Annotated in this window: 101 protein-coding genes, 2 tRNA genes, 2 rRNA genes and 1 riboswitch (2 of these 106 only partly in view); of the genes, 41 read left to right on the plus strand and 64 right to left on the minus strand. The window is 62.5% G+C overall.

Annotated elements, in window-relative coordinates; translation table 11 throughout:
* The 4 genes from B5527_RS34370 to B5527_RS34385 all read right to left on the minus strand — a co-directional run.
* A 23S ribosomal RNA gene (locus B5527_RS34370) occupies positions 1–995 on the minus strand; it reaches 1,850 nt to the left of the window's first position.
* 464 nt (positions 996–1,459) lie between these two features.
* Positions 1,460–1,535 (minus strand) — tRNA-Ala (locus B5527_RS34375).
* Between the two features lie 56 nt (positions 1,536–1,591).
* A tRNA-Ile gene (locus B5527_RS34380) sits at positions 1,592–1,668 on the minus strand.
* A 209-nt stretch (positions 1,669–1,877) separates the two neighbouring features.
* Positions 1,878–3,368 (minus strand): 16S ribosomal RNA (locus B5527_RS34385).
* The 16S and 23S rRNA genes sit together here with 2 tRNA genes alongside, the layout of an rRNA operon.
* 821 nt (positions 3,369–4,189) lie before the next feature.
* Here B5527_RS34385 and B5527_RS34390 point away from each other — a divergent pair.
* Complete coding sequence (locus tag B5527_RS34390; RefSeq protein WP_172842753.1) at positions 4,190–6,250, plus strand: M23 family metallopeptidase; 2,061 nt, start codon at positions 4,190–4,192, stop codon at positions 6,248–6,250.
* Positions 6,251–6,336: 86 nt separating this feature from the next.
* Here the strand turns inward: B5527_RS34390 and clpB are convergent, their stop codons facing one another.
* Complete coding sequence (gene clpB, locus B5527_RS34395) at positions 6,337–8,976, minus strand: ATP-dependent chaperone ClpB (RefSeq protein WP_079605464.1); 2,640 nt, start codon at positions 8,974–8,976, stop codon at positions 6,337–6,339.
* Positions 8,977–9,201: 225 nt separating this feature from the next.
* On the opposite strand from clpB, the gene B5527_RS44810 reads away from it, so the two are divergent.
* The gene (locus tag B5527_RS44810; RefSeq protein ID WP_172842754.1) at positions 9,202–9,975 is read left to right on the plus strand and encodes an MOSC domain-containing protein; all 774 of its coding nucleotides are present in this window, start codon (positions 9,202–9,204) and stop codon (positions 9,973–9,975) included.
* Here the strand turns inward: B5527_RS44810 and B5527_RS34410 are convergent.
* The gene (locus B5527_RS34410) at positions 9,965–10,636 is read right to left on the minus strand and encodes a TIGR02594 family protein (RefSeq protein WP_079605466.1); all 672 of its coding nucleotides are present in this window, start codon (positions 10,634–10,636) and stop codon (positions 9,965–9,967) included. The genes B5527_RS44810 and B5527_RS34410 overlap by 11 nt on opposite strands.
* Positions 10,637–10,863: 227 nt before the next feature.
* Here B5527_RS34410 and B5527_RS34415 point away from each other — a divergent pair, with 227 nt between their 5' ends.
* Complete coding sequence (locus tag B5527_RS34415; protein WP_079605467.1) at positions 10,864–11,727, plus strand: alpha/beta fold hydrolase; 864 nt, start codon at positions 10,864–10,866, stop codon at positions 11,725–11,727.
* A 25-nt stretch (positions 11,728–11,752) separates the two neighbouring features.
* Here B5527_RS34415 and metW read toward each other — a convergent pair whose 3' ends face one another.
* Positions 11,753–12,421, minus strand: coding sequence for a methionine biosynthesis protein MetW (gene metW / locus B5527_RS34420; protein WP_079605468.1), 669 nt, complete (start codon positions 12,419–12,421; stop codon positions 11,753–11,755).
* A complete protein-coding gene (metX, locus tag B5527_RS34425; protein WP_079607723.1) occupies positions 12,418–13,620 on the minus strand; it encodes a homoserine O-acetyltransferase MetX in 1,203 nt (400 codons plus the stop codon). Before metX ends, metW begins: the two co-directional genes overlap by 4 nt.
* Positions 13,621–13,709: 89 nt before the next feature.
* Positions 13,710–13,789, minus strand: a riboswitch (SAM riboswitch).
* 219 nt (positions 13,790–14,008) lie between these two features.
* On the opposite strand from metX, the gene B5527_RS34430 reads away from it, so the two are divergent.
* From B5527_RS34430 to B5527_RS34440, 3 genes are read left to right on the plus strand one after another with little or no spacing between them, the layout of a single operon-like run.
* Positions 14,009–14,857: a chorismate mutase gene (locus B5527_RS34430; protein ID WP_079605469.1), complete on the plus strand. Its 849-nt coding sequence runs from the start codon at positions 14,009–14,011 to the stop codon at positions 14,855–14,857.
* Positions 14,858–14,885: 28 nt separating this feature from the next.
* Positions 14,886–15,983, plus strand: coding sequence for a pyridoxal phosphate-dependent aminotransferase (locus tag B5527_RS34435; RefSeq protein ID WP_079605470.1), 1,098 nt, complete (start codon positions 14,886–14,888; stop codon positions 15,981–15,983).
* Positions 15,980–16,921 (plus strand): prephenate/arogenate dehydrogenase family protein, encoded by a 942-nt coding sequence (locus B5527_RS34440; RefSeq protein WP_079605471.1) that lies wholly within the window; start codon positions 15,980–15,982, stop codon positions 16,919–16,921. The genes B5527_RS34435 and B5527_RS34440 overlap by 4 nt, the downstream gene beginning before the upstream one ends.
* A gap of 1,067 nt (positions 16,922–17,988) precedes the next feature.
* Here B5527_RS34440 and B5527_RS34445 read toward each other — a convergent pair.
* Positions 17,989–19,767, minus strand: coding sequence for an adenylate/guanylate cyclase domain-containing protein (locus B5527_RS34445; protein ID WP_079605472.1), 1,779 nt, complete (start codon positions 19,765–19,767; stop codon positions 17,989–17,991).
* Between the two features lie 391 nt (positions 19,768–20,158).
* Here B5527_RS34445 and B5527_RS34450 point away from each other — a divergent pair, with 391 nt between their 5' ends.
* Both B5527_RS34450 and B5527_RS34455 read left to right on the plus strand, forming a co-directional pair.
* A complete protein-coding gene (locus tag B5527_RS34450) occupies positions 20,159–22,075 on the plus strand; it encodes a pyrroloquinoline quinone-dependent dehydrogenase (protein WP_079607724.1) in 1,917 nt (638 codons plus the stop codon).
* Between the two features lie 722 nt (positions 22,076–22,797).
* Positions 22,798–23,337: a PepSY domain-containing protein gene (locus B5527_RS34455; protein WP_079605473.1), complete on the plus strand. Its 540-nt coding sequence runs from the start codon at positions 22,798–22,800 to the stop codon at positions 23,335–23,337.
* 285 nt (positions 23,338–23,622) lie between these two features.
* Here B5527_RS34455 and copD read toward each other — a convergent pair whose 3' ends face one another.
* The 4 genes from copD to B5527_RS47910 form a co-directional block, all read right to left on the minus strand.
* Complete coding sequence (gene copD, locus B5527_RS34460; protein ID WP_079605474.1) at positions 23,623–24,615, minus strand: copper homeostasis membrane protein CopD; 993 nt, start codon at positions 24,613–24,615, stop codon at positions 23,623–23,625.
* Between the two features lie 74 nt (positions 24,616–24,689).
* Positions 24,690–25,043, minus strand: a complete 354-nt coding sequence (locus tag B5527_RS34465; protein WP_079605475.1) for a copper resistance CopC family protein — start codon at positions 25,041–25,043, stop codon at positions 24,690–24,692.
* A 9-nt stretch (positions 25,044–25,052) separates the two neighbouring features.
* Positions 25,053–26,012, minus strand: a complete 960-nt coding sequence (locus B5527_RS34470) for a hypothetical protein (RefSeq protein ID WP_154072682.1) — start codon at positions 26,010–26,012, stop codon at positions 25,053–25,055.
* Between the two features lie 63 nt (positions 26,013–26,075).
* Positions 26,076–26,453 carry a DUF2946 family protein gene (locus B5527_RS47910; protein WP_425305042.1) on the minus strand — a complete coding sequence of 126 codons (378 nt, stop codon included), beginning with the start codon at positions 26,451–26,453 and terminating at the stop codon, positions 26,076–26,078.
* A gap of 528 nt (positions 26,454–26,981) precedes the next feature.
* Here B5527_RS47910 and B5527_RS34475 point away from each other — a divergent pair.
* On the plus strand, positions 26,982–27,269 hold the full coding sequence (locus B5527_RS34475; protein WP_079605477.1) for a hypothetical protein: 288 nt from the start codon (positions 26,982–26,984) through the stop codon (positions 27,267–27,269).
* Positions 27,270–27,464: 195 nt separating this feature from the next.
* Here the strand turns inward: B5527_RS34475 and B5527_RS46820 are convergent, their stop codons facing one another.
* Positions 27,465–27,875, minus strand: a complete 411-nt coding sequence (locus tag B5527_RS46820) for a DUF3551 domain-containing protein (RefSeq protein WP_245332368.1) — start codon at positions 27,873–27,875, stop codon at positions 27,465–27,467.
* A 224-nt stretch (positions 27,876–28,099) separates the two neighbouring features.
* On the opposite strand from B5527_RS46820, the gene B5527_RS34485 reads away from it, so the two are divergent.
* Positions 28,100–30,025, plus strand: a complete 1,926-nt coding sequence (locus B5527_RS34485; RefSeq protein WP_079605479.1) for an adenylate/guanylate cyclase domain-containing protein — start codon at positions 28,100–28,102, stop codon at positions 30,023–30,025.
* A gap of 184 nt (positions 30,026–30,209) precedes the next feature.
* Here the strand turns inward: B5527_RS34485 and B5527_RS34490 are convergent, their stop codons facing one another.
* Both B5527_RS34490 and B5527_RS34495 read right to left on the minus strand, forming a co-directional pair.
* Entirely contained in the window at positions 30,210–31,076 is an 867-nt protein-coding gene (locus B5527_RS34490) for a tetratricopeptide repeat protein (RefSeq protein WP_079605480.1), read from the minus strand.
* Positions 31,077–31,278: 202 nt separating this feature from the next.
* Entirely contained in the window at positions 31,279–31,938 is a 660-nt protein-coding gene (locus B5527_RS34495) for a FecR family protein (RefSeq protein WP_079607725.1), read from the minus strand.
* A gap of 459 nt (positions 31,939–32,397) precedes the next feature.
* Between B5527_RS34495 and B5527_RS34500 the strand changes: the two genes are divergently transcribed.
* Complete coding sequence (locus tag B5527_RS34500) at positions 32,398–35,982, plus strand: FecR domain-containing protein (protein WP_172842755.1); 3,585 nt, start codon at positions 32,398–32,400, stop codon at positions 35,980–35,982.
* A gap of 73 nt (positions 35,983–36,055) precedes the next feature.
* Here the strand turns inward: B5527_RS34500 and B5527_RS34505 are convergent, their stop codons facing one another.
* A complete protein-coding gene (locus tag B5527_RS34505) occupies positions 36,056–36,790 on the minus strand; it encodes an SDR family NAD(P)-dependent oxidoreductase (protein ID WP_154072683.1) in 735 nt (244 codons plus the stop codon).
* A gap of 123 nt (positions 36,791–36,913) precedes the next feature.
* Between B5527_RS34505 and B5527_RS34510 the strand changes: the two genes are divergently transcribed.
* Positions 36,914–37,813 carry a LysR family transcriptional regulator gene (locus tag B5527_RS34510; RefSeq protein WP_079605482.1) on the plus strand — a complete coding sequence of 300 codons (900 nt, stop codon included), beginning with the start codon at positions 36,914–36,916 and terminating at the stop codon, positions 37,811–37,813.
* Between the two features lie 69 nt (positions 37,814–37,882).
* Here the strand turns inward: B5527_RS34510 and B5527_RS34515 are convergent, their stop codons facing one another.
* The 8 genes from B5527_RS34515 to B5527_RS44815 all read right to left on the minus strand — a co-directional run bounded on the left by B5527_RS34515 (position 37,883) and on the right by B5527_RS44815 (position 45,071).
* Entirely contained in the window at positions 37,883–39,247 is a 1,365-nt protein-coding gene (locus B5527_RS34515; protein WP_154072684.1) for a glycosyl hydrolase, read from the minus strand.
* Positions 39,248–39,504: 257 nt separating this feature from the next.
* Positions 39,505–39,870 carry a c-type cytochrome gene (locus B5527_RS34520; protein ID WP_079605484.1) on the minus strand — a complete coding sequence of 122 codons (366 nt, stop codon included), beginning with the start codon at positions 39,868–39,870 and terminating at the stop codon, positions 39,505–39,507.
* Between the two features lie 96 nt (positions 39,871–39,966).
* Positions 39,967–41,157, minus strand: a complete 1,191-nt coding sequence (gene fdhA, locus B5527_RS34525) for a formaldehyde dehydrogenase, glutathione-independent (RefSeq protein ID WP_079605485.1) — start codon at positions 41,155–41,157, stop codon at positions 39,967–39,969.
* A gap of 41 nt (positions 41,158–41,198) precedes the next feature.
* Positions 41,199–42,020 carry a substrate-binding domain-containing protein gene (locus B5527_RS34530; protein ID WP_245332369.1) on the minus strand — a complete coding sequence of 274 codons (822 nt, stop codon included), beginning with the start codon at positions 42,018–42,020 and terminating at the stop codon, positions 41,199–41,201.
* Positions 42,017–42,538 carry a c-type cytochrome gene (locus B5527_RS34535; RefSeq protein WP_079605486.1) on the minus strand — a complete coding sequence of 174 codons (522 nt, stop codon included), beginning with the start codon at positions 42,536–42,538 and terminating at the stop codon, positions 42,017–42,019. Before B5527_RS34535 ends, B5527_RS34530 begins: the two co-directional genes overlap by 4 nt.
* Positions 42,513–44,339: a methanol/ethanol family PQQ-dependent dehydrogenase gene (locus B5527_RS34540; RefSeq protein WP_154072937.1), complete on the minus strand. Its 1,827-nt coding sequence runs from the start codon at positions 44,337–44,339 to the stop codon at positions 42,513–42,515. Before B5527_RS34540 ends, B5527_RS34535 begins: the two co-directional genes overlap by 26 nt.
* A 105-nt stretch (positions 44,340–44,444) precedes the next feature.
* The gene (locus tag B5527_RS34545) at positions 44,445–44,843 is read right to left on the minus strand and encodes a GlcG/HbpS family heme-binding protein (protein WP_079605488.1); all 399 of its coding nucleotides are present in this window, start codon (positions 44,841–44,843) and stop codon (positions 44,445–44,447) included.
* 27 nt (positions 44,844–44,870) lie between these two features.
* Positions 44,871–45,071 (minus strand): hypothetical protein, encoded by a 201-nt coding sequence (locus B5527_RS44815; RefSeq protein WP_154072685.1) that lies wholly within the window; start codon positions 45,069–45,071, stop codon positions 44,871–44,873.
* Positions 45,072–45,756: 685 nt separating this feature from the next.
* Here B5527_RS44815 and B5527_RS34550 point away from each other — a divergent pair.
* Entirely contained in the window at positions 45,757–45,978 is a 222-nt protein-coding gene (locus B5527_RS34550) for a hypothetical protein (RefSeq protein WP_079605489.1), read from the plus strand.
* A gap of 1,157 nt (positions 45,979–47,135) precedes the next feature.
* Here B5527_RS34550 and B5527_RS34560 read toward each other — a convergent pair.
* Entirely contained in the window at positions 47,136–48,335 is a 1,200-nt protein-coding gene (locus B5527_RS34560) for a DUF2125 domain-containing protein (protein WP_079605491.1), read from the minus strand.
* A gap of 206 nt (positions 48,336–48,541) precedes the next feature.
* Between B5527_RS34560 and B5527_RS34565 the strand changes: the two genes are divergently transcribed.
* Positions 48,542–49,123 (plus strand): gamma-glutamylcyclotransferase, encoded by a 582-nt coding sequence (locus B5527_RS34565; protein ID WP_079607728.1) that lies wholly within the window; start codon positions 48,542–48,544, stop codon positions 49,121–49,123.
* Positions 49,124–49,125: 2 nt separating this feature from the next.
* Here B5527_RS34565 and B5527_RS34570 read toward each other — a convergent pair whose 3' ends face one another.
* The 4 genes from B5527_RS34570 to ftsE form a co-directional block, all read right to left on the minus strand.
* Positions 49,126–49,914 (minus strand): lysophospholipid acyltransferase family protein, encoded by a 789-nt coding sequence (locus B5527_RS34570; protein WP_079605492.1) that lies wholly within the window; start codon positions 49,912–49,914, stop codon positions 49,126–49,128.
* A gap of 11 nt (positions 49,915–49,925) precedes the next feature.
* The gene (locus B5527_RS34575; RefSeq protein ID WP_079605493.1) at positions 49,926–50,645 is read right to left on the minus strand and encodes a YdcF family protein; all 720 of its coding nucleotides are present in this window, start codon (positions 50,643–50,645) and stop codon (positions 49,926–49,928) included.
* An 87-nt stretch (positions 50,646–50,732) separates the two neighbouring features.
* Entirely contained in the window at positions 50,733–51,701 is a 969-nt protein-coding gene (locus B5527_RS34580; protein WP_079605494.1) for a cell division protein FtsX, read from the minus strand.
* Positions 51,694–52,353: a cell division ATP-binding protein FtsE gene (gene ftsE, locus B5527_RS34585; RefSeq protein WP_079605495.1), complete on the minus strand. Its 660-nt coding sequence runs from the start codon at positions 52,351–52,353 to the stop codon at positions 51,694–51,696. Before ftsE ends, B5527_RS34580 begins: the two co-directional genes overlap by 8 nt.
* A gap of 174 nt (positions 52,354–52,527) precedes the next feature.
* Between ftsE and B5527_RS34590 the strand changes: the two genes are divergently transcribed.
* Both B5527_RS34590 and B5527_RS34595 read left to right on the plus strand, forming a co-directional pair.
* Positions 52,528–53,409 (plus strand): MJ0042-type zinc finger domain-containing protein, encoded by an 882-nt coding sequence (locus B5527_RS34590; protein ID WP_079607729.1) that lies wholly within the window; start codon positions 52,528–52,530, stop codon positions 53,407–53,409.
* A 40-nt stretch (positions 53,410–53,449) separates the two neighbouring features.
* Positions 53,450–53,827, plus strand: coding sequence for a response regulator (locus tag B5527_RS34595; protein ID WP_079607730.1), 378 nt, complete (start codon positions 53,450–53,452; stop codon positions 53,825–53,827).
* A 155-nt stretch (positions 53,828–53,982) separates the two neighbouring features.
* Here B5527_RS34595 and B5527_RS34600 read toward each other — a convergent pair whose 3' ends face one another.
* Positions 53,983–56,565, minus strand: coding sequence for a TIGR02302 family protein (locus tag B5527_RS34600; RefSeq protein ID WP_079605496.1), 2,583 nt, complete (start codon positions 56,563–56,565; stop codon positions 53,983–53,985).
* A gap of 172 nt (positions 56,566–56,737) precedes the next feature.
* Here B5527_RS34600 and B5527_RS34605 point away from each other — a divergent pair, with 172 nt between their 5' ends.
* From B5527_RS34605 to B5527_RS34615, 3 genes are all read left to right on the plus strand, one after another.
* The gene (locus B5527_RS34605) at positions 56,738–57,118 is read left to right on the plus strand and encodes a carboxymuconolactone decarboxylase family protein (RefSeq protein WP_079605497.1); all 381 of its coding nucleotides are present in this window, start codon (positions 56,738–56,740) and stop codon (positions 57,116–57,118) included.
* Positions 57,119–57,284: 166 nt separating this feature from the next.
* A complete protein-coding gene (locus B5527_RS34610; RefSeq protein ID WP_079605498.1) occupies positions 57,285–58,181 on the plus strand; it encodes an NAD(P)-dependent oxidoreductase in 897 nt (298 codons plus the stop codon).
* A 133-nt stretch (positions 58,182–58,314) separates the two neighbouring features.
* Positions 58,315–59,250 (plus strand): NADP-dependent oxidoreductase, encoded by a 936-nt coding sequence (locus B5527_RS34615; protein WP_079605499.1) that lies wholly within the window; start codon positions 58,315–58,317, stop codon positions 59,248–59,250.
* Positions 59,251–59,459: 209 nt separating this feature from the next.
* Here the strand turns inward: B5527_RS34615 and lysA are convergent, their stop codons facing one another.
* The 3 genes from lysA to argH all read right to left on the minus strand — a co-directional run bounded on the left by lysA (position 59,460) and on the right by argH (position 62,500).
* Entirely contained in the window at positions 59,460–60,725 is a 1,266-nt protein-coding gene (gene lysA / locus B5527_RS34620) for a diaminopimelate decarboxylase (RefSeq protein ID WP_079605500.1), read from the minus strand.
* Positions 60,726–60,732: 7 nt separating this feature from the next.
* Positions 60,733–61,011: an LPS translocon maturation chaperone LptM gene (lptM, locus tag B5527_RS46825; protein ID WP_245332371.1), complete on the minus strand. Its 279-nt coding sequence runs from the start codon at positions 61,009–61,011 to the stop codon at positions 60,733–60,735.
* Positions 61,012–61,102: 91 nt separating this feature from the next.
* Complete coding sequence (gene argH, locus B5527_RS34630; protein WP_079605502.1) at positions 61,103–62,500, minus strand: argininosuccinate lyase; 1,398 nt, start codon at positions 62,498–62,500, stop codon at positions 61,103–61,105.
* A gap of 103 nt (positions 62,501–62,603) precedes the next feature.
* Between argH and tlpA the strand changes: the two genes are divergently transcribed.
* Positions 62,604–63,284 (plus strand): thiol:disulfide interchange protein TlpA, encoded by a 681-nt coding sequence (tlpA, locus tag B5527_RS34635; RefSeq protein ID WP_079605503.1) that lies wholly within the window; start codon positions 62,604–62,606, stop codon positions 63,282–63,284.
* A gap of 118 nt (positions 63,285–63,402) precedes the next feature.
* Here the strand turns inward: tlpA and B5527_RS34640 are convergent, their stop codons facing one another.
* The 6 genes from B5527_RS34640 to B5527_RS34665 all read right to left on the minus strand — a co-directional run bounded on the left by B5527_RS34640 (position 63,403) and on the right by B5527_RS34665 (position 67,525).
* Positions 63,403–63,606: a hypothetical protein gene (locus B5527_RS34640; RefSeq protein WP_079605504.1), complete on the minus strand. Its 204-nt coding sequence runs from the start codon at positions 63,604–63,606 to the stop codon at positions 63,403–63,405.
* 175 nt (positions 63,607–63,781) lie between these two features.
* Positions 63,782–64,660 (minus strand): 3-hydroxybutyryl-CoA dehydrogenase, encoded by an 879-nt coding sequence (locus tag B5527_RS34645; RefSeq protein WP_079605505.1) that lies wholly within the window; start codon positions 64,658–64,660, stop codon positions 63,782–63,784.
* A 98-nt stretch (positions 64,661–64,758) separates the two neighbouring features.
* Complete coding sequence (locus B5527_RS34650) at positions 64,759–65,709, minus strand: electron transfer flavoprotein subunit alpha/FixB family protein (RefSeq protein ID WP_079605506.1); 951 nt, start codon at positions 65,707–65,709, stop codon at positions 64,759–64,761.
* Positions 65,710–66,459: an electron transfer flavoprotein subunit beta/FixA family protein gene (locus tag B5527_RS34655; RefSeq protein WP_079605507.1), complete on the minus strand. Its 750-nt coding sequence runs from the start codon at positions 66,457–66,459 to the stop codon at positions 65,710–65,712.
* A 120-nt stretch (positions 66,460–66,579) separates the two neighbouring features.
* Positions 66,580–67,152: a cob(I)yrinic acid a,c-diamide adenosyltransferase gene (locus B5527_RS34660; RefSeq protein WP_079605508.1), complete on the minus strand. Its 573-nt coding sequence runs from the start codon at positions 67,150–67,152 to the stop codon at positions 66,580–66,582.
* 178 nt (positions 67,153–67,330) lie between these two features.
* On the minus strand, positions 67,331–67,525 hold the full coding sequence (locus tag B5527_RS34665; protein WP_079605509.1) for a twin transmembrane helix small protein: 195 nt from the start codon (positions 67,523–67,525) through the stop codon (positions 67,331–67,333).
* A 177-nt stretch (positions 67,526–67,702) separates the two neighbouring features.
* On the opposite strand from B5527_RS34665, the gene B5527_RS34670 reads away from it, so the two are divergent.
* Positions 67,703–68,563, plus strand: a complete 861-nt coding sequence (locus B5527_RS34670; RefSeq protein WP_079605510.1) for a YihY/virulence factor BrkB family protein — start codon at positions 67,703–67,705, stop codon at positions 68,561–68,563.
* On the opposite strand, the gene B5527_RS34675 is transcribed toward B5527_RS34670, so the two are convergent.
* Both B5527_RS34675 and gluQRS read right to left on the minus strand, forming a co-directional pair.
* A complete protein-coding gene (locus B5527_RS34675; RefSeq protein ID WP_079605511.1) occupies positions 68,490–69,737 on the minus strand; it encodes an ATP-binding protein in 1,248 nt (415 codons plus the stop codon). The genes B5527_RS34670 and B5527_RS34675 overlap by 74 nt on opposite strands.
* Before the next feature lie 112 nt (positions 69,738–69,849).
* Entirely contained in the window at positions 69,850–70,722 is an 873-nt protein-coding gene (gene gluQRS, locus B5527_RS34680) for a tRNA glutamyl-Q(34) synthetase GluQRS (protein ID WP_079607731.1), read from the minus strand.
* Positions 70,723–70,852: 130 nt separating this feature from the next.
* On the opposite strand from gluQRS, the gene B5527_RS34685 reads away from it, so the two are divergent.
* Both B5527_RS34685 and B5527_RS34690 read left to right on the plus strand, forming a co-directional pair.
* The gene (locus tag B5527_RS34685) at positions 70,853–71,515 is read left to right on the plus strand and encodes a DNA-3-methyladenine glycosylase family protein (protein WP_079607732.1); all 663 of its coding nucleotides are present in this window, start codon (positions 70,853–70,855) and stop codon (positions 71,513–71,515) included.
* A gap of 103 nt (positions 71,516–71,618) precedes the next feature.
* Positions 71,619–73,403, plus strand: coding sequence for a flavin-containing monooxygenase (locus B5527_RS34690; protein ID WP_079605512.1), 1,785 nt, complete (start codon positions 71,619–71,621; stop codon positions 73,401–73,403).
* Here B5527_RS34690 and B5527_RS34695 read toward each other — a convergent pair.
* On the minus strand, positions 73,388–73,888 hold the full coding sequence (locus B5527_RS34695) for a DUF2380 domain-containing protein (protein WP_172842756.1): 501 nt from the start codon (positions 73,886–73,888) through the stop codon (positions 73,388–73,390). The genes B5527_RS34690 and B5527_RS34695 overlap by 16 nt on opposite strands.
* A 17-nt stretch (positions 73,889–73,905) precedes the next feature.
* Positions 73,906–74,460 (minus strand): DUF3280 domain-containing protein, encoded by a 555-nt coding sequence (locus tag B5527_RS34700; protein WP_172842757.1) that lies wholly within the window; start codon positions 74,458–74,460, stop codon positions 73,906–73,908.
* Here B5527_RS34700 and B5527_RS34705 point away from each other — a divergent pair.
* The 3 genes from B5527_RS34705 to B5527_RS34715 all read left to right on the plus strand — a co-directional run bounded on the left by B5527_RS34705 (position 74,426) and on the right by B5527_RS34715 (position 77,724).
* A complete protein-coding gene (locus tag B5527_RS34705) occupies positions 74,426–75,985 on the plus strand; it encodes a histidine kinase (protein ID WP_425305043.1) in 1,560 nt (519 codons plus the stop codon). The genes B5527_RS34700 and B5527_RS34705 overlap by 35 nt on opposite strands.
* Positions 75,982–76,653 (plus strand): response regulator, encoded by a 672-nt coding sequence (locus B5527_RS34710; RefSeq protein WP_425305044.1) that lies wholly within the window; start codon positions 75,982–75,984, stop codon positions 76,651–76,653. The genes B5527_RS34705 and B5527_RS34710 overlap by 4 nt, the downstream gene beginning before the upstream one ends.
* A 111-nt stretch (positions 76,654–76,764) precedes the next feature.
* On the plus strand, positions 76,765–77,724 hold the full coding sequence (locus tag B5527_RS34715) for a peptidyl-alpha-hydroxyglycine alpha-amidating lyase family protein (protein ID WP_079605516.1): 960 nt from the start codon (positions 76,765–76,767) through the stop codon (positions 77,722–77,724).
* Positions 77,725–77,736: 12 nt separating this feature from the next.
* Here the strand turns inward: B5527_RS34715 and B5527_RS34720 are convergent, their stop codons facing one another.
* The 3 genes from B5527_RS34720 to B5527_RS34730 form a co-directional block, all read right to left on the minus strand.
* The gene (locus B5527_RS34720; protein ID WP_079607734.1) at positions 77,737–78,561 is read right to left on the minus strand and encodes an N-acyl homoserine lactonase family protein; all 825 of its coding nucleotides are present in this window, start codon (positions 78,559–78,561) and stop codon (positions 77,737–77,739) included.
* A 116-nt stretch (positions 78,562–78,677) separates the two neighbouring features.
* Positions 78,678–79,655, minus strand: coding sequence for a Bug family tripartite tricarboxylate transporter substrate binding protein (locus B5527_RS34725; RefSeq protein WP_079605517.1), 978 nt, complete (start codon positions 79,653–79,655; stop codon positions 78,678–78,680).
* A 67-nt stretch (positions 79,656–79,722) separates the two neighbouring features.
* Positions 79,723–81,483 carry a chloride channel protein gene (locus B5527_RS34730; protein WP_079605518.1) on the minus strand — a complete coding sequence of 587 codons (1,761 nt, stop codon included), beginning with the start codon at positions 81,481–81,483 and terminating at the stop codon, positions 79,723–79,725.
* 193 nt (positions 81,484–81,676) lie between these two features.
* Between B5527_RS34730 and B5527_RS34735 the strand changes: the two genes are divergently transcribed.
* The gene (locus B5527_RS34735; RefSeq protein ID WP_079607735.1) at positions 81,677–82,234 is read left to right on the plus strand and encodes an HNH endonuclease; all 558 of its coding nucleotides are present in this window, start codon (positions 81,677–81,679) and stop codon (positions 82,232–82,234) included.
* 167 nt (positions 82,235–82,401) lie between these two features.
* Here B5527_RS34735 and B5527_RS34740 read toward each other — a convergent pair whose 3' ends face one another.
* The 3 genes from B5527_RS34740 to B5527_RS34750 all read right to left on the minus strand — a co-directional run bounded on the left by B5527_RS34740 (position 82,402) and on the right by B5527_RS34750 (position 86,803).
* Positions 82,402–85,689 carry an efflux RND transporter permease subunit gene (locus tag B5527_RS34740; RefSeq protein ID WP_079605519.1) on the minus strand — a complete coding sequence of 1,096 codons (3,288 nt, stop codon included), beginning with the start codon at positions 85,687–85,689 and terminating at the stop codon, positions 82,402–82,404.
* A 194-nt stretch (positions 85,690–85,883) separates the two neighbouring features.
* Positions 85,884–86,309: a DUF1810 domain-containing protein gene (locus B5527_RS34745; RefSeq protein ID WP_079605520.1), complete on the minus strand. Its 426-nt coding sequence runs from the start codon at positions 86,307–86,309 to the stop codon at positions 85,884–85,886.
* Positions 86,306–86,803 (minus strand): NUDIX domain-containing protein, encoded by a 498-nt coding sequence (locus B5527_RS34750; RefSeq protein WP_276329291.1) that lies wholly within the window; start codon positions 86,801–86,803, stop codon positions 86,306–86,308. Before B5527_RS34750 ends, B5527_RS34745 begins: the two co-directional genes overlap by 4 nt.
* 244 nt (positions 86,804–87,047) lie before the next feature.
* Here B5527_RS34750 and B5527_RS34755 point away from each other — a divergent pair, with 244 nt between their 5' ends.
* Complete coding sequence (locus B5527_RS34755) at positions 87,048–88,019, plus strand: S1C family serine protease (RefSeq protein WP_079605522.1); 972 nt, start codon at positions 87,048–87,050, stop codon at positions 88,017–88,019.
* Between the two features lie 20 nt (positions 88,020–88,039).
* Complete coding sequence (locus B5527_RS34760) at positions 88,040–89,107, plus strand: dienelactone hydrolase family protein (protein WP_079605523.1); 1,068 nt, start codon at positions 88,040–88,042, stop codon at positions 89,105–89,107.
* A gap of 3 nt (positions 89,108–89,110) precedes the next feature.
* Here B5527_RS34760 and B5527_RS34765 read toward each other — a convergent pair whose 3' ends face one another.
* On the minus strand, positions 89,111–89,851 hold the full coding sequence (locus tag B5527_RS34765) for an SDR family oxidoreductase (protein ID WP_079605524.1): 741 nt from the start codon (positions 89,849–89,851) through the stop codon (positions 89,111–89,113).
* 198 nt (positions 89,852–90,049) lie between these two features.
* Between B5527_RS34765 and B5527_RS34770 the strand changes: the two genes are divergently transcribed.
* The 3 genes from B5527_RS34770 (at position 90,050) to B5527_RS34780 (ending at position 92,548) form a co-directional block, all read left to right on the plus strand.
* Positions 90,050–91,375: a hypothetical protein gene (locus B5527_RS34770; protein ID WP_079607736.1), complete on the plus strand. Its 1,326-nt coding sequence runs from the start codon at positions 90,050–90,052 to the stop codon at positions 91,373–91,375.
* On the plus strand, positions 91,375–92,244 hold the full coding sequence (locus tag B5527_RS34775) for a hypothetical protein (RefSeq protein WP_079605525.1): 870 nt from the start codon (positions 91,375–91,377) through the stop codon (positions 92,242–92,244). The genes B5527_RS34770 and B5527_RS34775 overlap by 1 nt, the downstream gene beginning before the upstream one ends.
* Positions 92,245–92,341: 97 nt before the next feature.
* Positions 92,342–92,548 carry a hypothetical protein gene (locus tag B5527_RS34780; protein WP_079607737.1) on the plus strand — a complete coding sequence of 69 codons (207 nt, stop codon included), beginning with the start codon at positions 92,342–92,344 and terminating at the stop codon, positions 92,546–92,548.
* A 70-nt stretch (positions 92,549–92,618) separates the two neighbouring features.
* Here B5527_RS34780 and B5527_RS34785 read toward each other — a convergent pair whose 3' ends face one another.
* From B5527_RS34785 to B5527_RS34810, 5 genes are all read right to left on the minus strand, one after another.
* A complete protein-coding gene (locus B5527_RS34785; protein WP_079605526.1) occupies positions 92,619–93,299 on the minus strand; it encodes a DsbA family protein in 681 nt (226 codons plus the stop codon).
* A 370-nt stretch (positions 93,300–93,669) separates the two neighbouring features.
* Complete coding sequence (locus B5527_RS34795; RefSeq protein WP_079605527.1) at positions 93,670–94,392, minus strand: LrgB family protein; 723 nt, start codon at positions 94,390–94,392, stop codon at positions 93,670–93,672.
* Positions 94,389–94,775: a CidA/LrgA family protein gene (locus B5527_RS34800; protein WP_079605528.1), complete on the minus strand. Its 387-nt coding sequence runs from the start codon at positions 94,773–94,775 to the stop codon at positions 94,389–94,391. Before B5527_RS34800 ends, B5527_RS34795 begins: the two co-directional genes overlap by 4 nt.
* 170 nt (positions 94,776–94,945) lie before the next feature.
* Entirely contained in the window at positions 94,946–95,209 is a 264-nt protein-coding gene (locus B5527_RS34805) for a hypothetical protein (protein ID WP_338065057.1), read from the minus strand.
* A 508-nt stretch (positions 95,210–95,717) separates the two neighbouring features.
* Positions 95,718–96,221, minus strand: coding sequence for a hypothetical protein (locus tag B5527_RS34810; RefSeq protein WP_079605529.1), 504 nt, complete (start codon positions 96,219–96,221; stop codon positions 95,718–95,720).
* Between the two features lie 193 nt (positions 96,222–96,414).
* On the opposite strand from B5527_RS34810, the gene B5527_RS34815 reads away from it, so the two are divergent.
* The gene (locus B5527_RS34815) at positions 96,415–96,663 is read left to right on the plus strand and encodes a PsiF family protein (protein WP_172842845.1); all 249 of its coding nucleotides are present in this window, start codon (positions 96,415–96,417) and stop codon (positions 96,661–96,663) included.
* 74 nt (positions 96,664–96,737) lie between these two features.
* Here the strand turns inward: B5527_RS34815 and B5527_RS34820 are convergent, their stop codons facing one another.
* Together B5527_RS34820 and B5527_RS34825 are read right to left on the minus strand one after the other, a co-directional pair.
* Entirely contained in the window at positions 96,738–98,009 is a 1,272-nt protein-coding gene (locus tag B5527_RS34820; RefSeq protein WP_079605531.1) for an RNA polymerase sigma factor, read from the minus strand.
* On the minus strand, positions 98,006–98,371 hold the full coding sequence (locus B5527_RS34825; protein ID WP_079607739.1) for a YciI family protein: 366 nt from the start codon (positions 98,369–98,371) through the stop codon (positions 98,006–98,008). Before B5527_RS34825 ends, B5527_RS34820 begins: the two co-directional genes overlap by 4 nt.
* Before the next feature lie 125 nt (positions 98,372–98,496).
* On the opposite strand from B5527_RS34825, the gene B5527_RS34830 reads away from it, so the two are divergent.
* Positions 98,497–99,462 carry a 2-hydroxyacid dehydrogenase gene (locus B5527_RS34830; protein ID WP_079605532.1) on the plus strand — a complete coding sequence of 322 codons (966 nt, stop codon included), beginning with the start codon at positions 98,497–98,499 and terminating at the stop codon, positions 99,460–99,462.
* Between the two features lie 207 nt (positions 99,463–99,669).
* Here the strand turns inward: B5527_RS34830 and B5527_RS34835 are convergent, their stop codons facing one another.
* The 6 genes from B5527_RS34835 to B5527_RS34860 form a co-directional block, all read right to left on the minus strand.
* Entirely contained in the window at positions 99,670–100,134 is a 465-nt protein-coding gene (locus B5527_RS34835) for a DUF1348 family protein (protein WP_079605533.1), read from the minus strand.
* A 78-nt stretch (positions 100,135–100,212) separates the two neighbouring features.
* Entirely contained in the window at positions 100,213–100,659 is a 447-nt protein-coding gene (ybgC, locus tag B5527_RS34840) for a tol-pal system-associated acyl-CoA thioesterase (RefSeq protein ID WP_079607740.1), read from the minus strand.
* 17 nt (positions 100,660–100,676) lie between these two features.
* Positions 100,677–101,729, minus strand: coding sequence for a Holliday junction branch migration DNA helicase RuvB (gene ruvB / locus B5527_RS34845; protein ID WP_079605534.1), 1,053 nt, complete (start codon positions 101,727–101,729; stop codon positions 100,677–100,679).
* Between the two features lie 214 nt (positions 101,730–101,943).
* Positions 101,944–102,561, minus strand: coding sequence for a Holliday junction branch migration protein RuvA (gene ruvA / locus B5527_RS34850; protein ID WP_079605535.1), 618 nt, complete (start codon positions 102,559–102,561; stop codon positions 101,944–101,946).
* On the minus strand, positions 102,558–103,085 hold the full coding sequence (ruvC, locus tag B5527_RS34855) for a crossover junction endodeoxyribonuclease RuvC (protein WP_079607741.1): 528 nt from the start codon (positions 103,083–103,085) through the stop codon (positions 102,558–102,560). The genes ruvA and ruvC overlap by 4 nt, the downstream gene beginning before the upstream one ends.
* A 190-nt stretch (positions 103,086–103,275) precedes the next feature.
* Positions 103,276–104,022, minus strand: a complete 747-nt coding sequence (locus B5527_RS34860; RefSeq protein ID WP_079605536.1) for a YebC/PmpR family DNA-binding transcriptional regulator — start codon at positions 104,020–104,022, stop codon at positions 103,276–103,278.
* A 202-nt stretch (positions 104,023–104,224) separates the two neighbouring features.
* On the opposite strand from B5527_RS34860, the gene B5527_RS34865 reads away from it, so the two are divergent.
* From B5527_RS34865 to B5527_RS34895, 7 genes are all read left to right on the plus strand, one after another.
* On the plus strand, positions 104,225–105,985 hold the full coding sequence (locus B5527_RS34865) for a methyl-accepting chemotaxis protein (RefSeq protein ID WP_079605537.1): 1,761 nt from the start codon (positions 104,225–104,227) through the stop codon (positions 105,983–105,985).
* A 64-nt stretch (positions 105,986–106,049) separates the two neighbouring features.
* Positions 106,050–107,477 (plus strand): methyl-accepting chemotaxis protein, encoded by a 1,428-nt coding sequence (locus B5527_RS34870; RefSeq protein ID WP_079605538.1) that lies wholly within the window; start codon positions 106,050–106,052, stop codon positions 107,475–107,477.
* Between the two features lie 234 nt (positions 107,478–107,711).
* The gene (locus tag B5527_RS34875) at positions 107,712–108,176 is read left to right on the plus strand and encodes a (2Fe-2S)-binding protein (RefSeq protein WP_079605539.1); all 465 of its coding nucleotides are present in this window, start codon (positions 107,712–107,714) and stop codon (positions 108,174–108,176) included.
* 9 nt (positions 108,177–108,185) lie between these two features.
* On the plus strand, positions 108,186–110,363 hold the full coding sequence (locus tag B5527_RS34880; RefSeq protein ID WP_079605540.1) for a xanthine dehydrogenase family protein molybdopterin-binding subunit: 2,178 nt from the start codon (positions 108,186–108,188) through the stop codon (positions 110,361–110,363).
* Positions 110,360–111,709, plus strand: coding sequence for a c-type cytochrome (locus B5527_RS34885; protein WP_079605541.1), 1,350 nt, complete (start codon positions 110,360–110,362; stop codon positions 111,707–111,709). Before B5527_RS34880 ends, B5527_RS34885 begins: the two co-directional genes overlap by 4 nt.
* 1,189 nt (positions 111,710–112,898) lie before the next feature.
* Positions 112,899–113,945, plus strand: coding sequence for a hypothetical protein (locus B5527_RS34890; RefSeq protein WP_079605542.1), 1,047 nt, complete (start codon positions 112,899–112,901; stop codon positions 113,943–113,945).
* A 135-nt stretch (positions 113,946–114,080) separates the two neighbouring features.
* Positions 114,081–114,550 carry the 5' end (the start) of a TCR/Tet family MFS transporter gene (locus B5527_RS34895; RefSeq protein WP_079607742.1) on the plus strand. 715 nt of this gene lie beyond the right edge of the window, so the window shows 470 of its 1,185 coding nt (coding positions 1–470); its start codon is at positions 114,081–114,083; the stop codon falls past the right edge of the window.

Genomic DNA, 114,550 nt, shown 5'->3' on the forward strand with positions numbered 1-114,550 from the left:
GAGTTTGGTTGGGTTTGGTAAGACGGTAAGTCCCCCTAGCCCATCCAGTGCTCTACCCCCCGAAGCATTCATGCGAGGCGATACCTAAATATCTTTCGCGGAGAACCAGCTATTTCCCAGTTTGATTGGCCTTTCACCCCTAACCACAAGTCATCGGAGTCTTTTTCAACAGACACCCGTTCGGTCCTCCAGTGAGTGTTACCTCACCTTCAACCTGCTCATGGCTAGATCACTAGGTTTCGGGTCTAATACAACGAACTTGGCGCCCTATTCAGACTCGCTTTCGCTGCGCATACGCCTATCGGCTTAAGCTTGCTCGTTAAATTAAGTCGCTGGCCCATAATACAAAAGGTACGATGTCACCCAGAACGTATCTTGGGCTCCATCTGTTTGTAGGTGTCCGGTTTCAGGTCTATTTCACTCCCCTCGTCGGGGTGCTTTTCACCTTTCCCTCACGGTACTGGTTCACTATCGGTCGCTGAGGAGTACTTAGGCTTGGAGGGTGGTCCCCCCACGTTCAGACAGAATTTCACGTGTTCCGCCTTACTCAAGGACACATCATTGCATTACCCGTACGGGGCTATCACCCTCTGAGGCCCTGCTTTCCTGACAGGTTCCGGTTGTCTTTGATGTGTCACTGGCCTGGTCCGCGTTCGCTCGCCACTACTAACGGAGTCTCTGTTGATGTCCTTTCCTCCAGGTACTTAGATGTTTCAGTTCCCTGGGTTCGCTTAAAACCTCCTATGAATTCAGAAGTTTCATACCTTCACTTGATAACTGGAAATCCAAAACCTCGCGGCTTGGTCTCACACATTGCTGTATGAACCCCAGGACACAAGGCCTTGGAGTTCCAGCTATCGAAGGTGGGTTTCCCCATTCGGAAATCCGTGGATCAAAGCTTCTTCGCAGCTCCCCACGGCTTATCGCAGCGTAGCACGTCCTTCATCGCCTCTCAGCGCCAAGGCATCCACCGAACACCCTTAAGGCACTTGATTGCTCTCATTATCAATGTCCACACACTCGGCAGAATGTAGTCCGCACACTTGCCCTGAAGTCGAAACTTCAAAGGCGCGCACCCTCGATGAATGCTGCATGCGGCTGGACACTGATTAGAAAGACCAGCTTGCTTCGTAAGATCAACCCGATGATGAGGCGGTCAAGCTTCACCAACAAGGACATTTACAACCCGCTCATCTTGCGATGAACAGGCGCCGAAACGTCCCGGAGATAGTGATTGTGAACTGCAAATTGCTTCGCAGATCCCAAACTCGGATCAATCTCCTCTTTACGATGTCAGAAATCCCGCACGCGCATCCCGTTAGGGACACGACGTGCGAAGTGATGTTTCGCGGACGATGATTTGGCACTCGGTAGTCAGCCCGTCTTCGCTCTTTCGAGCTTCGCCGGGCACGCGTCGATCGCCATGCCCGGCTGCGCCACGCATAGCCGAAGCGAAGCGTGGTGGAGCCAGACGGGATCGAACCGACGACCTCATGCTTGCAAAGCACGCGCTCTCCCAGCTGAGCTATGGCCCCGTACCAGAAGACGAATGCTTTACGCTGGATGAGAGACGGCCTGCGCTCGATCAAAGTGGTGGGCCTGGGAAGACTTGAACTTCCGACCTCACGCTTATCAAGCGCGCGCTCTAACCAACTGAGCTACAAGCCCCCTACACGAGGAGCATGCTCGCGCGCACCGGTTCGCACCAGATGCATCGCACAAGCGCAGCCCCTGGCGCGTGTTCGTCCGCGAAGAAAGAGAAACGTAGACGGCGAAATCCCGCCAATGGAGCTCAGCAATCCTGAAACTGCTGGCCCCTGATGTTTCTAAAACGATCCGATAGAACAGCGTGAGCTGATCTGAAGGATCATCCTTAGAAAGGAGGTGATCCAGCCGCAGGTTCCCCTACGGCTACCTTGTTACGACTTCACCCCAGTCGCTGACCCTACCGTGGCCGGCTGCCTCCCTTGCGGGTTAGCGCACCGTCTTCAGGTAAAACCAACTCCCATGGTGTGACGGGCGGTGTGTACAAGGCCCGGGAACGTATTCACCGTGGCGTGCTGATCCACGATTACTAGCGATTCCAACTTCATGGGCTCGAGTTGCAGAGCCCAATCCGAACTGAGACGGCTTTTTGAGATTTGCGAAGGGTTGCCCCTTAGCGTCCCATTGTCACCGCCATTGTAGCACGTGTGTAGCCCAGCCCGTAAGGGCCATGAGGACTTGACGTCATCCCCACCTTCCTCGCGGCTTATCACCGGCAGTCTCCTTAGAGTGCTCAACTAAATGGTAGCAACTAAGGACGGGGGTTGCGCTCGTTGCGGGACTTAACCCAACATCTCACGACACGAGCTGACGACAGCCATGCAGCACCTGTCTCCGGTCCAGCCGAACTGAAGGACTCCGTCTCTGGAGTCCGCGACCGGGATGTCAAGGGCTGGTAAGGTTCTGCGCGTTGCGTCGAATTAAACCACATGCTCCACCGCTTGTGCGGGCCCCCGTCAATTCCTTTGAGTTTTAATCTTGCGACCGTACTCCCCAGGCGGAATGCTTAAAGCGTTAGCTGCGCCACTAGTGAGTAAACCCACTAACGGCTGGCATTCATCGTTTACGGCGTGGACTACCAGGGTATCTAATCCTGTTTGCTCCCCACGCTTTCGTGCCTCAGCGTCAGTATCGGGCCAGTGAGCCGCCTTCGCCACTGGTGTTCTTGCGAATATCTACGAATTTCACCTCTACACTCGCAGTTCCACTCACCTCTCCCGAACTCAAGATCCTCAGTATCAAAGGCAGTTCTGGAGTTGAGCTCCAGGATTTCACCCCTGACTTAAAGACCCGCCTACGCACCCTTTACGCCCAGTGATTCCGAGCAACGCTAGCCCCCTTCGTATTACCGCGGCTGCTGGCACGAAGTTAGCCGGGGCTTATTCTTGCGGTACCGTCATTATCTTCCCGCACAAAAGAGCTTTACAACCCTAGGGCCTTCATCACTCACGCGGCATGGCTGGATCAGGCTTGCGCCCATTGTCCAATATTCCCCACTGCTGCCTCCCGTAGGAGTTTGGGCCGTGTCTCAGTCCCAATGTGGCTGATCATCCTCTCAGACCAGCTACTGATCGTCGCCTTGGTGAGCCGTTACCTCACCAACTAGCTAATCAGACGCGGGCCAATCTTTCGGCGATAAATCTTTCCCCGTAAGGGCTTATCCGGTATTAGCACAAGTTTCCCTGTGTTGTTCCGAACCAAAAGGTATGTTCCCACGCGTTACTCACCCGTCTGCCGCTGACGTATTGCTACGCCCGCTCGACTTGCATGTGTTAAGCCTGCCGCCAGCGTTCGCTCTGAGCCAGGATCAAACTCTCAAGTTGGACTTGAAACTTTTGAACCGGCTGATCACAACGTTTGACGAGGTCCCACCATATTTATTGAACGCGATTCACATCGCGAACAACGATGGTGTAACCTATGTAAACGTGTACCGCCGAAGTCTTTCGTCCAGCCTCAATACTTGAAAACCGAAGTCTTCAGACATCGAGACTCGCAAGGACTCCGCCGTCCACGTTTCTCTTTCTTCATCTTCACTTGTCAAACAGCCCGGGGTCCGAAAACCCCACTTCCATCTCTGGAAGGGTCGCTAAATCCTCACTCGACGGCAAATGACAACCGATTGGTATCGGCTGTTGATTCACTCATCCTAGTGAGGAGCTTACAGGCGCGAAAACTTGCCTTGGCCAAGGGCCAAGACAGCGCCGCGCTCAGTGGGCGGTTTATAAGCCGGCCCAATCGGCCTTGTCAACCGGTGTTGTCAACAAATCGTCGCATCACCGACCAGAATCTTGCACTGCGAAGAAGTCTAGATTTTTAGGGACTTTGCGCCGTACTTGAGCCACAATGCTGCGACGTTCTGGCGTTACATAAGCGTTGAATCGTCGGGTGCCAGTGGGGGCTGCCGACGTTCATGACCGAGGGAACCGGCGATTTCCAGTGAACCCGTCGCCTTTTCCCTGCAGCCTGGAAACATCGAGAGATTTGCACACCATTGTTGTTCGTGATTCCGGCCGGCCTCTTGGTCTTCAAGATTCCCGAACAGCCATGCGGCACGCCATGCTCCCGGATATTCCCTTGATGAAAACGGGAGAGGGATTGAGCGAAGGTCTCGAATGTTGATGGAATTTGGGGGGACGGCGGGTTGAACCAACGGACGTCACGCGGTGGCGGCTACGGACGCGAGACCGGGATCATCGATCTTGGTCACGAGCCGCCGCTTTCCGTCGATGGCTCGGAAGCCGCGGTGATCGATCGCCGCCGGGTTTCCGTGCAATGGTTTAGCGGTACCATCCTGACCGGTCTGTGCGGCGCAGCTCTGATTGGCGGCGCCGTTTTTGCGTCGCTCGACGGCGAGATGACGTTTGCCAAGGTCCCGGAGCGGGTCGAGGGCGCGCTGCGCGGCGCGTTCGGCGCCAACGACCGGACCGCCAGCCTGCGCAAGAGCGATCGTCTGCCGCCGCCCAGCGAATCGAGCGCTTCGCGCAATGTGATGCGGGTTTCGACGGTCACCCGGGTCGGCAACCGCGACGTGATGCGGGTGCGGCCGTTCATCCGCATTTCCGGCAATCTGTCGATGACGACCAGCGATCTCAGCGCCAAGATCCCGCCGTTCAACGCCCAGCGCATGCTGAGCGATGTCGGCGCTCCCACGCCCGCCACCTCCGACGATCCGAATAATGCCGACGCCGCCGAACCTGATGCCGAGGTCTCGTTCGTCACCAAGGACCTTGCGCCGATCCTGCCGAAGGCAAAGATCGCCGCGGTGGTCGCGCTCGATGAGGTGCTGCTGCGGGTGCGCGATGCCTCGAACTGGCGCGGCGGCGGCAGCGGCGTGCGCTACGCCGCCCTCGCTAACGCGGCCGCCGATGCCAGCGGCGGCCAGCCCGATCTCAAACTCGCCTATGCCTCCGAGGGCACCTCTGCCGATCCCTATGCCGGCTTCGAAACCCGGGTGGTGCCGGAAAACGTCACACTGCTGCCGAAGACGAAAGAGCAGGCCACCGGCGGCAATCCATCCGGCGAACGCGTTCACTTGGTCAAGAAGGGCGATACCGTCATCTCGATCCTGCGCGATCAGGGTGCCACGCCGGAAGAAGCCAAATCGATCGCCACCACGCTCGGCGCCCGCGGCCGCGACGGCGGCCTGAAGGAGGGCGAAAAGCTGCGCATCCTGATGGCGCCGGCGGGTCCGGGCCAGCGGCTGCAGCCCTATCGCGTGATTGTCGCCAACGACTCCACCATCGAAGCCGTGGCCGCCTTGTCCGATCTCGGCAAATATGTCGCTGTCGACGTGCAGAGCATGAACAGCGTTACCGAAACCGCCGACAACAGCGATGATGATGCTGATGACGACGGCAGCGGCGTTCGGCTCTATCAAAGCATCTACGAGACCGCGCTGCGCAACAAGGTGCCGCCGAGCGTCATCGAGGACATGATCCGCATCTACTCCTATGACGTCGACTTCCAGCGCAAGGTACAGCCCGGCGACTCCTTCGACGTGTTTTTCGCTGGTGAAGACGAAGGCGCCACCATCACCGAAAAGACCGAGGTGCTGTTTGCTTCCCTCACCGTCGGCGGCGAGACCAAGAAATACTATCGCTTCCAGACCCCCGACGACTCCGTGGTCGATTATTACGACGAGACCGGCAAGAGCGCGAAGAAGTTCCTGGTGCGCAAACCCGTCAACAACGCGATCATGCGCTCGGGCTTCGGCAGCCGCCGCCATCCCATCCTCGGTTACGTCAAGATGCACACCGGTGTCGACTGGGCTACGGCCTACGGCACGCCGATCTTTGCTTCCGGCAACGGCGTCGTCGAAGTCGCGGGCTGGGAAGGCGGCTACGGAAAGTACGTCAAGCTGAAGCACAACAACGGTTACGAGACCGCCTACGGACACATGTCGGCCTTCGCCAAGGGGCTGGAGGTCGGCAAACGGGTTCGCCAGGGCCAGGTGATCGGCTTCGTCGGCTCGACTGGACAATCGACCGGCGCCCACGTCCACTACGAAATCCTGGTCAACGGCCGCTTCGTCGATCCGATGCGCATCAAGCTGCCGCGCGGCCGTTCGCTCGACGGACCGTTGATGGCAAGCTTCGAGAAGGAACGCGACCGGCTCGACGCCATGATGAACAGTCGCGGCGGCGTGGCCCGGCTATCCGACGCAGCCGACACCGCCGGCGTGCGGCAAATCAGCAATCGCTGAAGGGCGGCTGATCCATCTGAGCCGATGTTTCGGTGCCGACACCGACCGGCCTTCTCCATATCAGCGAAGAGGGCCGGTCTTGGCCGTCAGTTCAGCTTCCGCTTCGGTATCGGCGCTTCGAACTGCGCGATTTCGGCAGTCTGCGGCGCCTTGCCGTTGAACGTCAGCACGTTGCCTTCCACCGAGATCGCGACGTGATCGCCATCCCGCACGTCGCCGGCAAGGATCATTTCCGCTAGCGGATCCTGCAGACTGCGCTGGATCACCCGCTTGAGCGGCCGGGCGCCATAGGCGGGATCCCAGCCCTTGGCGGCCAGCCAGTCGCGGGCCGCGGCATCGAGCGTGAGCACGATCTTGCGCTCCTCCAGAAGCTTCTGCAGCCGGCCGAACTGGATCTCGACGATCCTTCCCATCTCGCTCTTCTGCAGGCGGTGGAACAGGATGATCTCGTCGACGCGGTTGAGGAATTCCGGGCGGAAATGCGCGCGCACCGTGCTCATCACCTCCTCGCGCACCGCCGAGGAGTCTTCGCCTTCCGGCTGATTGACGAGGAATTCCGAACCGAGATTCGAGGTCATGATGATCAGCGTGTTGCGGAAATCGACTGTGCGGCCCTGACCATCGGTCAGGCGGCCGTCGTCGAGCACTTGCAAGAGCACGTTGAAGACATCGGGATGCGCCTTCTCGATCTCGTCGAACAGCACCACCTGATAAGGCCGCCGCCGCACCGCTTCGGTGAGCGCGCCGCCCTCGTCATAGCCGACATAGCCGGGGGGCGCGCCGATCAGCCGCGATACCGAGTGCTTCTCCATGTATTCGGACATGTCGAGGCGTACCATCGCGGTCTCGTCGTCGAACAGATATTCCGCAAGCGCCTTGGTCAGTTCGGTCTTGCCGACGCCGGTCGGCCCCAGGAACATGAACGAGCCCATCGGCCGGTTGGGATCCTGCAGTCCCGCGCGCGAACGCCGCACCGCGGTCGCCACCGCATGCACGGCTTCGGCCTGGCCGACCACGCGCTTGCCGAGGCTTTCTTCCATCCGCAGCAGCTTGTCCTTTTCGCCCTCGAGCATCTTGTCGACGGGCACGCCGGTCCAGCGCGAGACCACCTGCGCGATGTGGTTGGCGGTGACGGCTTCCTCCATCATCTCGCCGGAGTTTTCCTTGGCCTCGATCTCGGCGAGCCTTTTCTCAAGTTCGGGAATCCGGCCATAGGCCAGTTCGCCCGCGCGCTGGTATTCGCCGCGACGCTGCGCGTTGGCGAGTTCGATGCGCAGGGCGTCGAGGTCGGCTTTCAGCTTCTGCGCGTTCGACAGCTTGTTTTTCTCCGCGCTCCAGCGCGAGGTCAGGGCCGCCGACTTTTCTTCGAGTTCGGCGAGTTCCTTTTCCAGCGTCCGCAGACGGCTCTTCGAGCCGGGGTCGCTCTCCTTCTTCAGGGCTTCCTGCTCGATCCTGAGCCGGATGATTTCCCGATCCAGCGAATCGAGCTCTTCCGGCTTGGAATCGACCTGCATCTTCAGCCGCGCCGCGGCTTCATCCATCAGGTCGATCGCCTTGTCGGGGAGAAAACGGTCAGTGATATAGCGGTTCGACAGCGTGGCCGCCGCCACCAGCGCGGAATCGGTGATGCGCACGCCGTGGTGCTGCTCGTATTTGTCCTTCAGGCCACGCAGGATCGAAATGGTGTCCTCGACGGTCGGCTCGGAGACGAAGATCGGCTGGAACCGCCGCGCCAGCGCCGCGTCCTTTTCGACATGCTTGCGATACTCGTCGAGCGTGGTCGCGCCGATGCAGTGCAATTCGCCCCGCGCCAGCGCCGGCTTGAGCAGATTGGACGCATCCATCGCGCCGTCGGCCTTGCCGGCGCCGATCAGCGTGTGCATCTCGTCGATGAACAGGATGATGGACCCCTCGGCCGCGGTAACTTCCTGCAGCACGGCCTTCAGCCGTTCCTCGAACTCGCCGCGATACTTTGCACCCGCAATTAGCGAGCCGAGATCGAGCGACAACAGTTTCTTGTCCTTCAGGCTCTCGGGCACGTCGCCGTTGACTATCCGCAGCGCCAGACCTTCGACGATCGCGGTCTTGCCGACGCCGGGCTCGCCGATCAGCACCGGATTGTTCTTGGTACGGCGGGACAGCACCTGGATGGTGCGGCGGATTTCCTCGTCACGCCCGATGACGGGGTCGAGCTTGCCATCGCGGGCGGCTTGCGTCAGGTCGCGCGCATATTTCTTCAGCGCATCATAGGCGTTTTCGGCCGTCGCACTATCGGCGGTGCGGCCCTTGCGCAGGGCTTCGATCGCCGCGTTGAGGTTTTGCGGCGTGACGCCGCCCTTTTTCAGGATGGCGCCGGCGTCGCTGCCCTTTTCCAGCGCCAGCCCAAGCAACAGCCGTTCGACGGTGACAAAACTGTCGCCGGCCTTTTCGGCGGCTTTTTCCGCGGTGTCGAACGCGCGCGCCAGTTCCGGCCCGAGATAAACCTGTCCGGCACCGCTTCCGGAAACTTTTGGCAGCTTGCCGAGCGCGTCTTCGGTCGACTTCAGGATCGCGCGCGAATTGCCGCCGGCCCGGTCGATCAGACCGCCGGCGAGACCCTCGCTGTCATCCAGCAGTACTTTCAGCAGATGCAGCGACGAAAACTGCTGGTGGCCGTCGCGCATCGCGAGCGATTGCGCCGACTGGATAAAACCGCGTGCACGCTCGGTGTATTTTTCAATATTCATAGCTGTAGTCCCTCAGCCTGCCGCTCCGCCCCGAAGGCACGGACACAGCATCTTCACGGGGTTTCCGCGGGCCGCATTGACATTCCTCAATCCGGCGCGCAGTGGCGTCACCGACGCTCATGCCGGCTTGAGGCAAATGTGGGAAGCGGGTTCCGAAAACGGAAGAGCCGGTTTCACAAATTCGTGTGCGATGGCGCGCGGCCGGAGAATCCCTTAAGAAACCGGATGCCTCCGAACCAGCCCGCACAGATCGCCGGCCTTTATCGCTATCCCGTCAAAGGCCTCTCCCCGGAACCCTTGCCCAGCGTCGCACTGGGCGTAGGCCAGACGCTTCCGGCCGACCGCCGCTATGCCATCGAGAACGGCCCCAGCGGCTTCGATCCTGCCGCACCGGCGTGGCTGCCGAAATCCCACTACCTGATGCTGATGCGCAACGAGCGGCTGGCGGGATTGCGGACCCATTTTGAGGATGACACCCATCTGCTGACGATTCGCGAAAACGGCAAGCTGGTTGCGCGCGGTGACATGGAAACAGCGGAGGGCCGCGCCGCCGTCGAGGCGTTTTTCGCAACCCATTTCGCTCATGAGCTCAAGGGACCGCCCAAAATCCTTTCAGGCGGCGGCCACAGCTTTTCGGATGTCGCCAGGAAAGTCGTCTCCATCATCAATCTCGGCAGCGTCGCCGCCATCGAGAACATGGTCGGCCTGCCGGTTCACCCGCTGCGTTTCCGCGCCAACCTGTATGTCAATGGCTGGCCGGCGTGGCAGGAGTTCGAACTACTCGACCGGACCTTTGCCATTGGCGAGGCGCGGCTCAAGGTCGTGAAGCGGATCACCCGCTGCGCCGCCGTCAACGTCGATCCGGAAACCGCGGCGCGCGACCTCGACATCCCGCCTGTGCTGATGCAGCGCCTCGGCCATAACGCGTGCGGTGTCTATGCCGAGGTGATCGCCGGCTGCACCATTGCCACCGGCGATCATGTGACGGTCAGTTCGTAGGCATGACGTAGGCGTAGACTCTGCGGCGTGAAATCGGCGCTTCCACGACACGATTGCGGTTGTTGCCGGAGATCAGGATCGGATTGCCGGCCGCATCGATGCCACTGACAATGCCGACATGTCCGCCGCCGCGCCGGGCCATGACGGCGATGGCGCCGACCTGCGGCCCGGATACACGCTGGCCGTAGCTAGCGAACGAACGCGCCGCGTCCGAGCCCGTGCCGTGAAAGCCGGTGCGCTGCAAAACCATGTTCATGAACCGTGCGCACCACAGGGTTGCGCGGCTGGTGGGATTGCCGCCGATGTAGCGGCGCGCCTCGGCGACAACGTTCGACGATCCGAAGCCGCTGGACGTCATGCCGCCGGACACCGTGCTTGAGCCGAGGCTGGCATTGGTTTCGCCAAAGCCGTGTGTTTGCATTTGCGCGATGCCGCGCTCCCAGCGCGATGCGCGCGCGAAGTGCCGATAGTGACGATAAGCGTAGTGCCGCCTGGCGTTTCGGCCGGCGTAACGCGCATGAGCGTGTCGCCCCGCGCCATAGTGAGTCCTTGCCGAAGCCGGGCTGGCCGACGCGACGATCGCCACCGAACACAATGCCAGTGCAACGACGCGAAGAGAAGCGATACGAAGCAACCGGCAAAACGCATACAACTGAAGCATACTTTATCCTCTTTGACACCCCCGCTCCCCGCCGGCTTGTGAGGCCGACATCCGCGGCTTCGTATGCGAGTTGCGGTATGGCGGGAGCAAGACGCGATGCGGCGGTGCAAGATCTGTTTCGGGGTCATTCCGCGATCATTTCGTGACAAAAAATCAGTGATCGCCGCATTGCAGCCGCGAGCATTAACTGCGATTTTCGAAGCCGGCCCATGAGAAGGAATAATCAAATGCCCTATGCCGTAACGAGCGACAATGTCCGCCTCTATTTCGAGGAGGCAGGCCAGGGAACGCCGATCATTTTCCTGCACGAATTCGCCGCCGACTACACCAATTGGGAGCCGCAGATGCGTTACTTCTCGCGCGGGCACCGCTGCATCGCCTATTCCGCGCGCGGCTACACGCCATCGGATGTGCCGCCTGCGCCCGACGCCTATACCTACAAGCACTTCTATACCGATGCGCTCGCCGTGCTCGATCACCTGCAGATCCAGAAAGCGCATTTCGTCGGGCTGTCGATGGGTTCCTATTCGTCGCTGCAGATCGGCCTGAACGCGCCGGAGCGGGCATTGTCACTGACATTGGCCGCCGTCGGCTCCGGTTCGGACCTGAAAAATCTCGATGCCTTCCGCAAGCAATGCCAGGCCAATGGCGAGCAATACGAGACGATTGGCTCGGCTGAAGTCGCGAAAGCGACGCGCGAGGCGCCGAGCCGGATTCCGTTTCTGCTGAAGGATCCGCGTGGACACGCCGACTTCTACGATTCGCTGGCGCGGCACGATTCCAGGGGCTCGGCCAATACCATGCGCGGCTTTCAGGGCGGCAGGCCTTCGGTCTACACGCTGACCGAGGCGATCCGAAAAGTCCCGACGCCGACGCTCATCATCTGCGGCGACGAGGACGACAATTGCATCGAACCCAGCCTGTTCCTGAAGAAGCATCTGCCGGCATCGGGACTGGCGATATTCCCGAAGTCAGGTCACGTGCTCAATCTCGAGGAGCCCGCACTGTTCAACGAAATGGTCGAGCGTTTTGTCGCTCTGGTCGAAGCCGGGCGCTGGCCGGCGCGCGATCCAAGGTCGATGACGGAATGACGAAACATAGCGATCACGACCTAGCTTACCGGCTCTTCCCGGCCCGGCTCAGCAAAAACACGCCCTGCTCGCCGAACATGTTCCAGAACCACCAGGGCGCGTTGAGCCGCAGCGGCCGGCCGTAGAGATCGAGCGCCACCGCGCGCTCCATCTTGACGTTGATTTCGTCGCAGAGCTGCACGAAATCCTTGATGGTGCAAAAATGGATATTCGGCGTGTCGTACCAGGTCGCCGGCAGGTTTTCGGTGCGCGGCATGTGGCCGCCGACCAGGAGCTGCAGCCGCATCTTCCAGAATCCGAAATTCGGAAACGAAACGATGGCGCGGCGTCCGATCCGCAGCAGATTCTCCAGCACCACGCGCGGCTGCCGCGTCGCCTGCAAGGTCTGCGACAGGATCACGTAATCGAAGGCGTCGTCGGAATAGTTGACGAGGTCGGTGTCGGCGTCGCCCTGCACCACCGCGAGCCCCTTGGCGACGCAGCGGTTGACGCCCTCGCGCGACAACTCGATGCCGCGCCCGTCGATGCCCCGTGTTTCCAGCAACTGCAGAAGATCGCCCTCGCCGCAGCCGACGTCCAGCACCTTCGAGCCGCGTTCGACCATCTGCGCCACCAATAGATGATCGCCGCGATAATGCCCGGTGTCCGACGGCGCCATGCCGGTCAGCGGCAGGACCTGTTGCTGCATGGTCATGTCGGCTTCCCGCTCAGGCCGCGCGCCTTGCCCGCGGATTCCAGGAATGCACGGGAGATGTCGAAAAATTCGGGAACATCGAGCAGGAATGCGTCATGCCCGCGGTCGGTCTCGATCTCCGCGAACGACACCCGCGCGCTCGAGGCGTTGAGCGCATGCACGAGCGCGCGCGACTCCGGAGTCGGAAACAGCCAGTCGCTGGTGAACGACACCACGCAGAATCGCGCCTGGATACCGCGGAACGCCTGCGCCAGCACGCCATTATGATCGGCGGCGATGTCGAAATAGTCCATCGCCCGCGTCAGATAGAGATAGCTGTTGGCATCGAAGCGCTCGACGAACGACGAACCCTGATGGCGCAGATAGCTCTCGACCTGAAAATCGGCGTCGAACGAGAAGGTCGGCAGGTCGCGGTCCTGCATCCGCCGGCCGAACTTGCGGTGCAGGGCGGCATCCGACAGATAGGTGATATGCGCGGCCATCCGCGCGACCCCGAGGCCGCGATGCGGATGGGTGCCTTGCTCGAAGTAGCGCCCGTTGTGCCAATCCGGATCGGCCATCACAGCCTGGCGGCCGAGTTCGTGAAACGCGATGTTCTGCGCCGAATGCCGCGTGCTGCACGCGACCGCCAGCACCGAGAACACGCGGGCGGGATAGGCGGCGGTCCACTGCAGCGCCTGCATGCCGCCCATCGAGCCGCCGACCACGCAGAACAGCGTGTCGATCCCCAGGCGGTCGAGCAGCATGGCCTGCGCGCGCACCATGTCGGGAATGGTGATGATGGGGAAATCCAGTCCCCATAATTTGCCGGTGACGGGATTGGTCGATGCCGGCCCGGTCGAGCCCATGCAGCCGCCGATCACGTTGGCGCAAATGATGAAGTAGCTGTCGGTGTCGAGCGGACGGCCCGGACCGACCATGGTTTCCCACCAGCCGGGCTTGCCGGTCACCGGATGCACATTGGCGACATGCTGATCGCCGGTCAGCGCATGGCAGACCAGAATAGCGTTGGAGCGGTCGGCGTTGAGTTCGCCATAGGTCTGATAGGCGATCTGGAATGGCGCAAGATCGATGCCGCAATCGAGCGGTAACGGCTGGTCCACGCCGAACTTCGCCAGCAGCGAACTCGGATGATCCGCCTCCTGCGACCGCTCGTCGGCGTGGATCGCCGGACTGGATATCGACTGTACCTTCACCATCTTGATACCGACCTCCTTCAGGAGGCTTTGCGAAGCCACCACGGAAATCAGGCCATAAAAAACCCGGCCTGAACAACGTTCGACCGGGATCAAATCTGTCCCCGGCCTGTTTAGCGAATTGTTTAACGTGGCTGCAAGCCGGCCGGCTCAAATGACCACGGAGTTGAATAAGGGTAGTCTCCGGCAGGGTTTTCGTCAAGAGAAGCCTGCGGTTAACAGGGGTCGAGACCCCTCATGGTGAGGAGGCGCCCTTGCGCCGTTTCGAACCATGAGGGAGAACAAGGCCCCCATCCTTCGAGATGCGGCGAAGGCGCCGCTCCTCAGGATGAGGACATCCTTGTTGCAACCAACCTTGAACTCGAACTTCTGCGTTTTATCAGGTTTCCGCATGTCCAAGCCCCCTGCCCCGCCCTCGCTCGAGAAACTGCGCACGGAGATCGACGCCATCGACGCGCAGGTCCACGGCCTGTTGATGGCGCGCGGCGATATCATCGACCGGCTGATACAGGTGAAGCAGACCCAGGAAGTCGGCTCCGCGTTCCGCCCGGCGCGCGAGGCCGACATGATGCGCCGGCTGGTACAGCGTCATCGCGGCATCCTGCCGCTGGACACCGTGGAGAGCATCTGGCGCGTCATCATCTCGACCTTCACCTACGTGCAGGCGCCGTTTTCGGTGCATGCCGATATTTCGCTCGGCGAATCCGCCATGCGGGATTCGGCGCGGTTTCATTTCGGGTTCACCGTTCCCTACGTCTCGCATTTCAGCGCTCCCGCGGCGGTCGAAGCCGTCGCCCGGTCGAAGGGCGATCTGGCACTGGTCTCTGCCACCTCCAGCCGCACGGCGTGGTGGGTCGCGCTGGAGGCCGATGGCGCGCCGAAGATCATCGCGCGGCTGCCGTTCGTCGAGCGCGCCGACCATCCGGCGGCGCTGCCGGTATTCGTGGTATCCCGGGTCGCCGACAGCGCCATGGTGACCGAGGTCGAGATGTGGAGCGTGCGGGTCTCCGGCTGGAACGCCGAGACCGCGCGGGCGCTGTCGCCGCTCGCCGAAATCCTCGCGGTGCCGGACACCGCCTTCGACGGCGCAGCCCTTCTGGTGTCGGTGGCGGGCTCAACCAGCCTCGAAAAGATCCGGTCGGCGCTGATCGAGGCCGGCGCGTCGGTGCGTTCATCGGCTCTCGTCGGCAGCCATGCAACGCGCTATACGGTGCCCCCGAATGGGGCGGCGAAATCGTAAAGGCCGCCCCGATAATCCGGAGTTGAAGATGTCCCGTCCCGTGCCGAATCCCGGCATTCTCGAAATTGCGCCCTACACGCCCGGCAAGAGCCCGGTGCCGGAGCCGGGCCGCAAGGTGTTCAAGCTGTCGGCCAATGAAACGCCGTTCGGGCCTTCGCCGAAGGCGATCGAGGTCTACAAGCAGGCGGCGGCGCATCTGGAGGACTACCCGGAAGGCACCTCGCGCGTGCTGCGCGAGGCCATCGGCCGCGCCTTCGGGCTCGATCCCGACCGCATCATCTGCGGCGCCGGCTCCGACGAAATCCTCAACCTGCTGGCACATACCTATCTCGGCCACGGCGACGAGGCGATCTCGACCACCCACGGCTTTCTGGTGTATCCGATCGCGACGATGGCGAACGGCGCCATCAACGTGGTCGCACCCGAGACCAACTTCACCGCCGACGTCGACGCGATCCTGAAACTGGTGTCGCCGCGCACCAAGCTGGTGTGGCTCGCCAACCCGAACAACCCGACCGGGACCTACCTGCCGTTCGACGAGGTCAAGCGGCTGCGCGCCGGATTGCCGCCGCATGTGCTGCTGGTGCTCGATGCCGCCTATTCCGACTACGTGTCGCGCAACGACTACGAGATCGGCATCGAACTGGTGGCGACGACCGAAAACACCGTGATGACCCACACCTTTTCCAAGATCCACGGGCTCGCGAGCTTGCGGGTCGGCTGGATGTTCGGGCCGGCCCATATCGTCGATGCGGTCAATCGTATCCGCGGTCCCTTCAATGTGTCGACGCCGGCGATGCTGGCGGCGGTCGCGGCGATCGAGGACACCGCGCATCAGCAGATGTCCAAGGCGCACACCGAAAAATGGCGCAACTGGCTGACCGAGGAACTGACAAAGCTCGGCCTCAAGGTGACGCCGAGCGTGGCGAACTTCGTGCTGATCCACTTCCCGTTCGACAACGGCAGGACCGCCGCCGACGCCGACGCGTTCCTGACCAAACGCGGCCTGGTGCTGCGCGCGCTCGGCAATTACCGCCTGCCCCACGCCTTGCGCATGACCATCGGCACCGACGAGGCCAATCGGCTGGTGGTCGAGGGCTTGCGCGACTTCATGGCGGGCAAGTGAACGCCGCGCCGCACTTCCGGAAGATCGCGCTGATCGGCTTCGGGCTGATCGGCGGCTCGATCGCGCGTGCCGCGCGTGAACAGGGCCTGGCGGCAGAGATCGTCACTACCGCGCGCTCGGCGAAAACGCGTGCGCGGGTGCAGGAGCTTGGAATCGTCGATGCCGTGGTGGAGACCAATGCGGAGGCGGCCAAAGACGCCGATCTCGTCATCCTCTGCATCCCGGTCGGTGCCTGCGGCGCGGTCGCGCAGGAGATCGCGGCCGACCTGAAGCCGGGCGCCATCGTCTCCGACGTCGGCTCGGTCAAGGGCGCGGTGGTGCGGGACATGGCGCCGCATTTGCCTGCCGGCGTGCATTTCGTGCCGGCGCATCCGGTGGCGGGCACCGAGCATTCCGGCCCGGATTCCGGTTTCGCCGAATTGTTCATCAACCGCTGGTGCATTCTGACCCCGCCTGAAGGTACCGATCCCGACGCGGTCGAGAAACTGCGCGGATTCTGGGCCGCGCTCGGCGCCAGGGTCGAGACCATGACGCCCGACCATCATGATCTCGTGCTCGCGATCACCAGCCATCTGCCGCATCTGATCGCCTACACCATCGTCGGCACCGCCGAAGAACTCGGCCAGGTGACCTCGTCGGAAGTGATGAAATTTTCCGCCGGCGGCTTTCGGGACTTCACCCGCATCGCGGCCTCCGATCCCGTGATGTGGCGCGACGTGTTCCTGGCCAACAAGGAGGCGGTGCTGGAAATGCTCGGCACCTTCAACGAGGACCTCTCCAAGCTGACCCGCGCGATCCGCCGCGGCGACGGCGAAGCGCTGTTCGAACATTTCACCCGCACCCGCGCCATCCGCCGCGGCATCGTCGAGATCGGGCAGGATTCCGCCGCGCCCGATTTCGGCCGTCCGCACGCGCAACTGGGAAAGAAAGCGGACTGAGAAAGCACGGCGTCGTCGCTTTGCGCCTTGCAATGACGCCACGCGTGCGCCGGCGCTTTTATGACCCGTCATTGCAAGCCAACGGCGCGAATGCGCGCCCGATGACAGGCTCCGCGAAGCAATCCATCGGCAGAGTGGATTGCTTTGCTTCGCTCTCCCCCAAAAGGTCGTCATACCCCGCGCATGCGGGGTATCCAGTACGCCGCGGCTTATCGATTCCATCGCTGGCGTCTCGGAGTACTGGATCGCCCGCCGGAGCCTGTCATCGGGCTCGCCGAAGGCGAGACCCGGTGGCGGGCGATGACGGCTGGCGGCGTGACACGTTCGTTCTGCGATCGTCATTGCGAGCGCAGCGAAGCAATCCACTCTTTCTTTGTGTTGCTGCATGGATTGCTTCGCTGCGCTCGCAATGACGTGGACACACCTTCGCGATCTCGCGGCGCGATGCGTCCGAGGTTTGCAATTGATCTCCGCCCTGAAAACAGAGGGCGTGGGGAATGCCGGGCGCCCGATGCACCCGCAGCCTCGTGTGCGCTATGGTAGTAAGTATGCACACGAGTATTCACAGCGAGCCACCGGAAATCACCCGACATTCCCGCACGCAATGGTTTACGGCTTATACGTGATCTCCCCGGTGATCGGCTTTCTTGTCACCGTCGCTTGCGATTTGCAAACTTGATGCCGGCGTCGAGGCATCAGGACCACACGACTTCGCCGTCCGCCAACAAACGCTTTCGTCACAAGCGCTATCAGCGTCCACCGCATCCCGCCCCGCGTTCGTGACGTTCGCGAAACGCCCCTCTGTGGGACAGGACGGCGAAAGAGATAAACTGATTTGCCTCTTCGGAAAACCAGAATATTTTTTCAAATGGGGCTGGACACGATTTTCGAGAAATTGCCTGACGGGCAAATCACCCCGGCCCGTCGGACGGCTACTTCCGCTTTACCCCCGATAGCCGACCTTCGTCGGCAGAATTGGCATGTCGCAAAAGTGCCAAATCCAGACTCATGCACCGCAACAAAAAGGGGATCTATTCGATCACTTATCGGCGCACGTGTGCGCGGGCTCATTCGGGCAACCCCGCCTTCCGAAGGCCCTCAATCAATAGCTTCAAGTGTGATTGTCTGCGCCGACCCATCCTCGCGGATATCGTGAAGGCGGGATCGGTCTCAAGCAGACGCGCCGCCGCCTCACGCGCTTCACCGTCGCGTCCGAGATGAGCGAAAGCGGACGCGAGACAGAAAGAAGCTGGCGGAAATGAGGGGTTCTGGCGTTGGGCTTTCTTCCCTGCGACGATGGCCTCGTCAAAGCGACGAAGCTCAATAAAGGCCATCCCCATCCCAACAAACATAAGGTGTAGCCGCGGGTCTACCGGGCTCGCGCGAATGGCACGTTCAAAGCTCCGGATCGCTTCCTCCGGCAGCCCCGCAATTCTAAAGACGTGGCCTCTGCTGCTCCATGCCAAAAATGAATTGGGGTTGAGTGCGACCGCCCGGTTAGCCATTTCGATCTCACGTTCACAATCGCCGACCATGTACGCCGAGATTATGGCAGCGAATGCTAACGTATCTGGATCACTATCGTCGATGCTCAATGCCAGGCGCATAAGCCGAACTGCTTCCTTCCTGTCGAATTGAGGATCGACAGCATAGCCATAAAGGACCCTTTGCATGTGACAGACACCTGCCAGAGCCGTGACAAAGCCGAACTGCGGGTCCAGCTGCAAGGCGCGATGAGCCAACCTTATCGCCTCGGCCAACCCTTCGCGGGTCGATAGGTAAAACTGCTGCATGGCTCGGAGAAAGAGATCATATGCGGTGAGGTTCTCCGGTCGCCGCCGCGTCGCCATTGCAATTTCTGTTTGAAACAATTTTGGCTGAATGGCCGAGACAACGGCGACCGTGACTTCGTCCTGGAGAGCGAAAACATCTGCCATGTCACGCTCGAACCTGTCCGCCCAGATGTGCGCGCCGGTCACCGCATCAACCAACTGTCCTGTGATCCGAACCTTCCCTGACGCCTTGCGCACAGACCCCTCAAGGACATAGCGCACGCCAAGCCTACGTCCGACTTCCTTGACATCGACGGCTTTGCCTTTGAACGTAAAGCTTGAATTGCGAGCGATCACGAACAACCATTTGAACCGTGAGAGCGCGGTGGTGATTTCCTCAACCATCCCGTCCGCAAAATACTCCTGCTCGGGATCACCGGACATGTTCTGGAACGGAAGCACGGCGATAGACGGCTTGTCGGGGAGCGCCAGAGCTTGCGTGCTCTCGACAGGCGGCTCTATCGGCGCTGCCGGAGAACCGCTCGCATTCATCCTCAACCGCCACGCTCGCATCGGTTCAACAATATTCTTCAGGTTCTGCGGACCCATATCCTCAAAGGCGAAATCGACCTTCCCGCGGAGCTGACGTTGTGCGTCGTCAGAGATGCAAACGCCACCCGGCTCCGCAATCCCTTCAAGGCGAGCGGCGATGTTGACGCCGTCGCCAAAGATATCGTTGTCATCGACGATGATGTCACCGACGTGGATGCCGATGCGAAATTCGATCCGCTTGACCTGCGGCATCGTAGCATTTTGCTCAGCCATACCGCGCTGGACCTCAATGGCGCACCGCACCGCATCTACGACACTGCCGAACTCAGCGAGCACGCCATCGCCCGTGTGCTTGACGACCTTGCCACGATGTTCGCTGATCTTGGGATCAGCGAGTCCACGCAAACGCTCCCTCAGCCGGGCGTGTGTCCCTTCCTCGTCCAAGCCGGTCAGGCGACTATATCCAGCCACATCAGCCGCAAGGATAGCTGCAAGCCGCCGTTCAACGCGATTGTCGGTCAAAACGGCCTCCCGAGATCGGTAGATCCGTCGGACATATCAAAGCATAGGGCGTTGCCCTTGGGCTAGGGCCAATGTCCGAGTTGGGTCAATCGCGTCTTTTCGACCGTGGTTCGGCCACTTCCGGTCTACCCCGAGGAACGGACATAGTCAGACCGCTCTGGCATGTCGCAAACGTGCCGAGAACGGACTCTTCCACCTCAGCCTCGATGAGAACCTTGGGCTCGGCCACAAGGCGGCGTTGTCATCGTTTTCGCCGCTTCCATATCGCCGACCGCTATCTGAATCGCCTCGACTTCGAGGTATTCTGACGCTTGGATGAGGCTCTTCGGTGCGGTCACGATCCAATTTGGTCTACCTCGCGATACCGCCCGGCTGGTCAGGAGTGCAACAAATGCGGATCCTGGTACTGACTGCAATATGCCTGATGTCGGCAATTTCACGCGTCGCTGCCGCCGACCCGCTCGACGGCAACTGGGCGTTTTACGGGGGCGACGCGGGTGGAAGCCGCTATTCGCCGCTGGACCAGATCAACAAAACAAATGTGACCGAGCTAAAGCCAGCTTGGGAGCTTCATACTGGCGACGTTTCCGACGGCAGCGATGGTCGGCCGAAGAGCGAATTCGAGGGCACCCCGATCGTTGTTGGCGGGACGATGTATCTCAGCACGCCCTTCAACCGTGTCCTCGCGCTCGACCCTGAAACCGGAACGGAAAAATGGAACTTCGATCCGAAAATCGATTTGAAAGAGCACTATTCCGAGGGCTTGGTGAACCGCGGCGTAACATTTTGGTCAGACCTTAGCGGCACTGACGGTGGCTCGTGCCATCAGCGCATTTTCCTGGCTACGATTGATGCGCGCCTGTTTGCTCTTGATGCATCGACCGGTCGCCCCTGTGCCGACTTCGGTGTCAGAGGACAGATCGATCTCAAGGAGGGCATCACCAATATTAAACGGCGCGGCGAATATGAAGAAACGTCGGCGCCAGCTGTTATTGACGACCTGGTCATCGTTGGATCCTCCATTGCCGATAACGATCGGGTTAACAGCCCCGACGGCGCGGTGCGGGCTTATGATGCGAGGAGCGGGATGCTCCGATGGAGCTGGCACCCGATTGAGCGGGCGCTCGCGCCGACAGGGGCAGGAAATGTCTGGTCGACAATTTCGGTGGATGCGCGACGTGGTTTGGTCTTTGTTCCGACAGGTAGCGCGAGCCCGGATTATCACGGCGTCAAGAGGCCGGGCGACAACAAATGGGCAAATTCCGTGGTAGCGCTGTCCGCCAAGACCGGTGAATTGGTCTGGGGATTTCAGCTCGTTCATCACGATCTATGGGATTACGATACGGCGGCCCAACCTGTGCTCGCTACGCTGCGCCGCGATGGCCGCGATACGCCAGTGGTCATTCAGGGCAATAAAACCGGTAATCTCTTCATTTTGAACCGGGAGACCGGACAGCCGGTTTTTGCTGTCGAGGAACGCCCGGTCCCAAAAAGTGATTCCGAGGGTGAGGATGCGGCACCGACGCAGCCATTCCCACTATCGCCACCGGTGCTCGCGGCTCAGCAACTGACGGCGAAAGATGCCTGGGGCATCAATCCCGAAGAGCGGGAAGCCTGCCGCACGCGGTTGGAAAGGCTAAGGACAGACGGAATTTTCACGCCACCCAGCGTTCAGGGCACCGTCGCGTTTCCAGGCAACCTTGGCGGCATGAACTGGAGTAGCGGCGCCTTCGATCAGAAGCGACAGATCTTTGTAACCAACATCAATAATCTTCCAATGGAGGTTCACCTAATTCCACGGGACCAATACAAGCCGGTCGAAAACGCCGCACAGCAGGGGACGTTACGGGCGGAGGTTTCTCCGCAACACGGCACACCTTACGGCATGAGTCGCGAGGTGCTCCACTCGCCGCTGGGATTCCCCTGCAACCCGCCGCCGTGGGGCGAATTGGTTGCCGTAGACCTCTCCAACGGGTCCATTCGATGGAGAGTGCCGCTCGGTACGACGGCTGACATGATCAAGAACCCCGCCAACATTGTTCGAGGCACTCCAAATCTGGGCGGCCCGATCGTTACCGCCGGAGGCCTTACATTTATCGCGTCCGCAATGGACAACTACCTGAGGGCCTTCGACACGGAGACAGGAGCAGAGCTTTGGAGGGGGCGCCTGCCTTCCGGTGGTCAAGCGATGCCGGCGACCTATCTTGCAGGCTACAACGGCAAACAGTTCATTGTCATCGCAGCCGGCGGCCACGGTAAGCTCGGAACAAACCTCGGAGATTCGGTAATTGCGTATTCGCTGCCATAATGACCGAGCAACTAAAGCGTAATGGTTTTAATTTGAATCGGTGTGCCTTCACCTCTCCCCAGCGGGGAGAGGTCGATTTGCCAACGGGTCGGCGCGAAGCGCCGCCCGATGATAAACTCCGCAAATCGGGTGAGGGGGTGCTGCACCAACGATAGACCGTAACCCCTCACCCGGCGCGACGCGCCGACCTCTCCCTATGGGAGAGGTAAAAGTTTCCGCTGCGTCCTAGCTCAATCTAACCTCATCTCATCACGCCCTAGCGAGCGCGACCAGGAGCCGCTCCCGCCGATTTCCGGTAAGGGTCAATCGCGTCGACCGTGGTTCGGCCACTTCCGGTCTACCCCGAGGAACGGACATCGTCAGACCGCTCCGGCATGTCGGAAAAGTGCCCAGGCTGTGTAAAAACTCGGACGTCGAACTTGCGCGTAGAAAGTTTGTCTCGATTGCGTTGAATAAGAAAAGAAGCGATCTGCCAGTCACCGTCGGAAGAAGAAAAGAGAGAAAACAATTCTGCGCGTTCACTGCGCGTGCACGTTTTCACACAGCCTGGGTCATTTTCAGACTTCGAGCCGCGTCCCAGCCAGGTCCGTTGATCCCTCAAGGGCAGACGTCCGGCGACTGCATCGGCATGTCCGTTTCGTGCCCCTATCGGAAGTCGGCGCGCCTACATTTAGCCCTGCTTTAAGCGCCAGTTTGGCGGGAACTGCAGAAGGAGGTTCTTCGTGCGTAAGACAGGAATCCTCTCGTTCCTCATCGTGTGCGCCGTTGCTCCTGCATTCGCACAACGCACGCCGGAGCCTGACGTAGTACCCACTGAGAAAGTAATACAATCCTTCGAGAAAGCGAAAATCACCCTTGCTGAGGCGATAAGGATCGCAGCGAAAAAGCACAAAGATGCGAAAGTCGTCGATATAAGCTTTGACAGCCAGGCGGATCAGTTGGCCTACAAGGTGAAAACCTATCAGGACAACAATGTGTGGGAAGGCGCTATCGACGCTTGGACGGGAGAAATAATCGGTGAAGGGATCACCACGCCGGTATCCAAACTTGACGAGGAGGACCAGCTGGAATTGGCTGGCTCGCTAAAAGCTTTAATCGATCTTGCCACGGCGACTGCCCTGGCGGAAGAAAAAGGTTCTGGAAAAGCCATTAGCGCTGGCCTTGAAGAGGCAAACGGCCGGATAGTTTACGAAGTCACCATTGTGGATCAGGGTGCAACGACCAAATTTGTGATTGACCCAAGGAGCGGCCAAATCAAATAGGTTGTCAGAGAACTGATTCAGACAAACTCCGGCGTTGCTATGAGATCGATCTCCGGCCTCAGCTTTTGGGCGGCTTAGGGTCGATACCTCAAGCTGGCCAGAACTACGGATACGATGTCCGATAGGGGTCCAGGCTGTGTGAAAACGTGCACGCGCAGAGAGCGCGCAGAACTGTTTTCGCCGAGATATGTGTCTGTTCCCGACCTGCTGTGAAAAGGCCTTAACCCTGAAGGGGCGCCTTTCTTCCTTCTCCAATTTAGGAGAGAGTATCTGCTTCGGACGAACTCAATGGAGGTGAGCATGCATATCGGTTGCCGGGGCCATGATGCCCAGCATCCCGACGATGAGTATGATTCCGATCCCGAGGACAATTTCGACCAAGGAGCTACGTAAAAGCCATTGCACAGTGCGGGACGCCGGGTTCGTTCCAATTTCACCGGAAAGTCGCGGCAGCAGATATTCCCTGTTGATCCCGGCTAGACATACCATCGCGGCGAACAACGTAATCTTCAAGAGTAGCAACCTGCCGTAGCTCGTGCCGACGAAGCCCTGCATGCTCCCAACCAAAAACCAGACATTGATTGTTCCGCTGACAAGCAGCGTTGCGACGGCAATTATGCCAAGATTGGAAAATCGACAGGCTGCGTCACCCGCTGCCGTGACCCATGCCTCTTCACGGAATCTGCGCAGGTATAAGAGGAATAGCGCCAGGGGAATAAGGCCCCCTAGCCAGAGACCAACGGCGATCAAATGGAGGAAGTCCGCGGCAAGATGGAGGTTTCGCTCAAGTCCCAGACCCTCTTCGCCGTGCCCTGCAAAGCTCAGCGATCCGAGATATGCGCCTGCCAACAATGCAGCCAAAACTTCTTGCCAGATGGGCGTAACGTGGTTCTTTGCCCGCCGCGCCAGCAAGCACGCGGCCAGAAGGACGCCGAACAGAAATCGCAGCTTCCATGCAAACCCAAATTGCGTTTGCGAAAGAACGATCCAGACCGTGCCGTCCGCAATGACATCTTCAATTGGTTTACCAACGATTCGGGCGGCCAGGAGGCATAACCATGCAATGCCCGAAACGATCGACAAGGCCATGCTGATCCATAACGCCAGGGCGGTACAAGTTCTTAAGGCGGCTGCGGTCGTCCCGAGCTGCGAACCCGTTGTCCGCAAGGTCGGCGAAGCAACGAAGAAATCGAAGAAAACTATGCCCGCGACAATCACTGTAGAGCCGAAGTGAATATCCCGCACCGCGACTAGCGGATTGATCAAACTGTACTCCATGCTAATCCCTGTTGCGGCGGTCACCAACTCCGGAGGAGTCGATCGGTCGTCGCATCTTTGCAGTCGCTTCGGCTTCACTGTCCAACGTGAAAGGTGAAGCTGCCTTCGGTTGTATGCGTATCTACCGACAGGACGTGCCAACGGACCCTGTACGTTCCAGGCGCTAGAGGTTTCAGCCCGACACGCATGACCGCCGCACTGATTGACGGCTTGCCCTGATCGACTCGTTTGCCGTTGGCATCACTCACCTCGACCGCGCTGAACGCCGGCTCCAGATTCTGAGTATAAGAAAGAGTAAGTTCTCGCGGCGCGGTGGGCACGGTGCTTCCAACGCGCGGCTCCGCGTGGTCCAGAAAAGCATGAGCCTTGGCGGCGGTGCCCGCGGTTACGGTGACCAGAGCCGATGCCGCAAAAATCAACATTCGCATGGTGCCGCCTCAAAAGGTCAATTTGCGGGGGGCCGCCGACGAGCCGCCGAACAGCGGTTGTCCTACGGTCGTCGGGAACATGTCGTCGAGATACAAATGCAACTGCCCGATAACGCCGACCCCGCTGCCACTTTCGCGGTTGATGGGGATCATCGCCTCCAGGCCGACCTGGAAATAGCTTCCGACCCAGATCACGCCGGGGTTGACGGTTCCGGTGGTGGTGTAGGGATTGCCGAAATTATTTGCGACCGGCGTCGTTAAAGTCAGCTCGACGAGCGGAATAAGATGATTGAAGAAGTCCGGAAGCTGAAGGTCAATGACCTCGGATTTCAGATAGGGCATGCTGTATTGCAACGACGCCCCGTAGACCAATTGTTGCGGAATAAAGACGCTCTGGGTGAAATCAAAGGAGTTCGTCGGAATTTGATAACCGACCTGTCCGGTCAGCGCGAACGGACGCGCCCATGATAGGCTTTCCGGCAATTCGCCAAAGCCCTTCCCGAAATAGAGCGTCGGGGTAACCTGGCTATATGTGGTGGCCAGCCCGGAAGCGGTTGAACCGGTATGCCCCCAATCCACGACGAGTCCGGCCAGTACCGCCAACTCTTGCGACCGATCCTTCACCACCTGATACTGGAACGCCGTTTCGAGATTTTGAAATCCCGACGTGAGGGTACCGTCGGGCTGTCGAATTTGCGTCCAGTTTTGACCTATCGAGACGCCGAAATTCTCGGTGATCCGCTTTGAAAGATCGACAGAAATATCCCACTCGGAGGCTGGCGGCATATCCGCAGTCTTTGACCACGAGACGGTCGGCAACGAGATTTCGTCGGCGACGCAGGGATCGTCGGTTGCCAATGTTGCCGGAAAGAACCGAGCGCCTACAAAGCAGTGAGCGAGCGCATCGGAAGTAGACGCCAACGCGATAAAACTCGCGAGCGCAAATGAAAGCGGCATGTATCGAGACATCAGAATTTCTCCGGTCAGTGCAAACGTGAAAGCAGTTGCGGGGAGCCACGAGGCCGCATTGCATCACGCGCTGAGCGGAGGACCTCTGGGACGTGCGACCGAATAAGAGAAAGAGGATAGGCGCAGCGGATGCGCCGATTGCCGTCCCTTGCTGGATTGCGAACCAACGTGCTGGATCGTTACCGGTCGCGGAGCATCCAAGAGGTGAAATGCTGCTGCAAAACAGAGGACACAATGGTCGTCCGCAGAATGGTTGTGCTGGTCGGCGGGCGGGACGGGGCTACCGTCAGTCGCATGCTGACAAAGTTGGGATAGAGAGGGATCATCGATGGCCGACGCATGGGCTGACTGGGCGCCCACAACGGCCAGCAGGGGTTGCAGAATAAGCGCATAGATGGCCGCCGCGCCAACTAGCCTTCGCCAGAATAGCCGCGGTTTCATGCCTGCGCGCTTCCGCCCGATGCTCACGATCGTCGAAGTTATACTGACTGGAAGTAGATTCAAGCCATGAAGTCGTTGCCTGGCAGGCTTGTCATTCAAAGACCCATCCTGGCACCCATGGCAAGGTGGAGTTTTGGAAGCGGGTCCGTCCGATGTCTCAAATGGGAAGCGCCGGTTTGACCCTCAGCCGGTGACTTCCGGCCTACTCCGATCAACGGACATCGCCAGACCGGCCCGGCATGTCGGAAAAGTGCCAGAACCGGAAGTGGCTTTACGCCTGAAAACTAGAGCTACGTCAGACCACGCCATTCTGTTGACGGGACGGAATGATGCTCGTGGGACGATACGCCAGTCGCCGTCGATGTTGCGCAATCCGATTGTTAACCTGAACAGGAACAGGGGCGCAGTAGAACGGTTTCGGTACAAAAGATTTGTTGCCGTCCTGCAGAATTAAGAAAGCGTTAATCGCGAGATGTATGATTGGTAAAAGTCCACAAACGAGGATTTCTCGGTTTGAAGGGGCATATTATGCGCAATATCGCTTCAGTTGTCGGAGTTGTGGCAGTAGCCGCAGCCACCTTTTTGTCGCCAGCACCGGCGACAGCAGAGAACGGTCAAATCGCCGCCGGCGTCGTAGGTGGACTTATCGGCGGGGCGTTGCTCGGTGGGGCCCTGGCGTCACGCCCTGCTCCACCGCCGCCGGTCTACTATGCGCCGGCGCCGGTATACGTCGAAGAGCCCGTGTGCCGGTTCGTTCGCGAACGCTACTGGGACGGCTACGGCTGGGTATACCGCCGCGTCGAGGTTTGCGATTGATCGTCCGTTGTATTGATCACCGCCTTCCCAGAAAAATGTGAAGAGCGAACAACACTGGCACGGCCTTTCCAGTGAGCCACGCTCACTCGATCACCTTGCCGGTGCGGGCGAGTGGTGACCGTTGCTGCGGGACTTCAACGCACAGCCGGTCCTTGGGCGCGCAGCGAATCGAGACGCGCGCCGCAAGTGGTTCGATCAACGTACCCGATAGGGTCGTCGGCCGCGCCATTGCCATCCGTATGCAAATGCAAATCGAGGATTCGGACCACAATACGAAAATGTACCGGAGGCCGTGGCCTCACACTCCAGGTAGCTTCTGAACTGACACAACCCCGGAAGGTTGTAGTCCTTGCCTTGCAGGCAGTAGGGATAATCGTAGGGATCACTTGGTTGAGCGGATGCCGGTAGTGCTATGAACACCATGGCTACAAACGCAGCAGCTCCAACGATCTTGCGCATTTCAATTTCTCCTCTGTTGCCAAATCCGCCACGAATCGAAGCATCTCGTCGGCTCGCATTTTTTCCTCTCTCACGCGAAGCGTTGGCCGCGCCAACCGCCTTGAAGGGCATCAACTTCGCACCCTTTCGGTAATCGCGTTTACGCAAGCCATTTCCGCAACGGGTCAAAACGGAAGCGACCCTGCTTCCTCGGCAAGTCCGTTCCCCCCTCAGGAGCAGACAGGCCACCCGGGCATGTCCGAAAAGTGCCAACAAGCGACATCCCGTGACCGCGAGTTTAGCGAGCAAGGCCAGCTGCCAGCCCCGGTCGCGGTGGGCTCCCATTCATCCTTGCCGCTGCCCGGTGTAGAATAGTGCCGAGAGGACAGCAGATGGTCACTCCGGGCCAGGGTCGAGTCGAGCGCAGACTTGTTGCTATTCTTGCGGCCGATGTAGCTGGCTACAGCCGCCTGACCGGCCTGGACGAGGAAGGCACCCATGCTCAGCTCCAGGACCACCTGCACTCTCTTGTCGATCCCAAGATCGCCCAGCATCGTGGGCGGATTGTCAAGAACACCGGCGACGGATTGCTTGCCGAGTTCAGCAGCGTTGTGGATGCGGTGCGATGCACCGTCGAGGTCCAGCGGGGAATGGCCGAGCGTAACGCGGCCATTCCAAAAGACAAGCGGATTGAGTTCCGCATGGGCATTAATGTCGGCGACATTATTATCGACCACGGCGACATCTTCGGCGATGGCGTGAACGTCGCAGCAAGATTAGAAAACATTGCGGAGGCTGGCGGCATTTGCGTCTCGGGCGCGGCCTACGAGCAGGTGCGCGACAAGGTGCCATTCGCCTTTACGGACAGAGGCGAGCAGCGCGTGAAGAACATCACGCACCCGGTGCATGTCTACTCGCTAGGGCATGCCGATGAGGCAAGACGAGCACCGGCAGGCGCGGGCATCACACGGTTACCTGCGCCAGGCCTGAGCCGTTTTCGCACCCAGATCAGGTATGCCGCAAGCGGTCTCGCGGCCGCCGTGCTTGCGGTCGCCATCTGGTTCGTCAATGACACGGTGAGAAATCCGCGGTGGTGGAACACAGCTTCGCGGCTGTCTCTGGTCGTGCTGCCCTTCGCCAATCTGAGCGGCGATCCAGCGCAAGACTATTTGGCGGATGTCATTACAGAGGAGCTGACCACCAGCCTCTCCCGTATTCGCCATAGCTTTGTGATCGCCCGCAGCACCGCCTTCACTTACAAGGGCAAAGCCGTTGACGTAAAGCAGATCGGCAAAGATCTCAGAGTGCGTTATGTACTGGAAGGCAGCGAGCAGCAAAGCGGCGACAGGGTCCGCGTAAGTGCGCAGCTCATCGATGCTGAGACTGGCGCGCATTTATGGGCCGACCAGTTCGACGCAGACCGTGCCGATCTGCTCGAAATGCAGGACGAGATCGTCACTCGGCTGTCACGGGCCCTGCAGTTACAGTTGGTTGAGGTCGAAGCCGCGCGTGTTGCCCGAACCCATCCGAGTGATTTGGACGCCGAGGACCTCGCCATGCGCTGCGAGGCGATCCTCGTGAACGCGCAAGCGGGTAGCGATGAAGAAGAGCGTGGGTACAATCTCTGCGACAGCGCGCTTCAGAGAGACGAACGCAATGTCAAGGCACTGGTCAATCTCTCATTCAAATTCATCGACCAAGTCCTGACTATTCAGAGTCAGGACCGTGAAGCCGATATCCGGCGAGCCGACGAACTGGTGTCCAGGGCGCTGACGATTGACCCGAACGCGTATGCTGCTCACCATGCCAAGGCCTTGGTTCTCCTGACCCAGAAGCGTTTCGAGGAGGCGATAGTGGAGGCCGAGCGCTGCCTCGCGCTTAGCCCCAGCTTTGTTAGCGCCTACGGTGACCTGTCCATCGCAAGCAGCTATCTAGGTCGACCGCAAAAGGCCATCGAGTATGCCGACAAAGCGATGCGCCTGAGCCCTCGCGATCCGTTGCTGTACGTTTTTCAGCTACAGAAAGGATTTGCATTAGCTCTCCTGCATCAGGACGAGCAGGCGATCGAATGGCTGCGTCGGGCGGTCGCGGGCGCTCCACAATGGCCACTCGCACAGGCGTTGCTTGCGGCAGCGCTCGCAGAGAGCGGGCAAGAAACGGAAGCCCGCGACACGCTGAAGCGCTACCTATCGCTCAATGGGACCAGAGCAAGGACCATCACGCAATGGAAGGCGCAAATGCCCTCTGACAATCCGGTGTTTTTAAGTTATGGCGAGAGACTCGCAGAGGGCCTACGGAAAGCCGGGCTGCCGGAATGATCAGCATGGATGCTCGCGCCGAGGTGATCAGATGAGGCGGCGACCGGTACGTGTCTGCGCGTTGGGCAAGGTCCGAAATGGGTCAAAGTCGGAAGTGGAGAGCCATTCGCGGCGAGTCCGCTCCACCCCGATGAACGAACATCGTCGGACCGGGCAGTAATCCGAAGCTCGCGTTGATTGGTTTCTATGGCACGCCATAGCGCGTGAAGTCGTCGCCTATGTTGCCCTGGATTGTTTTTGCGGCTGAGATATCGGCGTCGCTGCCAACTTTGTCGCCCTGCTTGAGCTTGGCAAGCCCGCGCCCATAAAGCGCGCTCGCCAGCTTCGGGTCGAGCCGAAGTGCAGAACTGTAATCATCGATAGCCGCGGCGACCCGGCCCGTCTTCAGGTAGATCAGGCCACGCGAGTCATACGTCGCGGCGCTGCTCGAATCCGATTGAATCGCCTTGTTGCAATCCTCCAGCGCCCCCTGTAGCGCACCGAGGATGGCTCGGGTCCAGCAGCGTCCATTCCACACGCCTTGCAAGTCGGGCTCGATGCGAATTGCCTCATCGTAGTCCCGCGCCGCACGAGCGTATTCATTCTTTTTCAAGTAAGCTCCAGCACGGTTGGCCAATGCTTCGCCGTAGTTCCGGTTGAGCCTGATTGCCTGATCGAAAGCTTCGATCGCGAGGTCGTACTCGCCTTTCTTCAAGTAAGCCACGCCGCTGTTGTTGAATGGCTTGGAGTAAGTCGGATTGAGCTTGATTGATTGATCAAAATCCTGGATGGCGCGGTCGTAATCCCGCTTTGCGGCGTAGGCGTTGCCACGATTGCTATAGGCGGTAGCCAAGGCAGTTGTCGTCGTAACCTGGTGCTCGTCGATGAGCGCCGTGCAACCGGCGATACGAGCTTCAAACGACGTGCGATCCAGGCCGTTGCAGGCCTCGATATTCTTGATGTAGCTGTCCTTTGGCTTCGGGTCCTGTGCCGCCGCCGGTGACGCGAGCAGCAGCAGGATGAGAATCGGCGCTAGGCTGTCGATGGCGCCGGTCTTTGCACGAATTTCCATATCAGGAGCCCCGATTTTGGGAATGTGCAGTCGCTGATTTCTGCAAGTCGCCGCTCTCCGGCGGATTTCCGTTCGCACCGAGAACGGCTCGCGCTCAAGAGATGATCCTGGAGCGCGATGAGATTCGGTTGAACCGTCATGGCAGTCTTTGACTGGGCATGATCCTTTCGGAAAACCGCCAGGCACTGTTCCGGATCATGCCCTAGCACCCTCGACAGATATTGAGATTGAACGTGTGATCGGTTTTTTGCTCGGGCTGCTGCGCCGCGCGTGCCCCGGGCTTTTTTTTCGTAAGGTCACTCTTGCCCTCTTCAATAAGTGTCGCAAACTTGACTGTCCCATCATCCGATATTTCGATGTGCGGCGTGGTGCCTCGGATTCCCACCGTTGCGACGGGGGTGTCGACCTTCATGTCGCCGGTCTTCGCTATGTTGCCGGCAACAAACGTGAACGTTCCCTTGGTCAGGCTGAGCAAGCTCGAATTTGACTTGCCGTTCGGGTCGTACACGAATTCGGTCAAGGCCATGCGCGCGTTGCTCGATAGCTTGAACGAGGTACCGTCAGTAAAGTTGATCCCGACCCGGCCGTCGGCTCCGGTCTGGACGACGTCGCCCAAATAGACGACGTCACCAACCTTCGTCTGAGAGGCTTGACCGGAGATATTTGCCTGAACGACGACTGCACTCGCATGTTCGATCGTGATCGAACCGGTGGCGGTTACAACTCTCCCAATGGGTTTTGCTGAAGAATCCTGGACGGCGGGTTGGGGAGAATCGGTTTGCGCTCGCGCCGGACCAGGCGACAGACCTGCCAGCACCAAAACGAAACTTGCCACCAATATGCTTATCGTATGTGTGCGCATGATCCCCTCCTTTTTGAGAAGACCTTGTCGTGTGACAGGCCGATGGTTGCTTTGGACCGTTGACCCGAGACGGGAATACGCTAACGCCAGATCAGCCACTGCAGATAGGCTCATCTAGCGTCCGGCCCACTGCCATTGATAGGCACTGCAATTAAATAGGTGGACACTTCGGACATAAATTATACTATAATTTTCACGGGGCCGCACTCGCGACAAAACGACAGCAATCCTGTCGGATCGACGTCGCCGGAACGGCGCTTCCTTACTGGTGAAGTTTAAGTTCGATCGGGACTTTTTCAGCGGGCAAGCCTAGGGCTGCCGGCGCCAGGATGTTTTGACCTCGTGGCGAGGGCAAGCCAGAACAAAAAGACTGCGGCACCACGCTGGGCCTGAGTTACTCGGCAGGCAGGGTCGAAGCCAATGTCAGTTGCGTCCGGCGTAGAGTTCGGGGACGTCTGCATGGCCGCTTTGGGCCATCTTCCCCAAGTGATCGGCAGCGTTCAGGCGGCGATCGGTTGCGCCACCATCACGCGTGCCAGCGGCATTGCCGTTCAAGTGATGGACGGCGATCCTGTTTGCCAGGATGACGTGATCGAGACCGCAGCCGACGGACGAATCGAAATCCGCTTTATCGACGGCACCGTGTTCACCCTGTCCCGCGACACGCGCGTGGTGCTAAGCGAATTCGCGCGGAACTCCGATGGCACCTTGCGGTCGGCGCTGCTCGCAGTAACCAGGGGGACCTTCGCTTTCTTTGCCGGCCAGCTGGCAACAACCGGCTCCCTGATAGTGGACACGCCTGTTGGCAGCATTCGCAGCCGGGCCCAGGCGGGCGGTATCGGCCTGTTGTCGCTCGCGGCACTGACGTTCTCACTCATCAAGGAAGCCCAGGCAGCGGACCCGAACGTCACATTCCTGGATGACGACAGCATCACATACAAGGACCTCGCGCACGGCGTGTTCGAGCTCGTAACCAAAGAGGCGATCCCGCGACACATCATTGTTGAGGATCCGGGAGAGACAGTCGTCCTGACCAGAAGAGGGTCCTCGGTCAGCCTGAACGAAGTCGCGAATTCTCCTGCTCGAATGGAGGAGTTGCACGCCGCCCAACAGGAGGCGCTCGCCAATTTCGCGAAAGGGCTGGGACAAAGCGGGGACAGCGCGCCCCCGTTCTCCGATCCGGAGCTGGTGCCGCAGCCTATCAATTTCATTCCGGGTAGTTCCCCCGCAGTCGAAGGATCGCCCCTTCCGATAGAGGCGACGTTAACCACGGTTCCTGAGCTCATCATCCTGCCTCCGATGCAGCCGACTCCGGCGCCCCCGACTTTAGCGATCACCAGCATTGGCGGACAAATCGGTATTGCCGGGCAAATCGGTATTGCTGCGGACAACATCATTAACGCCGCCAAAGCTAATGCCGGGGTTGAGATCACGGGCGCTACCTCGGGTGTACAGGACGGCCGGATCGTTACGGCCACTATCGCCGATAGTTCCAACCACGTCGTTTACAACGGTACGGCCACGGTCACCAGCAACACCTGGTCGATTGACATCGATCCGACGGAAGCCAAGGCGCTGGCCGACGGTATCTACACGCTGACGGCGGACACATCGAATGCGGCCGGCGATCCGGCGCAGGCCAGCCAGACGATCAGGATAGACGAGACCCCGCCGAGGATCGCAATCCACACCGTTGCCGGTGACAACGTCGTCAACGTCAATGCGGCGAGCACCGGGTTCGCCATCGCGGGCACTACGAACGACGCGGAGGATGGCCAGCCTGTGACGGTGAAGATCGTTGATAGTTTCGGCCACGTCGTCGACACGTTCACCACCACGCTGACGAACAACAGCTGGTCAGTAAACGTCAGCTCGACCGAAGCTAAATTGCTGCATGACGCCAGCTACACGGTGACGGCGGACGTCTCGGATTCGGCCGGCAATCCGGCGCAAGAGGCAACGCAAACAATCGCGGTCAACGAGACGCCGCCGAAGGTGACCTGGTTGCCGCAGGCTGAGAGCGGCATCGAGGGCAGGACGATCGCACTGGGCACGATCACCGCGACCGTGAACAGCCTGCCGGGCCATAGCGATAGCGTGCAGTCGCTTGTGGTGAGCGGCATCCCGGCCGGGGCAGTGCTCACCGACGGCATGAATTGCTTCATAACGACCAGCGGCAACACCTCGGTCGATGTGAAGAGCTGGAATCTGTCGAACCTGAAGATCACTCCGCCGAACGATACCAATTTCAGCCTGACCGTTACGGCGACCGACCAGGACGCCAACGCGGCGAGTGCGAACGAATTGGTCACGGTCGCACCCCTTGTGCCCTACCTCAACCCGGTCGCCGCGCATGGCTATGAGGGCACGGCGATTGCCCTGGACCTTGGCGCGATGGCCAACAGCCTGTCGGGCGCCAACGGCGACGCGACACCGAACAGCCTCGATACGCTTGTCGTGAGTTGTATCCCCGTGGGCGCTACGCTGAGCGACGGCGCCGGCCATAGCTTTACGGCGACCGCAGATGACACCTCGCAGGACGTGGCCAGCTGGAACCTGTCGAGCCTGACGATCACGCCCCCGGCGGAATTCGAAGGATGTTTCAAGCTGACGATTGCAGCGACCGAGCACGATTCGGAAGGCGACATCAGCGCGACGGCCACCGCGACGACGGCAATAAAAGTCATCGAAGATTCGGAGTCGTTGATCGTCGGCGGCCCGGGGCCAACGCTCGACTGGAGCGATCCAGAAAACTGGAGCCGCGGGTTTGTTCCCACCTTGAGCACCCACACAACCATCGATGCGCCTTCTTGTTACACGGTCATCATCACCGGCACACAGGATGCCCATGCGGCGTCGCTCACGATACCGCACGGCGCGGCATCGACGGAGATCAACGTCGGTGGAACTTTGCAGCTCGCCGGCGACCTCGATGTAAGCGACTCGGGACAACTCGATAATGACGGGACATTGCAGGAAGCAGCCAACGCCACTTTCATCGGGCCTATTGGCAACGACGACACGATCATCGTCGATCCGAATGTCTACCTGACCGTGACCGGCCCCATTACCGGAATCGGGAAGTTCTCGATCGACAGCGGGAGCACGCTCGAGTTTGCCCCTGGCAGCAATGTTGCTCCGGGCACGACCGACAGCCAGGTAGTTTACTTCGAGCAGGGCGCGGGCAAGCTGGTCATCGATGACTGTGCAAAATTCGCCGGGGTGATCACGGGCACCGGCATTACCACGCACCTCACGTCGACCGATTTGATCGACCTCTCGCAGCTTCCCTATGTGGAGGGAAGCATGTCCGCCTCGATCTCGTACAATTGCGGTACCGACATCAGCACGATCACCTTCGGTGATGGCATTAGTTCGAATAATGTGACACTTCATTTTTCCGGGAACTATACCGATAGCGCGTGGTCTTTCACGAGCGTCAATGGAGGCGCCGGCACCGAAATCGACGACCCCCCCACGGATTCCGGCACCGTGACCAGCGGCCTCCCCGGGGAGATCACAGCCGCAAACGCTGCGACCACCGATTTTGCCAACGCCGGCGGCATCAACACCAGTTTGACGCTCGACACTTCTCAGACCTTCGGTACGCCCGGGGACTCATTCCATTTCAAGGACGAGATTTCGGGTTCTAAGGGTTCGGGCATCATTGACGTTGCAGGGCCCAACAATATCCCGGCGTCGGAGAGCCATCACGACGACGCTGCTGGGACTCACGGAACGTTGGCGATTTCAGAGGGAGGACAGACTCCCGGGACGCCCGGGGACTCCTTTCACTTCAAGGACGAGATTTCGGGCTCTAAGGGTTCGAGGGTCACTGACGTTGCCGAACTCAACGGCATCCCAGCGTCGACGAGCCATCACGAAGATGCTGCCGGGACTCACGGACCACTGGCGATTTCAGAGGGAGCACAAGCGATTGGGCTGCCCTCGCCGGAGCAATACCCAGATGACGCGTTCCATATCGTTCCAAGCCATGCGCCAAGCGCTCTCGTTACCCATGTGCCGCACGATCTGATCGTGTAACGACCCGAGCCGTGGCCCGGGATTGGACGCAAGGGCGCGCGCATGCGCTTCACTCGCGCCATTTCAACGAAATCTATACGGCGGTTCTGCCGCCATCGACCGGCAGAATCGCACCATGGACGAAACTGGCGCGGTCGGTCGCCAGGAACACGATCGCCTCGGCAATCTCCTCAGGCGTGGCCGGGCGCCCGGCCGGCGCTTGCGCCGCGAGCTGTTGCAGGGCATCGCCCATTACCGCCGTGCCTTCGGTGCGGGTCGGTCCGGGACTCACTGCATTTACACGAACGCCCTTGGGTCCATATTCGGCCGCCCACGCTTTAGTCAGTAGTTTGATGGCGGCTTTGCTCGATCCATAGAGGCTGAAGCCCTCTGCGCCGTAATCGGCGACCATCGTTGAAATGTTGACGATTGCTCCTTTGCCTCGCTGCGCCATCAACGGGGCAAGCTCGGCGACGAGGAAATAGGGAGCCTTCACATTGAGCGCATAGACGTCGTCGAACGTCTCCTCGCTCATTTCATGCGTCGGGCCGAATGGAAACACGCCGGCATTATTGATCAGCACGTCGACATGGCCGTTTCCCAACTCGACGGCCTTTTTCGCGACCGCCCGGGCGCTCGCAGCATCGCGAAGGTCGGACGAGATGAAATCGGCCTTCCCGCCCGCCGCACGTATTTCGGCAATCGTCCTTTCACCGCGTTCCACATTGCGGCCCACGACCATGACATGTACGCCCGACTGCGCCAGTTTGTCGGCTGCCGCCCGGCCGATACCGCTCGTCGCTCCGGTGATAAGGGCTGTCGTCGTCATTGGCGCCTCCTTGTCTCGTTCTCTTCGGCCGCCGGCCTAATGTCCGGCTGCGGAAAAAAAGATGACCTCGAACGGGTGCGCGCAGTAGACGAGCGCTGCGTATCTGACTTATACGCCATGTGTATGAGTGACCGGCTCCGGGAATTGACCGCCTTCGTCCGCGCCGGCGAGACCGGCAGCTTCTCTCGCGTCGCGCGCGAACTGGGGGTGTCGCAGCCTTCGATATCGCGGATGGTGGCAGACCTCGAGGCGCGGCTGGGCGTGAAGCTTCTGTTGCGCACCACACGGCACGTCACGCCGACCGACGCCGGCCGGGTTTTTCTCGAACGGGCGCGGCAAATCCTCGGCGATCTCGACGACGCCGAAAATGCAGCGCGCGGCGTGGACGGCCTGCGCGGCACATTGCGGGTGGCGTTGTCGGGGGCATTCGGAACCCGCGAAGTGATCCCCCGCCTGCCTGGCTTCGCGGCGCAGCATCCGAAACTAGGCATCGAGCTCTTGATGTCCGACCGGACCGAGGACCTGATCGCCGAAGGGGCTGATATGGCCTTGCGGTTAGGCCCTCTGCCCGATTCCGGATTCGGCGCACGGTTACTGGGTAAGGCTCCGCGCCTCGTCGTTGCCTCGCCTGGATACATTGCGCGCAAGGGAACGCCGCAAACGCCGGCCGATCTCGCCAGGCACGACTGCATTCTCGGCCCGGGTCTCTCCGGGCGGACCGGCTGGAGTTTCACGCGCTCGGGGAAAGCAGCATCCGTAACCGTGGAAGGGTCGATCAAGGTCACCTCAGCCGACGGCGTTATTGCCTGCGCCAAAGCAGGGCTCGGAATAGCCGTCGCCTCGCGATGGATGTGCCAGGCCGAACTCGAGGCAGGCGAGGTCGTCGCGATCCTTTCCGATTATCAACTTGACGGGGTCGAGCTGCACGCTGTCTACCCGGGCGGTCGTCGCCCGTCTCTCAAGGTACGAACCTTTTCCGATTATTTTGCGGCTCAGCTCATGCACAAAAATGAAGGCGGCTGAGGCGTCTACAGGAAGCCGAAGCTGTCTTGTCTTCAAACGTTGGCGGCGCGGATGATGCCGCTGCCGTCCTCATTGCCTGCCGGATGAAATCGCGATGACAATTGGATGGTCGCTTAGAGCAAGCTCGAACGAACTGACGTTGGTCGGTGTTCGGACAGGCTCAATTCCAATTGTTGGATCGTAGATCCTCACCGACGCGGGCGTGACGCCAAGTTGGACCGTCACGCGGTCTTGTCCCCTCAAGCGTTCACCCCATACGATCAGCTGGAACGTGGTCTCGCTGCGCTGTAACAGCAGCTCATGAACGGTTTCGGGTTGGTTCACGATCGCGAAATCGAGGTGGCCGGGTTTGGCGAGGGTACCGTCGTCCGCCAGAATGGTTGTGAAATTGTGAAGGTAGATCGCGGCCTTACGGGGCGAATAGTCGGCCCGGAAGAAACCGAATGATTGGTTGCCATCTTCGTCGGTACGGTCCCGCAACAGATAAACCGATGTGTAGGCGTAGCCGCGCTTGAACTGCGCGAGGTAGAAGTTCATCAGGTTTAAGCCGTGTATCTCTTCCGTGACCGGTCCTTCGATATTGGCACCGCTCTCTGTCGTGACACGCGGCAGCGTATCGAGCTGCTCTTGGGTGTAGCCCCGAAACCGTCTCGCCCACGTGACGCCGAAGTTGCCAAACAGGCCGTCCACTTTGGATGCTGCGGTTGGATCGGCAGCGTGCCACGTCTTGTTGTCCGCCAGATACGGCGAATGCGGATGATAGATATAGTTGTGCACGTTGGCGTAGTCGGCGTACTTCGTACCGTCGGGCATCAGGGTTTGGGCGCCGGGCGGGATCGTAAGAAACTGAAGGCCTGCGTTATCCCGCTGCGCGCCCGGTTCAGAGATCGACCAGACGGGATATTTGGCCAGCACCGGGTCCCGCTTGACGGCCTGGTACAGGTCGCGCTGAAGCTTTGCAACGGCCATCCACGAAGGCTCCCTACCGCCGCCTTTCTCACCCTGATAGGTGACGCCCCAGTTGTTCGGCTCGTTGTTGCCCTCGAACGCGAGTAGCGCGCCGGCTTCAGCGAGCACCTTGCCTGTTTCCAGCAGCTTTTTCACATCGCTCCCACCACTGACCAATCCCCAGCCAAACCGCACGCCGGTTTCGCGATGTAGATCAAGAAAGGTCTGGATGGTTGTGGGGCCGTCGTCACTTAGCCCTTCTATTCCTGCCCTCACCCATCGAAAGCGGCAATAGCGGAGCATCTCGATCGTTCTAGCCAACGGCTGGCCTCGATCGGGGAATGTGGTAACGACGCCAATGCTGTTGAGAAAATCGTTCGTCGCAACGGCCACCCTGGGTGCTGCAAGCGAATGACGAGGCCATATGGGCAGCACCAGAGCCAGCGCAAAGCAGGCGCTTACCACGGAGCGAATCGAGGCGGTCATCGACCGGCGAGATTTCATATAGTCCTACGCTTATCATATACTCGCCTGCAGCGCATCCAGTCACATAGCAGTGCCAGTTTGATGCTCGCCGGCGCGCTCGCGCAGGCCGATACCTCCATGCGCTGTGCGCCAACGCCAGCAGCGTTATTCATATGATTGTCGATCAGGCGGCCGACCTGGCCACCGATCTCGGGATTTGCCTCGACGCGCCTTTTCGACTTCCGATCGATCGCGGCAATCCACCGCCGGGGCGCCTGTCAGTGCAGCGTTCCGAGATACGCGACCAGGTCGGCGCGCTGGGCGTCGTCCTTCAGGCCGGCGTAGACCATCGATGTATCCGGCACCATCGCGCGGGGATTGGCGAGGTATTTGTCGAGGTTGGCGGCGTCCCAGGTGAGGTCGAGCTTCTTGTGGTCGGCGGTGTAATGGAAGTCTGGAACGCTGCCGGCCTTGCGGCCGACCACGCCGAACAGGGTCGGGCCGATGCGGTTCTGACCCGCCACCACGGTGTGGCAGATAGCGCATTGCGTCTTGAAAATCTTCTCGCCCGCGGCGGGATCGGCGGCAAGGGCGGCGGAGCCGGATCCGGCGAGCAGCAGGCCGGCAATCACGCTGCGCCTCATGCGACAGCTCCTCCGGTTTCCCTCGACTGCCCCTTCAATGATTCTTTGAGCCTTTTCAATTGTCATCATCACATTCGAACTCCTGATTGAGGACAGTCAGGCCGCCTTCGGCAACAAGCCGTGCGGATCGAGCACGAATTTGGCGGCGATGCCCTTGTCGAATTCGGCGTAGCCCTGCGGCGCATCCTCCAGGCTGATCGCTTTGGCATTGACGATTTTCGCGATCGGCAGGCGGTCGTTCAGCAGCGCCATCATGAGCTGCCGATTGTAGCGCAGGACGGGCGTCTGGCCGGTATGGAAGGAGTTCGACTTGGACCAGCCAAGGCCGAGGCGAAGACTGAGGTTGCCGGTCCTGGCGGCCTCGTCGTGCGCGCCGGGATCTTCGGTGACGTACAATCCCGGTATGCCGATGGCGCCAGCCGGCCGGATGATCTCCATCGCCTGGTTCAGCACGATCGCGGGCTGATCGCCGCCTCCACGGCCCTTGGCTTCGAAACCCACCGCGTCGACGACCGAATCTACCGTGGGTTCGCCGACGATCGCGGCCACCTGCTCGCCAAGGCGATCGTGTTTGGTGAGATCTATCGGGACGAAACCGACCTTTCTGGCGTGGCTTAGCCGCGCCTCGTTCATGTCGCCGATCATGATCACAGCCGCGCCCAGGAGCTGGGCGGAAGCGGCCGCCGCGAGGCCCACCGGACCGGCGCCAGCGACGTAGACCGTCGAACCCGGCTTGACGCCTGCCGTCAACGCGCCGTGGAAGCCGGTCGGCAGAATGTCCGTCAGCATGGTCAGGTCCATGATCTTGGACATGGCCTGGTTCTTGTCCGGGAACTTGATCAGGTTGAAATCGGCGTAGGGGACCATCACGTAGCGGGCCTGCCCGCCGATCCAGCCGCCCATGTCCACATAGCCATAGGCGCCGCCGGCGCGACCGGGATTGACCGTCAGGCACACGCCGGTATTCGTCTCCCGGCAGGCGCGGCATCGTCCACAGGCGACGTTGAACGGCACCGAGACGAGATCGCCCAACGCGACCATTTCCACATCCGAGCCCTTCTCTATCACCTCGCCCGTGATCTCGTGTCCGAGCACCATGCCTGCCGGGGCAGTTGTGCGGCCGCGGACCATGTGCTGATCGGATCCGCAGATATTGGTCGAAACGACCTTCAGGATCACGCCATGCTCGATCTTGCGGCCTCGCGGGTCCTCGAACTTCGGATCGGCGATGTCCTGGACCTGGACCTCTCCCGGCTTGGTATAGACGACGCCGCGATTTTTGCTCATGACAAACCTCTCTTGCAGATGGTCAGAAGAATTGAGCCGTTTCAGCGCGGCGCGAAGGCGTCCGGCAGAACCGGCACGTGATACTCGGCCAGAATCGCCGAGATGGCCGCGTGGTTTCTTTCAAGTGAGTCATTGAGGCGCTGCAGCAGCGCATTGTCGCCGCGGCGGACCCCCATCGAAATATAGAACGCCATCGGCAATTCCCTGCCGTCGCGCCAGGGCTGCACCGGCTCGATCGTCAACGGCGTCGAACTCTGTGCGGCGAAGTAACCGGCCATCGGGCCCCAAACGACGGCCACGTCGACATCGCCGTTTTCCACCGCATCGATGATCGCCGACGCCGGGTGCGGCTGACGGTAATCGCCATACAGCATGTAGCCGCGGACGTTCTGCACGATGCCGCGGCGGGCAAGGGCATGCGCCGGAGGCGTGTTCATCGCGTCCGCGCCCACCATCTGCACACCGACGATCAGCGTGCGAAGCTGCGGATCGTCGAACGAGGCGATGCGCAGCCCGCGATCGGCGCGTGTGACGAAGACATAGCTCGAGCGGTAGTATGACCGGGTGCTGGTCATCATCTCTGCGCCACTCACGACGCCGGACCAGATGTCGCAGATGTCCGCCTTCAGCGTGTGACTAACGTAGCCGCGCTGTTGCGCCCACCACGTATAGTCCACGGTGGAACCGAGATCCCGCGCGATCAGCTGTACGATCTCGTTCTCGAAACCCCGGCCGGCCCGGTCCGAGAACGGGAGATTGTTGGGATCGGCGCAGACGCGAAGCACGGCGGCATCCGCGGCAGCGGCGCCGATCATCATCGGCACCGCCGATACGACCAAGCAGAAACGCCGGCGCCAGTTCACGGCTTGACGCTCGTGCCGGGCGCCGCAGCTTGCGACGCCGAAGAGGCAGCGGACGCCGCCAGCGACTTCACGTATGCCGCCAGTTCCCAGATCTGCTGAGGTTGCAAGCTGTCCTGCCAGGACGGCATGCCGTTCGGACGGCCTTGCGCGATGGACGCATAGATCTGGTCTATCCGTCCGCCGTAGCGCCAATGGCCGGACATCAGTGCCGGCCCCATGCCGCCGCCGCCGTTGAAATGGCAGCCCGTGCAGTTCATTTGGCCGAATAGCTCCTTCCCGGCCGCGATGGCGAACTGGTTTCCGTCGAACCGCGCTCCGATCGGATCCTGCGGGGGCGGAGTGCCGCCGTTGGGGAAAAGGCCAGAGACGGAAACCTCGTTGGGTCCGTGTTGTGCAGCCGGGACAGTGTCTTGCGCCGATGCGTTATTGGCGGAGAGGGCAAGCAATGTGAGAAGAGCGATCGGCAGGAGTTGTGTCGCAGCCGTGCATCGCTCAGGATTTTGGGAGAGCGAAGACATAGAGTGTCCCTCCGGGTGCGGTTTTCGTCTTGAGATCCGCCATGACGCCGTTCATGCCAAGCGCACCGGTGGGATCCCGCGGATCAAGATCGCCGGACACGATGGCGCCTGCCCAGCCGCCGACTCCCGACAGGATGGCGACGTATTCGTGCCCGTCCGGACCACGATAGGCTACGGGCTGGCCGATGATCCCGGAGCCCGTCTTGAACTGCCATTTCAGTTCGCCCGTCTTGGCGTCGACGGCTTTGAACCAGCCATCCATGGTCCCGTAGAAAACCAGTCCGCCGGCCGTGGCCATCGTGCCGCTCCACAGCGGCAGATCCTCCTTGATGGTCCAGACCGCCTTGCCCTCTACCGGATCCCAGGCGGTGAACTCGCCGCGATTGCCACCGGGACCAGCCTTGGTGATAACCTCCGCACCGACGAACGGCGTGCCGGAGATGAAGCTGACGGGTGTGCTCTTCCAATCCATGCACATGTTCTCATGAGGGATGTACATAAGACCGGTCGACGGCGAAAAGGCCGACGGATTCCAGTCCTTGAGGCCGGACGCCGTCGGGCAGATATCGTGTACGACAGTGCCGACCTTCGTGAGCTTGTCCGGGTTCATGACGGGCCGCCCGGTCTTGAGATCGATGCGGAGAACGGAATTGACGTTGCCGTAGGGCTTGGCCGAGACGATCTCGCCGGTCTCGCGGTCCACCACGTAGAGATGACCGTTGCGGTCGGGATGCAGCAGCACCTTGCGCGGGTTGCCGTCCACCGTCATGTCGACCAGGATCTGCTCGTTGATCCCGTCGTAATCGTGCTCGTCATGCGGGTTATACTGCAACGCCCATTTGGCGGCCCCGGTATCGGGATTGCGCGCGAACAGCGTCGTGGTCCATTTGTTGTCGCCAGGACGCTGCTCCTGATTCCAGGGGCCAGGATTGCCGGTACCGTAATAGATCAAGTTCAGCTCGGGATCGTAAGCGATCCATCCCCACATCGTTCCTCCCCCAGTGTTCCAGGCGTCGGTCGGCCAGGTCTTGACGCCGAGGTCCGTGCCGTTGTCCGAAGGGTAGAACGAGCGGAATCCGGGGCCGATCAGCACGTCCTTGTCCGGCCCCGTGGCGTAGGCCCGCCACAGAATCTTGCCGGTGGTGACATCGAGCGCCGCCAACCAGCCGCGCACGCCGAGCTCGCCACCGGAGTCGCCGACCAGCACCTTTCCCTTCACCACCAGCGGCGCCATGGTGATCGTTTCGCCGGTGTTGATGTCGCCCAGTTTGGTCTTCCAGAGCACCTTGCCGGTCTCTGCGTCGAGCGCGATCGTGTTGTCGTCGAGGGTGTTGAAGAACAGCTTACCATCCGAATAGGTTGCGCCACGGTTGACGACGTCACAGCACGCCACACCCTGCGACGCCGCGGCCGGGTGCGGCTGATAGGACCATTTGATCGGCGCGCCGGGCTTGCTGAGATCGAGCGCAAAGACAATGTTCGGATATGGCGTTACAATGAACATGGTGTTGTTCGCCACGATCGGCGCCGCTTCCTGCCCGTGGTCGACGCCGGTTGAGAAAGCAAAAGCGACCTGGAGATTGCGCACATTCGCGCCATTGATTTCATCCAATGCGGAATATCGCGTGGCTGCATAGTTTTTCCCCGGCATTATCCATTGACCGTCATCGGACGGCGCCGCGGAGGCTGGCGCGGTTGGCATCTGTGCCGCGGCCAATGCCGGGTAAAGCAGGAGCGACGCGCCTGTGAGGAGCAGCCGAAGCCATCTGGATGGCCAAACAGAGTCCGTCAGATGCTCCATTTGGTGTCGACGAATGGATTGCGATATCGGGAGTGTCATCATTCGAAAACTCCGCCTGCGTCCGGTTTGCCAGTTTCCCCCGGAGATGCTCGCCCGCCCGTGACACTAGGACCAGGCTGCGGCCGCTGCCTCGGCCACCGCCTGGTCCTGCTTGCCGCTGCCGCCGCTGACGCCGACAGCGCCCACGACCTGGCCGTTCATCTTGATCGGGATGCCACCCGCGAAGATCATCACCCGGTCGTGGTTCGATACGTGGATGCCGAAGAACTGCCCGCCCGGCTGGCTGTTTTGGCCAAGCTCCAGCGTCGAGATATCGAAGGCCCTCGCGGTGAAGGCCTTGTTGATGGCGATGTCGATGCTGCCAAGCCACGCCCCGTCCATGCGCATGAAAGCCGTAAGGTTGGCACCGACATCGACGACCGCGATATTCATCGGCTGTCGGATTTCCTTCGCCTTCGCGATCCCCGCTTCAATGATCCTTTGGGCCTTTTCCATGGTCATCATGACGATTGAACTCCTGATCGACGGCAGTCAGGCCGCCTTCGCCAACAACCCGTACGGGTCCGGGACGAGTTTGGCGGCGATGCCCTTGTGGAATTGGGCGTAGCCCGTCTGAGCATCCTCAGGATTGATCGCTTTGGCATTGACGATCGTCAGGATCGGCAGGCGGTCGTTAGTAGAGTTCTTCAGTAGATTTCGTCGTCGTCGGGGTGGTTGGCCGGCGGGGCACATACCTGCTTCCGGCAGTTGGGGATATCGCGGTTGTGCTCAATCTTCTGGCCAGGGATCGTAGACATTCGGCCACCTGCAATTGGCACTTCCGGATCGGCAACAAGTTTAAAATGTTTGAGATTGAGCTCAATGATACGTTGGTAAAATCCGGTAACGATCAGGATTCATCTCGTCATACATAGGTATGAGCCCACTATAGAAAGGGATCAGAGAACGATACGGAAGTTTGCGGTGGTTCCCTTCCTCGTCCCATCCTTGTGGACGTCGACGGGCAGAACTGAGGCTACACGATGCTCCGCCGACCAAGGCCGCCGGCAACGCCGGGATCCATGAAGTATCGATAAAAGAGGTTTCGAACTGTCCGCGTTGCGAACATCGGCTTGTTGCGCGCGCGGATTAACAGGACGCCAAGGCATGTTGGACAACCTACTCAAAGGTTTGTGCAGCAGATAATTTCGCCTTGGACCGCAGTACAGCGAAAGGTCGCCTCAGGGTCATTCGCGTCGGTTTGCCGGTCCGACGATGACTTCCGGTTTGCCCTCGTGAACGGAAATCCTCAGAGCCGGCCGGCATGTCCTAAACGTGCCAGAAGCGGACGTCCCGCATTTGATAAAAAGCAAAAACGGCGAGCGGTTCTTAGCGCTCGCCGGCTACTTGATGCCACCACGACAACGCGGTGGCGCCTATGAACATTCGTCCGCCGGACGTGTGGCGGGTTTTTCATATCCAACAGCGGCACCGGGTTCTCCGGGCGTTGAAGGTCGGTGTGCTCGCCACCGTCACGGCGGCGACCGATGTCAACGGACCGAGCCAGATGCTGCTGGGCATGCTCATGGCTCATTTCCTCCTTGTTGACTGCCCGAGTCGGGCCGGCAGCCTGCGCCCCATTGCACCGGTTGCGCGCTAAGGCGAAGTTGCGGCCGGCTTTCGCGCGCGCGCCGGTCTCTAGCTGCTCAACTAGATGGTCGTCCTTCTCAGAATGGTCGTCCTTGGTAGAGCGCCGGCTTAAAACTGCGCGCAGTCCAGCAGGGCGAAGAGCGCATAAAGATGCCCCGCAGAAATGCGACGCTAGCCCTTAGGGCCTGTAGGTACCGGAGTCGCTGCCGCCAACCAAGCCGCCTCTGTCATTCGGGTTGCCTGCACCATACCGACCGGAGCTCGTCGACCCCCTATACGTCCGGCCGGAACCCATGCCGACCGTACCGTGGTAGCCGTGGTGGTAGCCGTGGTGGTACGTCCTATGATGACTTGTGTATGCAAGTGCAAACGTGCTTGAGAGCGCCAACACAGAGGCCAATGCTATTGTCGTAAGCTTCATGGTCGTCCTCCCTGGTTTGAGCGAACCCGACATAACCCGCCATGATTGTTTTTGTTCCAAAACAGAAACCCGCCGAAGCTGACAGCCTGTTGTCGGCCCAAGCCACATCGGTGCATCAAGAATAACTTCGGGCTAAAAAGGAGTAACCCTGCTTCCTCGGCAAGTCCGGTTCTACCCTCAGGAGCAGACGTCGTCAGTCCACCGGGCATGTCCAAAAGGTGCCTTGAAGAGACATTCGGCGCCAAAATGGACCCAGGCCGACCGTAGCGGCCGGGCAAGTTGTGGTTTAAACTGGCGCCGGGTTGAACGGACGGAGGGCTGCCTTCGAATGTCCAAAACTCAGGTTACGGCGGGGCTGATCGTTTGTGCCGTTCTTGGCCTTGGTTCGACATTTGCTCACGCCGGTCCCTGCACCGCTGACATCGCGCAATTCGAAACTGCCATTCGCCAATCGGCAGGCGATCCAATGGCGGGACTAACGGCGCCTCAGTCGGTATCGGCGCAACTTAACCACCAGCCAACGGTCACGTCCGTGAAGCGCGAAAGGCAGCGTCTGAAATCGCAATTTGCTGCGACCATGGCACGCGCCAAGCGGCTTGACGCCCAAGGTGACCGGGCCGGCTGTACCGGCGCCCTTAATGCAGCGAAACGAATGTACATTCTGTGATTCAGCCGATGTTCCCGAAGATTTCCGCTGGAATTGAGCGGCGGCTTCACTCTTGTTTTCTCTGGTGCCCGTCACGCCCTTAATACAACGCCGGAATCTGCCCGACCTTGATCGGCCCGAGAAATACCGTGCCGTCGACAAAGCGCAGCGGAAAAGCCCGCGCCTTTTTGCCTTCGAGCACCGCTTCCTTACCGAGTGCGTTGATGCCGGCGGCGGCGGCGACATTGGCGTTCTGCTTGACCGCCTTGCCGAGACCGGGGATCGCCCGGTCCAGCGCGCCGAACAGGTTGTTGACGTCTTGGGTCTTGACGCCGGGCGCGACGCGATCGAGCGTTGCCTGCGGCACGCCCTCGTCCAGCATTTTTTCAATGCCGAGCGCCGGAATCACCTTCTCGATCCCGGCAACCGTCATCTGCAATTCGCCGTCGAGGCGGCCGTTGGCGCTGAGGCCGAGGGTGCCGGCGGCCACCGCGATCAGATCGCCCTGTTGAATCCGCGACTGCACGATCTCGACATGGCCACCGGCGGCCTGGAGTTCGCGAAACCGCTGCGGCCACGGCTTCGGCGTGAAATCCTTCAGGCCCGTGAGCATGGTCCGCACGTCGGCGTCGAACGGCTGCGCCAGCAGCGGGTGCACCTCCTGCAGGCTGCCGCCTTCGATCCTCAGCACGGTTTCGATCACGGGATGATCAAGCGGCGAACCCTCGGCCAGGCGGCCATGCAGCTCGATATGTTTGGCGCGCGCCAGCGGCGCCTGCAACGAACCATTGAAGCGGTCGACCTCGGCGTCGTCGAACACGATGGAGGCCCGCTGCGGGACCGCCGGCAGTCCCACCACGCTGCTGCGGGCCTTGCTCCAGTTCACCACCACCGACGGCTGCTGGCCGCGATCGGAGATCGTCGCCGGTGCGGTAAATTCCGCGATCAGCAAGCTCGGATCGTAGACCTGCGCCACGACAAGGATTTCGCCAAGCTTTGCCGTGATCGGGGGTGCCTGGGTCGCGGCCTGCTCCGCGGTCTGCGACTGCAGCGACACGCTGGCGCCGTCGCAGCGGACTTCGAGGCGGAACGGGTAGCCGCCGACCGAGCGGTTGGCGCAATCATAGACCCGTCCGGATTTCGCCTCCTGGGCGCGCCAGGCATCGGCTTTGGCATCGACCTGGGAGGCGGCATAGAACCAGAACCCGCTCCACGCCACGGCGGCGACAAGGACCAGGACGGGCATGATGAAAAGGCGCCAAAGCGGGCGCCGGCGCGGCGCAATGGTAATATCGGACATATGGCGAGCCTTTGACCGAGGATTTTGTCAATAAAGCGATGCGCGGGGCCACAATGAGGTTAACGCATTTTCAGACCTTATGAAATTCTGCTAAAGCGCTGGCAAGCGCAATGGATCCCGGTTGGTGTGAAGAAAACGCGTCAAAACAACAATCCGGAGCTTCGGTACTGATGCAATCAGAACCGAAGCTCGGGCACGTGCAGGCGATGCCAGCCAAAATCCTGTCCGAAGCGGAATCGTCCAAAGACGACCTGTGGGTGTTCGGCTATGGCTCGCTGATGTGGCGGCCGGGCTTCGAATTCATCGAGCAGGTCCCGGCGCGGCTAATCGGCGAGCATCGCGCGCTCTGCGTCTATTCCTTCGTGCACCGGGGAACGCCGGAAAAGCCTGGCCTCGTGCTCGGCCTCGACCGCGGCGGCGCCTGCCGCGGCATCGCGTTTCGGGTCGCGGCGAAACACCGTGCCTCAACGGTGGCTTACCTGCGCGCGCGCGAGCAGGTCACCTCGGTCTATCGCGAGGTGATGCGGTCGGTGTGGCTGGAGAACGAGCCGCGGCAGCGCGTCAGCGCGCTGGCCTACGTGGTCGATCGCGGTCACGTGCAATATGCCGGCCGGCTGTCATTGCCAGAGCAGTTGCGTCACGTGCAGCAGGGACACGGGCAATCAGGCGCGAACCGCGAATACGTTCTGTCCACGGTGAAAGCGATCGAGGCGGAAGGCTTTCGCGATGCGCCATTGCACCGGCTCGCCTCGATGCTGCGCGACGACACGCCGCTGCATCATCGGTGATTTCACCCTCCCCTGGAGGGGGAGGGTCGATTCGCCGAACCGGGCACGCGGCCGAACAATTGCGCCTGCTCCCGGCGTCCGGCCTCGACCAGCCGGTTGGTGGCTTCCTCGATCGCGACCGTGATCCGCGCGATGAAATCCTTGCGGGTGAGGCCTGGCGGCAGCGGATCGAGGAATTCGACCACCAGCGTGCCGGGATAGCGCATGAAGGTCCGGCGCGGCCAGAACAGCCCGGAATTCAGCGCGACAGGAATGCAGGGCACGCCGCTGCTGGCGTAGATCTGTCCCACGCCGGTCATGTAGTTCGGCGGCGCGCCGACAGGGGTCCGGGTGCCCTCGGGAAAAATGATCAGCTGCCGGCCGCTGCGAATTTCCTTTGGCGCACGCCGCGCCATCTCCATCAGGGATCGTATGCCACCGTCGCGATCGACGCCGATCATCTTCGACTTCATCAGATACCAGCCGAAGAACGGGATCCAGGCCAGTTCGCGCTTGTAGATGAACAGCGGCGCATCGAAGAACTGCAGCAGCGCGAATGTTTCCCACATCGACTGATGTTTCGATGCGGCGATCAGCGGGCCCCTCGGGATTTTCTCGAGCCCGCGATAATCCACCTTGGTGTTGCAGATCACGCGCAGCAGCCAGATGCTGCTGCGCGCCCAGGCCTTGGCGACGACCATGAAAACCCGCGGCGGCATCAGAAAGGTGGGAATGGCAACCAGAATCCAGAACACCAGCAGCGCGTAAAACAGCACGTTGTAGACCAGCGAACGCAAGAAAATCAAAACCATCGAAAACCCGATCAGTTGGCTAAGGCGGTCGCCGGCTTGTGCGGCGGCAGCGATCCGGCCGGCTGCTCCGCGAGATCCGGCATCAGATCGAGACCGAGATCGGCCAGCCGCACCCGCACCTCGGCGGCGACGTATTTGACATATTCCGACAGCAACAGCCGTACCGTCGCGCCACTGGTCCACCACGGTTCGTCGCGCCATTTGTCGCCGACGACAGCGAATGGAATGAGCGCAATATCGGGCATCGCGTGCGACAATTCGACGATGGCCCGCGGCATGTGGTAATTCGATGTCACCACGATCAGCGACTTGAAGCCGCGCTCGTGTGCCCAGCGCCGTGTCTCCGCCGCATTGCTGCGGGTATTGACGGCCGAGCGGTCGAGATCGACGCAGCAGCCCAGCAGCGACTGATTGTCCGGCAGCGAACGGGAAATATCGCTTGCCGCGTTGGTCGGATGGACCCCCGAGATCAACAGCCGTTTGCCGTAGCCGTCGGCCAGCAATTCCATCGCGTCGGAAACGCGCGACGAACCGCCGGTCAATACCACGATGCCGTCGGCAGTGTGGGCGGGCCTGGTTTCCGCGCCGCGCAGCTGCGAGATGAATCCGACAAAGCCGATCGAGACCGCGACGAACACGACCGCCAGCACCGCTACGATCATTGCGCGCAAAAAACCCCGTGGCGCGGCGACCGGCGCGTCAGGCGGTTTATCGTCGGGCTGCAGGCTCATGCGATCTTGGCGATCCTCCCCTCACAACTCTAGAAGCTTTTCAGACGAAGTGGAGTCCGGCCGGCGCGGTATTCGTGACGGTCCGCGTCAATCGATGTCGTCCAGCGTGGCAAACAGCGTCCGCCGCGACGCCCAGGCGGTGATCGCCGCGATCACCAGGGCCTGCGCCGCCAGCGCCAGATAGCCCGACGGGCGCAGCGAAAACGTTCCCAGCAGGGCCGCGAACTGGTCTCCGACCGCGGTTCCCGAAAACCAGCCGGCGATCGATTCCGAGAACCCGAACAATAGCATCGCAACCCCGCCGCCGATCACGCCGCCCTGCAGCCCGAGCCGCAGAAAGTGCCGGAAAAACCGGTTGGCGATATAGCGGTCGCCGGCTCCGACGAAGTGCAGAACTTCGACGATCGGCCGGTTGGCCGCCATCGCGCCGCGGGTTGCGAACGAGACCGAAATGATGGTGGCGATGATCACCAGTGCGAGGATACCGATGCCGGCCAGGACGGTGGCGCCGGTCATCGACCGCATCCGCTCGATCCAGGCGCGGTGATCGTCGACGCTGGCCGACGGCGACGCCTGGATGACACGGCGGCGCAGCGCCGCCAGATCGAGCGGGGTTCCCGGCTGGACCCGCGCCACGATGACGCGCGGCACCGGCAGGTCGTCAAGGGAAAGTCCGCTGCCGAGCCACGGCTCCAGCAGCTTGGCGGACTCCTCCTTGGTGAAAGGCCTGATCTCGACGATACCGGACTGCGCGCGCATCGCGTCGGCGACCGCCGCGGCATCGCGGTCGAGATCGCGCCCGGCCACCGGGCGCACCTGAATGGTGATTTCGCTCGCCACCTCCGACTGCCACTCCGCCGCCGACGCGCTCACCAGCAGCACCGCGCCTGTCGTGATCGACGCCAGGAAGGTCATGATGGCGACCACGGCGACCAGCGCGCGGCCGGCGATCGATGCGCGCGGCACGATCGGCGACAGATTGCGCGCGCGCGCCGGTACCTGCGGGCGCTCGTGCCCGAGATCCACCAGCGGGCCGTGTTCCTCGATCCTACTCATAGATATGCAACCGTCCCTGGTGCAGCACCAGCCGCCGCGCCTCGTACTGATCCATCAGGGTGATGTCGTGGGTCGCGATGATGACCGCGGTGCCGGATTTGTTCAGTTCGATGAATAGCCGCAACAACCGCCGTCCCAGCGTCGGATCGACGTTGCCGGTCGGCTCGTCCGCCAGCAACAGTTGCGGCCGCGAAATCACGGCGCGTGCGATCGCCGCGCGCTGCTTCTCGCCGCCGGACAGGACCGGCGGCAGCGCATCCATCCGCTCGCCGAGACCGACCCATTTCAGGAGATCGATGACCTCCTTGCGGTAGCTCGATTCCTCACGGCCTATCACCCGGAACGGCAGCGCCACGTTTTCGTAGGTGGTCATGTGATCGAGCAGTCGAAAGTCCTGCAGCACGATGCCGATCCGCTTGCGCAGATCGGCGACCTCATCCTTGCCGAGCAGCGAGATGTCCTGGCCGAACAGATTGACGAGGCCGCGGGTCGGCCGCAGCGACAGAAACAACAGCCGCAGCAGCGAGGTCTTGCCGGCGCCGGACGGGCCGGTGAGGAACTGGAACGAGTGCGCGGGTATCAGGAAATTGAGGTCGCGCAGAATCTCCGGGCCGAGCCCGTAACGCAATCCGACATTTTCGAACCGAACCAAGCTCAGCTCCGTTCGATGTGGCGCGCGACCGGAAACCTGAAACCGAAGGCCCGCAAGCTCACGGGCTCGCAGGGGCTGCGAACCGAACAAAACGGTTGTGCTTCGGTTATGGTTTCCGATTCGTTAACGGTCGCCTTGTAGCATCCCGGCAAAGTCATAGTGGAGATCGGCTCCATGCACATCATTTGCCCGCATTGTACAACGTCCTACGCCATTGATCTTGCGACTTTGGGCGTCGCCGGCCGTACCGTGCGCTGTTCCCGTTGCAAGGAAGTCTGGCTGGCGCGGCCGGAGGATGCGACCGAGGTGGCAGCGCCGATACCGGCGATGGCGGCAGCCGACGACCAGGCCGGAAATACCGACGCCGCGGCGGAATGGGACGCGCTCGCGCGCGAAGACGACGCCCAGGACCAGCAAACCCCGGTCGTCGACAGCCCCTCGATATCAAGCGAATGGCCGGCTGAGGACGAAGGTTCGCCGCAGGCTGCTGAAGCCGACTGGGCGTCGGCAGCCCGTCATGACGGGCCGGACGCGGAAGCCGCGCCTGCGCGACGCCTGTCTTGGTTCCGGAAGTTGCCGAGACCGCCGGCGTTTGTTCGCGCGCCGGGCAAATCATTCGTCAGCCTCCCCACGGTCTGCGCCGCCATGGGCGCGCTGGTGCTGGCGCTAATCATCTGGCGCACCGACGTCGTGCGGCTGCTGCCGCAGACCGCCACGTTCTACCGAATGATCGGTCTGGAGGTTAATCTGCGCGGGCTGATGTTCAAGGACGTCAAGATCACCTCGGAGACCGTCGAAGGCAAACCGGTGCTGGTGATCGAGGGCGTGATCACGGGCCAATCCAATAAACCGGTCGAGTTGCCGCGGCTGCGTTTCAGCGTCCGCGATGCGCAGGGTACGGAAATCTATGCCTGGAACGCGGTGCTGGAGCAGTCCGTGCTGAAGCCGGGCGAAAAAGCCTGGTTCAAGTCGCGGCTGGCATCGCCGCCCCCGGAAGGGCGCAATATCGATGTACGCTTCTTCAGCAAGCGGGACATCGCCGGCGGAAGTGCATGAGCAGGACCGCTGGGTCCGGCTCGTCACGGATGGGGGCTCGATGCCGCGCGTGCTGATCGCCGACGATGAAGACTCCATGCGCACGCTGGTGGCACGCGCCATCGCCATGGACGGTCACGCCACCGTCACCGCCGAAGACGGCGCCGAGGCGCTGGAGATCCTGAGCCGCGAAAACGGCGCGTTCGATCTGCTGCTCACCGATATCCAGATGCCGGTGATGGACGGGATCGCGCTGGCGCTGGCGGCGGCGCGCGATTTTCCCGACCTGACCATTTTACTGATGACGGGCTTTGCCGCCCAACGCGAGCGCGCCTCGGGCCTCGACGCCATCGTCCACGATGTCGTCACCAAACCGTTTTCGGTGGCCGATATCCGCACCGCGGTGGCGGATGCGCTGGCGTCGAGGAAGACGGGTTAGTCGAGAGACAACTTGCCGCTCGATTCGTCATTGCCGGGCTTGACCCGGCAATCCGTCTTCTTCGAACGATTCTTGCGCAGATGATGGATGCGCGGGTCAAGCCCGCCTATGACAATCCTGGCTGTGGCGATGCCGGGACGCGTGAAGCGGCGTTCCTAATAATCCTTCAGCAGCCGCTCGAGGTAATCGAGTTCAATCTGCGGGCGCTGCGGATCGGCAAGACGGCGGCGGAGTTCTTCCAGAATCCGGCGCACCCGCTGCACATCGATTTCGCCGGGAATCTTCACTAGATCGTCGCCATATTCATGTCCGCGCAGCGGCCGTCCCAAGGGATCACTGCCATTGGCGCCGCTCTGCTGCCGGCCCGCGCGATTACCCGGTCCGTCGCTCTGTCCCTCGCCATCGCCCTGCTGCATGGCCTGGGCGAGGCTCTGGGCACCCTTGCGCAGCGCGTCCAGCGCCTTGCCTTGCGAATCCACGGCGGCGTCGGCGTTGCCCTCGCCGAGCCTGCCGCTGGCGTCGCCCATCGCGCTGTCGGCTTCGCCGAGGCCATCCTGGCCGTCGGCCTGCTGATCGCCGTCCTGACCCTGCTGGCCTTGCTCACCCTGCTGACCCTGGTCGCCCCGCTGCCCCTTCTCGCCGCGCTGGCCCTGTTGTCCCAGGCCGCGTTTGGCAAGTTCCTGCTGCAATTTCTTGAGCCGGTCGCGCAGGCCCTGCTGATCCTGTTGCAGATCGCCCATGCTCTGGTCGCCCTGCTTGCCGCGCGCCCGGTCGCGCCGCGAATCCTGGCCCTGCTTGAAGGTCTTGTCGCGCAATTGCTGCTGTTTCCGGATCATGTCGCCGAGTTCGTTCAGCGCCTGCTCCATGTCCTGGTCGCCGGACTGGCCGGGCTGCGCCATTTGCAGGTTTTCCAGCATCTCCTGCAGCTGCTCGAGCAATTGCTTGGCGGCGTCCTTGTCGCCGGAGCGCGACAGCCGCTCCATGCGCTCGATCATGTTGTTGAGGTCCTGCTGGCGCATCACCCGCGTATTGGGATCGAGCGGCCGCGCCAAGGCTTGCGGGTTGTTGCGCATCTGCTCGGCGAGCTGGCGCATGAAATTATCCAGCGCCGCGCGCAGATTGTCGGTGAGCTTCTTGATCTCCTCGTCGCTGGCGCCGCGTTCCAGAGCCTGCTTGAGCGCGTCCTGCGCGGCGCGCAGCGCCTTGTCGACATCGGTGATGTCGCCATCCTCGATGGTGACGGCGAGCGCCCACAGGCTGGCGACGACCTCACGCATGGCGTCGTCGGTGCGGGCGGCTTCGAGCTCCCTGGTGACGCTGTAGAGGCCGAGATACTGGCCGGCCTCGGGCGTGAACAATTCCGGTGCGATCATCAGCGCGTTCAGCGCCGCGTCCACCTGCGCGTTCTGATTGGCGTCGAGCGCCAGGATGCGGCGCTGCTCGATCAGCGCCCGCGCCAGCGGCTTGGTGAACAGCCGTTCCGGCAGCCGCATGTTGAACGGCTCGCTCTTGCCCTCGTTGCCGGCCTCGTCCTTGGCCGTCAGGGTCAGCGTGACGTCGGCGCCAGCGTAGGGATCCTCGCTGAGATCCTTGACGGTCTGGCCGACGCCATTGCGGGTCCGCGCATTCGGAAGCACCAGCGGAAACTGCGGCGCGTCGAACAGCGGCCGCGGCGCCGCGGCAGGCTTCGGCGCGTCGCCGGGGCGGACGGCGAAATGCGCCTGCGCTTCGGTAACGCCGTAGTCATCCTCGATCTTGTAGGACATCTGCAGCGAGCCGCGGGCCTGGCGCTCCGGATCCTTCGCAAGCGAGATAACGGGGGCACGGTCGGGAATGGCGCTGAACTTCCACAGCGGCTGACCGGAGGGGGCGCGGACATGCAGCGTGCCGTCGCCCTGAATCGTGAAATGCCGTTCGTTGGTGCCCTTGGGCGCCTGCTCTGTGGGGGCGGCTTCGGTCACGCCGCCGCCGGCCAGCACATCGAGCGCGCCGCCGCTCGAGCGCACGATCAGCGTGCTGCCCGCCGGAACCGGCAATGGTCCTGCGGCTGGGATGGCGGCTTCCTTGTTGGCGGCCGACAGGATGATCGGAGGCTTGCCGGTGTAAACCGGCGGTGTCACCCAGGCATCGACCCTGATATTGGCCGGCGACAGCACCCCGTTCCAGTCGAACGCCGCCGCGGTGCGCATGGTGCGCTCGTCGCCTGCGGCGACATAGGTTGCCACCATCATCACCGCGACCAGCGCGCGCAACGCCCAGGGGTCGTGAATCGCAAGGCGCGGCGACGGCAGCCCGGCGCGGATGCGCTTGATCGACGCCAGGGTGCGCTCGCGCTGCGCCTGCCACAGCGCCACCGCAACCGGATCCTGAGTGACCAGCGTATCGGTAAGCGCGGTCGCCGGGCGATGGCGGATGCCGGTGCCACGGTCGAGCCGGCTGAGCGCCTCCTCGCGGCTCGGCCAGCGAAACCTGACCAGCGGAAACAACGCCCCCAGCCCCAAGGCCAGGAACAGTCCGAGCCCGATCGCGCGCCCAACAAATGGCAGCACCAGCCACAATCCGGCCCAGGACACCACCAGAAACAGTCCGCCGACGCTCAGCAGCCGCGCCAGATGCGGCCAGCTTCGTTCCCATGCGATCGCGTATTTTGCCCGCTGCAGGGCTTGGCCCAGCCGCAATCGAGCAACCGCGTCGGGGTCGCGTGCTGGCTCGGACGGGTCGGGGGTGGCGCCGCTCAATAAACTCTCCAGATTGCCCGAACAGCACATTAGCACAACGGCGGGAGTGAGGCACCCTTTCGGCTGCGGTAACCCACACCCCTCGGCACGCATAACACGAAGGCGTGACTGCGCCGCCGCTACCTCGTAACGTCGGGCGTCGAACCATCAAAGCAAGCCCCAAGGAAAAGCCATGGACCAGAAAACGCACGACAAGGGACTGGAAATTCGAAAAGCGGTACTGGGAGAAGCCTATGTCTCCAATGCCCTGAAGAATGCCGACGATTTCAACAAGCCGTTCCAGGAACTGGTCACCGAATATTGCTGGGGCGCGGTGTGGGGCCGCGAGGAGTTGCCGCGCAAGACCCGCAGCATGCTCAATCTGGCGATGATTTCGATCCTGAACCGGCCACACGAATTGCGGGTCCACATCAAGGGCGCGCTGGTCAACGGTGTCACCAAGGACGAGATTCGCGAAATCTTCATGCAGGTGGCGATCTATGCCGGCGTGCCCGCCGGCGTCGACAGCTTTCGCATCGCGCGCGAAGTGTTCGCCGAGATCGACAAGGGCTGAGTGCCTCGACCCTCATGGTGAGGAGGCGCTCCCCCGGCAGCGCACTTGCGCTGTCCGGTGCGCCGTCTCGAACCATGAAGCCCCGCACAACATCCTTCGAGACGGCCGCGATGCGGCCTCCTCAGGATGAGGACCGTTTCCAGATATTTGCGCAGGACAGATCACCATGGACATCGGATTTATCGGCCTCGGGAAGATGGGCTTTCCCATGGCCCGCCGCCTGGTCGAGGGCGGACATCAGCTCGTCGTGTTCGACCAGCGCCAGGAGGCCGTCGACAAACTGGTGGCGCTGGGCGCGCAGGCCGCTTCCTCGCCGAAACAGGTCGCCGACCGCGCCGAGACCGTGATGGCGAGCCTTCCGTCGCTACAGGCTTCGCTCGAGGTTGCGACCGGCGCCGGCGGCGTGATCGAAGGCACGCGGGTAAAGCGCTTCATCGATCTCTCCACCGTCGGATCGCACATGGCGGTGCGGATCCACGATCTGCTGGCCAAACGCAACATCGTGCAACTCGACAGTCCCGTCAGCGGCGGCGTCGGCGGCGCAGAAAAGGGAACGCTCGCGGTCATGGTGTCGGGTCCCAGGCCGGATTTCGAAGCGGTGAAGGCCGCGCTCGACGTCATCGGCAAGGTGTTCTTCATCGGCGAGAAACCGGGCTCGGCGCAGACCATGAAACTTGCCAACAATCTGTTGTCGGCGACCGCCGTCGCCGCCACCTCCGAAGCCGTGGTGATGGGCGTCAAGTCCGGCCTCGACCCAAGCGTCATGATCGACGTCATCAATGCCGGATCGGGCATGAACACCGCGAGCCGCGACAAGTTTCCGCGCTCGATCCTGCCGCGCACCTTCGACTTCGGCTTTGCCACCGGGCTGATGGTCAAGGACGTCCGGCTCTGCCTCGAAGAATCCAAGGCGCTGGGCATGTCGATGGAGGTGGCCGAAGCCGTCGGGCGGCTGTGGGAAGTGGTGATCCGCGAAATGGGCGCGGAGTCCGATTTTACTTCCGCGATCAAGCCGATCGAGCAGGCTGCGGGCGTGGTGGTGGGGAAAGAAGAGAAAGCCTAGTTCGTCGTCCCGACCGGACGACGCGCGCTCCCGCCGCCAATTCCCGATTCGAGGCCGCCACGGAACTTAAGGAGGATTTCCGGCGTTCGCAAATTTGCGTTTCGAGGCATCGACGGAAATTGAGGAGCGACAAATGCCTGCGATCATGGCCGTCCGCATTCACAAATTCGGCGGCATCGAGACTCTCGAGGTCGAAGACGTCGAGCCATCGATGCCCGATGCGACCGAGATTCTCGTCAAGGTCCGCGCCGCCAGCGTCAATCCGGTGGATTTCAAGATCCGCTCCGGCAAATACCCCGCCGTGAACGAGGACAGGCTTCCCTATATCTTGGGACGCGACGTTTCCGGCATCGTGGAGAAGTGCGGTGCGGGCGCGGAAAAATTTGAGATTGGCGACGAGGTGTTCGGGATCGTGGGCATTCACGGCGGCGGTTACGCGCAAAAAGTCGTGATGGCCCAGAATGCCGTCGCGGCCAAGCCCGCCAATCTCGACCACGTGCACGCGGCCGCCGTCCCGCTCGCCGGGCAGACCGCGTGGCAAGGCCTGTTTCGATATGGCGAGGTCAAATCCGGCCAGCGGATACTGATCCATGGCGGCTCGGGCGGCGTCGGACATTTCGCCGTCCAGTTCGCCAAGGCCAGAGGCGCGCACGTCACCACGACGGTATCGACCGACAACGTCGAATTTGCCCGCAGCCTCGGAGCCGATGTCGTCATCAATTACAAGAAGGAGCCGTTCGAACAGGCCGCGCGCGAGATGGACATGGTGTTCGACCTGATCGACGGCGAAACCCGGCAGCGGTCGTGGGGCGTGCTCAAGAAGGGCGGCATTCTGGTTACGACCCTGAGCGAGCCTTCGCAGCAGATCGCGCGCCAGCACGGCGTCCGCGCGACACGCTACACGGTGCAGGCCGATGGCGAAGAACTGAAGGAAATCGCCCTGCTGCTTGAGGCCGGCAAGGTAAAGCCTGACGTGAGCCAGACCTTTCCGCTGGAGCGCGCCGCCGATGCGCTGGCAGCGGTCGAGCGCGGGCATTCGAGGGGAAAGGTTGTGCTGGTCGTGGACTAAAGCGATTGAGCTGCGACGCAGCGGAAACTTTACCTCTCCCATAGGGAGAGGTCGGCGCGTAGCGCCGGGTGAGGCGTTACCGTCTATCGTTGGCGCAGCGCCCCCTCACCCGATTTGCTGCGCAAATCGACCTCTCCCCGCTGAGGAGAGGTGAAGGGCACACCGATTCAGATTAAAATCATTGCTCTCGTTCGGTGTGGGGCCGCGCGTCACAGCCATGGCGCCGGTCGGTCCATCGCGATCAGGTCATCGACCTCGATGCGGGGCCGGACCACGGCATACTGATGGTCCTTGACCAACACCTCAGGCACCAGCGCGCGGGTGTTGTAGGTGCCGGACTGCACCGCGCCATAGGCGCCGGCGGTCATCACAGCCAGGAAATCGCCGGCTTTGGGCTCCGGCATGGTCCGTCCCAGCGCGAGATAGTCGCCGCTTTCGCAGACCGGCCCGACCAGGTCGGCGACGATCCTGGCGGCGCCGGGCTCGGCCAGCCGCACCGGCAGGATGTCGTGATGCGCCTCGTACAAAGTGGGGCGGATTAGGTCGTTCATGGCGGCATCGATGATGACGAAATTCCTGGCGTCGCCGTGCTTCACATAGATCACGCGCGTCACCAGGATGCCGGCGTTGCCGACGATCAACCGACCCGGCTCGAACATCAGGGTGCAGCCGAGATTGTGGGTCACCCGCTTGACCATCGCGGCGTAGGCGGACGGCGCCGGCGGCGCTTCGCGATCCATGTAATAGGGAATGCCGAGCCCGCCGCCGAAATCGACATGCGAGATGGTGTGGCCATCGGCGCGCAGCGTCTGCACGAATTCGGCCAGGATCCTGAAGGCGGTTTCCATCCGCCCGAGATCGATGATCTGGCTGCCGATATGCATGTCGGCGCCGGTTACTTCGATCCCCGGCAGTTTTGCCGCGCGGGCATAGACGGCGCGGGCACGGGCGAGCGGGATGCCGAACTTGTTTTCGGACTTGCCGGTCGAGATTTTTGCGTGCGAACCGGAATCGACGTCGGGATTGACCCGAACCGAGATCCGCGCGGTCCGACCGGTCTCGCTGGCCAGCCGCGACAACAATTCGAGTTCGGGTTCGGATTCGATATTGATGCAGAGAATGTCGGCGCTAAGCGCCGCGCGCAGCTCGGCTTCGGTCTTGCCGACGCCGGAGAACAGGATCTTGCCGGGCGGAATGCCCGCGGCGAGCGCCCGCTTCAGCTCGCCTCCGGAAACCACGTCCGCACCGGCGCCGAGTTTCGCTAGCGTCCGAAGTACCGACTGATTCGAGTTCGCCTTCATGGCGTAGCAGATCAGCGCCTTCTCCCCGGCGAAGGCATCGCTGAACACCCGGTAATGGCGCTCCAGCGTCGCGGTCGAATAGCAATAGAACGGCGTGCCGACCGCGTCCGCCAGCTCGATCAGATTCACCGCCTCGGCGTGCAGCACGCCGTTGCGATAGTCGAAGTGATTCATGGCGGGCTCAGTTGCTATTCAGCAGCGGGTCGAGAATGAACGGCTTCTTGGCGCCTTTAGGGAGGGCCGCAGGCGTATTGGCCCCGTAGGACGGATCGAACACGCTCGGCGCGCTGGCGGCCGGCTCGTGGTCGGCGGCGGCCTGTGCCGCGGCGGCCGCCTGCGGCGGAGTGTTCGGCGGCAGGTCGAGCGGGCCCTTGCGGCCGCAGCCCCCGAGCGCGAGCACGGCCGCGCTCAAAAGGATGATGGTCCATCCCGAAGCCGTCGGGCTGTTATTGCTGTTCACGACAAAATCCCCAATGCGGCGGCACCATACAAAGATTGGCCTGATCTGGCGAGGCCTGGACAACCATGAAATTGCAGCGAATTTCCGGGGCTCAGCCCAATTTTCGCTCTTTTTCCAGCCGCTTGAGCCAGCGTTTCGCCTGCGCCAGCACGTTCTTCGGCGCGGTACCGCCATAACTGGTGCGGCTTTTCACCGAGGCTTCCACCGAAAGCATGCCCAGCGCCGCCGCGGTTATTTTCGGCTCGATCGCCTGCATGTCTTTCAAGGGCAGAAGGTGCAGCGGCACGTCCTGTTTCGAAGCCGCAGCGACAATCCGTCCGGTGACGTGATGGGCGTCGCGAAACGGCATTTTCAGCGTCCGCACCAGCCAGTCGGCAAGATCGGTGGCGGTGGCGTAGCCCTCGCCGGCAGCGGCTTTCATCCGCGCCTCGTCCGGCACGAGGTCGGCGACCATTCCGGTCATCGCCCGAATCGCCAGCGAGAGCGCGCCGAACGCCTCCATCGCGCCCTGCTTGTCCTCCTGCATGTCCTTTTGATAGGCCAGCGGCAGCCCCTTCATCACGATCAGCAACCCGGTCAGCGCCCCGATCACCCGGCCGGTCTTGGCGCGAACCAGTTCGGCCGCGTCGGGATTGCGCTTCTGCGGCATGATCGAGGAGCCTGACGTGAACTTGTCGCTCAAACGCACCAGCCCGACCAAAGGCGAGGTCCAGATCACCAGTTCCTCGGCGAAGCGCGATAGGTGCACCGAGGCGATCGCCGCCGCTGCCAGTGTTTCCAGCACGAAGTCGCGGTCGGAGACCGCATCGAGCGAATTGGCCATCGGCCGGTCGAAGCCAAGTGCTCTTGCGGTGGCGTCGCGATCGATCGGAAACGAGGTGCCGGCCAGCGCCGCGGCGCCGAGCGGCGATTCGTTGAGACGTTTGCGGGCGTCGGCAAAACGGCCGCGGTCTCGCGCCGCCATTTCGACATAGGCCAAGAGATGGTGCCCGAACGTCACCGGCTGCGCGGTCTGCAGATGGGTGAAGCCCGGCATCACGGTCGCGGCATGTTCCAGCGCCCGCTCCACCAGCGCGCGCTGGAACGCGGCGAGCGCCGCATCGGTCTCGTCGATGGTGTCGCGGACATAGAGCCGGAAATCGGTCGCCACCTGATCGTTGCGTGAACGCGCGGTGTGCAGCCGTCCCGAGGCGGGCCCGATCAATTCGCCAAGCCGGCTCTCGACATTCATGTGAATGTCCTCGAGCGCGCGCTTGAAGGGGAACGATCCCTTGGCGATCTCTGACAAAATCGTGTCTAGACCCCCAGCGATATTTTTCGCATCGTTTTTGGTGATAATCCCCTGCGTTGCGAGCATCGTGGCGTGGGCCTTGGACGCAGCGATGTCCTGGGCATACAGGTGACGATCGACGTCGATCGAGACGTTGATTTCCTCCATGACCGCGTCGGCGCGCTCCGTAAACCGGCCGCCCCACATCTTGTTGCTCATGACTTGTTACTCATGACCTGCCATTCATCGCCACCAGCGCCCGGAACGATTTGCGCCCGAACCGACCGTGATAACGGCTCTGCATAGCCGTATCTGATACAGGATGACAAACGATATGCCTGAACTGCCCTCGCCTCGCCCGGCTGCCACGCGCCGGATTCCCATTGCCATCGGGGCGGTCTTGATCGGGGCGGTGATCGGATTTGCCGGGATATACGGGTTTGGCGGCCTCAAGCGCAACGCCGGCGGCGATACGGCCTGCCGCCCGGCGGTCGACCTGGCGCGCAAGCTCGCGCCGCTTGCGCAGGGCGAGGTGGCCGCGCTGACCATGGCGACCAGCCCTTTGCGGCTGCCGGACCTCGCCTTCGAGGACGCCGACGGCAAGCCGAGAAAGCTCTCGGACTGGCGTGGCCGCACCGTGCTGGTGAACCTGTGGGCCACCTGGTGCGTGCCCTGCCGCCGGGAGATGCCGGCGCTCGACAGCCTGCAAACCAAACTGGGCGGCCCGAATTTCGAGGTCGTCGCCGTCAATATCGATACCCGCGACCCGGAAAAGCCGAAGAATTTTCTCAAGGATGCCCATCTGGCCCGGCTCGACTTTTTCAGCGACCCAAAAGCCAAGGTTTTTCAGGAGCTTAAAGCCGTGGGCCGGGCGCTGGGGATGCCGACCTCGGTACTGGTCGATGGCCAGGGCTGCGAGATCGCCACCATTGCCGGACCGGCGGAATGGGGCAGCGACGATGCCGTCAAGCTGATCACAGCGGCCGTAAAGCCGACAGAATAGAATTTCGTCATTCCGGGGGCGCGCGGAAGCGCGTGCCCAGATGTGCAATTGCACATCGGGGAATCTCGAGATTCCGGATTCGCCGCTGCGCGTCGCCGCGGAATGACAAAAGAATTTTTTAGGCCGTAACGTTGAGGTTGCCGCCGACGCCGGCGCCGACATTGGCCAGGGACGACGTGTTTTGCTGGCCGGCCCCCAGCAGCGTCAGGACCGCGGATTTCTCCGCATCGGCATTCGACTTCATCAAGGTCGTGGCGACCTGCATCTGCGTGTTGCCCGCCTGAGCGGCGAGCATGCCGCTGACCATACTCATCATATCCATACGCAATACTCCAACCCGGAAAGACTATCGGGCAGGTATTAACGAATGCTGGAGATTGCGGACCACGCGGCAACGCGTTCAACTCGAACTACGCGGACTTGACCCGCGTATCCATCAATTTCACAAAATGAATTTTCAAGACGGATTGCCGGGTCAAGCCCGGCAGTGACTGATATCACCGCGTCGGAATCGGCTTCTCGCCGCGATAGTCGTAGAAGCCGCGCTGGGTCTTGCGGCCGAGCCAGCCGGCTTCGACATATTTCACAAGCAGCGGACACGGCCGGTACTTTGAATCCGCGAGCCCCTCATGCAGCACCTGCATGATCGACAGGCAGGTATCGAGCCCGATGAAGTCGGCAAGTTCAAGCGGTCCCATCGGATGGTGGGCGCCGAGTTTCATCGCGGCATCGATCGCCTCGACGTTTCCGACCCCCTCATACAGCGTGTAGATCGCCTCGTTGATCATCGGCAGCAGGATGCGGTTGACGATGAACGCCGGGAAATCTTCCGAGACCGCGACGTGTTTGCCGAGCCGAGTGACGAAATCCCTGGCGGCATCGAAGGTCGAATCGTCGGTAGCGATGCCGCGGATCAGTTCGACCAGTTCCATCAGCGGCACCGGATTCATGAAATGAATACCGATAAAGCGCTCGGGCCGGTCGGTGGACGCGGCAAGCCGCGTGATCGAGATCGACGAGGTGTTGGAGGCGACGATCGCGTCCGCCTTCAGCACCGCGCAGAGATCGTGAAAAATCTTGCGCTTGACCTCCTCCTTCTCGATCGCGGTCTCGATCACCAGATCGCAATCGGCGAGCCCATCCATGGTCTCGGTGGAAACGATCCGGTTCAGCGCCTGCTTGCGCCCGTCCTCGGTGATGATTTTCTTCGAGACCTGGCGCGACAGATTGCCGTTGATGGTGGCCATCGCCGACTTCAGCCGGTCGGCGGACACATCGTTGAGCACCACGTCGAAGCCGGCCAGCGCCGCCACATGCGCGATGCCGTTGCCCATCTGGCCCGAGCCAATCACGCCGACCTTCTTGATCATAACCATGTTGTCATCTCACCGGGGCAACGCGCGCTTCCCGCGCTTGCCCATCCCTTGCCTAAACGCCGGCCGAAACATGCATCCGGACGGCCTTCGAATCCCCGTTACTTTCCGAGCTTGCCGAGCGCTTCTGTCAATTCGGGGACCGCCTGATAAAGATCCGCGACCAGGCCGTAATCGGCGACCTGGAAAATCGGCGCGTCCTCATCCTTGTTGATCGCGACGATCACTTTGGAATCCTTCATGCCGGCCAGATGCTGGATCGCGCCGGAAATGCCGATAGCGATATATAATTCAGGCGCAACCACCTTGCCGGTCTGGCCCACCTGCCAGTCGTTCGGCGCATATCCGGCGTCGACCGCGGCGCGCGACGCACCGACGCCGGCGCCGAGCTTGTCGGCGAGCGGCTCGATATATTTGGCGAAATTCTCGCGGCTCTGCATGGCGCGGCCGCCCGAGACGATGATCTTGGCCGACGTCAGTTCGGGACGATCGCTCTTTGCGACTTCCTCGCCGACAAAACTGGAGAGGCCGGGATCGGCGGCCGACGCCGCATTTTCCACCGGCGCGCTGCCGCCGTCGCCGGCCGCCGCGAAGGTCGAGGTCCGCACCGTGATGACCTTCTTGGCGTCCTTCGATTTCACCGTCTGGATCGCGTTGCCGGCATAGATCGGCCGCTCGAAGGTGTCGGGCGAAACCACCTTGATGATTTCCGAGACCTGCATGACGTCGAGCAGCGCCGCGACGCGCGGCATGACGTTCTTGAAGCGCGAGGTCGCAGGCGCGACGAAGGCGTCATAGCCGGGCGCCAGCGCCACGATCAGCGCAGCCAGCGGCTCGGCAAGATCGTGGGCGTAGGCATCGCCTTCGGCCAGCAGTACCTTGGTAACACCGGCGAGTTTGGCGGCGGCCTCGGCCGCAGCCTTGGTGTCCTCGCCGCCGCCGGCGACCAGCACATGGACCTCGGCGCCCAACTGGGTCGCCGCGGTCAGCGCCTTGTTGGTGGAGTCCTTAAGGGTCGAGTGTTCGTGTTCGGCAATCAACAGCGTGGTCATCTAGAGAACCCCCGCTTCAGTCTTGAGCTTCGACACCAGTTCGGCGACGTCCTTGACCTTGACGCCTCCCTTGCGGCCAGGCGGTTCGGACGTTTTGAGAATTTCGAGATGGGCGGCGAGGTCGACGCCGTAGTCGGAAGCGCTCTTGTCGGCGATCGGCTTTTTCTTCGCCTTCATGATGTTGGGCAGGCTGGCGTAGCGCGGCTCGTTCAGCCGCAGATCGGTGGTGACGATCGCCGGGCCCTTCAGTTTCAAGGTCTGCAGTCCGCCGTCGACTTCGCGCGTCACCTTGAAATCGGATCCGTCGACTTCGAGCTTGGAGGCGAAGGTTGCCTGCGACCAACCGAGCAGCGCGGCCAGCATCTGGCCGGTCTGGTTGGAGTCATCGTCGATCGCCTGCTTGCCGAGAATAATCAGGCCGGGCTTCTCTTCGTCGGCGATCGCCTTCAGGATCTTTGCCACCGCCAGCGGTTCGACATTGCCTTCCGCCTTGACCAGGATGCCACGGTCGGCGCCCATGGCCAGACCGGTCCGGATGGTTTCCGCTGCCTGCGCCGGGCCGATCGACACCACCACGACCTCGGTTGCCTTGCCGGCCTCTCTCAGGCGCAGGGCCTCCTCGACGGCGATTTCGTCGAAAGGATTCATCGACATCTTGACATTGGACAATTCGACGCCCGATCCATCGCTCTTGACGCGGACCTTGACGTTGTAATCGACCACCCGCTTTACCGGCACCAGAACCTTCATCGATCCTCTTTCGCTTGAATTCCAGGTTTGATCACTTGCCTGATCGCTTGGCCGCGGAACCTAAAGGTCCGGCCAACCCCGGTCAACGCGAAAGCCGGAAATCACCTCCGGACCGACGGGTTATCGGTTCTGGCCGGGTACCCACAGCACGTCGCCCGAACCATTATCGTTCACGGCGCGGCTGGCGACAAACAGGAAGTCCGACAGCCGGTTCATATACTGAATCGCGGCGTCGCCGACCGGCTCATTGGGCTTTGCCGCGAGTTCCACCATGATCCGTTCCGCCCTGCGGCAGATGGTCCGGGCCAGATGCAGATACGCCGCGGCCGGAGTTCCGCCGGGCAGGACGAACGAGGTCAAGGGCGCCAGTTTTGCGTTCAGGGTGTCGATGTCGCGCTCAAGCCGTTCGACCTGGCTGGACAGCATCCTCAAACGTTCCGCCTTGCCCTCGCGCTCGGGCACCGCGAGGTCGGCACCGAGATCGAACAGGTCGTTCTGGATCAGACCCAGCATCGCATCGAGCTCGCGCGCCTGCGGAAGATGCAGCCGCACAATACCGATGGCGGCATTGGTCTCGTCGACGGTTCCATAGGCGGCGATGCGCAGATCGTATTTCGGGCGGCGTTCGCCGCTGCCGAGCGCGGTGGTGCCGTCATCACCGGATCGCGTGTAAATCCGATTAAGGACAACCATTCATAGCTCCAGAGTTCAGGGCCACCTCTCCCACCGGGAGAGGGAACGAGCATCTTGCGAGCAGGTGACGGTTACAGCCTATCGATAGACCGCACCCCCCTCACCCCAACCCTACCCAACCTCTCCCAAAGGAACAGCACCTGCTTGCTTGAGGTACAGGAAATTACATCCATTTTTTCTAATGTCCCATGGCCCAGACCGTGAGCATGGTGATGACGATGGCGACGAATTGCAGCAACACCCGCCACTGCATCAGTTTCTGGGACCGGTTCGGCGATCCGCCCCGCATCATGTTAAGGAGACCAAGCAGCAGCACTACCGCGACGGCAGCGACGGCGATGGGGAGGATGATCGTGCTCAGGAATGAGGTCATTGGCCGTACATAACACACAAAAGACGGTCCGCCATCGCCCATGGCGAGCGCGTGCCAGTGCAACGATCTGGCTTTTAATTCAATAATATCAGAAGGTAGTCCGGTTCGGCGATGGTATCCATCTTCCAGTGGTCAAGGTGAAATGTGAGGCAACTCCGCTACGTCTTTTATGTCGGGATGGACGCCTTCTACACGTTTCTCGCCGATGACGGCTGGGCGATCGCAAGCCATATCGCGCTGTCGACGCTGATGGCGCTGTTTCCGTTTCTGATCGTTCTGACCTCGCTGGCCGGTTTTTTCGGGTCGAAGGAACTCGCCGATCAGGCCGCCGGGCTGATGCTGCAGATCTGGCCGAAACAGGTCGCCGGCGCGCTGTCGGGCGAGATTCACGATGTCCTGACCACGACCCGCGGCGACGCGCTGACGATCGGCGCCCTGCTCGCGGTGTATTTCGCCTCGAACGGCGTCGAAAGCCTGCGGGTTGCGCTCAACCGCGCCTATTCGGTGATCGAACCGCGCCGCTGGTACTGGCTGCGGCTGGAATCGATCGGCTACACGCTGATCGCCGCCTTCACATCGCTGGCGATGGCGTTCCTGATCGTGCTCGGCCCGCTGATACTGGCGGCAGCCCGGCGCCACATTCCGCTGATCGTCGAAAGCAACGCAAATCTCCTCAACCTTTCACGCTACGGCATCACCATCACGGCGATGATCGTCGCGCTGTTTATTCTGCACGCCTGGCTCCCGGCGGGCCGGCGGAGTTTTCTGCAGATCCTGCCCGGCATCGTCTTCACCTTTGTGGCGTCGCTGGTGTCGGGCATGGTATTCGGACAATATCTCGCGCGCTTCGCCAACAACTACGTCACGATGTATGCCGGCCTGGCGTCGGTCATCATCGCGCTGGTGTTTCTGTATTTCATCGCCGCGATCTTCGTGTATGGCGGCGAACTGAACGCGGCGATCATCAAGTCGCGGCTGCCGCACGGCGTGTCGCTTCAAGCAGCGCAGTCGCTAAAGCCCTTGGACTCACAGGCTTGACCAGGAAGGCATCCGCGCCGGCGGCGCGCGATGCGGCTTCGTCATCGCCGCGGCCCGACACCCCAATGATGGCGATACGGCCGAACGGCGGCCCTAGCTGACGAATTCGCTTGATGGTCTCGATGCCGTCGATGCCCGGCAACACCATGTCCATCAACACGGCATCGAACGTTCCTTGCGCGATCCGCTCGGTCGCGGCTTCGCCGTGCCCGATGAATTCCGCCTGATGACCGAGTTCGGTGAGGATCGTATTGAGAACGACGCGGCCGAACGGATTGTCCTCGACGCCGAGCACGCGCAGCGGCGGCGCCGGCTCCGGCGACACATCGCCATCGGTAGCTGAACTGGCCTGTTTCGCCGCCCTGGCGCGGGTCAACGTCACCGTCAACGTGAAGGTGGCTCCGCCGCCTCGCCGCTGCGCCACGACGATGTCTCCCCCCATCGCACGCGCCAACTGTTTCACCGACGATAATCCGAGCCCGGCGCCACCGAAGCGTGAGGCGATGCTGACATTGGCCTGCGAGAACGGGCGGAACAGGCGCTTGATCTCGTTGAGCGTCAGGCCGATGCCGCTGTCGGAGACCGCAAAGGCAATGCCGACCTTGCCCTTCACGCCGCGCACCGGCTTGACCGCCAGCGCAACGCCGCCCGCTTCCGTGAACTTCACGGCATTGTCGATCAGGTTCTCCAACGCGGCGCGCAGCCGGACGGGATCGCCGACCACGAGCGCCGGAAGCCGTTCCGAAATATCGACCCGGGATTGCAGACCTTTCGCCGCCGCCCGCCCGGCCAGCGAATCTCCGGCGTTACGCGCCAGCGCCCGCAGGTCGAAGAAATCCTGCCGCACCCCGGCGCTGCCGCCTCTGGCGGCGTCGACAAACAATGTGGCGAGGCTGGCGAGATGTTCCGCGCCGGCCTTGATGGTGTCGACCCAACGCCGTTCGCGCTCGTCGAGGTCGGACGTCGCCAAGAGATCGCTGATGGCCAGAATTCCGGTGAGCGGCGTGCGGACCTCGTGGGCGAACGCCGCCAGCGCCGCCTCGACCACAGCGGGCGCCGCAGCCACGGCAGTGCGCTTGTGCGCCTTGCCCGTGGCGACGGCCGCGGCGCGTTTTTTCGGCGGCCGCTTTTTCGGCGACCGCATGGTGCGCGGTGAGCGCGATTTTGGCGCCATGACTCCCCTGACCCTGGCCGGCCCCACCATGCCATGGCCGGGCCGCGGGAGTCACGCTGAAGGCCGTTTTCTCCCTGCGATCGGCCGCAGTAAACCCGGCAGCGGTTCGCAATTAAGGCAATCCCACCAGGCGGCGGATGTCGGCCGGCGTTGCACCCCCGGCGCGGAGTTCGCGCAGGCCGGTAGCCTTCGTCGATTTCGAGAGCTTTTGCCCGGCGCCATCGAGGATGAGGCGGTGGTGCCGGTAGGCCGGCTGCGGCAACCCGAGCAGCCGCTGCAGCAGCCGATGGACGCTGGTCGACCAGAACAGGTCCTCGCCCCGGACCACCTCCGTCACGCCCTGCAAGGCGTCGTCGATCACCACCGAGAGGTGATAACTGGTCGGCGTCTCCTTGCGCGCCAGGATCACGTCGCCCCACGCTTCGGGCCGCGCGGTCACCGCACCGGTCTCGCCATCGGGACCCTCGCCGCGCTCGATCCAGCCGAGATCGCCGGCGCGGGCGCGGGCCGCAGCCATGTCGAGCCGCAGCGCGCAAGGTGCGTCCGATGCGAGCCGTCGCGCGCGCTCGTCCGGGGAAAGCAGTTTTGCCGCACCGGGATACAGCGGCGCCCCGTCGGGGTCGCGCGGCCAGGGAGCCTGCGCCTCCCGCTGCGCCACCAGTTTCGCAATCTCGGCGCGGCTTTCGAAACTCGGATAGACCAGTCTCATGGCGAAGAGTTCGTTCAGCGCATCGCGATATTCATTGAAGTGCTCGGATTGCCGCCGCACCGGGGTTTCCCAGGCAAGCCCGAGCCAGGCGAGATCCTCACAGATCGCGGTCTCGAATTCCGGCTTGCAGCGCGTGGCGTCGATGTCCTCGATGCGGAGCAGAAACCGGCCGCCGGTTTGAACGGCCAGATCGAAATTCAGCAACGCCGAATAAGCGTGGCCGAGATGCAGATAGCCGTTCGGGCTCGGCGCAAAGCGGAAGACTGATGGCGGCATGGGCTCCGACACTTGTCATTGCCGGACTTGATCCGGCAATCCATCCTTCAAGAGTCTGTTACGATATGAGATGGATGCGCGGGTCAAGCCCGCGCATGACGGCCCCAGCAAGTTGATTGATCTCTGCCACATGCCCCTCCACCTCAACACCCAGGACGACCTCGAAGAAGCCATCCACGCGCTGGTCAAACTGGACCCGCGGCTGAAGGCTGTATTTGAGCTGACGGGTATGCCGGCGCTGCGGCGGCGCCAGCCCGGCTTCGCCGGGCTGGCGGCGATCGTCAGCGGTCAGCAATTGTCGACGGCCAGCGCGGCCGCGATCTGGGGCCGCGTCAGCGCCGCATTCGATCCGTTCGATCACGACGCGTTGCGTCGGGCCCGGGCAGACCGTCTGGGCCGGCTCGGACTGTCGGCGGCGAAGATCAAGACCTTGAAGGGCGTGGCGCGTGAACTTGCCGGCGGGAGATTGAATCTCGAGGTGCTGGCGAACGAGGACGCGGATGCCGCGCACAACACGCTGACGGCGTTGCACGGCATCGGCCCGTGGACCGCCGACGTCTACCTGCTGTTCTGCCTCGGCCATGGCGACGCCTGGCCCGCGGGCGACCTCGCCGTGCAGGAAGCGGTGAAAATCGGGCTCGGCCTGAAGACACGGCCGACCGCGAAAGAAATGGCGCCGCTGGCCGAGCCGTGGCGTCCGATGCGCGGCGCCGCGGCGCATCTGTGGTGGAGTTACTACAGGGTCCTGAAAAAGCGCGAGGGCGTGATCGGCGGGCAGAACCGGCGGCCGTAACCACGTGCGCATCGGCTTATCGCGCCCTTTCTGCTCGATCCCGAACGGTATAGGTTTTGGATCAGGGAAACGCCGCGACAGACGGCCGGTGCGAGCAACGCCAATGCTGGACAAAACCGACGATGTTTCGATCGCCACGGAGGGCTGGCTGGCGCAATTCGAAAGCGCCCTCGCGACGTCGGACGACGCCCTGCTGAAATCCCTGTTTCATTCCGAGAGTTATTGGCGCGATGTGCTGGCGCTGAGCTGGAACCTGCAGACCATCAATGGCGCCGACGCCATCATCAGCGAGTTGCAGGCCCGGACCATCGGCGCCGCGCCACGCGCTTTCAGGATCGACCCCGATCGCGCCGCGCCGCGCCGGGTAATCCGCGCCGGAACCAGCACCATCGAAGCCATTTTCAGGTTCGAAACCGACCAGGGGCGCGGCAGCGGAATTCTGCGGCTGATCCCGGACGTCGGCAGCACGCTGAAAGCCTGGACGCTGCTGACGGCGCTTGACGAACTAAAAGGCTTTGAGGAGCAGCAGGGAGCATCGCGGCCGCGTGGGCAATCCTATTCGCGCGATTTTCGCGGGCCGAACTGGCTCGATCTGCGCAAGGCCGCGGCTGAATATGCCGGCCGCGAACCCGATGTGCTGGTGGTCGGGGGCGGGCAGGCCGGGCTTTCGGTCGCGGCGCGCCTGAAACAATTGCAGATCGACACGCTGATCGTCGACCGCGAACCGCGTATCGGCGACAACTGGCGCAAGCGCTACCACGCGCTGACACTGCATAATCAGGTTCAGGTCAACCACCTGCCCTACATGCCCTTCCCGCCGAACTGGCCGGTCTATATCCCCAAGGACAAGCTCGCCAACTGGTTCGAGGCCTATGTCGAGGCGATGGAGCTGAACTACTGGACCGGCACCGAGTTCGAAAGCGGCACTTACGACGAAGCGCAAGGACGCTGGTCGGTGGTGCTGCGCAAGACCGACGGCAGCACGCGCACCATGCATCCGCGGCAGGTGGTGATGGCCACCGGCGTCAGCGGCATTCCGAATCTGCCGGATATTCCCAGCCTGAAAGCCTTCACCGGCACGATTCAGCATTCCAGCCAATATGAGGATGGCGAGGCGTGGAAGGGCAAAAAGGCGGTTGTGATCGGCACCGGCAACAGCGGTCACGATATCGCCCAGGACCTGCATGCGAGCGGCGCCGGCGTGACGCTGATTCAGCGCAGCCCGACCCTGATCACCAATATCGAACCATCGGCGCAGCTCGCCTATGCGGCCTATAACGAGGGCACGCTGGAGGATAACGACCTGATCGCGACCTCGATGCCGCTTGTGCTGGCGAAGAGAAGCCATGTCATGCTGACCGAACAATCGAAGAAATTCGACCAGCCCTTGCTCGAGGGACTGGAGCGCGTCGGCTTCAAACTCGATTTCGGCGATGGCGGCACCGGCTGGCAATTCAAATATCTCAGCCGCGGCGGCGGCTATTATTTCAACGTCGGCTGCTCCGACCTGGTCGCGCGCGGCGAGATCGCATTGAAGCAATTTTCGGATATCGAGGCATTCGTCGCCGGGGGCGCGCGGATGAAAAGCGGCGAGACGCTCGCCGCCGACCTGATCGTGCTGGCGACCGGCTACAAGCCTCAGGAATATCTGGTGCGGAAACTGTTCGGTGACGGGGTCACCCAGCGCGTCGGTCCGATCTGGGGATTCGGCGACGGGCAGGAATTGCGCAACATGTACACCCGCACGACGCAACCGGGCCTCTGGTTCATCGCCGGCAGCCTCGCCCAGTGCCGCATCAACTCGAAATATCTGGCGCTGCAGATCAAGGCGATCGAGGAAGGGTTGCTGCCCGCGGCGCGAGAACGTCGGCTTTACGGCTCCTCATGATCCAGGATTTCGCGGACGATGAAGGATTCCGCGTGGCGCCACGCCATGTCGTTGTCGCCGCGGAAGGTGACGAGCCGATTGAAAACGACATTCCGCGTTTTCACATCGACAATGTCGAATTTGGCCCATTGCACGAGTGTGCTGAGCTTATGAAAGCTGCTGATCAGGAGATAGCCGGCGCCGGCGGCTTGCGCCTTGCCAAGCAACTGATCCGCGTCGATGTCGCCGGCCGAGCAGGCATTTGGCGGACACTCGAGGGCGACATTTCGTACCTTCCCGCTGGCCGCTAAATCGGTACGCATCGAAGCTTCGAACTCGCGCAACCGCCGGAAGTGGTCGGCACTCTGGTCGATCACCTCGCCCGACGTGTCGACATACTGGATTTCGGCGATCGCGAGGACGGCGGGTTCGGCCCGCGCCTGACACTGGCAGGCACAGACGACAGCGGCGGCGACAAGGGCGAAGCCCGCTGTTCGTGGTTTCATCGGCTTTGCCATCGGCGCTAGTTCGACTGTTCGAGCAGACGGCGCTGGATCAGCCAACGCGCCCCGCGGCTCCAGGCCGAATTGGCGCCCGCGCGCAGGTCGGTCTGTTCGACGTCGACGAGCGCCCCGGATTTGACGTCGCGGATCTTGTAGGTCACCGCGTAATCCGTGCGGCTGATGCGGGTGACGATCCCGACCATGGACTGGTCCGCGTGAAGCCCGGCGGCGATCCTGGCATCGCACCCCTCGCACAGGTGCAATTTGCCTGCCTTGGCAGCTTCATCGTTGACCGCGCCGACATCGACCAACTGGTAGCGTCCCGATGCCGCGATCAGCCGGCGCGCCTCTTCAGTCGACAGCCGCAACTGTTCGCGGTCGATATCGTCGGGGGGAATGTACGCTGCGGCGGCGCTGAAATCTTCCAATTCGAATGGAAAGACCGCGAGTTTGATCGGTTGCGGTGCGGGTTCGTCTGCCACGGCGACAGCGACCCCCAGGAGAACCGCGACTGGAAAAAGGACGAAGGGGATGCCGCGCATGGATGGACCCTGCAATTGCCAAATCGTCGGCATATCGCCCGATCCGCTGCCCGCGCGAAATGGGGACTTTCCCGGGACTGACCGGGTAAAATGCCCGATCTCGCCTCCTCGCGCTTTCTTCCCGACGAAATTTGCTCCTAAATGCGGAGGAAAGGGGAAGAGCTTGCGATACGTCCCTGATGCTGTGGCGGACCGCGTGCGCGCCATCGATCTGAAGCTGCGGCTGGCGTTGCGCGTCGCGGCGCTCGCGGCGGTTTGCTTCCTCGCTGTCGCGGCTTACGCTTTGTTTGACAGCGACCGCGTCGCCAGAGCCAAGGCGAGCCGTATCGCCGAGATCGTCGCCAGGGACATCTCGTTGCAGCAGGCGCAGGCGCAATGGTATTCCCTGTCCCCCGACCGTACTCCGGATTTGCAACGGGTCGCGGCGCCTTTGATGGAGCCTGGCCTCTGCATTTCCTATCGGGACAAGGTCGGGGCCTTTCGCCAGGGCATTTGCAGTGGCGCACTCGCCAACGAAACTGCCGCCCCTGAAAGTTTTGCGGCGCTCTATCGCGCCATCTTTCATCCCGGCAACCCGATCTCGATACCGCTCCTGACGGACGGCGAGACCGCGGGTGTGGCTGTCGCGACCTTCGACCCGGCCACGCAGATCGGCCAGAGCTGGCGCGAGGCGAGCCGCCTCCTCTCCATCATGGGCTTCGCCCTGGCGGCGCTGTGCCTTGCGGTCTATGCCGCGCTGGCGCGCGCGCTGCGGCCGACGCATGCTATTCGCGCTGGGCTAAAGCAGCTGGAGGCGAACGATCTTTCCGCGCGCCTGCCCCGTTTCGATCTCGCCGAACTCTCGGCAATTTCCGACGTCTTCAATGCGCTTGCGCAAAAGCTGCAGGCCACGCTCGCCGAACGCAACACGTTGACGCGAAAGCTTATCGCCGTACAGGACGAGGAACGGCGCCATCTTGCCCGCGAGTTGCACGACGAATTCGGCCAGTCGCTTACCGCGATCGCGGCGCAGGCCGCCGCTGCCGCCCATACCGCGCAGCGCCAATGTCCGCCGCTGTTCGAAGAATGCCGGGGCATCTCGCGCACCACGGCGGGGATGATGGAAACGCTGCGCGGAGCGCTGGTGCGCCTGCGCCCGCCCGACATCGAGGAACTCGGCCTCAGCGCCAGCCTCGAAAGCCTGGTTGCAAGCTGGAATGGCGTCGAGAAGGGCCGCACCCGATTTGACATCGCCATCACAGGCAACGCCGACGATTTGCCGCCAGGCGTTTGCGCGAGCCTTTATCGGATCGCCCAGGAGGCGATCACCAATGCGGCGAAGCACGCTCACGCGAGCCACGTGCAACTGCGCCTCGAGGCAGGGCATGCCGACATCGTCCTGAGCGTCGAAGACGACGGCGAGGCGACGCGTGGCGGTCTCGCGCCAAAGGCCGGCCTCGGACTTCTCGGTATGCAAGAGCGGGTTGTTTCGCTGGGCGGGACGCTGCGTTTCGAACGGCGCGCAGCGGGCGGCGCCCGACTGGTCACGACCATTCCCAATACGGAATCGGAACCTTGAGCATGCCCGATGCCCGGAGTTTCACCCGTGTGATGCTGGCGGATGACCATGCGATCGTGCGCGAGGGCTATCGCTCGCTATTGCAGAAGCAGGATCGCCTGCGCGTCGTCGCCGAGGCCGGCGACGGGGCCGATGCCTATCGTATCTACAAGGAGGTCAAGCCTGACCTCGTCATCATGGACGTGTCGATGCCGGGAATTGGCGGCGTCGAGGCGATCCGGCGCATCCGGCAGTGGGATCACTCCGCGCGTATCCTGGTATTCACGATGCATCAGAGCGCCGCCTACGCGGTCCAGGCGATCAAGGCGGGTGCACGCGGTTTTGTCACGAAAAGCGAACCGCCGGACACGCTGCTGCGCGCGATCGCCGAGGTCATGGCTGGACGTATCGCGCTCAGCCCGGACATCGCCCACCAGCTCGCCATGAACCGGGTCGCCGACGAACCTTCGGCCGTCGACGCGCTGAGCCCAAGGGAATTCGAAATCCTGCGCATGCTGCTGGCCGAAAAATCCGTGAATGAGATCGCTGAAACGCTGCACATCAGCGTCAAAACCGCGGCCAACACCCGCTACCTGATCCGTGCCAAACTCGGCGTCGCCTCCGACATCGAACTTGTTCGCCTCGCGCTTCGCCAGCGGATCATCGCAGCGGAGGATATGGAGGGCTAGCCAGGCAAGCCTTTACCAGCAACCGGAACCACGCCAGGTGGCGCGAGATCCGCAAGGAGAGGCCGACGTTCGGTCAGGCCATGACAGAAGAAACAGATTGGGGAGAATCGCATGCCTACCATTCTCGGCTCGGGTGAGCATCGCTACCGCGTGGTGGAGAACTGGGCGAAGCTGCCGGAGGGATGGAATCTCACCGACGTCGCCTCGGTCGCGGTCGACAGCAAGGACCGCATCTACGTCTTCAATCGCGGCGCCCATCCGATGGTGGTGCTGGACCGCCAGGGCAATTTCATCACCAGCTGGGGCGAAGGCCTGTTCAGCCGCGCGCACGGGCTGCACATCGACGCCGACGACAACCTCTATTGCACCGATGACGGCGACCATACGGTGCGGAAATGCTCCCCCGATGGCAAGGTGCTGCTCACCATCGGCATCCCGAACAAGCCGGCGCCATTCATGAGCGGCGAGCCGTTTCACCGCTGCACCCACACCGCGCTGTCTCCCAAGGGCGAGATCTACGTCTCGGACGGCTACGGCAATGCCTGCGTCCACAAATACACGCCCGACGGCAAACTGATCAAAACCTGGGGCGAGCCGGGCACCGATCCCGGCCAGTTCAACATCGTCCACAACATCGCTACCGACGCCGACGGCTTCGTCTACGTCGCGGACCGCGAGAATCACCGCGTGCAGGTGTTCGACGGCAACGGCAAGTACGAGGCGCAGTGGAATAATCTGCACCGGCCCTGCGCGCTGCATTGCTGTGGCGGCAAGCAGCCGAATTTCATCATTGGCGAACTCGGCCCCGGCATGCCGGTCAACCGCAAGGTGCCCAATTTGGGCCCGCGCCTGACCATCGTCGACTTCCAGGGCAAGCGCATCGCGCGGCTCGGCGGCGAAAACGGTCCCGGCCTCGAGACCGGCAAGTTCCTGGCGCCGCATGGCATCGCGCTCGATTCCAAAGGCGACATCTATGTCGGCGAAGTCGGCGTCACCGACTGGAAGACCAGCTTTCCGGATACGCCGGTGCCCGCGGTGGTTCGCTGCCTGCAGAAGCTGGAAAGGGTGTGAGCGGGTTGAAGATCACGCTCCCGCCAGCCGGCGGTTTGCCAGACGGTCGGCGCATTGGGGATCGTGCGTCGGCAGATATACCGTCGGACGGGATTGGGTGAAGCGCCTGATCGTATCGAGCGTTGCGATGGCGACGCGCTCGTCCGCACTGACACCATCGACTTTGCCGCCGAGCATCAGATTCTGGTTATAGGAGGTGTCGCCCGCCAGAAAATAGCTGGTGTCGCCGTCCTGAACCGCGACGGAAATGTGATCGGCGGTGTGACCGGGCGTCGCAACCGCGACCACGTCTCCCGCTTCCGTCAGCCGCCGGCTCATCGTGAACGGTCCGAACGGTTCGGCCGCGAGATTGAGCGGTCGCGGATCGAACCATGACGGCCAGCGATGCGGCAGATAGCCGCGCAGCCGGCCGAGATAGCCGCTCGCGGATTTCAGTTCGCCGGGCGCGACGAGGATTTCGCTGTTCGGGAAGTGCGCAAGGCCGCCGTCATGGTCCATGTGCAGATGGCTGAGAACGACCCGTTTCACATCGCGCGGCCCGATGCCGAGCGCGCGCAACTGCGGACCGATCTCCTGCTCATGCTCGATGCGGAATGCGACCTCCCACCGCACGAAAGGGTGAAGCGACTTGCCGGATTCGAGCAGATGCGCGCCTTGGCCGGTGTCGACGACGATGATGCCTTCATCGGTATTGATGACCCACGCATAGGTCGGCAGCCATTCGGTCCATTCCGTACCGGTAAAGATCGCAAGGCGCCGCCGCAATCCATGCCCACGCCCCTCGACTTGAGCCGCCTTGATGCGGACCGAACCGGTCTGAATCGCGCGAATTTTCATGGCGCCTCCAATCGGCGATGGAACCATGATGATGGTTTAACGCAGCCGACGCAAAACAACTGCCCACACGCTTGTTCGGTGATTTCATCAGCGGATTTGCCCGGAGGCCCGCCTCTTTACTCCGCCTTGAGGTTAGAGGCCCTAATGATCGGCCACCACCGATCCGCCTCGGCCTTCTGGAAAGCCCGCAACGCTTCCGGCGATTGCTGCGCGGCGGGCGTGACCTGGATGCCAAGCTCCTCGAAGCGCTTCTGCACCGGGGAATCGGCAAGGACCTGCATCATGACGGCGTTCAATTTCGCAACAATCTCCTTCGGCGTGTCCCTGGGCACCCAAAGTCCGTACCAGAGCGAGGCAAAGAAGCCGGGAAGACCCGCCTCGTCCGCGGTCGGAATGTCAGGCGACGAGGGCAGCCGCGTCCGGCCGGTGATGGCAAACGGCTTGACGCTGCCGGCGGCGACCAGCGACTTGAAATTCGACGACGGCTCGATCATGAAATCGATGTTTCCCGCCAGCAGGTCCTGCATCGCCGGCCCGTTGCCGCGATACGGCACGAATTGAAATTTCGTGCCGGTCTCCTTCTGAAACGAAATTCCGGTGAGATGGCCCGTGGCGCCGACGCCGGCGATGCCGACCGAGGCCTTGTCGGGATTGGCCTTGAGATAGCCGATCAGGCCCTTCAGATCGTTGGCCGGCAGGCTTTTCTTGCCCACGATCAACAGCGGTTCGCTGCCGATCTGGATCACCGGCTCCAGGTCCTTCAACAGATCGAATTGGAGGGCATAGAGGCCGCCGGTCAGCATATGCGTGGTCGAGGTGCCGATGCTCAGCGTGTAGCCGTCGGCGGGAGAGCGCACCGCGCGCCCGACGCCGATACTGCCGGCGGCGCCACCGATATTCTCGATAATGACGGGTTGCCCGAGAATCGCACGCATCTGCTCGGCCAGGAATCGAGCCAGCGTATCGGTCGCGCCGCCGGCGGGGAACGGCACGATCATGGTGACCGGATGGGTCGGATAGACCTCGGCGGCGGCGATGCCGGTGCATCCCAGACCAAGCAGCGCCGCGACCATCACCGTCAGTAACTTGCGCATCTGTTTCCCCCGAGATCGGCCTGCAACCCCTGTGTAACGTATCCTTCGCGCTTTTGCGGCGCCCCGATCAGAAATCGCCCACGACCTCGCGCCGCCGTTGTTCGGATTCCTCCGCATAGCGCCGCATCGCGTGGGCTTCGGTAAGCGTTCCGATCGGCCGGTATTCGCCGTCGGTGTCGACCACGACAAGCGATTCGGCTTCCGCGGCGTCGAAAACGGCGATGGCTTCCTGGATGTTCATGACGGGATGCAGCACGACATCGCGATAATGCAGAATGTCGATCAGACCGTTCGGCGCCTCGACATCCGGTGCGTGGGCTTCGGCCACCAGCGCCAGCCCGATGTAGCGGCCTCCGCCGTCGACCGCGACCACCAGAGTCTTCGACCCCAGTGGAAATTGGTCGCGGAATTCTTCGATCGGCATGCTGGCGCTCACGGTGGCGGGGTCCTGCCGCATCAGGCTGCGCACCGTGAGATCGCGGATCCAGCCCACATCGGCGGCGCTACGGATGGTCTCGCCGCGCAGGTGCAATCGCCAGGTCGCGAACGAGTAACCGAACAGTTCCCGGGTGATCTGGGTCGAGATGATGACCGCGACCAGCACGGCCGTGGTCAGCCAGAGATTACCGGTGGATTCCAGCGCGATGAACGACATCGTCAGCGGCCCGCCGATCACGGACGCCGACAGCGCGCTCATGCCGACGATCGCATAGACGTTCGGATTGAGGTTGAGACCGGGCCAGATCGTATCGAAGGCGCCCGCGAACAGGTGACCGCCGAGCGCGCCCAGAAAGAGCGTCGCGAAAAACAATCCGCCGCGAAAACCGCTGCCAAGCGAAGCGATGGACGCTATCGCTTTGAGGACGAACACCGTCGCAATCACCGCCAATGGAATTGAAACGAATCCGGCAAAATGCAGCGCGCCATGCCCCGACGACATCACTTGCGGCGTCACCAGAGCGAGCAGGCCCACCACGAGACCGCCAAGCGCCGGGCGCAGCGGCGGCCAGAGACTGGTCTTGGACAACAGCGCCTCGCAGAGTGCCACCCCGCGCATGATTGCGATGCCGGCCAGCGCTGCGAGAATCCCGAGCAGCGCCGCAATCGCAAGGTCATGCCCCAGTACGTCGCCGACCGGACCAACGCTGACGCCGAGCGACAGCACGGTAAATCCATGGGCGACAAAATAGCCCGCCACCGCGGCGACGCCGACCGGCGTCAGGCTGGCCGGCGTATATCCCCCGATCACCAGCTCAAAGGCATAGAAGGCGCCGGCAAGCGGCGCGCCGAACGCACCCGCGATCGCGGCGGCCGCGCCGCAGCCGACCATCAGGCGCTGATCGGCGCGGCGCAGATGAAATCCGCGGCCGAGCGACGCGGCGATACCGCTGGCGAGTTGGGTGTATCCTGCTTCGAGGCCGACAGAAGCGCCCACGCCGCTGGACCAGACCGTCTGCAGCGCGACGATCACACTGCCGCGAAACGACATCCGCCCACCGTGCAGGGCATTGGCCTCGATAGGGTCGACTTCACGCGCCGGCCGCCATCGCTGCAGCAGAAGGAATGCTACCCCCAGCAGCAATCCGCCGAGACTCGGAACCAGCAGCGCGCGCAGCGGCTCGATGCTGTATTGGCTTGAAAGCCGGTCCCCCATTTCAAGGTTGAACAGCACGACATGGAGCCCCTCGACCGCCGCGCTCATCACGGCCACCACCAATCCGCCGATGGTTCCGACCAGTGCCGCGAGGACAACCAGGCTCGTTTCATGCGCGCGAACGAATGCCCGCAGCCGGCGCGGCGCCTCAAAAAAACGGGAGGTGGGGACCATTTGAATGCGTCCGAATGCGGCCGAAAGGTGCCGTCCGCCTCGTTTAGCGGTGTTCGGGCCGGTCGTGCAATCCGGACGCATGCAGGCCCGGGCGACGGATAAGACCGCCAACGCTCTTCACAATCCCGTCACGCTGCCTGTAGTATGTCACTTCATGCTGCTTCGCAGCTCACATGGGGGCCAGGAGCGTTACTTGAACGCACATGTCTCGCAAGGCGGATGGCCGGTACTGGTGCTGAACGCGGACTTCCGGCCGCTGAGCTATTACCCGCTGTCTCTCTGGTCGTGGCAGGACGCGATCAAGGCGGTATTCCTTGACCGCGTCAACATCGTCGAGCACTACGACCGCGCGGTGCGCAGTCCCTCGTTCGAGATCCAGCTACCGAGCGTGGTGTCGCTGAAATCCTTCGTCAAGCCGACCACGCATCCCGCCTTCACCCGGTTCAACGTGTTCCTGCGCGACCGCTTCGTCTGCCAGTACTGCTCGGCCAACGACGATCTCACCTTTGATCACATCATCCCGCGCAGCAAGGGCGGCCAGACCACCTGGGAAAACGTGGTCGCCGCATGTTCGCCGTGCAATCTGCGCAAGGGCAATCTGACGCCGCAGCAGGCGCGGATGTTTCCGCGCCAACCCCCGTTCGCGCCGACCGTGCACCAGCTGCACCGCAACGGCCGGCTGTTTCCACCGAACTACCTGCACGAGAGCTGGCTCGATTATTTATACTGGGATACCGAGCTCGATCCGTAGGAAGCGGACACGCGAGTCGTGCGACATACAAGGGTGTCAAAACAGACGGTCTCCCGTGCTTTCCGCTCTGAGATGTCACGACAGCCGACACTGTCTGCTCCGCCAGCCTCTCAAAATCAGTCGTCCCGATGCAACACGCAATCCCTTCATGAAGCGTGGCGGGACCATCAACCAGGCCGCAACAGGGATCGGCGTCCCCGCCGCAACCGGTTGCTCCAGTGCCGGAAGCGATCGAGATACAGATAGACGACGGGTGTGGTGTAGAGGGTCAGGATCTGGCTCAGGACGAGGCCTCCGATGATGGTGATGCCGAGCGGCCGACGAAACTCGCTGCCTTCACCCATACCGATAATCAGGGGCACCGCGCCGAACAGGGACGCCATCGTCGTCATCATGATCGGCCGGAAACGCAGCAGGCAGGCTTCAAAGATCGCATCAGCCGGCGGCAGACCGCGCACGCGCTCGGCGTCGAGCGCGAAATCGATCATCATGATGGCGTTCTTCTTCACGATGCCGATCAGCAGGATCACCCCGATCATCGCAATGATGTCGAATTGGGTGTTAAACAGCATGAGCGCCAGCACTGCGCCGACGCCGGCCGACGGCAGCGTGGACAGGATCGTCAGGGGATGGACGAAGCTCTCATAGAGCATCCCGAGCGAGATGTAGATCGTCGCGAACGCCGCGAGCACGAGAAACGGCTCGCTGGAGAGCGATTCCCGAAAGATCTTGGCGGCGCCCGCGAACGAGCCCTGGATCGTCGCGGGAACCCCGATCCGGCGCATCGCCGCCTCGATCGTCGTCACCGCGGTGCCCAGCGAAACGCCGGGCGCGAGATTGAACGAAATCGTGTTGGCGACCAGAACCCCCTGATGACTGACGACAAGCGACGTTTGTCCCTGTCCAAACCGGGCGACGCTTGACAGCGGAATCATCGTCTCCTGGCTGGTGCTGATCGCCGTCCCCGTCGACGATGCGCCCTTGCCGGTGGCGCCGATCGAATTGGTCGCGAGATTGCGGACCGCACTGGCGGCGACCGAATTGGCCGACGCGGTCTGCGTCGACGACACGACCGTCCCGGCCACGGCATTGGTCGTTTGCGAACCGCTGGCCGATCCGCCCGAAGTGCTGACATATACATCCTTCAGCGTCAGGGGATTCTGCAGATACTCCTGCGCCACCTCCATGATCACATGGTACTGGTTGCGCGCGACGTAGACCGTCGAGACCTGCCGCTGACCGAAGGCGTCGTACAGCGTGTTGTCGATTTGGTTGACCGCGACCCCGAGTCGCGAGGCCGCATCGCGGTCGATGATCACGTTGGCCTGGAGGCCATTGTTCTGCTGGTCGCTGCTGACGTCGGCGAGCGCGGGCTCGGTCTGGAGCGCGGCGACGATCTTCGGCGTCCATTCGTTCAGCTCCTCGAACGTCGATCCCACCAGCGTGTACTGATACTGCGCGTTGCTCGAGCGTCCGCCGCCGCCGAGATCACCCACCGCCTGCAGGAACAAGGTGGCACCCGGCACGGCGGCGAATTCGCTTCGCAGCGAGCCGATCACCTGGTCGGCGGACAGGGTGCGGTCGTGCAGCGGCTTCAGCGAGGCGAACACGGTGCCGGAATTGGTCGAGCCTCCGTTCGGACCCTGACCACCACCCGTAAAGCCCACGGCGGTGTCGACTGCCGGATTGGACCTCACGATTTCGACGAATTGCTTGAGCTTCTGCTGCATCAGCTGAAACGAAATGCTTTGGTCGGCCTGGATCGACCCGACCAGCAGCCCGGTGTCCTGTTGCGGGACGAAGCCCTTCGGAACGACCCCGTAAAGATGGAAATTCAGGCCGAGCACCGCCGCCAGAACCAGCATCACCGAGCGCGGATGGCGCAGCGCCACGGTGAGCGTCCGCCGGTAGCCGCCCAGCATTGCCTCGAAGACCCGTTCGCTTAAACGATAGATCCGTCCGTGCGGCCGGTCGCGCTCCCCGCGCAGCAACGCCGCGCACATCATCGGCGTCGTGGTCAGCGAAACCACCAGCGAGATCACGATGGCGACGGTGATCGTCATGGCGAATTCGCGGAACAGCCGGCCGACCAGGCCGCCCATCAGCAGGATCGGGACAAATACCGCGATCAGCGACACGCTCATCGACAGCACGGTGAAGCCGACCTCTTTCGACCCCAGCAGCGCGGCCTCCAGCGGCGACTTTCCCGCGTCCAGGTGGCGGGAGGTGTTTTCCAGCACCACAATGGCATCGTCGACGACGAATCCGGTCGCGACCGTGAGCGCCATCAGCGAGAAGATGTTGAGGCTGTAGCCGAACAGGTACATCACGGCAAAGGTCGCGACCAGCGACACCGATACCGCCACGACCGGCACCAGCGTCGCCCGCGCGCTGCGCAGGAACGCGAACACCACCAGGATGACCAGGATCACGGCAATGATGAGCGTGATTTCGACGTCGCGCAGCGAGGTCCGGATCGTGACCGAACGGTCGACCGCGAGATTGACGTCCATCGCGGGCGAGACCGACGCCCGCAATTGCGGCATCAGGGCCTTTACGCGGTCGACCATCCCCACGATGTTGGCGCCGGGCTGCCGGTACACGATCATCATGACCGCCAGCTTGCCGTTGGAAAGGCCCAGATTGCGCAGGTTCTCCACCGAATCGAGCACCTCGCCGACATCGGTCAGGCGGACCGGCGCGCCGTTGCGATAGGCGACCACCAGCGATTTGTAGTCCGCCGCCTTGATGGCCTGATCGTTGGAATAGATCTGGTAGCGGTGGTCTCCGACGTCGATGCCCCCCTTCGGACTGTGGGCATTGGCGTTGCCGAGCGCCGCGCGAACGTCTTCCAGGCCGATGCCGTATTTGAAGAGCGCTTGCGGCACGAGTTCGACGCGCACGGCGGGCAGTGATCCGCCGCTGACGCCGACTTCCCCGACGCCTTCGACCTGTGACAGCTTCTGCGCCAGCACGGTCGACGCGGCGTCATAAAGTTCAGCGGGCGTCAGCGTATCCGATGTCAGCGTATAGATGAGAATCGGCGCAGAGGCGGGGTTGAACTTGCGATAGGTGGGATTGCTCCGCAGCGAGGTCGGCAGATCGGCGCGCGCCGCGTTGATCGCCGCCTGGACGTCGCGCGCGGCGCCGTTGATGTTGCGATTGATGCCGAACTGCAGGTTGATGCGCGCAGAGCCGAGCGAACTCGACGAAGTCATCTCGGTGACATCGGCGATCTGGCTGAGATGACGTTCCAGCGGACTCGCGACCGTGGTCGCCACGTCCTCTGGGCTCGCGCCCGGCAATGTCGCCTGCACCGAAATGGTCGGAATATCGACATCCGGCAGCGGCGAGACCGGCAGATTGAAAAAGGCGATGACGCCCGCGGCCACCAATCCGAACGTCAGCAGTGTTGTGGCGACAGGCCGACGGATGAACGGGCTTGACAGACTCATGAGTGAACTTGATCCCGGTTGGCCTTAACACGCCGTGACGTGATCCGTCCAACGCTCAGGCTCTCCGGCACGGCAGCGTCCTGCAACGAGGATAGACCTCGAATCAACGCGGGGCTGCGCAAGGCGATCATAGTTCAGCCGCATTCCTCCGGCGCAGAGGTCGTTGGGTAAATCTCAAGGCTGAACGTCCGCTATCATCGGCGCTCGAGCAGGTCCATCGTCTGTTGGTCCACCACGCCGCCATAGAATTTCGCAATGGCCTGTGCAAACAGCGCTTCGGAAGACACCGCGCCGAACAGCGTCATCGACGAACGGAATTTCAGGTCATCGGGGCTGCCGAGGATTTCGTTGATGGTGCGGCCCTCGACGGCGTTGACCAGCGCCGTGCACTCCCGGAGTCGTGATCCGAGAACGCCATGGCCGAGATAGGCCAAAGCCTCGGCGCGGGAGTCGATCGCAAATCGTTGCGCCATCGGACTATGACCGAGCCCGGCGATCTGGGGGAAGATGAACCACATCCAGTGGGTTTGCTTCCTGCCCTGGCGCAATTCGGCGAGTACCCGCGGATAGACCGGCGCCTGCGCGTCGACAAAGCGCTGCAGATCGAAACGATCGGTCATGATGCCGGCCTCGCGCCAGGCTGGCTCACAAGCTCGGCGAGGCGATCGAGCAGCAGCCGCTGGCCTTCGAGAATTTTTTCGCGGGCAACAGGCAGGTCGAACCAACCGGCGCGGTCGATCTCGGGAAATGCCTGCATCCTTCCACCCTTCGGCGGCCACTCGATTTCGAAGGTGTTGCTCTTTACGGTTTGCACGTCAATGTCGCCTTCCACAGTAAACGCCAGCACCCGCTTGCCGCCGCGCTGGCGAACCTCGCCCAGCGATTGAAGAGGCCCCGGGAGCGCGACACCGGTCTCCTCCGCGAACTCCCGGCGGGCAGCGTCCTCCGCGTCCTCGCCCTCATCCATTTCGCCTTTCGGAATCGACCAGGCGCCTTCATCCTTGCGGCGCCAGTAGGGTCCGCCCGGATGCACAAGGAGCACCTCCAGTTTCGGACCCGTGCGCCGATACATCAGGATCCCTGCGCTGGAGGACGATCGGCGGGCTGAATTCAACGGGCTTTCCCCTGCTGCCGTTCCGGACGGAAAGGAACGGAACAGCGCAACCATTGTTCCTTTTTCAATTGTTCGCAAAAAACCCGGATTAGTCCGTCAGTCCGACATCCGGGCTGCGCTACAAATCATACCACGGGAGACTTTCAAGACGATCAATTGCGACATAAGATCGTCGCCGGTTTGGTGTGCCGCCGTTGCTGGGACTTATGGAGCACGCGCACGCCGATCGGCCCCGGAGATCTCGATGCCCTCTTTGACTGAATGGAAAGTACCGCTTGCGAACCAGCCCCGCGCCAGCGACTACAGTTTCGATCTCGATCGCGTGCTTTCCTCGGTGGTCGGGCTGCATTCGATCATCCCGGCCGACGCCTTTAGCGCGGAGACGCTGGGTACCGAACGCGCCGGCAATGGCGTCCTGATCGACGATGGGCTGGTGCTGACCATCGGCTACCTGATTACCGAAGCCGAGACCGTCTGGCTGCATCTTGGCGACGGCCGCGTGGTCGAAGGCCACGCGCTCGGCTTCGATGCCGCGAGCGGCTTCGGCCTGGTGCAGGCGCTCGGCCACATCGATCTCGAACCGCTGCCGCTCGGCTCTTCGGCCGCCGCCAAACTCGGCGACCGCGTCGTGGTCGGCGGCGCCGGCGGGCGCACGCGGTCGGTCGCCAGCCACATCGCCGCCAAGCAGGAGTTCGCCGGTTACTGGGAGTATTTGCTGGATGAGGCGATCTTCACCTATCCCGCGCATCCCAATTGGGGCGGCACCGGGCTGATCTCGAGCCGCGGCGAGCTGATCGGTATCGGCTCGCTGCAACTCGAGCGCGAACGCGACGGCAAGGCCGAGCATGTCAACATGATCGTGCCGATCGATCTGCTCAAGCCGGTGCTCGACGATCTGCGAAAGTTCGGCCGCGTCAACAAGCCGGCGCGGCCCTGGCTCGGGATGTACTCGACCGAGATCGACAACAAGGTCGTGGTGATCGGCATTTCCGCGAAAGGGCCCGCGGCGCGCGCCGAACTCAAGTCCGGCGACGTTATCCTGGCCGTCAAGGGCGAAAAGATCTCAAGCCAGACCGGGTTTTACCGAAAACTCTGGGCGCTCGGACCCGCCGGCGTCGACGTGCCGCTCACCGTCCACCATGACGGCGTCACCTTCGAGGTGGTGTTGAGTTCGATCGACCGCACCAGGCTCTTCAAGGCGCCGCGGCTACATTGAACAGCAGCGGAGATCCCACGATGGGCGAGGCCGTGGTGGACGACATCGTGGCCGTGCTGCCGCCCTTGCTGCAATCGCTTGAAGCGCTCGGCTTCATCGCCCGCCATCTCAACCCGCCGGATTTCGGTGCTGTCATGGAAGCCGCCGGCACGCCGGACCAGGCGTTGAAAGCCGTTCGTCCGCGGCTCGCCGGCTGGCCCGCGGAATTCGCAGACGTTCAGACCTCGCTCGCAGCGGCCAGCGACGCCGCGCTTGCGGCGTTCGATGGCTTGCGCGCGGTCCAGCATGGCAACGGCGACCTGATGGCGGTGTTTCGCGCGCTGCGTTACGTGCCGCGCGCCCAGGAAGCGCTATACCCGCTCGCTGCAAAATTGCCGCCGGTAAGCAGTTTCTTCGTCGATCCCGCTATGCGCGAAGATGCCGATCTCGCCGCGCGGCTCGCGCGTCCGGCATCAGATAACACCGGGATGATGCACGACCATAACGAACCGGGCAGCCGCGGCGGCTTCTCGCTCTACGCACCCGAATATTACAGCCCGGACCGTGCCTGGCCGCTGGTGATGGCGCTGCATGGCGGCAGCGGCAATGGCCGCGGCTTCCTGTGGACCTGGCTGCGCGACGCGCGCAGCCACGGCGCCATCGTCGTCGCGCCGACGGCAACCGGCAGCACCTGGGCCTTGATGGGGGAAGACACCGACACGGCCAACCTCGCTCGCATTCTCGATGTAGTGCGAAGCCGATGGAACGTCGACCCAGACCGCTTGCTGCTGACCGGAATGAGCGACGGCGGCACCTTCTGCTACGTCACCGGACTGGAGAGCGCTTCGCCCTTCACCCACCTGGCCCCGGTTGCCGCCACATTCCATCCGCTGATGGCGGAAATGGCGGATGCCGGGAGATTGCGGGCCTTGCCGGTTTATATCGTGCATGGCCGGCTCGACTGGATGTTCCCGGTGCAGGTGGCGCGGCAGACGCGAGAGTCGTTGTCGGCGGCAGGCGCCGACGTGACCTACCGGGAGATCGACGATCTCAGCCATTGCTATCCGCGCGAGATCAACGCGGAGATCCTGAGCTGGCTGCGCGGTTAATGCTCAGACTATCCCGCCATTGGCGCGCAGCACCTGGCCGTTGATCCATGAACCGTCGGGGCCGACGAGGAAGGCGACGACGGAAGCAATATCCTCGGGCGCGCCGAGGCGTTCCAGCGGGCTCATCTTCGCCAGCCGCTCGATCAATTCGGGCGGTTTGCCGTTGAGGAACAGGTCGGTCGCGGTCGGACCGGGGGCGACCGCGTTGACCGTGATGTTGCGGCCGCGCATCTCCTTCGACAGGATCGCGGTCATGGTCTCGATCGCCGATTTGGTGGCGGCATAGACGCCATAGGTCTCCAGCCTGGTGCCGACCACGCTGGTCGAAAAATTGACGATCCGTCCGCCGTCGCGCAACCGCTTCGCCGCCTCGCGCATCGCATTGAAGCTGCCCTTGAGATTGACCGCAATCTGCTGGTCGAACACCGCGTCGTCGCTGTCGGCGATTTTCGCAAGCTTCATGATGCCGGCATTGTTGATCAGCACATCGATCCCGCCGAACGCGGCTGCCGCCGCGTCGAACAGGCCGCGCACCGCCGTGGGGTCGCTGACATCGGCCTTGACGGCGAGCGCGCGGCTACCCTTGGCTTCGATTTTGCGCGCGAGCGTCTCGGCCGATTTGGTGTCGCCGGAATAATTGATGACAACGGTCAAGCCGTCGCCGGCGAGACGTTCGGCGACCGCGGCGCCAATGCCGCGCGAGGCGCCGGTCACGATCGCAACCTTGCTGGTTTTGCTGGTCATTCTCACTCCTGATCGCAAGAGGGCTAATCCACACATTGATGTGCGGCTAATAGTTCTTTCAAGCCCTCGTGAAGCCAAGCCCGATGATTGTGAATGATCGTCGACATAATCTCGTCCGAATTTATCTTCAAAAATGAGGTACTTAACCAGCAGCGGGGGAGCTGTTCAGTTGGTCTCGAACCCTCCGGAACCCCCATCATGCCCCCAGATACTGCTTTCGCATCGCCGCCCCTGCCCGCCCGTTCGTCTGCTTCGGTCCTGCTGTCGAAAGGCGTCACGCGTCTCGAAGTCACGCTGAAGCTCACCACAGCGATCCTCGCGCTCGCGGCCGGCGTCTACACTTTTCTCGGCGTCCGCGAATTGCTCAACGGCAGCCCGACCACGGTGTTGTTCGCCGCAGTGATCTATTCGGTCGCGGTGTCGGTCGGCATCTACGCATTCTGGGTGTTCCTGATGCATTTCATGCCGCATGTGACCCACCGCACCGGCCGCGGCCTGATGTTCGGCTGCATGCTGCTGGGGTCGCTGATGATCGTGGCGATGTCGTCATGGCTGAACGCCTCGGCGCTGGCCGGCGCCGCCGCGATCCAGCAGCATCTCGCCACCACCGTGCAGGATTACACCCGCGATCTCGATACCGCCAACACCAACGCCATCGCAGCCCAGGGACTGTTGCCGGATATCCAGCTGGCGTCGTCACGCTTCGCACGGCTTGCCGACGCCGAGCGTGCCGGCTCGCTGACCGGCACTGCGGGATCCGGCACCGTCGTGCAGCTTCTCACGCAAATGTCCGGGCAACTCGATAGCCTCGGCCAGGAAGTCCAGGCCTCCGGCAACCGGGTCTCGGCCTTGTACGAACAAGGCGGCAAGAATCTCACGCGGATGCGCGAATTGATTTCCGATCGCGGACCGATTTCGACGCGCAGCGACGCCTTCGCGACGGAGTCGCTGGCGCTGATGGGCGTGATCGCCAATTTGCAGCAGACGTCCGTGGCACCCGCGGTCAAGCGCGCCGCGGCGTCGCTGTCATCCAGCTTCATTGCACCGGCCGCGGGCGGCCACACCGCCGATCTTGCCGATCGCCAGACCGCCGTGGTCGGCAAGGTTGAAAGCTCGATTGCCGCGCAGGCGGCATCGCTGTCGGACGCCGCAGACAAAATTCTGGCGACGCCGAGGGTCGAACCGGTCCGGTTCCAGACTTTGTCGCCCGCCGAAGCGGTGTTGCGTTACGCCGGGGATTTCATTCCGAGCTGGGCGGGTGCGATCTCGATCGATCTGATGCCTGCGGTGTTGGTGCTGATCCTCTGCGTCGTGCACGCCGCGATCAGGCGCGAAGGGCTTCCGGTCTTCAGCGCATCCGGCATGACCGTGGGCGAGTTGGTCTCTGCCTTGCAGATGGCGCGCGAGGTCGGGGACGCGCGGCTGACGGCGCCGGCGCAGGCGAAACCCACCGGCGAACAGGCCGACCCCGCGATCGCGGACGAAAACGTCACCTCGCTGTCGTCGGCAAGGCAGATCAAGTAGTGGCCAAGTCGCGGTCCTCGACCCTGCGGCAACGGTTTCATGGCTGGCTGTCGGACGATGCCGACGAGGCCGTGTTGCGCTGGATTTTCCGTGGCGTGCTTACGGTCACGATCGTCGCGCTCACGGCCGATCTCGCCCGCATGGAGGGGTGGACCGCCGACCCGCATGCCGCGGCGCCACCGGCCGAGATCGGCGCGGATTCGCCCGCGCTCGATCCCGGCATGCTGCCGTCGATCCTCGCGCCGCGGTCGCCTGACGGCGACAAGCGCCTGATCCCGCTGCCGCAGCCGGGCGGCACCATGGCAAAGCCGATGACGTTCGAGCTGGTCGGCGGCGGCAAATTGATGGCGACTGGCACCATCACGCCCGGAATTTCGCAAAGCTTCGCGGCCGAAGTCGGCCGGCACGGCGATTACATCAGGACCGTGGTGCTGAATTCGCCGGGCGGCTCGGTCACCGATGCGTTGACCATGGGGCGGCTTATTCGCGAGCGCAAATTCGCGACCGAAGTCGAGGCAGGAAAATACTGCGCGTCGTCATGTCCGCTGATGTTCGCAGGCGGAATCGAGCGACGCGCCGGCGAACGCGCCATGATCGGCGTGCACCAAGTGGCGGCGATCCGTTCGGCCACTGCCGGGCCGCCCCGCGATGAGATGAGCGTTGCGCAAAACATCTCGGCGCGCTGCGAACATTATCTCGCCGACATGGGCGTCAGCCTGCAGGTCTGGGTGCACGCCATGGAGACGCCGCATGACCGGCTATTCGTCTTCAGGCCGGACGAACTGAAGTCGCTTGATGTGGTGACGGCGGCCACGGCTTCCTCACCGATAGCCGCGCCCGCGCCTGCAACGACCAAGACACGTTCTTGATGTCGGGTATCCCCTTGGGATCGCCCGACATCGCCGAGACGACAGGTGGAACCATCGTCTCCCCACCACGTTATTGGCCATCATCGGAGGTTTTGCCATGCGGGTTTTTCTGGGAATGATTTTGGGGGCGCTGCTGCTGGTGGCGGGCGTTTACACCTATGATTCCATGCAGACCTCGACAGTCGCGAATGGCGAGGTAGCGCAGGCAAATCGCACCATCGTGAACTGGGACGTCGCGGCCACCGACTTGCACGCGCTGAAAGTCCGCGCCCATGATGACTGGGTCAGGCTGTCCTCGAAGTAATCACGCCAAATTGGCGCTGTAACCAAAAAAACGCCCTCGCTGGATCCAGCGAGGGCGCTATCGTAATTTGCTACTTGCTCGCCGCCGCCTTGCGCGCATCGGCGATGACCTGGTCGAATTCGGCCATGGTCAGGACGCCCGGTACGCGGAATTTGCCGACGATAAAGGACGGCGTTCCCTTGAATCCGAACGCGGTGGCCTGATCGTTGTTGCGCGCCAGGATCGCATCGATCGCCTCGGCATGGGTGGCGAGATCGCGCGTGGCGCGATCGACATCGATACCGGCGCCGGCGAGCAGCTCTCGGATGCGCGGCTCGGTCAGCTTCGAATTGACGCCGATCAGCGCCTCGTGGGCCTGCAGGAATTTGTCCTGGAATTTGCTCGCCAGCGCCATCCGCGCCGCTGTCACCGAGACCGGCCCCAGGATCGGCCAGTCCTTCAGCACCAGGCGGACCTTGCCGTCGTCCTGCACCACCTGCCGCAGCTCGGGCTCGAGCTTGCGGCAATACGGGCACTGATAGTCGAAATACTCGACGATCGAGACATCGCCATTGGCATTTCCGGCTACCGGGATATCCGGATCGCGCAATACAAGAGCTTCCGTCAGCACATTGTCGTCGTCGCTTTGCGCCCACGCCGATCCCGGTGCAATCTGCAGGCCCAGCACCAGCGCGCCTGCGCCGAGTGCGCCGAGCGTTTCGCGCCGGGTCGGTGCCTGGGAAAGGCGGACTGGATCGGTCGATTTGGTCATCTCTGCTCTCCGGGTCGGCTCAATTGTCAGGATAGAGACAAAGTACGCGCCAGCATATAGAGCGCCACCGCAATAATGACGGCGGCGAACACAATGTTCAGCGCGCCGCACCGTGCCGACAGGTGCTGCGCAGATCGGGTGCCGATCAGTCCGCCGACGATGCCGCCCGCAATGGAAAATCCCGCCAGTCCCCACGAGATCAGCCCGGATCAGGCGTAACTGGTGGCCGCGGCGACCAGCGCTCCCGATGCCAGTCCGAGCACGGCCTGCATCGCAGATTATCAAGACGGTAAACTCGAATGCACGCCCGGACCCCAGGAGGAATTTCTACTGATCTGTATGGTGGCGTTATCAAAAAATGCAATGGAGATCAGCGCACCAGCAGCGTCACCGCCAGCGGCACCAGCAGCGATGTCAGGAGCGCGTTGAGGCTCATGGCGATGCCGGCGAACACGCCCGCTACCGAGTCGACCTGGAACGCGCGAGCCGTACCGATGCCGTGCGCCGCTACCCCGACCGCGAAGCCGCGCGCGCGGAAATCCCCGATGCCCGCCCGGTTCATCAAGGGCGTGACGATCATCGCGCCCATGATACCGGTGACGATGACCGCGACCGCCGTCAGCGACGGATCGGCGTGCAGCGATTCACTGATACCCATGGCGACGCCGGCGGTGACCGATTTCGGCGCCAGCGACAGCACCACCGTTTCCGGCAGGCCCGCGGCCTCCGCCAGCAACACCACCGAAACGATCGCAGTCACGGAGCCCACCACCAGCGCCGCCAGCATCGGCAGGATCGCCGCTGCCGCCGCCTTGCGGTTTTCATAGAGCGGCACCGCCAGCGCGACGGTCGCCGGCCCGAGCAGGAAGTGCACGAACTGCGCCCCCTCGAAATAGGTCGTGTAGGACGTGCCCGTGATCAGCAGAAAGGCGCCGATGATCCACATCGAATGAAACACCGGATTGGCGAGCGCATTCCGCTGCGTCTTGAGCGATACCGCATCCGTGATCGCATAAGTCAGCAACGTCACCGTCAGCCACAGCAGCGGCGACCGCGACAGGTACACCCACAGCGAGAACGGGTTTTCGTTCATGGCGCGCTCCGTCCGCGCACCATCAGGCGGCTCACGCCCAAAAACGTCGCCACCGTCGCCAGCAACGTCATCACCACGGAGAGCGCGAGCACGACCGCGATGGCGATGCCATGTGCGGCGACGAGATCGAGCTTCTGCACGACGCCGACACCGGCCGGGACAAACATCAGCGAAAGATGTGCGAGCAGGCCCCGGCTGGCATTCTCCACGCCACCCCCTTGCAACGGCCCGCGCGCCAGAACGGCGAAGCGGTCGCGCGCCAACAGCAGCAGCAGCAAAAACACCAGCCCGAGCACCGGACCCGGCACCGGCAGGCCGAGACCGTGCACGATGACCTCGCCGGCCAGCTGACAGAGCAAAATAAGGCTGAGGCTTGCTATCATTCGCGATCCGGGCGCGGGAAACCTCCGTATCAAGGGATCCCGGCGAGTGCCTGTCAATCTCCAGCGGTTCTATTCGGAGCTCACGACTGAAGGCGTGGCAGTCGGACTGACGATCCGGCAATGGGCCCGACCCTGTTCGGCCGAGATGACTGCGCGCAATTGAAGCAAATTCAACCCTTCAGTCGGCTGACGCACTCGCTGTAGTAGCCGCCACTCATTTCGATCCATTTCAAACCACCGTTGGCATTGGTAGCCTTGTTGGCGGTGAATTGATCCGCACAAGTATGCGTCCGAGCTTTGTCCAGGGGTTCTCCAGCGTATTTCGGTGCAATCGTCGAAGGAAACACCGCCTGCGTAGCGCTTGCTCCGCACTCCTGTTGTCGAAATTCCTTCCACTTGAGACCCTTGAGCTTGCCGGCAACTTCCGCAGCCATGTATTTCAGGGCGCATCCTGGAACTGTCTTCGCAGGCTTTACGATTTCGGTTGTCGATGTAGGGTTAGGCGGCGAAGCAGCGGCTGGAGGCGATTGGTCCTGCGGTCCCTTCGAATCCGCAGGCGGGGTCGTGGCACCAGGTGCCGCGGGCCCGACCGCCTGGGCAAGCAGGCCGAGACTGGCCCTGTCCAAATCGGACCGGTCGCCACTACTGTTCAGGATCAAGCTGTAATCCCGCACGAAACCCGCGACCGATCCCGCGCTGCTCGAGGGATCATCGAGCTGCGACAGGTTTCGATAGGCTGAATTGCCGGCAACCGTTGCCACACGACCGTCCAGCGTGGCCGAGGCTGTTTGGGAAAATACGATAAGCCCGATTGAGGCCGTTACATTCCAGCAAATCTTTCCCATGCCCCTCCTCGTGAAATTGACGGCCGTCCAGAAATAATCATCCAGCTAACAGGCCCTGGCGAATTCGGCCCGGGCCCGCCAAGGAATCAAAAGGCGCTTAACTCTTCAGACGCTTGTTGCACTCGGGATAGAAGCCGCCACCGCCCTTCGGATTCCACTGCATCCCTCCAGTAGTGTTGGCGGCCTTGTTGGCCTTCCATTGTTCGGAGCACGTGTGCATGCGCGCCAGGAACGGTTTTTCGCTAGCATATTTCGGATCGATCGCCGAAGGAAATACCGCGTTACCCACCGACGCTGGCGCCGTAGCCGGTGCTGCGGCTGCCTTTTCCTTCTTCGGTTTGGCTTCGGTGGCCTTTGGCTCCGCAGGCGCGACCGGCGCGGCGGCAGCGGGCGCAGCGGAGGGCGTTGCTGCAGCGTCCGCCGCGCACTGGGTTTTGCGGAAATCGTTCCACTTCTGGCCGTTGAGCGTGCCGGCGGTCTTGGCGGCCTGGTATTTCGCACTGCACTCCTGCATGGTGAGGGCCTGAGCCGGCGCTGTCACCGTGAGCGCGACAAAACCCGACACCGCGGCGGCGCACAATAATTTTGCTCGAATATTCATCCTGGGTCTCCTTGAAGGGAATGACGATCGGAAGGCGCCCATCCTAGCCTAGCGTCGGCGCGTGACAACGGAGCCATCGATCGTTGCGCCAAAATATCCTGTCCTTGAAAGGCGGCCCAGCCGGCTTCATTCATCCGCGGTTCAGCATTGCGGCGCGACGTTGCCCCCCTCTTTAACCCGAGGTGCTCCTATGATGACACTATCCTCCCGCGCGGCTGCGACCGCCTTCGCATCCCTGCTGCTGATGAGCTCCGCATTCGCGCAAGCCACGGCGCCGGCTCCGGCGGCAAAAGCTGCGCCTGCGGAAAAGAAGGCCGAGAAGCCGCGCTCCGCGGCGTCGCTCGAATGCTCGAAGGAAGCCGATACCAAGGGCGTCCACGGCAAGGAGCGCAAGAAGTTCATGTCCGATTGCAAGAAGACCGCGGCCGACAAGCCGAAATGAGCTTTTCCCCTCTCCCCTGACAAAGGGGAGAGGGGAATGGCGGTTTATTTCCCGGCCATCTACTTACCGGCCTTCTACTTCCCGGCCTTGGCGCCGCGCGGCGTGCTGTCGCGCATCAGGCGGTCGAGGTGCATCCGGATGTGGGCGGCCTCCGCGGAAGTATTGGCGAGCGCGATGGCGCGGTCGAACGCGACCCTGGCCTCGTCATTGCGGTTAAGCTGCATCAGGAAGGCGCCGCGCACGCCAAAGAAATGGAAATAATTCGAAAGCCGCTCGCCCAGCGGCTCGATCATTTCCAGCGCCGCCTCGGGCCCGCGCACCTTGGACACCGCGACCGCGCGGTTGAGCGTCACCACCGGGGACGGCTGCATGATTTCGAGCGCGCCGTAGAGCAGGTCGATCTGGGTCCAGTCGGTGTCTTCGGGCCGGGCGGCGCGGGCATGCAAAGCCGCGATCGCCGCCTGAACCTGGTAGGGCCCGCTGCGGCGATGCCGCATTGCCTTGTCGATCAGCGCCAGCCCCTCGGCGATCGCGCTCTGATTCCATAACGAGCGATCCTGATCGTCGAGCAGCACCACCGCGCCAGTGGCGTCGAAGCGCGCCGCCGCGCGGGCATGCTGCAGCAACAGCAGCGCCGCCAGTCCCATAATCTCGGGCTCGCTCTGGAACAGCCGCAGCAGCAGCCGCGCCAGTCGAATGGCCTCCTCGCACAGGGGGCTGCGGATCTCGGCGGTGTCGCCGCCGGCCGAGTAGCCCTCGTTGAAAATCAGGTAGATCATCGCGGCGACCGCGGAGAGCCGTTCGCTGCGTTCCACGGGGCCCGGCGTCTCGAACGGCACGCCGGCGTCCGTGACCCGCGCCTTTGCCCGGGTGATGCGCTGCTCCATCGCCGCCTCCGAGACCAGGAACGCGCGCGCGATCTGCTTCACCGTCAGGCCGGAGACGATGCGCAGCGCCAGCGCAATCTGCTGCGTCGCCGGCAGATCGGGATGGCAGCAGATGAACAACAGCCGCAGGATGTCATCGCGATAATGCGAGCCGTCGAGCCGCTCGGCCAGCGCGTCCTCGGCGTCGTCGAGGTCGGAGATCGCCTCATCCTCGGGCAGCGGCTCCTGCTTGCGGCCGCGCCTGATATCGTCGATCGCGACATTGCGCCCGACCATGATGAGCCAGGCCGCGGGATCGCGCGGCGGCCCGTTTTGTGGCCAGTTGTTCAGCGCGCGCAGGCAGGCGTTCTGGAAGGCCTCTTCGGCGGTGTCGAGATTGCGGAAGTAGCGCAGCAGCGCGCCGACCGCCTGGGGCCGCGCCGAGGTCAGCGCGGCATCGATCCAGGCCGTGTCGGTCACGTCACGGTCGCCCCGGGCCGGAACAGACCGACGGGACGAATTTCATAAGCGCCGCCGGGATTGGCCGCCCCGAGGTCGCGCGCGACGTCGAGCGCCTCGTCGAGATTGTTGCAGTCGACGACATAGAAGCCGAGCAGCTGCTCCTTGGTTTCCGCATAGGGGCCGTCGAGCACGACCGGCGGGTCCTTGCGCAGTGTGGCGGCCGATGTCGTCGGCAACAGCCGCGCCACCGGGCCGAGCCGGCCCTGTTTTGTCAGCCTGTCCTGCACGATCGCAAGCTTCTTCATGACCGCGGCGTCCTGCTCCTTGGTCCAGGAGCCGACAAAGTCCTCATCGTGGTAGCAAAGGATGGCGTACAGCATGCGTTCTCCATGATCCCGAGGACGTTTGAGCGTGCCGGCAACCGACAGCAAATCGGAAATATTTTGCACGGATGCCGCGGACCGCTAAGGTTACCCGTAATCCCCAATATGAGGAAAAAAATCGGATGAACAAAGCTGCGCTCGCCTTGCTGGTGCACGGCGGGACCGAAAACTGGTCTCCCGAACGATGGAAGAACCGGTTCAACGAAGTGTGCAAGGACCGCCGGGTTTTGCTGTTGCCCAATGCGACGTTCGATCCCGCTGAGATCCATTACGCCGCGGTCTGGAAACCGGTTCCGGGTGAACTTGCGGCCTTCCCGAACCTTCGCGTGATTTTCAACCTGGGCGCCGGCGTCGATGCGCTGATGGCCGATTCCAGCCTGCCGAACGTGCCGCTGGTTCGCGTGGCCGTCGGCGACCTCACCGGTCGGATGACCGAATATGTCGCGCTGCATGTGCTGATGCATCATCGGCAAGAACCTTACCTCAGATCATGCCAGCGCGAGAAGCGCTGGGCGCCCAAATCCCAATGGCCGGCGAGTGCGATTTCGGTCGGGATCATGGGCCTTGGCACGCTCGGCGCGGACGCGGCCAAAGCGCTCAGGCATCTCGGCTTTCGCGTCTCGGGCTGGAGCCGAAGCCGCAAGGAAATCGACGGCATCGACTGCTTTCACGGCAAGGCTCAGCTGGAGCCGTTTCTGCAACGGACCGATATCCTGGTCTGCCTGCTGCCGCTCACGCCGGACACGCGACACATCTTGAATCGCGCGTTGTTCGCAAAACTAAACCGCAACAGCCCGATGGGTGCCCCGGTCCTGATCAATGCCGGGCGCGGCGGGCTGCAGGCGGAATCCGACCTCCTGCAAAGCCTCGACGACGGCACGCTCGGCGCCGCATCGCTGGATGTCTTCGCAACGGAGCCTTTGCCGCCGGACAGCCGGTTCTGGACGCATCCAAAAGTCATCCTGACGCCGCACAACGCCGCCGATACCGATCCCGACGAAATCTCGAAATATGTGGCGCAGCAGATCGAACGGTTTGAAGCCGGGGGCGCGCTGGACAATGTTGTCGATCCCGCGCGGGGGTATTAGCGACTCCTCGTCGTCCCGGCCAACGCCGGGACACATAAACGCCGGCGAGCGTCGTTTAAGGAGGTCGTTGCAGACCGGCCTTCAATGGAAAGTCTTCGGCCTATGGATCCCGGCACGCGTTCGCGGAGCCTGTCATCGGGCGGCGCTTTGCGCCGACCCGTTGGCTCACTTCGCCGGGACGACACCGAAATTGCGATGCAGCATTCTTCAAAACGGACTCTCGCCCAGTCCCGGGACATCCGCGGGCCTCGGACCCGGCGCTGCCCAGTGAAAGCGTCGGTCGGCTTCCGCGATCGCAATATCGTTGATGCTGGCTTCGCGGCGGCGCATCAGGCCCTTGTCGTCGAACTCCCACTGCTCATTGCCGTAGGAACGATGCCACTGCCCGGCATCGTCGTGCCACTCGTACTGGAACCGCACCGCGATGCGGTTGCCGTCGAACGCCCAGAGATCCTTGATCAGGCGATAATCGAGTTCCCTCGCCCATTTGCGGGTGAGGAACACGACGATCGCGGCGCGGCCCTCGAAAAATTCCGAGCGGTTACGCCAGCGGCTGTCCTCGGTATAGGCCAGTGACACGCGTTCGGGGTCGCGCGAATTCCAGGCGTCTTCGGCCATGCGGGCCTTCTGGGCGGCGGTCTCTCTCGTAAACGGCGGAAACGGACGCGACATGATGACCTCCGCTGTGGGTAACCCGACCTTATCGCCGCTTTTTGACGAGTCGATGGCGCGTTGCCTGTCACCCGATCGCTAGACCACATCGGCCTTCAGCAATACCCGCAGCGCCTTCGGGATCGGTTGCGCGCGGCCCTCGCTGATGAAGGCGACGCGCACCTGCGCCTTGACCAGCACGTCGCCGCCGCGCTTGACCTCCTGCGCCAGCGTGATCGAGGCGCCCTTCACCGCGACCGGCCAGGTCACCACCTCGAGCACGTCATCCATCCGGGCGGGTTTTAAGTAATCGATCTGCATCGAGCGCACCACGAAAGCGAAGCCCGGGGTTTCCGCCTGCGCTTCCGCAAACAGCGCGTGCTGCTCGGCGCCCATCAGCCGCAGATGATTGGTGCGTCCGCGCTCCATGAAGCGCAAATAGTTGGCGTGATAGACAATGCCGGAAAAATCGGTGTCCTCGTAAAAGACGCGGATCTGCATGGTATGACGGCCATCGCGGATCGTGCCGTCGAGATGGGCGGTCATCGGCGGACCAGGCTCGATCACGGCTCTTCCTCGACCCCGCTGCCGAACAATCCGAACTGCGCCGGATCGCGCGCGGGCTCGGCGAGGCCGAGGTGGCGGAAGGCATGCGAGGTCAGCAGCCGCCCGCGCGGGGTGCGCTGCAGATAGCCGCACTGGATCAGGAACGGCTCGATGATGTCCTCGATCGCGTCGCGCGGCTCCGACAGCGCCGCCGCCATGGTTTCCACGCCGACCGGACCGCCGCCGTAGTTCATCGCGATGGTCGAGAGATAACGCCGGTCCATGGCATCGAGGCCGGCGGCATCGACTTCCAGCGCGCTCAGCGCGTGGTCGGCAATGGCGCGGTCGATCGAGGCGGCATCCGCCGCGGAAGCAAAATCCCGCACCCGCCGCAGCAGTCGGCCGGCGATGCGCGGGGTGCCGCGGGCGCGTCGCGCGATCTCGTTGGCGCCGTCAGGCGTCATGCCGATCTTGAGTACGCGGGCGCCGCGGGTGACGATCTTTTCCAGTTCCTCCTCGGTATAGAAGTTCAGCCGGATCGGAATCCCGAAGCGGTCACGCAACGGATTGGTCAGCAGCCCCGCGCGCGTGGTCGCGCCGACCAGCGTGAACTTTGCAAGTTCGATCTTGACCGAGCGCGCCGCCGGCCCCTCGCCAATGATCAGGTCGAGCTGAAAATCCTCCATCGCCGGATACAGCACTTCCTCGACCGCCGGACTGAGGCGATGAATTTCGTCGATGAACAACACATCGCGCTCTTCGAGATTGGTCAGGAGCGCGGCGAGATCTCCGGCCTTGGCGATCACGGGCCCCGACGTGGCGCGGAAGCCGACGCCGAGTTCGCGCGCGACGATCTGCGCCAGCGTGGTCTTGCCGAGGCCGGGGGGACCGACGAACAACACATGGTCGAGCGCCTCGTTACGCTTGCGGGCGGCCTCGATGAAGATCGACAGGTTGGCGCGCGCCTGCGCCTGGCCGACGAACTCCGACAGCAGTTGCGGGCGCAGGGCGGTGTCGGGCCCATCGTCCGTGCGGCGCTCGGGGGTGACGATGCGGGAGGGCGTGGTCATGTGCGGAGGATAGCACGAGGTGCGTTTCTTACCTCTCCCGCTTGCGGGGGAGGTCGACGCGCTCGATAGAGCGCGGCGGGTGGGGGAACTCTCTCAACAGGCGCCGGGGTATGCTGAGGCACCCCCACCCCAGCCCTCCCCCGCAGGCGGGAGAGGGAGCAGGCCGCGGTCGAACCATGGTTTCCGTTCGCGAAAAAAAATCGCCATCGCTTCTTCACTTCGCCAGCTCCTTGAGCCCAAGCCGAATCAACTGCGCGGTCTCGGCGTTTTCGCCGGCAATGCGCGAGGCTCCGGCGATGGCGGCGGCGGCCTGCGGCGGACCGTAGCCGAGATTGACCAGCGCCGAGATCGCATCGGTGACCGGACGCGGCGCGCGATCATTGTCGATCGCGCCGGACAGATGCACCAGCGCCGGATCGATGTTGGCAAAGGCCGGCGCCTTGTCCTTCAGTTCGGTGACGATGCGCTCGGCCACTTTCGGTCCGACGCCCGGCGTGCGCTGCACCGCGGCCTTGTCGCGTAACGCGATGGCATTGGCGAGATCGGCCGGCGGCAAGGCCGAGAGCACCGCCAGCGCCACCTTGGCGCCGACGCCCTGCACCGTCTGCAGCAGCCGAAACCATTCGCGCTCGACATCGCTGCGAAACCCGAACAGCTTGATCTGATCCTCGCGCACGTAGGTTTCGATCGACAGCACCGCGATCTCGCCGGGCGACGGCAGCGCCTGCAGCGTCCGCGCCGAGCAATGCACCTGGTAGCCGACGCCGCCGACGTCGAGAATGACAAAATCCTCGCCGTAGCTGTCGATCAGGCCTTTGAGTTTGCCGATCATACCCCCACCGTCCTCAGCCGCAGCGCGGCGCTCTGGCGGTGATGGGCGTGCGTAATGGCGATCGCCAGCGCATCGGCGGCGTCTGATGATTTCGGCTCGGCCTTCGGCAGCAGAATTTTCAGCATCACCAAAATCTGGTTCTTGTCGGCATGGCCAGCGCCAACCACGGTCTTTTTCACCTGGTTCGGGGCGTATTCCGCGACCGATATCCCGAACATCGCCGGCGCCAGCATCGCAACCCCGCGCGCCTGGCCGAGTTTTAGCGTAGCGACACCGTCCTTGTTGACAAAAGTTTGTTCGACAGCCGCTTCCGCCGGCTGGAAGTCGCCGAGCACGGCGGCGAGCCCCTCATGGATCGCCAGCAAGCGGCTCGCCAGCGGCAGGCCTTCGGGCGGCTCGACCGAGCCGCAGCCGACGAATATCAGCCGGTTGCCGTCGATCTCGATCACGCCCCAACCGGTGCGGCGCAGGCCCGGATCGATGCCCAGAATGCGGACAGGATGGCGAATCGGCTGGGATGTCATGGATATTTTATACCCCATGCCGGAGTCCCAAGCCTAGCTCGGGCGATTCGCTATCAACCGTCATACACCGCGAAAGCCGGCCGGAACTTGTCACGCGCGGGCTTGACCCGCGCATCCATCATCTTCGCAAAGAGTCCGCCGAGAGGATGGATTGCCGGGTCAAGCCCGGCAATGACGAAGGGAGGTGTTCTCACCCGCCCATCTTGGCGACCAGCGCGTCGGAAACCTCGAAATTGGCGAACACGTTCTGCACGTCGTCGTGTTCGTTCAATAGATCGATCAGCTTCAAGAGCTTCTCGCCGGTCTCGTCGTCCACCGGCACCGTGTTCTGCGGTTTCCAGGTCAGCGCCGCCTTGCGCGGTTCGCCGAATTTCGCCTCCAGCGCCTTTGCCACGTCGCGGAAGGTTTCCGGCGAAGCGTAGATCTCATGGCCGTTTTCGCTCGACGACACGTCGTCGGCGCCGGCCTCGATCGCTGCATCCAGCATCGCATCGTCGGAGGCGACCTTGGCGTCGTATTCGATGACGCCGGTGCGGTCGAACATGAAGGCGACCGAATTGGTTTCGCCGAGATTGCCGCCGGACTTGGTGAAGTAGGAGCGGATGTCGGATGCGGCGCGGTTGCGGTTGTCGGTCATCGCCTCGACGATCACGGCGACCCCGCCCGGACCATAACCCTCATAGCGAATCTCGTCGTAATTCTCCGCGTCGCCGCCGATGGCCTTCTTCACCGCGCGGTCGATCGAGTCCTTCGACATGTTTTCCTGGCGGGCGGAGATGATCGCCGCGCGCAGCCGTGCATTCATCGAGGGATCGGGCTGGCCCAGCTTCGCCGCAACCGTGATTTCCCGCGCCAGCTTGCTGAACAGCTTCGACTTCTGGGCATCCTGCCGGCCCTTGCGGTGCATGATGTTCTTGAATTGGGAATGTCCGGCCATGCGGGTATCTTTCGGGATTCGTCCGGTATGTAGGGGTGGAAAGCGCGGCGTTATAGGCCGCGGCAACGGCAAAATCAAAGATTCACGAGGATTTTCGGTATATTAGTAGTGCCGCCTGCCTAGATGTGAGGCAATCGTTAACCATGATTTCATGCCGAACTGCCAAGATCGCAGCCTCATTTCTCGTTCCCGAGAAGGGCCCATGGCGTTCGGTTGGTTTCCAAAACGTCCGCCGGAAGCGGCCGCGCCTGCCGTCGCAGCGCTGGCGCTGACGCCGGTGGTTGCGGCCGAAGCTCCCGGCGTTTCGGACACCGATTCCACCAGGGAAATCCTCGAACTGCTCGAACTCGAACTGGGCGCGATGATCCGGCAACTCGAACGGGCGGCCAATTCGGTCGCCGGGGGCGCCGAGGCCACCGCGGCGACGCTCTCCACCATTCGCCAGCGCACCGATGCCCTGACGGGGCGCACCAGCGCCGCGCAATCGACCGCGACCACTTTCTCGCAGGCCGCCGACAAGTTCACCCATTCGGCTGAGGGAATTGGCTCCCAGGTCCGCGACGCCAGCAAGCTCGCCGATCAGGCCAGCGCCGCGGCCCGCGAAGCGAGCCTCAATGTCGACCGTTTGAGGGAGTCCTCGGCCGCGATCGGCAATGTCGTCAATCTGATCGCGCAGATTGCCAAGCAGACTACGCTGCTGGCGCTCAATTCCACCATCGAGGCGGCGCGGGCCGGCGCTGCCGGGCGCGGCTTTGCCGTCGTCGCCTCCGAGGTCAAGGCGCTGGCGGTGCAGACCCAGAACGCCACCGAGGAGATCACGAAAAAAATCGACGCGTTGCAGCGGGATGCCGCGGGCTCGGTCGACGCGGTGCACCGGATATCGCAGGCGATCGAGGCGATTCGTCCGGTTTTTGAAAACGTCAATGGCGCGGTGGCGGAGCAGAACCAAACCACGGGCGCGATGTCGGCCAATGCCGCAACGGCGTCGCGTTTCATCGTCTCGGTCGGCGACAGCGCGGCCGAAATCGACAGCGCGACCAAGCAGGCCGAGGCGCATGGCGAACGTGTCGCCAACGCCGGCAAAGCCGTCACCATGTTCGCCCAGAAACTCAAATCGCGCTGCGCGGTGCTGCTGGGCCAGGACGACCGTGAGGACCGGCGCAAGCGCGAACGGTTGCCGTGCAATCTCAAAATCGAAATCCAGACCCCGCGCGGCATGGCCGCAGCCGCCGTTTATGAAATTTCCATGGAAGGCCTCCTGATCGGTGGACCGGACGCCGAGCGGCTGCCGCTGAACGAAAGCCTCGATGCCACACTGGAGAGCATCGGCGCGTGCAGGATTCGCTTCACCGAGCGTTCGAAGGCCGGCACGCAGGCGCGGTTCGAGACGCCCAATGCCGCATTGAGTGAAAAGATCGAAGACCAGCTGTGGTCGATCCACGACGAAAACACCGAATTGGTCACCCGCGCCATGGAAGCCGGCACCGCGCTGACCAAGATATTCGAGGACGCGGTGGCGAGCGGCGCCATTGCCATCGACGACATGTTCGACGCCGACTACATCGAGATCCCCGGCACCAACCCGCTGCAACACCGCACCCGGATCCTCGGCTGGGCGGATCGCGCGCTGCCGCCGTTCCAGGAAGCCTTCCTCGCCAGGGATCCGCGCACGGTGTTCTGCGCCATGATCGACCGCAACGGCTATTTGCCGGTTCACAACAAGATCTACTCGCATCCGCAGCGCCCCGGCGACGTCGGCTGGAACACCGCCAACAGCCGCAACCGCCGCATCTTCAACGATGCCGCGGGGCTCGCCGCCGGCCGCAACCTGCGCTCCTACCTGATTCAGAGCTACGCCCGCGACATGGGCAACGGCCAAACCATCATGATGCGCGAGATCGACGTGCCGGTCCGCGTCAAGGGCCGGCACTGGGGTGGATTCCGTACCGCGTACAAGCTTTGAGCAAGACAAGCGTCCAAGCGTTCCGAAGCGTTTACAGAAATTATTCACCCGGAGGAATCCAGCGATGTCGGTTGCGCAGCCCATAAGGTTGGACCGTGCTGCGGCCATCCCCTCGGATAGCGAGCGTCTGGTCGATCAGCTTGCGAACCGGATCGGCGGCCTTGGGGTTGAGCTCGCGGACGTGGCAGGAAATCTGCAGGAAGTCGCCGGCCGCGTGTCGAGCCAGTCGGACCGGCTCGGGCATCTGCAAACGACCGCCGAGACGATGGTTTCCGCCAATCACGGCATCGCCAGCGCGTCGCGGGCGGTGCAAACGGCTACCTCGGCTGCCGTCGGTGAAATCACGCAGTCGCGTGCCGCGGTGGAGACGGCGGTCCAGCATATCGCCGAATTGATCGAGGCCGTCGGCCGCATCGAACTTCGTCTCGGGTCGGTCGGAACCGCGCTCGCGCAGGTCGCCAAGGTATCCGGATCGATCGAGGCGATCGCAAAGCAGACCAACCTTTTGGCCCTCAACGCGACCATCGAGGCCGCCCGCGCAGGCGCCGCGGGAAAAGGGTTTGCGGTCGTCGCCAGCGAGGTGAAGAACCTTGCCGAAGCCACGCGCCAGGCCACGCATCTGATCGGCGATACCGTTCGCGATCTTGACGGTCAGATCGGCAACCTGATCGGCGCCAGCGGCGACGCCTCGCTTCGCGCCAAGAGCGCCGGCGAAGGCGCCCAGCAGATTCAGAGCATCATCGTCCGCGTCCAGGACGGCTTCACGGCGGTCGGCCGGGAGATCGATGGCGTGGCCAGGGCGGCCACGTCCAACCTCGCGCATTGCGACATGGTGATCGATGAGCTCGGCAACCTCGCCAAGGGCGTCGATCTGTCGTCGACCGACCTGAAACAGGCCGACGAAAGAGTCGCCAGGCTGCTCGATCTTTCCGAATCGCTGATCGCGCTCATCGCCGACAGCGGGGTGGAGACGTCGGATGCACCGTTGATCCGCGTCGTGATCGATACCGCCAAACAGATTTCGGCGGCGTTCGAGACCGCCGTTGAACGCGGGGACATCCGCATCGATCAATTGATGGACGAGAAATACCGCGAAATCCCGGGCACCAATCCCAAACAATACCTCACCGACTATGTCGCATTCACCGACCGGATCCTGCCGCCGATTCAGGATCCGATTCAAAAGATCGACCCCCGAATCGTGTTCTGCGTCGCCTGGGCTAAGGGCGGCTATCTTCCGACCCACAATCCGAACTATCGCCTGCCGCAGGGTCCCGACGCCGTGTGGAACAACGCCAATTGCCGCAACAAGCGGCTGTTCAACGATCGCGCGGTACACAAGGTCGCGGCGAATACCAAGCCGTTTCTGCTGCAGACCTACCGGCGGGATATGGGCGGCGGCAATTTCGTCCTGATGAAGGACCTGTCGTCGCCGATTTACGTTCGCGGCCGCCATTGGGGCGCGTTCCGCATGGGTTTTCGGCAGTCTTGAGTGGCCGCGAACCGTCGCGCAAAGTTCTGGAGCCGCCCAAAAATCCGCCGGTAGCTGCGGCGATCCGTGCCGCCTGACGAGAGGTAGTGCCGCAAGGGCGATGCAAGGCATCCTTGCAAAAAATATATCCGTTTGTTGACGGATCGCAGCGCGATATAATGGGCCTGCCACGTCAATCGCCCCTTCTCGCGTTCTCCGCGGGCGCTGTCCGTGACTGCTGGATTGGAGGTTCTGATGGCCACCACCCTGACAATCAACGGCGAACCGAAATCGTTTGACGCTCCGCCGGACATGCCGCTGCTCTGGGTTCTCCGCGACATCCTCGGCATGACCGGAACGAAGTTCGGCTGCGGCATTGCCCAGTGCGGCGCCTGCACGGTGCATATCGACGGCAAGCCGGTGCGATCCTGCATGCTCCCGGTCGGCGCGGTGCGCGATCGCGCCGTCACCACCATCGAAGGCGTCGGCGCTTCGCCTGCCGGCGCAAAGGTGCAGAAGGCCTGGCTCGATCTCGAGGTGGTCCAGTGCGGCTATTGCCAGTCGGGCCAGATCATGTCGGCGGCGGCGCTGCTCGCGGGCACGCCCAACCCTGACGATTCCGACATCGACGCCGCGATGGCGGGAAATATCTGCCGCTGCGGCACCTATGTGCGCATTCGCGCGGCGATCAAGCAGGCTGCTTCCCAACGTCAATCGTAGGAGCGCGCCATGACTGTTGCAGAAAAAATCTCCAGCGGGTTTTCGCGTCGTAGCGTGCTGACGGGCGGGCTGGCGGGCGGATTTCTGCTCGCATTCCATCTCCCCGTGCGCGCGGTGAACGAGCCGGTGCAGCCGCCCGACGACGCCGCCGGCAAGTTCGCGCCCAACGCCTTCATCCGCGTCGACAACACCGGCAAGACTACGTTGGTGATGCCGCAGGTCGAGATGGGACAGGGTATCTACACGGCGCTGGCGGCTATTTTGGCCGAGGAGATGGATGCCGATTTTTCCGCGCTCTTCCTGGAGCACGCCCCAGCCAACGAGAAGCTGTACGCAAATCCCATTTTCGGGATTCAAGCGACGGGAGGCTCGACGTCGGTCAGGGCGTTCTGGAAGCCGCTGCGCACGGCCGGCGCCAGCGCGCGCGCCATGCTGGTGCAGGCTGCGGCCCAGCAATGGCAGGTCGATCCCGCAAGCTGCAAGACGGCGAACAGCGAAGTGACCCACAAGGACAGCGGCCGCAAACTTACGTATGGCGACGTTGCGGCGGCGGCCAGCAGTCAGACGCCGCCAAAGGACGTGCCGCTCAAGGACCCCAAGGATTTCGTGCTGATCGGCAAGCCGCTGAAGCGGCTCGACACGCCGGAGAAGGTCAACGGCAAGGCGGTCTACGGCATCGACGCGATGCTGCCCGATATGAAGTTCGCGACGCTGGCGGCGTGCCCGGTATTCGGCGGCAAGGTCGGCAAGGTCGATGACAGCGCGGCCAAAAAGATTCCGGGCGTGCGGAAGATCGTCGTTCTCGATGACACGGTCGCGGTGGTCGGCGATCACATGTGGGCGGCGACGAAAGGCCTCGATGCGCTGGTGATCGACTGGGACGAGGGCCCGAACGCGCGCCTCAGTTCCAACGACATCTGGCAGGGTCTGCGCGCCGCCAGCGAAAAGGACGGCGTGGTCGTCAAATCCGAAGGCGACATCGCCAAGGGCCTTGCGACCGGCGAGCGCGTCGACGCGGCCTACGAGCTGCCGTTTCTCGCCCATGCCACGATGGAGCCGCTGAGCGCCACGGTTCACGTTAAGCCGGATTCCTGCGAAGTCTGGACCAGCAGCCAGATCATGGCGCGGGCGCAATCCGAGGCGGCGAAAGCCGCCGGACTCCCCGTCGAGAAGGTGACCGTCTACAACCACCTGCTCGGCGGTGGTTTCGGACGCAAGCTCGAGATCGACATGGTGGTTGCGGCCGTGCGCATCGCCAAGCAGGTCGACGGACCGGTCAAGGTGGTGTGGACCCGCGAGGAAGATATCCAGCACGACATCTATCGTCCGGTCTACCGCGACACGATTTCCGCGAGCCTGTCGGACGGCAAGATCGTTGGCTGGAAATACCGCGTCACCGGTTCGTCCATCATGGCGCGCTGGCTGCCACCGGCGTTTCAGAATGGCGTCGACATCGACGCCATCGATAGCGCCGTCGACATGCCCTACGACATTCCCAACAAGCACATCGAATATACCCGTGCCGAACCGCCGGCGGTGCCGACCGGGTTCTGGCGCGGCGTTGGCTGCAACAACAACGTGTTCGCCATCGAATGTTTCATGGACGAAGTGGCGCGGAAGGCGAACAAGGATCCGGTGGATTTTCGCCGCGCGATGCTCGGCAAAACTCCGCGGCTGCTGGCAGCACTCAATCTGGTGGCGGAAAAATCCGGCTGGGGGCAGCCATTGCCGGCGCGGGTCGGGCGCGGCGTCTGCGCGCAGACGTCGTTCGGCAGCTTTATTGCAACCGTGGCCGAAGCCGAGATTGACGAGCACGGCGAGGTGCATTTGCGCCGGGTCATTTCCGCGGTCGATACCGGCATCGCCGTCAATCCCGATACCATCGTGGCACAGATCGAGGGCGGGCTGATCTTCGGCCTGACCGCCGCGCTCTACGGCGAAGTCACCATCGACAAGGGACGGGTGCAGCAATCCAACTTCCATGACTACCGCATGCTCCGCATCGACCAGGCGCCGAAGATCGAGATCCACCTCATCAAGAGCGGCGAGGCGCCCGGCGGCATCGGCGAGACCGGCACCACGGCGGGCCCGCCGGCGCTGCGCAACGCGATATACGCTGCGACCGGTGTCGCCCTGCGGCGGCTCCCGATCGACCGCTCGCTGATCGCAGCGGGGAAAAAGGCATGAGCCCCGGAGCGCGTCGCATTCTCCTCAGCGTTGTCGTCATCGTGGTTGTCGCGCTGGCCGCGGGCGGCTGGATCATCCGGGGTCCCGGCCCGATGGCGTTCGCGGAGGGCCCGAAAGTGGCGTTCGCCGATTATCACGACGCCAATCCCACCGGCGTTCCGGCGTCGCTTGCCAAGGCGAGCCTCGTGGAGCGCGGCGAATATCTCGCCAAGGCGGCGGATTGCATGGTCTGCCACACCACGCAGGACGGCAAGCCCTATGCAGGCGGCCTCGGATTCAACCTGCCGTTCGGCACGCTGTACTCGACCAACATCACGCCGGACAAGGAGACCGGCATCGGCAATTACAGCGACCAGGATTTTCTCGCCGCGGTTCATCGCGGCATCCGCCGTGACGGCGCGCGGCTGTATCCGGCGATGCCGTTTACCTCCTATACCTATATGACCGACGCGGATGCGCTGGCGATCAAGGCCTATCTGTTCAGCCTGCCGGCGGTGCACGCGGAGGCTCCCGCCAATACGCTGACCTTTCCGTTCAACCAGCGCTGGGCGATGACCTTCTGGTCGATCGTTTTCAATCCGGATATCCGCTTCGAGCCCGACACCTCGAAAACGCCGGAATGGAACAGGGGCGCCTATCTCGCCGAAGCGCTGGCGCATTGCGGCGAATGCCACACGCCGCGCAATCTCGGGTTCGCGCTCGATAACCGCAAGAAATTCGCCGGCGCGCTGACGGCGGGCTGGCGCGCCTTCAACATCACTTCGGACAAGACCACCGGCATCGGCGGCTGGCGCGACGAAGATATCGTCTCTTACCTCACGATCGGCCACGCCATGGGTCACGGCAGCGCCTCCGGACCGATGGGCGAAGCGGTCGATTACAGCTTCAGCCAGTTCGCGCCGGAAGACATCCGCGCGGTGGTGGCCTATCTGCGCAGCGTGCCGCCGATCGCCTCGCCCGACCTGCCGGCGACCCTGGCGCCGCCGGCGCCGGCGTCGCACAAGCAGGGCGGCGGCACCCAGGACCCGCGCGGCAAGATGGTGTTTGAAGGCGCCTGCGTCAGTTGCCATGACTGGTCCGGTGAAAGTCCGATCTCGCCCTTCGCCACGCTGACCGGCGCCTGGGCGGTCAACGATCCCACCGCCACCAACGTCGCCCAGATCGTGATTTCCGGGACGGTGCGGCGTCACCCGCCGGATGCGGTCTCGATGCCGGCGTTCGGCGACGCCTATTCCGACATCGAAATCGCCGCGGTCGCCAATTACGTCACCGCGCGCTTCGGCAGCAAGCCATCGAGCCTCACCGCGCAGGACGTGGCCGAGTTGCGAAAGCAGGCGTCGCAGTAGCGGTCGTGCTCGTCGTCCGGGCGACCGCGTCCTCGTCATTCCGGGATGGTGCGTTAGCACCAGACCTCAGATGCGCAATTGCGCATCGGGGAATCTCGAGATTCCGGGTTCGATGCTTTGCATCGCCCCGGAATGACGATCGCGTGACACGAACGGTCTCATGACACACGTCCGCGATCTCGCCGCGCGATGCGCCCGAGTTGTTGAAAAATCTTCCGCCCAAACGAGGGCGTGGGGAACGCCGGGTGCTCCAGTGCACCCGCAGCCTCGTGTGCGCATGGGGTGGTAAGTATGCACACGAGTATTCACAGCGAGGTCACCGGAATCACCGGCGTTCCCGCACGCAATGGTTTTAACGGTTTATCCTCGTGCTCTCCCCGGTGATCGGCTTTTTTGCCACCGTCATCTGCGGATATGGCTGGTCCGCGCCCGGTTGGGCCGACTTCGCTCCGCAAGACTTGACACCAGCGTCGGGGTGTCAGGACCACACGACTTCGCCGTCCGCATCAGCGCCGTTCGTCAGCACGCCGTTGACAACTCACGGGCCTCCTAAAACCCGCCCTGCCGTCACGTGTCGTGCCTGACGCTGCCGCGTCCACCGCATTCCGCCCCGCGTCCGTGACGATCGCGATACGCCCCTCTCTCGGGACGGAACGGCGGTGGATATACAAGTGATTTGGGTCTTCGGAAAATCAGAATATTTTTTCAAGAGGGGCTGGACAGCGGTTTGGAAAAACAGCCTGTCGGGCAAATCAGGCAGGGGTCGTTGAAAGACCGTCAGGGGCGATGTGCTGCATGTGTCTCGTGCGCGAGCCGACTGGTGCCGAATAGCGCAGCGCCCGCTTTGCGCCAGAAGCGGGCCGCTCGAGAACTGATAAGCTTTTGCATAAAAACCTTATCAGTCCAAACTGACTCCATTTGTGTATTTTTCTTATCAGTCGCTGGCTCGCGAACGGGCCGCATAGACGCTTAGAATGGCTGCAGCGATTATCGACTGCCGTCTGCGGTAACTATTGATTAGATATGGTGAGGCACAACAACGGTTACAGCTGTGCCATCCGAGCATGACTCGGTGACGACGTGAGCAAGATTATCTTTGGGTAAGGCGATATTTGCGGGGCGGAGCACCGCTTTCGCCTGGGGCGGGGGTTGAATGTCAAATGACTCTTCGAGGAGCGAATCGCGGGACATGAGAAAGGATTCCCTTCCCCGCGAGCACGGAGACATCCAAACCGCCGTTGTGACCCTTGTCGATCGTTTGGCGCCAGTCATCCCCATAACGGGTCAGCCGGCTGTTGCGCGAAAAATCGCAGAAGTGATCGCAAGCCTGCACAGTTCGATGGGCAGCAACATGTTCCTCCGTCAAAGCATCATCCGGCGTGGCACAGCAACCCATGGTCATGTGATCGACGGTTTGGCAGCGTGGGTCACCGTCCTCTTCGATCTCGCCAACCTGCAGCACGACCGAAGCCGAGCAATGAACCTCAAGGCCAGAATCTCGGACGAAGCTGTGGATCGTCTTTCTCGAGCTCTCTCGATGTCGCGCAACGGCTGCATTCTTGCGGTCCCCCACATAGGGAGCATCGAACTGTTCGCGGCGCACCTCAAAGACCGTGGTTTCAACGTCGGTTTCGTCTACACGATCGGCAAAAAACCAACGGCTACCGAACGGTGGATTTATGAAGGCCGGTGCGCCACTCGCGCCACACCGATTGCGTTCGGGCGAAGAAATACCGGAGCCGAGATCTCGAAGGTTCTTCGGAGCAATGGCGTCGTATTGATGGTCGTGGATGTCTACCCAAGCGCCAAATACAAAGGAATATCCGTCGAAACCCATGACGCTGAGTTCCGGTATCCGCCCGGACCAGCCCGCTACGCGCGGTCAGGCACGCTCGTTCTTCCCGGCTTTGCATCAAGCCGTGACGCGGAGGGCTTTTCGATGAGCATCCTGGAGCCCCTGGGTTACCACGCATCGATGCCTGCCCGGGACGCCGCCTCCGACTTCACCCAAAGGGTCGCCATCCATGTCGATGGGTTCACTGCTGAACAGCCTGCGGCGTATTGGCTCTGGCACCCGATCCCCAATGATCCGTTCCTTGCGATCGCGCAACGTCAGCGACCGGACCTCCTGACCTCGACGGTCGCAGAGTTCCCGGATGACGAGGCAGCGGCATTGGCACTGGAAGCACTGTGCTCGAAGTGGACGGCAGGCGGCATCGCTGATCACCTTCGCTAGCGGGATGCCCCGTCCCATTCATGTCCCCCGAGTCCGCCCATGGACAGTATCGTCCGGCGCGCGGGCGTTTTCGCGTGCAGCGTTGCCTGCGCGCGCTCCACGGGCAGGCGAAACACCCTTGACCGACCGAACCCCATGAGCCGGCCGCTTGTCGTGATCTTCGCCACCATCGCGCTTGACGCGGCCGGCATTGCGCTGATCTTCCCGATCCTGCCTGGTCTGCTCCGCTCCATGGCTGGCACGGAGGATGTGTCCGCGCTGTTCGGGGCAATGCTGGCGCTGTACGCGTTCATGCAATTCGTCTTCACGCCGGTGCTCGGCGTCCTGTCGGATCGCTTTGGCCGCCGGCCGGTGCTGCTCCTCTCCCTTGCCGGCTCGACCATCGACTATCTGGTCATGGCTTTCACGCCGTACCTGTGGCTGTTGTTCGCCGGCCGGGCCATAGCCGGGCTGACGGCGGCGAACACGGCGGTCATCACCGCCTACATCGCGGACATCACGCCCGAGGCCGAGCGCGCGCGCCGCTTCGGCCTGTTCCAGGCCTTCTTTGGCGCCGGTTTCGTCATGGGTCCAGTGATCGGCGGCCTGCTCGGCGACATTTCGCT

This window comes from Bradyrhizobium erythrophlei, assembly GCF_900129425.1.
Lineage (GTDB): Bacteria > Pseudomonadota > Alphaproteobacteria > Rhizobiales > Xanthobacteraceae > Bradyrhizobium > Bradyrhizobium erythrophlei_C.

Excerpts from the sequence above, each read along its gene's own strand:
- B5527_RS34865 (WP_079605537.1), top strand. The coding sequence starts at position 104,225 with ATGGCGTTCGGTTGGTTTCCAAAACGTCCGCCGGAAGCGGCCGCGCCT.
- B5527_RS34605 (WP_079605497.1), top strand. The coding sequence starts at position 56,738 with ATGGACCAGAAAACGCACGACAAGGGACTGGAAATTCGAAAAGCGGTA.
- B5527_RS34780 (WP_079607737.1), top strand. The coding sequence starts at position 92,342 with ATGCGGGTTTTTCTGGGAATGATTTTGGGGGCGCTGCTGCTGGTGGCG.
- B5527_RS34560 (WP_079605491.1), bottom strand. The coding sequence starts at position 48,335 with ATGTCCGATATTACCATTGCGCCGCGCCGGCGCCCGCTTTGGCGCCTT.
- B5527_RS34470 (WP_154072682.1), bottom strand. The coding sequence starts at position 26,012 with ATGTCTCGATACATGCCGCTTTCATTTGCGCTCGCGAGTTTTATCGCG.
- B5527_RS34740 (WP_079605519.1), bottom strand. The coding sequence starts at position 85,689 with ATGAGTCTGTCAAGCCCGTTCATCCGTCGGCCTGTCGCCACAACACTG.
- B5527_RS34755 (WP_079605522.1), top strand. The coding sequence starts at position 87,048 with ATGCCCTCTTTGACTGAATGGAAAGTACCGCTTGCGAACCAGCCCCGC.
- B5527_RS34465 (WP_079605475.1), bottom strand. The coding sequence starts at position 25,043 with ATGCGAATGTTGATTTTTGCGGCATCGGCTCTGGTCACCGTAACCGCG.
- B5527_RS34575 (WP_079605493.1), bottom strand. The coding sequence starts at position 50,645 with ATGAGCCTGCAGCCCGACGATAAACCGCCTGACGCGCCGGTCGCCGCG.
- B5527_RS34875 (WP_079605539.1), top strand. The coding sequence starts at position 107,712 with ATGGCCACCACCCTGACAATCAACGGCGAACCGAAATCGTTTGACGCT.
- B5527_RS34715 (WP_079605516.1), top strand. The coding sequence starts at position 76,765 with ATGCCTACCATTCTCGGCTCGGGTGAGCATCGCTACCGCGTGGTGGAG.
- B5527_RS34890 (WP_079605542.1), top strand. The coding sequence starts at position 112,899 with ATGAGAAAGGATTCCCTTCCCCGCGAGCACGGAGACATCCAAACCGCC.
- B5527_RS44810 (WP_172842754.1), top strand. The coding sequence starts at position 9,202 with ATGCCTCCGAACCAGCCCGCACAGATCGCCGGCCTTTATCGCTATCCC.
- B5527_RS34510 (WP_079605482.1), top strand. The coding sequence starts at position 36,914 with ATGAGTGACCGGCTCCGGGAATTGACCGCCTTCGTCCGCGCCGGCGAG.
- gluQRS (WP_079607731.1), bottom strand. The coding sequence starts at position 70,722 with ATGCCGCCATCAGTCTTCCGCTTTGCGCCGAGCCCGAACGGCTATCTG.
- B5527_RS34815 (WP_172842845.1), top strand. The coding sequence starts at position 96,415 with ATGACACTATCCTCCCGCGCGGCTGCGACCGCCTTCGCATCCCTGCTG.
- B5527_RS34500 (WP_172842755.1), top strand. The coding sequence starts at position 32,398 with ATGGCCGCTTTGGGCCATCTTCCCCAAGTGATCGGCAGCGTTCAGGCG.
- B5527_RS34830 (WP_079605532.1), top strand. The coding sequence starts at position 98,497 with ATGAACAAAGCTGCGCTCGCCTTGCTGGTGCACGGCGGGACCGAAAAC.
- B5527_RS34615 (WP_079605499.1), top strand. The coding sequence starts at position 58,315 with ATGCCTGCGATCATGGCCGTCCGCATTCACAAATTCGGCGGCATCGAG.
- tlpA (WP_079605503.1), top strand. The coding sequence starts at position 62,604 with ATGACAAACGATATGCCTGAACTGCCCTCGCCTCGCCCGGCTGCCACG.
- ybgC (WP_079607740.1), bottom strand. The coding sequence starts at position 100,659 with ATGACCGCCCATCTCGACGGCACGATCCGCGATGGCCGTCATACCATG.
- B5527_RS34810 (WP_079605529.1), bottom strand. The coding sequence starts at position 96,221 with ATGAATATTCGAGCAAAATTATTGTGCGCCGCCGCGGTGTCGGGTTTT.
- B5527_RS34650 (WP_079605506.1), bottom strand. The coding sequence starts at position 65,709 with ATGACCACGCTGTTGATTGCCGAACACGAACACTCGACCCTTAAGGAC.
- B5527_RS34410 (WP_079605466.1), bottom strand. The coding sequence starts at position 10,636 with ATGCTTCAGTTGTATGCGTTTTGCCGGTTGCTTCGTATCGCTTCTCTT.
- B5527_RS34660 (WP_079605508.1), bottom strand. The coding sequence starts at position 67,152 with ATGGTTGTCCTTAATCGGATTTACACGCGATCCGGTGATGACGGCACC.
- B5527_RS34725 (WP_079605517.1), bottom strand. The coding sequence starts at position 79,655 with ATGCGCAAGTTACTGACGGTGATGGTCGCGGCGCTGCTTGGTCTGGGA.
- B5527_RS34590 (WP_079607729.1), top strand. The coding sequence starts at position 52,528 with ATGCACATCATTTGCCCGCATTGTACAACGTCCTACGCCATTGATCTT.
- B5527_RS34825 (WP_079607739.1), bottom strand. The coding sequence starts at position 98,371 with ATGCTGTACGCCATCCTTTGCTACCACGATGAGGACTTTGTCGGCTCC.
- ruvA (WP_079605535.1), bottom strand. The coding sequence starts at position 102,561 with ATGATCGGCAAACTCAAAGGCCTGATCGACAGCTACGGCGAGGATTTT.
- B5527_RS34580 (WP_079605494.1), bottom strand. The coding sequence starts at position 51,701 with ATGAGTAGGATCGAGGAACACGGCCCGCTGGTGGATCTCGGGCACGAG.
- B5527_RS34515 (WP_154072684.1), bottom strand. The coding sequence starts at position 39,247 with ATGACCGCCTCGATTCGCTCCGTGGTAAGCGCCTGCTTTGCGCTGGCT.
- ruvC (WP_079607741.1), bottom strand. The coding sequence starts at position 103,085 with ATGACATCCCAGCCGATTCGCCATCCTGTCCGCATTCTGGGCATCGAT.
- B5527_RS34770 (WP_079607736.1), top strand. The coding sequence starts at position 90,050 with ATGCCCCCAGATACTGCTTTCGCATCGCCGCCCCTGCCCGCCCGTTCG.
- B5527_RS34835 (WP_079605533.1), bottom strand. The coding sequence starts at position 100,134 with ATGTCGCGTCCGTTTCCGCCGTTTACGAGAGAGACCGCCGCCCAGAAG.
- B5527_RS34430 (WP_079605469.1), top strand. The coding sequence starts at position 14,009 with ATGTCCAAGCCCCCTGCCCCGCCCTCGCTCGAGAAACTGCGCACGGAG.
- B5527_RS34545 (WP_079605488.1), bottom strand. The coding sequence starts at position 44,843 with ATGATGACCATGGAAAAGGCCCAAAGGATCATTGAAGCGGGGATCGCG.
- B5527_RS34695 (WP_172842756.1), bottom strand. The coding sequence starts at position 73,888 with ATGAAACCACGAACAGCGGGCTTCGCCCTTGTCGCCGCCGCTGTCGTC.
- B5527_RS34860 (WP_079605536.1), bottom strand. The coding sequence starts at position 104,022 with ATGGCCGGACATTCCCAATTCAAGAACATCATGCACCGCAAGGGCCGG.
- B5527_RS34415 (WP_079605467.1), top strand. The coding sequence starts at position 10,864 with ATGCCCTATGCCGTAACGAGCGACAATGTCCGCCTCTATTTCGAGGAG.
- B5527_RS34705 (WP_425305043.1), top strand. The coding sequence starts at position 74,426 with ATGGATGGACCCTGCAATTGCCAAATCGTCGGCATATCGCCCGATCCG.
- B5527_RS34495 (WP_079607725.1), bottom strand. The coding sequence starts at position 31,938 with ATGCGCACACATACGATAAGCATATTGGTGGCAAGTTTCGTTTTGGTG.
- copD (WP_079605474.1), bottom strand. The coding sequence starts at position 24,615 with ATGGAGTACAGTTTGATCAATCCGCTAGTCGCGGTGCGGGATATTCAC.
- B5527_RS34870 (WP_079605538.1), top strand. The coding sequence starts at position 106,050 with ATGTCGGTTGCGCAGCCCATAAGGTTGGACCGTGCTGCGGCCATCCCC.
- B5527_RS34450 (WP_079607724.1), top strand. The coding sequence starts at position 20,159 with ATGCGGATCCTGGTACTGACTGCAATATGCCTGATGTCGGCAATTTCA.
- B5527_RS34505 (WP_154072683.1), bottom strand. The coding sequence starts at position 36,790 with ATGACGACGACAGCCCTTATCACCGGAGCGACGAGCGGTATCGGCCGG.
- B5527_RS34760 (WP_079605523.1), top strand. The coding sequence starts at position 88,040 with ATGGGCGAGGCCGTGGTGGACGACATCGTGGCCGTGCTGCCGCCCTTG.
- B5527_RS34805 (WP_338065057.1), bottom strand. The coding sequence starts at position 95,209 with ATGGCTGCGGAAGTTGCCGGCAAGCTCAAGGGTCTCAAGTGGAAGGAA.
- B5527_RS34540 (WP_154072937.1), bottom strand. The coding sequence starts at position 44,339 with ATGGAGCATCTGACGGACTCTGTTTGGCCATCCAGATGGCTTCGGCTG.
- B5527_RS34880 (WP_079605540.1), top strand. The coding sequence starts at position 108,186 with ATGACTGTTGCAGAAAAAATCTCCAGCGGGTTTTCGCGTCGTAGCGTG.
- B5527_RS34675 (WP_079605511.1), bottom strand. The coding sequence starts at position 69,737 with ATGGCGCCAAAATCGCGCTCACCGCGCACCATGCGGTCGCCGAAAAAG.
- B5527_RS34490 (WP_079605480.1), bottom strand. The coding sequence starts at position 31,076 with ATGGAAATTCGTGCAAAGACCGGCGCCATCGACAGCCTAGCGCCGATT.
- B5527_RS34885 (WP_079605541.1), top strand. The coding sequence starts at position 110,360 with ATGAGCCCCGGAGCGCGTCGCATTCTCCTCAGCGTTGTCGTCATCGTG.
- B5527_RS34730 (WP_079605518.1), bottom strand. The coding sequence starts at position 81,483 with ATGGTCCCCACCTCCCGTTTTTTTGAGGCGCCGCGCCGGCTGCGGGCA.
- B5527_RS34685 (WP_079607732.1), top strand. The coding sequence starts at position 70,853 with ATGCCCCTCCACCTCAACACCCAGGACGACCTCGAAGAAGCCATCCAC.
- B5527_RS34570 (WP_079605492.1), bottom strand. The coding sequence starts at position 49,914 with ATGGTTTTGATTTTCTTGCGTTCGCTGGTCTACAACGTGCTGTTTTAC.
- metW (WP_079605468.1), bottom strand. The coding sequence starts at position 12,421 with ATGACCATGCAGCAACAGGTCCTGCCGCTGACCGGCATGGCGCCGTCG.
- B5527_RS34535 (WP_079605486.1), bottom strand. The coding sequence starts at position 42,538 with ATGTCTTCGCTCTCCCAAAATCCTGAGCGATGCACGGCTGCGACACAA.
- B5527_RS34670 (WP_079605510.1), top strand. The coding sequence starts at position 67,703 with ATGGACGCCTTCTACACGTTTCTCGCCGATGACGGCTGGGCGATCGCA.
- B5527_RS44815 (WP_154072685.1), bottom strand. The coding sequence starts at position 45,071 with ATGTGCCCCGCCGGCCAACCACCCCGACGACGACGAAATCTACTGAAG.
- B5527_RS34520 (WP_079605484.1), bottom strand. The coding sequence starts at position 39,870 with ATGAGGCGCAGCGTGATTGCCGGCCTGCTGCTCGCCGGATCCGGCTCC.
- B5527_RS34435 (WP_079605470.1), top strand. The coding sequence starts at position 14,886 with ATGTCCCGTCCCGTGCCGAATCCCGGCATTCTCGAAATTGCGCCCTAC.
- B5527_RS34565 (WP_079607728.1), top strand. The coding sequence starts at position 48,542 with ATGCCAGCCAAAATCCTGTCCGAAGCGGAATCGTCCAAAGACGACCTG.
- B5527_RS34795 (WP_079605527.1), bottom strand. The coding sequence starts at position 94,392 with ATGAACGAAAACCCGTTCTCGCTGTGGGTGTACCTGTCGCGGTCGCCG.
- B5527_RS34800 (WP_079605528.1), bottom strand. The coding sequence starts at position 94,775 with ATGATAGCAAGCCTCAGCCTTATTTTGCTCTGTCAGCTGGCCGGCGAG.
- B5527_RS34640 (WP_079605504.1), bottom strand. The coding sequence starts at position 63,606 with ATGGATATGATGAGTATGGTCAGCGGCATGCTCGCCGCTCAGGCGGGC.
- B5527_RS34720 (WP_079607734.1), bottom strand. The coding sequence starts at position 78,561 with ATGAAAATTCGCGCGATTCAGACCGGTTCGGTCCGCATCAAGGCGGCT.
- B5527_RS34655 (WP_079605507.1), bottom strand. The coding sequence starts at position 66,459 with ATGAAGGTTCTGGTGCCGGTAAAGCGGGTGGTCGATTACAACGTCAAG.
- B5527_RS34645 (WP_079605505.1), bottom strand. The coding sequence starts at position 64,660 with ATGGTTATGATCAAGAAGGTCGGCGTGATTGGCTCGGGCCAGATGGGC.
- B5527_RS34550 (WP_079605489.1), top strand. The coding sequence starts at position 45,757 with ATGAACATTCGTCCGCCGGACGTGTGGCGGGTTTTTCATATCCAACAG.
- B5527_RS34765 (WP_079605524.1), bottom strand. The coding sequence starts at position 89,851 with ATGACCAGCAAAACCAGCAAGGTTGCGATCGTGACCGGCGCCTCGCGC.
- B5527_RS34485 (WP_079605479.1), top strand. The coding sequence starts at position 28,100 with ATGGTCACTCCGGGCCAGGGTCGAGTCGAGCGCAGACTTGTTGCTATT.
- B5527_RS34785 (WP_079605526.1), bottom strand. The coding sequence starts at position 93,299 with ATGACCAAATCGACCGATCCAGTCCGCCTTTCCCAGGCACCGACCCGG.
- lysA (WP_079605500.1), bottom strand. The coding sequence starts at position 60,725 with ATGAATCACTTCGACTATCGCAACGGCGTGCTGCACGCCGAGGCGGTG.
- clpB (WP_079605464.1), bottom strand. The coding sequence starts at position 8,976 with ATGAATATTGAAAAATACACCGAGCGTGCACGCGGTTTTATCCAGTCG.
- B5527_RS34700 (WP_172842757.1), bottom strand. The coding sequence starts at position 74,460 with ATGCCGACGATTTGGCAATTGCAGGGTCCATCCATGCGCGGCATCCCC.
- fdhA (WP_079605485.1), bottom strand. The coding sequence starts at position 41,157 with ATGAGCAAAAATCGCGGCGTCGTCTATACCAAGCCGGGAGAGGTCCAG.
- B5527_RS34665 (WP_079605509.1), bottom strand. The coding sequence starts at position 67,525 with ATGACCTCATTCCTGAGCACGATCATCCTCCCCATCGCCGTCGCTGCC.
- B5527_RS34610 (WP_079605498.1), top strand. The coding sequence starts at position 57,285 with ATGGACATCGGATTTATCGGCCTCGGGAAGATGGGCTTTCCCATGGCC.
- ruvB (WP_079605534.1), bottom strand. The coding sequence starts at position 101,729 with ATGACCACGCCCTCCCGCATCGTCACCCCCGAGCGCCGCACGGACGAT.
- argH (WP_079605502.1), bottom strand. The coding sequence starts at position 62,500 with ATGAGCAACAAGATGTGGGGCGGCCGGTTTACGGAGCGCGCCGACGCG.
- B5527_RS34475 (WP_079605477.1), top strand. The coding sequence starts at position 26,982 with ATGCGCAATATCGCTTCAGTTGTCGGAGTTGTGGCAGTAGCCGCAGCC.
- metX (WP_079607723.1), bottom strand. The coding sequence starts at position 13,620 with ATGGTGAAGGTACAGTCGATATCCAGTCCGGCGATCCACGCCGACGAG.
- B5527_RS47910 (WP_425305042.1), bottom strand. The coding sequence starts at position 26,453 with ATGAAACCGCGGCTATTCTGGCGAAGGCTAGTTGGCGCGGCGGCCATC.
- B5527_RS34745 (WP_079605520.1), bottom strand. The coding sequence starts at position 86,309 with ATGACCGATCGTTTCGATCTGCAGCGCTTTGTCGACGCGCAGGCGCCG.
- B5527_RS34595 (WP_079607730.1), top strand. The coding sequence starts at position 53,450 with ATGCCGCGCGTGCTGATCGCCGACGATGAAGACTCCATGCGCACGCTG.
- B5527_RS34690 (WP_079605512.1), top strand. The coding sequence starts at position 71,619 with ATGCTGGACAAAACCGACGATGTTTCGATCGCCACGGAGGGCTGGCTG.